Source organism: Streptomyces cylindrosporus, assembly GCF_022698165.1.
GTDB classification, from domain to species: domain Bacteria; phylum Actinomycetota; class Actinomycetes; order Streptomycetales; family Streptomycetaceae; genus Streptomyces; species Streptomyces cylindrosporus.
On sequence record NZ_JALDAY010000022.1, the window covers coordinates 1 to 112,393 of the forward strand.

The window sequence follows — 112,393 nt, forward strand, 5'->3', positions numbered from 1 at the left end:
CCGGGGCCTAGACCGCCCTTGGGCTCGGATCAGAATGAGGTCTTGAGTCGTCGCCAGCAGATGATGGCGCGGCCGAGGGTCATGAAGGCTTGGTGGATGTCGTCGCGGCGTTCCCAGCGGATGCGCAGGCGGCGTAACCAGTGCAGCAGTGCGATCGCGCCCTCGACGACCCAGCGGTGTATGCCCAGGCCGGAGCCGTGTTCGGTGCCGCGGCGGGCGACGTACGGGGTGATCTGGAACCGGCGGACCCTGTCGCGGTAGACGTCGTGGTCGTAGCCGCGGTCGGCGTAGATGCGCCGGGGACGGTGCAACGGGCGGCCGCGCTTGCCCCGGATCGGCGGGACGGCTTGGATCAGCGGGATCAGCTGGGTGACGTCGTTGCGGTTGCCGCCGGTCAGGGTCACGGCCAGTGGGATGCCGTGCGCCTCGACGATCAGGTGATGCTTGCTGCCGGTCTTTCCCCGGTCCACCGGGGACGGGCCGGTGGCCGGCCCGCCCCTCATCGCGCGCAGATGGGAGGAGTCGACGGCGGCGCGGGAGAAGTCGAGCATGTCAGCCGCCCGCAGTTCGGCCGGCAGCAGCTCGTGCAGCTGCTGCCAGACTCCCGCCTCGTTCCAGTCCCGCAGCCGCCGCCAGCAGGTCATTCCCGAGCCGAAGCTCAGCTCCTGAGGCAGGAACCGCCACGGGATCCCGGTGTAGAGCACGAACAGGATCCCGCACAGCACCCTGCGATCATCCAGGCGCTTACGCCCCGGATGCCGGTACCTGCGTTCGACCACGGGCAGCAGCGGCTCGATCCGCTCCCACAGCCCGTCCTCGACCTCCCACGGCTTGTGCGCACTCTTCGTCTCGGCTGCCTCGCACCCCCATCCCGGCAGCATCAACGAGAACTGACACGCCGTCATTCCCGCCCCGGCTACCAACTCACTTCATTACCAGTCCTAAGCGCTCCGCTGGCTGTGCCGATCAGCGGCTCCGCCGCGGGGCGGCGACAGGTGGTGGGTCGGCTGCGGCGCCGTCGTGGCTGGTCGCTCCCCCACGCTCGGCTGCGCTCGCGCGGGGGGACCCCCATCGCGGCGGAGCCGCATATCGATACAGCCCCGCGCCCCTTGGCGGCGCTGCCCAACCGCAGCCGACTTCCCCAGGACCGCTCAGAGCACTCCCGCGATGTCCAGCGCCGCGATGTAGCCGAACGTCATCGCCGGGCCGATCGTCGAGCCCGCGCCCGCGTAGCTGTGGCCCATCACCGCCGAGCTGGCGTTCCCGGCGGCGTACAGACCGGGGATCACCGTGCCGTCGGGCCGCAGTACCCGGGCCCGCGCGTCCGTGACCATGCCGCCCTTCGTGCCGAGGTCGCCGGGGACGATGCGGAAGGCGTAGTACGGGGGCAGCCAGAGGGGGGCGAGGCAGGAGTTGGGGAGGACGGAGGGGTCCGTGTAGTAGTGGTCGTAGGCGCTGTCGCCGCGGTGGAAGTCGGTGTCCGTGCCCGTCAGGGCAAGGGAGTTGAAGCGGTTGACCGTGGCGCGCAGGGCGGCGGACGGGACGCCGACCGCCGTGGCCAGCGCGTCGAGGGTCCAGGCCTTGTACGCGGCGCCGGACGTGTACCAGTCGTCGGGGAGTACGAAGGTCGGGGCGACGTCCTTGAAGAGGTACCGGTTGCGGTAGTTCTGGTCGACGATCAGCCAGGCCGGGATGTCGGGGGCGGTGGGGTTGCGCTCGTACATGGTGTGGACGACGTCGCTGTAGGGCGCGGCCTCGTTGACGAAGCGGGCGCCGGCCTGGTTGATGAGGAGGCCGCCGGGGAGGGTGCGTTCGGCGAGGCAGAAGTACGGCTGGTCGGGGAGCGGGATGGCCGGCCCCCACCAGGCGTCCTCCATCAGCCCGAGCGCGGCACCCGCGGCCTGCCCCGCCCGGATGCCGTCACCCGTGTTCTCCTTCGCGCCAACCGTCCAGTCCGTCCCTATGGGCTGCTGCTGGTACTGGGCCCGCATGGCCGCGTTGTGCTCGAAGCCGCCCGAGCCGACGACGACGGCCCGGCGGGCGCGGACCAGGCCGGAGGCGCCGTCGCGCGTGACGACCGCCCCCGTCACCTTGCCGCTCTCGACGTACAGATCGGTGAGCGGAGTGTTGAGCCACACCGGAACACCCGCGTCCAGCAGCCCCTTCCGCAGCCCCGCGGCCAGCGACTGCCCCATGGTCAGCGGCGTCTGCCCCAGCGCCGCCGCCTTGGTGCCGCGCGCCAGGCACTCGGCGGCGACGGCGGCGCCCTTGACGCTCACCGCGGCGAGGGCGAGCCACTTGTAGTCGGCGCTGAAGACGACCATGCCGGTCGGGACCTGCATGTACGGCGGGTTGAGGTGCGCGAGTTCGGCGCCCAGGAGCTTGCCGTCGAGCTGGTCGGGTTCGATGGAGCGGCCGTTCGGGAGACCGCCGGTGAGCTCGGGGTAGTAGTCGCTGTAGCCCTCCATCCAACGGAAGCGGAGGGGGCTGTTCGCCATGACGAAGGAGATCATGGCGGGGCCGTGGGCGAGGAAGGCCTGCTGCCGGGCGGCGGGGACGTCCGAGCCGACGACGGCGGCGAGGTAGGCGGCCGCCTTGGCCGGGGTGTCCGGGACACCGGCGGCCAGGATCACCGGGTTGTTGGGGATCCAGATCCCGGCGCCGGAACGGGCCGCGGACCCGCCGAAGGTCGGCGCCTTTTCGAGTACGACGGTGGTGAGCCCCTGCTTGGCCGCGGTGAGGGCCGCGGTCATCCCGGCCGCGCCGGACCCGATGACGACGACGTCGTACGTGCCCAGGAGGGGAAGGTCGGCGGCGGCCGCCCCGCGGGTCCCGGCCGCGAGGGCGAGGCCGGTGGCAGCAGTGGTGCCGAGCACTTGGCGTCGGCTGGGACGTCCGCCGGGAAGGAGGGTGGGTCTCGCGGGTTCCGCGCTCGTGGCCATGGCAGGTCGCTCCAACCGTACGAGGGATGGGGTGAGTTGCTCAGGTGCGGAGGTGCGGAGGTGCGGAGAGGTGCGGAGTTGTGTGCAATTTCTGATGGTGCGGGGAGGGGAATGTGGCGCGGGGGTCTTGGGAAGTCAAGAGCCTTGCCGTCGGGCCGATCCCAGGACGGCGAGGCAGTCCCGCCAGGCGGCCTCGCTCAGCAGCGGCTGGAAACGGGTGAACAGGGCGAGGAGCTCGGGCCCCCACTGGGTACGGAAGTCCCGGTTGCGGTAGGCGAGATCGAGCTCGTTGGCGGCCGTGAGCTCGGCGAAGTCCTGGCGGAGGTGGGTGGGCGGGGTGAGGGCGTGGCCCGTGAAGCGGTCACGGAAGTAGCCGCCCGGCGTCGCGAAGTCGGGGTAGCTGGCCCGGCGGTCGCAGCTGGCGTAGAAGTACACGATCTCCTCGGCCTCGGGGCCGATGACGGCGGCGAGTTCGGCGCGCCGGTCCAGGGAGAGCAGAGCGGCCGGGAAGCCGTCGGTGCCGTACGCGGCGTGGGTCAGGCCCGCGAGTTGCAGCGCGGGCCGGGCACCCCAGCCAGCGAGGCGGGCGCGCACCCGGTCGAGGTGCGCGAGCAGCGTCCCGCCGGGGTGCGACTGCTGACCGGCGCCTAAGTCCCGCATGAGGGCTGTGGCTTGGTGGGTGACAGGTGTCCGCTGCACGGCGGCTTCCCTTCGACGTCTGGGTCGGCACCCGCTCCTGCCCCCGCCCGCTCCGGATCCGGAAGGGGGTGGGGAGCGGGTTGCCGCCCGTTGGGCCCTGTGACGATCGTCGTACGCACGCATCAGCAGAGTCAATCCTTGGGATTTATGCCGAGCTCCAAGTGCTAGCTTGGATGTCATGACCCTCGATGACCTGCGTGTTTTCGTCGCGGTGTGCCGGGCCGGGAGCCTCAGCGCGGTCGCCCGGGACCTGGGTTGTACACAGTCCGCGGTGAGCCAGCACGTGAAGCGCCTGGAGCGCGAGACGGGCGTCGCGCTGCTGGAGCGCCAGGCGCGCGGAGTCGTACCCACGCAGGCGGGCCGCGTCCTGGAGGCGGCCGCGGCCGAGGGCATCTCCGGACTCGACCTCGCCGTAAGGCAGTTGCGGGACCTCGTGGAGGGCGAGAGCGGGCACGTCCGGGTGGCGACGGGCGCGACGACCGTACGGCACTTCATGTCGGACGCGGTGGTGACCTTCCGGCACCGCCATCCGAACGTCAACCTAGAGTTCCGCACGGTCAGTTCGGGCCGCGGCAGCTTCGACGCACTGGCGGACGGGGCGCTGGACCTGGCATGGATCACGCTGGGCCCGCCCGTCCGTGGCATCGAGCAGCGCCCGGTGGTGGAGTTGCCGTGGGTACTGGCGGTCCGCGCCGACGACCCCCTGGCCGACCGCGCGTCCGTGAACGCCGCCGAGCTGACCGACGTACGCCTGATACGGCTGCCCCCGAACTCCGCGTCCGCCGCCCATCTGGACGCCGCCTGCGCGGAGTTGGGAGTGGACTTCGGGTACGACACGAGCGTCGCCGACTGGGACACGGCGCTGTTGCTGGCGGAGCTGGGGGTGGGGCGGGCGGTGGTGCCGGCCTTGCCGGGACTCGCGGTACCAGGCGAAGGGGCGCTGCGGCTGATCCCCGTACCCCGCCTCCGTCCTCTCCCTGTCGGTTGGGCGGTACGGCGTTGGGACGCGCTCAGTCCGCCGGCGCGGGCGTTCGCGGACACGGTGGTGGAGAGTCGGCGGAGGAAGTCGACGCGGGCTGTTTGAGGCCGAGTTCGGCCCAGACCGTCTTGCCGACGGGACGGTCGGTGACGCCCCAGGTGGCGGCGAGGAGGGTCACGAGGATGAGCCCTCGGCCGCGCTCGCCGTCGGGCTCCGTGACGAAACGGAGTGGGCGGTCGCCGCGCGGATCACTGACCTCGATACGGAGAGTGTTCTCGGGGAGCAGCAGGAGCCGCAGCTCGAAGTCCCGGCCGGGGACGCGGCCGTGGGTGACGGCGTTGGCGGCGAGCTCGGCGACGAGGTGCTGGGCGGTGTCGTTCGCGTCGGTGTCATGGGGATAGCCCCATTCCGTGAGCTGGGCGGCGGTGAGTCGGCGGGCGAGCCGGGCGCCGCGGGGAGTGGCGCTCAGACGCTGGGTCAGTTCGTCGGTGGGGGTGGAGATTTCGGCGTTCACGTGACTGAGCGTGGTGGGTTGTCTCTACTCTGACCAGGAGTGAATCGGCGACTCTCGGTAGCTGTACGGGTGCGAAGGGTTCGGTGTCGGATTGTCGGGTGGGAGGGGTGAGGTGCGTGGGTGAGCGGAGGCCGGAGACGCCTGCGGAGGCCGAGGGGACGACAGCGCTGTTCGTCGCGCTCGGCAAGATGCTCAAGTTCCTGCGCGAGCGGAAGGGGCTCACGCAGAAGGAGTTCGGGAAGCTGGTGGGGTACGGGCCCGACGCGATCTCGGCGATGGAGCGCGGGGTGCGGATCATTCGGCCGGAGGTGCTGACGCAGGCCGACGAACTGCTGGATGCCGGGGGGCTGTTGCTGGAGGTGATCCCGGACGTCGAGGAGGCGATGACGAGGACTCGGACGCGGCATCCGGAGTGGTATCGGGACTATGCGGGGTTGGAGGCGGAGGCGGTTGAGCTGCACTTTTACGCTAACAGCGGCGTCCCTGGCCTGTTGCAGACTGCGGACCACGCCCTGGCCGTCTTCGTGAAACGCCGGCCGTTCCTCGACCAGGAGACGATCGAGAGGCGAGTGGCGGACAGGCTCTCCCGTCAGCAGGTCTTCGATCGTGACCCGGCTCCGATCGTGAGCTACGTCCTCGAAGAGGTCCTGCTGGACCGGCCCATCGGGGGACGGCGTGTGCACGCGGACCAGCTTCGGCGCATGCTGCAGGTCGGGCAGATGCAGAACGTCGAGATCCAGGTGATGCCGACCAAGGTGGAGGAACACCCCAACCCGGGAAGTGCGTTCAACCTGCTGACTCCCAGGGGACGCGGACAGGTGGCGTACACCGAGGCCCAGGGGTACCCCCGGCTGATCACCGATCTGGAAGAGGTCCGGAAGATCGCGGACCGCTATGGGATCATGCGGGCGATGGCACTCTCCCCCTCGGAGACACGGAAGTTGATCGAGCAGAAGCTGGAGGAGCTATGAACACCGAGCAGCTCACCTGGTTCAAGTCCAGCTACAGCGACGGCGAGGGCGGCGAATGCCTCGAAGTCGCCGTCACCCCAACCACCATCCACCTCCGCGACTCCAAGCAGCCCACCGGCCCCGCGCTCGGCGTCTCCCCTCTCGCCTGGTCGGCGTTCCTGTCAGGGGAGTTGGTCGGCGAGGGGCGCTAGCGCCTCGGCTGCTGCCAGGGCGCGGGCGGCCTCCGCACGTACGCCTTCGTCTTCGTCCGCCCCGGCCCGTTCCCGCAACAGCGGCAGCGTCCGAGGGTGGGCGGGCCAGCCGAAGGCGAGTGACTGAAGCGCGGCGACGCGCGGCTCGGGATCAGGGTCGGCGACGGCCCGATCTCTCATGAACTCGACTGTGTCCTCGTCCGTCTCGCAGACGGCACGCCAGCGCAGCGCGTCGGCCCGGACTCGGGGCACGGGGTCGGTGGCAGCCCGGTCCCGGATCAGCTGTAGCGTCACGGCGTCGTCGCTCCGGTTTGTCGCCAGCAGAGCGAGTGCCAATTGCCGAACGCCTCCGTCCGCATCCTCGGACACACGCTCGCGGATCGCGGCCCAAGTATCCTCGTGGCTCCGGTAGTGCCTGGTCGCGTACAGCGCCGTCTCCCGGACATACACCGAGGGGTCGTTCCGGAGCCGGTCCAACACCGACTCCCACGTTCCGGCCTCATGGCCTTTGTGCTTGCACAGTTCACCCAGGGCGGAGGCACGGACGCTCTGATGCGCGTCCTCGACCAGGCGTTCACGAACCAGCTCCCACGTCTCCGCCTCGTCAGCCCGCAGTCGTACCAACCCGGTGAGCGCTGAGTCCCGGCCCTCACCATCAGGGTCCTCAATCACCCGATCACGAAGGAATTCCCAGGTGCCGGCCTCGGATCCGGCCGACTGCCACAGCACCACGTAAGCCGCTGAACGGGCGAACTCGTCGGGGTCGGCGACGGCTCGCCGACGGGCCAGTTCCCATGTGTCGGGCTCGTCTGCCCGTAGGTCGTGCAGGGCATAGAGGGCATCCGTCCGGACCGCCGGATCCTCGTCGTCGACGGCGCGAGCACGGACGAACTCCCAGTCTCTCAGCGCTTCGGCGACAAATAACAAGGCCGTCCGACGCACGTCCTCATCAGGGTCCTCGATCGCCCGATCACGCATCAGCGCCGGAACGCGCTCGTCGTCGACCAGATCAGCGAGACTTCGGACGACCTCTTCGCGCAGGCTTGCGACAGTGACGTCAGTGGCGTCCGCGGCGTCAGTGGCCAGACAGAACAGCAGTGCCAGGACTTCAGGGTCGTCACTGCGGTACTTGGTCAGTTGATCCACCGCCGCAACGCGCTCGCTCAAACGGCCTTCGGAGGAGGCCACTTGGACGAACTGGTCCCACAGGCCATCGGCCTCGGGGTCATCCCGAAGGGACAGTGCGTAGCCTCGAACTCTCAGCGACGGATCAAACAGGGAGCGGTCCAGGATCAGGTCGCCGACGCCGGGCCTGTCAATACCTTGTTCGACCAGAAGCTCAAGGGCCGTTCTCCTGACCTCTTCGCTCGGATCTTCAACCGCTCGGGCCCGAAGCAGCTCGTGTACGTCCTCATCGGCACCCCAGCGCTCCGCCAACATCTCCAGCAGCCTCACACGGGTGTACTCGGTACTCCCATGTGCGGCTACACGCCGAGGCAACTCCGAGTCCTGGTACATGCCGGCGATGATCTGCGCGGACCGCGACGCGTGCCAGTCGAACTGACCTCGCAAGTGGAACCAGCGCAGGAGCCGGGATCTTCCACTCCAGTGGGGTGGAAACGTCGTCAGAGCGCCCCAGCCTCCCTCCGTCACGGCGAAAACGACATACCTGTCCATCGTCTTCTCCAGGAAGGCGATGATCCCGTCCACGACATTTCGGCTCTGTGGCGCGAGAGCACCGATCCTGCGCACCTCTGCCAGAGCCCGCACGCTCAGCAACAACAGCTCCGCGTCCCACGTCCGTTCAGTCCGTCGCCAGTGCATGTCCAGCAGCCGATCGATCGCCGCGGCCGCCTCCGGTTCCCCCAACTGGCCCACCAGCAGCAACAGCACCTCATGCCAGGCCGGATCCTCCGCATGCCGCCCGAAGACCTGCTCGATCAGTTCGTCCGGAGTCCACTCCCGATAGCGCGTGTACCGGCGGTCGATGTCCTCCGCGGCCAGGTACTCCAGGAAGGCCCGGTGCACGAAGCCGTACACGCCGCCCCCGTAGTGGCTCAGGATGAAGTTCCGCTCCCGGAACTGCCGCACCATCGTCCGCGCCGCCGACACCGCCTGCGCGACGGGCAGTTCGTACTGCTCGCACAGGTACCGCTTGAACGTCGTCAGCAGGACGTCCTGGTGGATGTGGTTGCCCGCGATGCCGCCCTCGCCGTCCTGCATCTGCCGCGCGACGAGACGCAGGAGTTCGTGCCGGTCCTCGTCGCCCAGGTAGGACAGCGCCTCGGCGTCGGTGGGAGCGCGCAGGTGCTTCGCGTGCTCGTCCCAGTGGGCGATCAGTACGGCTACGGCGTGACGGTAGACGCCCTGCCGGTCCCGGGGCAGCTCCCGGCGGCGGCCGATGATGGCCAGGATGGTCAACAGGAGCGGGTTTCCGGCGAGTTCGGCGACCGGGCGGGAGGACGAGACGGCGTCCGTCAGCCTGCGGCACAGCCGTGCGGCCCGCTCCTCGTCGTGCGGATAGGCGCTGGTGTACCACTGGCGGGCGAACTGCCCTATCCGCTCCCGGTCCAGATCCTGGATCATGTGGTGCGCGAAGTCGGCGCGCTCCAGTACTCCACGCCGATAGCCGATGACGCGCGAGGTCACGATCACGCGCACCCCCGCCGCACTGTGGCGGCCGGCGAAATCGGCGATGCGATGGCTGACCTGTTCCCTGGCGGCCGGGTCGAAGAGTTCGTCCAGACCGTCGAAGACGACCACGGCACGGCCCTCGGCGAGCAGGCGTTCCGTCACCGGAGAAGGCGGTGCCATTCCCTTCGTGTCGTGCAGATGCTTCAGGAAGTCCTCGAAGGTCTGCTCCCGCCACTCCCCCGCCGCGTACTCACGGAGCTCCACGACGAGGGGCAGTCGGCCGGCCAGCGCTTCCAGCGGATCCCCGGACGGGACCTCCCGCGTGAGGGTGAGCGAGAGGTGACGGGCGAGGGTCGACTTGCCCGCGCCGGGGTCGCCGAGGAGGACGAGGCGATCCTGGTCCGGGTCGGCGAGCACCTCCAGGACGCCCCGCGCCGGACGTTCCGCGTACGCCTCCCGGGCACGGTCCAGCGTCTCCCGCTCCAGCCCCGGCGGCAGACTCGACGGCCACTCCCCGGCGTCCACGAGCCGCTGCCGGATGTCCCGCGGCAGCTCCACCGGCGGCGGATCCGCCCGTACCGTCGGCGCCACGAACACCTCGTCCAGGCCGACCGGCGGGTGCTCCCCCTCCTCCGTGGGGATCAGCACCTCCAGGTCCAGCCGGCCGTACGTCTCGCGGATCCGGGTGGCATAGCGCCGTAGCGCCTCGGTGATTTCCTCCGGGGTCAACTCGTCGGCGGGCGGCTGCTGTTGGACGTACTGATTGTGGATGTACGTCGCCGTGCTGTGGTCGCCGGTCGCCGCCGCCCCCACGTTCCCGCCCGCCCCGACCGACCGCTCCCCGCCCGCCGTGACCTCGTTCGCGCCCCGTTCCATGGGCAAAACCGTAGCGGGCGGGGCGTGTTGGTTCGGGGGCTACTGCGGGAACGGCACTCCCATGTTCACGTCCTGCGCCCCGGACGCCGTGATGCCCGACTTCGTGCCCGGGAGCAGGAGGCTCGTGGTGTCCAAGCCGCTGTTGGATCCCACCAGCAGGTCCTTGTCGCCGTCGCGGTCGATGTCGCGCAGGCGGACCAGGAGGCCGAGCATCTCTCCCTCGGTCGGGGCGCCGGGGACGCCGGCCGTGCCGCGGCTGAACCACTGGGAGTTCTTGCCGGTGAGGCCGGACTTGCCGCCCCGCAGGACATGGACGCCGCCCGCGGTCTTCACCGAGCCGATCTTCTCCTCGGGAGCGCTGACGGCGAGGTCCGGGTAGCCGTCGCCGTTGGTGTCGCCCGCGGAGAGGTCGTAGCCGAAGGAGTCGTGCTTCGTGGCGGCCGTGGCCACGCCCGAAGTCGACTGCGTGATGCGGTACTTGGTGGTCGGACCGGTGCTGCCGCCGCGCCAGACGACGACCGAGCCCGCGCCGCCGTTGTACGCGGTGTCGCTGACCGCGAGTTCGCCGTAGCCGTCCTTGTCGAAGTCCGCGACGACACCGGTCGGGTCGTAGTCGGGCGACGAGGCGTCGAGGACGGTGGCCTTGCCGGACTTGATCGTGGAGCCGCCGCGCAGGAACCAGGCGTCCTGGGTCATCTTGTCGTTGTGGTAGCCCTGGCCGAGGACGTAGAGGTCGGTCGCCTTGTCCTTGGTGACCTTGCCCGCGACCAGGCCGGTGAATTCGAGGACGTAGTCGCTGTTCACGGCCGGGGAGTGCTTGGTGACCTTGCCCGTCGTACCGGACTTGGCGAAGCCGCCGCGGTAGATGTAGACGGTGTGGATGCCGTTGGCGACCGCCAGGTCGGCTTTGCCGTCGCCGTCGAAGTCGCCGGTCTCGATCTCGCTGCCGAATGCTTGGTACTTGGCGGAGGTCACCTTGAGGCGGACGGCGTCGGTGCCGGAGAGGCCGGTCTTCGAGCCCCAGAGGATGGTCACCGCACCCGAGTCCGCCTTGCCGCCGACCTTCTCGGTGCGGTCGGCGACGGCGAGGTCGGCGTAGCCGTCACGGTTGAGGTCGGCGGTGGCGAGGTCCTCGCCGAACCCGTCGCTGTAACCACCCGCGTCACCGGGTGTTCCCGGTATGCCCGCGGTGGCCTGCGTGAACGTCTTGACGGTGGTGCCGGGTCCGGTGGCCGTCCCGTAGGTCACGGTGACGGAACCTCCGCCGAGTTCGGAGGCGACGAAGTCACGGTAGCCGTCCCCGTTGAAGTCGTCGGCGTACTTCGCCGGAGTCGCCGCGCTCGCGGTGCTCACGGAGAGGGTGAGCGCGCCGCCGGTCAGGCACACGGCCGTAGCCGAGGCGAGCACCAGGTGAAGGGAGGTGCGGGTGAACATCTCGTGCGTCTCCTGCGGTGATCACTATGTGGTAGCAAGGAGACTCTCCGCGTCGGGTAATGGTTGTGCCAAGTACGCTTGCGTATTTGTTCACCGCAGGACATCACTGAGACATGACTAGACCTCTGACGCGTGTGAGACGGACGGTCACCGTCCTGGCCGCCGCCCTCACCTCTCTCGGCCTGGCCCTGGGTCCCGCATCGGCACAGACCGTTCCGCCCGTCTTCGGCACCGATTACCACGACCCCGTCACCGCCGCCCCGCCCATCTCCACCCCCCACACCAAGTCCTGCTCGGTGACCGTCGCCGAGGCGCAGTTCAAGGACTTCACGCCGTACACGGGGACGTACACGCCGCCGACGGGGTGCGGGGCGCCCGGCCGTTGGTCGAAGGTCGTGCTGCGGATGGACGGGAACGTGAAGGGGCGGCAGTACGACCGCCTCGGGTATCTGGACATCGGCGGCGTGCAGGTCTTCCGGACCTCCACCCCGGAGCCCTCGCAGGACGGGATCGACTGGTCCGTCGAGAAGGACGTCACGCAGTACGCGAAGACGCTGAGCAGCACGCAGTCCGTGGACATGCTCATAGGCAACGTTGTCAACGACACCTACACCGGCGTGCTGAACGTCAAGGTGACGCTCACCTTCTACGCGCCCCAGCACGGCCGCACCGCCGACATCCCCGACCAGGTCATCCCGCTCAGCGACGGCGACAGCGTCACCACCGCCGCCTCCCTCACCACGCCCCGCAACTCCGAGCGCATCCTCGCCGAGGTGTACGCGACCGGATCGGGCGGCGGGTGCGAGGAGTTCTGGTACACGGCGGTCACCTCGTCGGCGTCGTACTCCTGCAAGGGCGGGGACGACGGCCCGTACCGGGAAGTGGAGGTGAAGATCGACGGGAAGGTGGCCGGGATCGCGTCGCCATATCCGAATGTGTGGACCGGTGGCTGGTCGCCGTATCTGTGGTCGGTGATTCCGTCCCCCACCGCCTTCGACGTACGGCCGCTGCGGTTCGATCTCACGCCGTTCGCCGGCGAGTTGAACGACGGCAAGGCGCACACGGTGGACGTGTCCGTGCTGGGCGTGCCGGCCGGGCAGACCGGGTGGAGCGCGCCGACGAACATCCTCGTGTGGCAGGACGCGCACCGGGCGGTCGTCACGGGGGCGGTGACGTCGTACGAGAGCGCGGAGCCCGCCGTGAGCAACAGCTACCAGGACGGCGACCTGCGCACGCTCACCACCACCGGCAGCGACCGCCTCTCCGTCTCCGGGTATGTCAACACCTCCCACGGGCGGGTGACGACCACCGTCGAACGGGCCCTCACCACCTCCATCGGCCATCAGTGGACACCCGATGAGAACACCGATGACCTGAAGGGCAGTTGGACCGACGACCAGAAGGTCACCGTCAACGGCCGTGCCACCCGCACCGACCGCACCTACACTCTCGACGGACGCGCCACCATCGACGCCGCCAACCGGCTGCGGGTCGTCATGGCCATCGGGGACCACGCGCGGCTCGACGGAGTGCGGATGGACGACACGTACAACGGGGACGCGACCTTCACGCTGGGTGTGGCCCGGGAGGACCGGCAGGCGGTGGCGACCACGGGTGAGCGGTACCGGCTGCGGGGCGACGGGGTCTGTTACGACCATTCACTCGCGACCGAGCAGGGGGTGCTGACCTTGGACGTACGGCGATGCTGAGCGGGCGTCACTCGTCGGGGTCCTTACGGGTGGCCGTCGTCGGCGTGGGTGTTCTCGGGGCCTGCGTGGGGTGGAACCTGGCGCGGCACGGAGCCGACGTGGTCCTCGTCGACGCGGGGCAGCCGGGCGAAGGGGTCACCAACTGGTCCTTCTCGTGGGTCAACGCGAGCAACAAGACCCGGCTCAGGTCCTACTTCGACCTCAACGTCGCGGGCATGGCGGCGTACCGCGAGCTCGCGGAGGCCGTCGGCCCGGGCTCGTGGTGGCATCCCACCGGCCATCTGCGCTGGGCCGGCGATCCCACGACGGAGGCGAGGTTCCTCGAAACGGCCGAACTGCTGGCCGCCTGGGGCTACCGGGTCGAGGTGCGCACGGGAGCCGAGGTACGCCGTGACCTCGAACCCGCTCTCGCGGTGCCCGACAGCGCTTCGGTGCTGTTCTATCCCGACGAGGCGTGGGTGCACGGACGGCAGCTCGTCGGCCGTCTGGTCGAGCGAGCCGTCGAGTCCGGTGCCGAAGGGCGGTTCGGTACGGCGGTGCGCGACATCGGCATCGGCGGCGACGGGGGCGTCCGGACGGTGACCCTGGCGGACGGAAGCCGTCTCGACGTCGACGCGGTCGTGAACGCGGCGGGGCCCGGGGCCTCCCGGGTCGCCGGGCTCGTCGCACGGCAGCTGCCGATGCGCCGGGAGCCCGGAGTGGTCGCCCGGATCGGCTGTGCCGAGGTCCCGGTCCACCGGGCCATGCACGCGCCGCACGTCGAGATCCGCCCGGACGGAGACGGGTCTGTGGTGCTCCACAGCCGTGAGATCGACGCGCTCATCGACACGGGGGTGGAGACGGCGGAGCTCGCGCGGCTGCTCCACGAGTCGGCACGGCGGGTGGTTCCGGACCTCGGCGAGTGCCGCATCACCCAGGCCCGGGTGGCCGAACGGCCCATCCCGGCCGACGGGTTCCCCTCGGTGGGGGCCGTGCCCTCCGTGCCGGGCTATTACGAGGCCGTCTCCCACAGCGGCATCACGCTCGGGCCGGTGCTCGGCTGGCTGCTCGCCTCGGAGATCCTCACGGGGAGGAGGGACGAAACGCTCGCGGACTTCCGCCCGGAGCGGTTCGGACCGTGACAGCGGGGAGCGTGGGGCGGCAGGTCCGCCTCCCCCGCCTCCTCGGAGTCTTCGCTCACCCCGACGACGAGTCCCTGATCGCGGGCGGTCTGCTCGCCCGGCACGCCGAGTCGGGGGCGCGGACCGCGGTCGTCACGGCGACCTGGGCCGAAGGCACCGCGCGCGCCGCGGAGTTGGCGGAGGCGCTGCGGGTTCTCGGGGCCGGGGAGCCGCGGCTGCTGGGGTACGCCGACGCGCGTGTGCCGGAGTCGGCGCCGGGTGCGGCCCGTCTCCTGGACGCGCCGCTCGACGAGGCCGTGGGGCAACTGGTCGCCCGTATACGGGAGTTCCGGCCCGAGGTCGTCGTCACGCATGACGCTTACGGCAATCTCAGCGGCCATCCCGACCATGTGCACACCCACCGGGTGACCGTGCTCGCCGTACAGGCGGCGGGATGGGGGCGGCTGTACCCGGAGGCCGGGGACGCGTGGGAGCCGGGCGCCCTGTATCTCGCCACGCATCCCGACTCCGCCGCGCGGGCGTTGGGGAGCGCGCTGTCGCGGCCGGGCCGGGCGATGTTCAGTGTGCCGGACGCGTGGGTCGACGTGACCCTGGATGTCGGGCCGTGGGTGGAGCGGAAGGTCGATGCCGTCATGGCGCATCGCAGCGAGGTGGCGCGGGGAGCGCTGCCGGGACGGCTCGCGGCGCTGCCGCCGGGCGAACGGGCCCGGCTGCTGTCCACCGAGTGGTACGTCCGTCAGGGGGGCGCGGCGCCCGCGGAGGCCGGTTTCGGGCTGGGCGGCTGAGGCGTAGGCTGGGGCGTAGGCTGGTTGTACGAAACCGTATCGTTCACCTTGGCGGTGGCGTTTCCGGTGCTCGGCACGTCGAGAGGCAGCGACCATGACCACCACCCGAGCGGGCGGGCTGCGGGCCCGGCTCCGGACCAAGGACGGCTGGGCGGTCCCGCACGCCGTGCTGACCGTCACCGACATGGCGGGCCGGCAGACGCTGCGCCAGGAGGCCTCGCCGGAGGGCGTGGTGGCGACCGACGCCCTGGCGCCGGGGACGTACACCGTGATCGTCACCGCCGTCGGCTACGCCCCCGTCGCCTCCACTGCCATCGTGAGCGCCTCCGGCGGCGCCGACCTCGGCTCGCTCGTGCTGGCCCGCGCCGGTGGCGTGGAGCTGCCGCCGCCCGGGCCGTGGACGATCGACCCGGCGCACTCCACGGTGAGCGCGGTCGCCCAGCACCTCGGACTGACCAGCGTGCACGGCCGGTTCAAGGAGTTCGGCGGGCGGGTCGAGGTCGCGGAGAATCCTCTGGCGTCGAGCGTGGAGGCGGTCATCGAGGCGTCCTCCATCGACACCGGCCACGCCATGCGCGACGGACATCTGCGCTCCGCGGACTTCCTCGACGTGGACGTCCACCCGAAGATCACCTTCCGCAGCACGGGCATCAGCCCGGCCGGCGAGGCCCGCTGGACCGTGCACGGCGAGCTCGTGCTGCACGGCGTGGCCCGGCCCGTCGATCTGGACCTCTCCTACCTGGGCACCGGCCCCGACCCGTGGGGCGGCGTGCGGGCGTCCTTCCGCGCCACCACCGAACTGCGGCGCGAGGACTTCGCCATGAACTACAACCAGGTCGTCCAGGCGGGCATCGCGGCCATCGGCGCCACCCTGCGCGTGGAGCTCGACATCCAGGCCGTGCGGGGGGAGCAACTGCCGCCCGTCGCCTGACGGTTCGCGACGCGCATACGGCAGCGTCCGCCGCCCGGGAGGATCCGGGTGGCGGACGCTGCCGCATGGGGTCTCGCGGGGTTGCCGCTGTTACTGCTCCTTGTGGCCCAGCAGGATGTCGACGCCGTCCCGGCCACCGTCCAGCGTGACCTGGGTGGCCACCGGCGGGTAGCCGCTGGCGATCACCGTGTACTGCTCGCTGGAGAGGTCCGTGAAGGCGTAGCTGCCGTCGACGCTCGTGGTGCGCGTCCCCACGACATTGCCGGCGGCGTCGATCAGCGTGACCCGGGCATCGTCCAGCGCCCGCCCGTCCGGGGCGTGCACCGTGCCCCGCAGCGTCGCCGCGACGGACAGCCGGATGTCGCAGCGGGCGGTCTCGGTCGTCACGGTGACCGGCACGGCGGCCGGGCGGTGACCGGGCGCGCTCACGCTGACCGTGTGCTCGCCGGGCAGCAGCTCGTCGATCCGGTAGCCGCCGTCCATCGCGGTGGTGGTGGAGGCGGTCACGTCACCGCGCTCGTCGGTGGCCACCACCAGCGCACCGGGCAGCACCTCGCCGTCGCCGCCGCGCACCGTCCCGGCCAGGCCGCCCGGGCTGGGCAGGATCACCAGGTCGTGGGAGACGGGCGCGCCGTTCAGGGTCAGCGTCACGACCTGTGGCTGGTGACCGGGCGCCGAGCCGATGAGGACCAGGCTGCCGCGCTCGGCGGTGTCCACGGCGTAGGAGCCGTCCTCGCCGGAGAGGGCGCGGGCCAGCTGGCGGCCCGAGGTGTCCAGCAGGGTGATCGCGGTTCGGGGCACGGGGGAGCCCGTACCGTCGCGCACCTGTCCGCGCAGCACGGCCGTAGCAGCGGCGGCCGGGAGGGCGGCCGTGGCGGCGGCCTTCGGCCCGGTCGGCTCGCCCGCCCGGGTCGGGTCGTCCGCCCCCGCCGGCGCACCCGCGCTCCTCTTCGCGCGGAAGAGCAGCGCCGTGACGATCACGGCGAAGGCGAAGAAGCCGGCCGACCACCAGTACGCGACCTCGTAGCTGTGCAGCGCCGCGTTCGCCTTGACCAGCGGGTCGGAGAGGTGGTCCTTCGCGTAGTTGGTGGCGGCGGTCGCGGCCAGGGTGTTGAGCAGCGCCGTACTGATCGAACCGCCCACCTGCTGGGTGGTGTTGACGGCCGCCGAGGCCACGCCCTGGTCGCTCGCCTGCACGCCCAGGGTGGCGTAGCTCATCGCCGCGGGCATCGACATGCCGAGCCCGGCGCCGAGCAGCAGCAGCGGACCCAGCACATGGGCCGCGTAACCGCTGTGCAGGTCGAGGCGGGTCAGCCAGATCATGCCGCCCACCGCGAGCAGCATGCCGGTGGGTACGACGATCTTGGGGCCGATCCTCGGCACCAGCACGTTGGTGGACAGCTGCGCCAGGACCATCAGCGCGGCCACCATCGGCAGGAAGGCCACACCGTTCTTGACCGGCGAGTAGCCCAGCGTCCCCTGGAGGTAGTAGGTCAGGAAGAGGAAGACGCCGAACATACCGGCGGACGAGATGAGGATGGTCGACAGGGCGGCGGCGCGGTCGCGGTCGGCCAGGACGCGCAGCGGCAGCACCGGGTGCTTCGCGCGGGTCTGCCAGAGGAAGAACGCCACCAGGAACACGGCGCCCGCGGCCAGGAAGCCCCAGGTCATCCAGTTGTCCCAGTCGTGCGTCTCCGCGTTGGCGAAGCCGTAGACGATGCCGAACAGGCCGCCGGAGACCAGGACGACTCCGAGGATGTCCAGCTTCGGCCGCTCGGCCGGGAGGGAGCGGCCGAGGAAGACGAGCGCGCCGATCAGGGCGGGAACCGCGATGACGTCGTTGACGTACAGCGTCCAGCGCCAGTCCAGGTACTCGGTGAGCAGACCGCCGAGGACCAGGCCGACGGCCGCGCCGGATCCGGCGATGGCGCCGAATATGCCGAACGCCCTGGCACGTTCCTTGGGTTCGGTGAAGGTCGTCGTCAGCAGTGAGAGGGCCGCCGGTGCGAGCAGGGCGCCGAACAGGCCCTGCACCGCGCGCGCGACGACCAGCATGGTGAAGCCGTTCGCGGCGCCACCGAGCGCGGAGGCAGCGGCGAAGCCGACGACGCCGACGATGAACGTCGTCTTGCGGCCGAAGAGGTCGGCGAGCCGGCCGCCGAGCAGCAGCAGACTGCCGAAGGCCAGGGAGTAGGCGGTGACGATCCACTGCCGGCCGTTGTTGTCGAAGCCCAGGTCCTGCTGTGCGGACGGCAGCGCGATGTTCACGATCGTGGCGTCGAGGACGACCATGAGCTGGGCGAGGCCGATCACGGCCAGCGCCCACCAGCGGTGCTTCGACGGGGCTTGCGTGTGGCCGGGCGGCCCGGCCTGGGCGGTGGTGGCGGCCGGGATGACTTCCACGATGGTGCTCCCCTCATGGGGCTTGGAGTGCCCGGACCCGTATCAGTCCGAAACCGTTTCGTACCGCTAACCTAGACACCCAAGGCAGCGAAACGCAAACGTTTCGATGTGTTGTCGCCCGGAACCACCAAAGCTTCACAAGCGGCGGCTCACCGCTCGTACAGACCCTCGACCTCCGCGGAGAAGTCCCGCAGCACCGCTTCCCGCCGCAGCTTCATCGACGGGGTCAGGTGGCCCTCGGCCTCGGTGAGGTCGCGGGGCAGGATCGCGAAGCGGCGGATCGACTCCGGCCGTGACACCAGCTTGTTCGCCTCGTCCACGGCGCGTTGCAGCACCGCCCTCAAGTCGTCGTCGTCCACCAGGAGTTCGGCCGGGACGGGGTGCCTGCCGTTCATCCGGCGCCAGTGGGTGACGCCGTCCAGGTCGAGGGTGAGGAGGGCCGCGATGAAGGGGCGGCGGTCGCCGACGACCATGACCTGGGAGATGAGCGGGTGCTGGCGGAGCCAGTTCTCCAGCGGCGCCGGCGCCATGTTCTTGCCGCCCGCCGTGATCAGGATCTCCTTCTTGCGGCCGGTGATGGTCAGATAGCCCTCGTCGTCCAGGCGGCCGATGTCGCCCGTGGGGAACCAGCCGTCCGCCGAGGACGGGATCACCCCGCCGCCGTGCGGGTCCCAGTAGCCGCGGAAGACCTGCCCGCCGCTGAGCAGGATCTCCCCGTCGGCCGCGATCCGGACCCTGGTGCCGGGCAGCGGCCAGCCGACCGTGTCCAGACGGGACTTGAGGGGCGGGGTGACGGTGGCGGCGGCGGTGGACTCGGTCAGGCCGTAACCCTCGTATATCTCCATGCCCGCCCCCGCGTAGAAGGCCGCCAGGCGGCGGCCGAGGGGGGAGCCGCCGCTGATGATGTGGCGGATCCTGCCGCCCATCGCGTTGCGGATACGGCGGTAGACCAGGGGGTCGTAGAAGGTGCGGGCCGCCTTCAGGGCCGCGCTCGGGCCGGAGCCGGTGCCCGCGTGCCGGGCCTCCGTCGCCTCGGCCCAGCGGACGGCGGTCTTGGCGGCACGGTCGAAGACGGACACCCGGCCGCCGTCCTCCGCCTTGGCCCGGGCGTTGTTGTACACCTTCTCCAGCATGTACGGGATGACCAGCAGGAACGTCGGCCGGAAGGCGGCCAGGTCCGCCAGCAGGTCCTCCGCCTGGAGGCTCGGCGCGTGCCCGAGGCGGACCCGGGCGCGGACGCAGGCGATCGCCACCATGCGGCCGAAGACGTGGGACATGGGCAGGAAGAGCAGGGTGGAGGGGTCGTCCGCCTTCGACTTGAAGATCGGGTAGAGGAGCTCGATCGCGTTGTCGACCTCGGCCAGGAAGTTGCCGTGGGTGAGGACACAGCCCTTGGGGCGGCCGGTGGTCCCCGAGGTGTAGATGATCGTGGCGAGCGTGTCCGGCACGAGCATGCCGCGCCGCACCTCGACCTCCTGGTCGGGCACGTTCTGCCCGAGTTCGGCGAGCCGGTCCAGGTGCCCCTTCTCGACGATCCACATGTGCCGCAGGTCGGGCAGATGGCTCAACTCCGGCCCCAGCGCGGCCGCCTGGGCCGCCGTCTCCGTCACCAGCGCCACCGCGCCGGAGTCCTGGAGGATCCAGCGGGTCTGATAGACGGAGGAGGTGGGGTAGATGGGGACGGTGACCAGGCCCGCGGCCCACGCGGCGAAGTCGAGGAGCGTCCACTCGTAGATCGTGCGGGCCATGACGGCGATACGGTCGCCGGCGACCAGGCCCTCCGAGATCAGCCCCTTGGCGAGGGCCCGGACCTGTGCGGCGAACTCCGCCGCCGAGACGTCCGTCCAGTCTCCGTCCTCGGTACGGCGGCTGAGCACGCGTGCGTCCGGTGCGGCGTCCGCGTTGTCGAACGGCAGGTCGGCCAGCGAGCCGTGGGTGGCCGGCGGGACGAGCGGCGGGACCGAGACCTCGCGCACTTCGCCGTCCAGCCGCCGGATCTCGGGCTCCACCAGCTGGGGGACGCCGTCGTAGTCGGACGCGGACGGATAGGGCACGGACACGGACATGGCAGCTCCTGGGACGCGCGTGCAGCTCGGTTCCGCTCTGCTGTACAGATACGTGCAGTTCGTACCGAGACGTTCACCGGCGGTGGGGCGGCTGGGGGTTACCGCGGGTTAGACCGGGAATCGTACGGCCAGTGAGTGGGGAGTTGGTGCTGTTTCGGGGATGGTCCGGTGGTTTGTCTGCGGGTTCACTGTGAGCCGTACAGCCGCTCGATGTGCGCCCCGAACTCCTCCGCGATCGCCTCCCGCCTCAACTTCATCGACGGCGTCAAGTGGCCCGCCTCCTCGGTGAAGTCCACCGGGAGGACCGTGAAGCGGCGGATCGACTCCGGTCTCGACACCAGCTTGTTCGCCTCGTCCACCGCTCGTTGCAGGACCTGCCTCAACTCCTCGTCGTCGAGGAGGAGTTCCGCGGGGACAGGGTGCTTGCCGTTCATCCGGCGCCAGTGGCTCACGCCCTCCATGTCCAGGGTGATGAGGGCGCCGATGTAGGGGCGGCCGTCGCCGACCACCATGACCTGGGAGATCAGGGGATGCGCGCGCAGCCAGTTCTCCAGCGGGGCGGGCGCCACGCTCTTGCCGCCCGCGGTGATCAGCATCTCCTTCTTGCGGCCGGTGATGTAGAGGTAGCCCTCCTCGTCCAGCCGGCCGATGTCACCGGTGGCGAGCCAGCCGTCGACGGTCGCCGGGACCACCCCGCCCGCGTTCGGCTCCCAGTAGCCGCGCAGGACGTGGTCGCCGGCCAGCAGGATCTCGCCGTCGGCCGCGATGCGGACCTTCGTGCCGGGCAGCGGCCAGCCGACCGTGCCCAGACGGGGTTTGAGCGGCGGGGTGACCGTCGCCGCGCCGGTCGTCTCCGTGAGGCCGTAACCCTCGTAGATCTCGATGCCCGCGCCCGCGTAGAAGGCGGAGAGGCCGCGGCCGAGCGGGGAGCCGCCGCAGATCATGTAACGGACCCTGCCGCCCATGGCGTTGCGGATACGGCGGTACACCAGGGGGTCGTAGAACCTGCGGGCCGCCTTCAGGGCCGCGCTCGGGCCGGACCCCGTGCCCGCGTGCCGGGCCTCCCGCGCCTCGCCGTACCGGCGCGCCACGCCCGCCGCGCGATCGAAAGCCGTCACCCGGCCGCCGGCCTCGGCCTTGGCGCGGGCCACGTTGTAGATCTTCTCCAGCATGTACGGGATGGCGATCAGGCAGGTCGGCCTGAAGCTGGCCAGGTCGGGGAGGAGTTCGTCCGACTTCAGGCTCGGGGCGTGGCCCAGGCGGACGCGGGCGCGGACGCAGGCGACGGCGACCATGCGGCCGAAGATGTGCGACATGGGCAGGAAGTGCAGGATCGACGCCTCCTCGCTGTGCCGCGCGCGGAAGACGGGGTAGAGGAGCTCGATCGCGTTGTCGACCTCGGCCAGGAAGTTGCCGTGCGTGATCGCGCAGCCCTTGGGGCGGCCGGTGGTGCCGGAGGTGTAGACGACGGTGGCGAGGGTGTCGGGTCCCAGCATTCCCCGTCGTACGGCGACCTCCTGGTCCGGCACGTGCTCGCCGCGCTCGGCCAGGCGCTCGACGTGGGCCTTCTCGATGACCCAGAGGTGGCGCAGGTCGGGGAGGCGGTTGAGCTCCGGGCCGAGGGCCGCGGCCTGGGCCGCCGTCTCCGTCACCAGCGCCACCGCGCCGGAGTCCTGGAGGATCCAGCGGGTCTGGAAGAGGGAGGAGGTCGGGTAGATCGGGACCACGACCAGGCCCGCGGCCCATGCGGCGAAGTCCAGGACCGTCCACTCGTAGACGGTCCGTGCCATGACGGCGATCCGGTCGCCCGGCACCAGCCCCTCGGCGATCAGCCCCTTCGCCACGCCCAGCACCTCGACGGCGAAACCGGCCGCCGTCACGTCCGCCCACCGGCCCGACTCGTCGCGCCTCCTGAGGACCTTGCTCTCGGGCGCGATGCGAACGTTGTCGAAGGGCAGGTCCGCGAGCGAGCCGTGTGTCAGCGGCGGGACGAAGGGCGGCACGGAGACCTCGCGGACCTCCCCGTCCAGCCGCCGGATCTCGGGCTCCACGAGGACCGGGGTGCCGTCGTACGTCGTGGCGTGGACCGCGGGAGTGGCGGAGCGGTGCGAGATGGACACGGGCGACTCCAGAGGTTCAACGGAGTTGCCCTGCGGGGGAGTTGCCGCAGGTCAGGAGATGGCGATCGTACGGCTCCGGCGTGATGACAAGGTGAGGGTTCGGGGGTCGTCCGGCGGTGGGGATGCGTCGGGGATGTGCAGTGTGGGGGCTTTTCTGGCCGAAAGCGCCCTACCGGCCGGTATGGTGAACATTTTTCAACTCCCGCCTTCGACTTACCTCGGGTAACCTGACTCTGGAGTAAGAAGAGACGGCCAGAGCCTGCTGGGGGCGTGATGTCGATGTCCGTGGTCCTGCCCGGCGCCCCCGCACTCGGGCCGCTGCTCGCCCGGGGCGCGCTGCTCTCCCCCTTCAAGCGCCCGCGCCCGGACGCCGACTTCCCCCACGACCGGCTCGTCCTGCCCGCCCTGCGCATCGATCTGGCCCGGCTGGCCGCGTACGAACGGGTCTGCGGCTTCGCGACCGGCGCCGACGCGCTGCCGCTCACGTACCCCCACGTACTGGGTTTCCCGCTGGCCATGCGCCTGATGAGCGCCCGCGGCTTCCCCCTGCCGCTGCTGGGCCTGGTCCACACGTCGATCGACATCACGCAACGACGGGCCCCCGCGGCCACCGGCGAGTACGAACTCTCCGTCCACATCGGCGGTTTGCAGCCACACCGACGCGGCACGGAGGCGTCGGTGATCACCGAGATGCGGGCCGGTGGAGAAGTCGTGTGGGAGTCACGGAGCACGTATCTGGCGCGGCATCGGACGGGGGGTGGTGAGGTGTCCGAGGGTGAGCGGCGGACGGAAGCGGAGGGGGGACTGTCGTCTGCGGGGGCTGGGCGGAGGCTGGGTCCGGAGGCGAGGAGGCTGCCTGCGGCGGCTGAGTCGCGGCTAGGTCCGGAGGCGGGCGGACTGCCTGCCGCGGCCGAGCGGCGGCCGGACCCAGAGGCGGGGCGAGGGTCTGCGGCGCCCGAGCGGAGGCCCGGTCCCGAGGCGAGTGGGATGCCTGCCGCGGCCGAGCGGCGGCCGGGCCCCGAGACGGGCCGACTGCCTGCGGCGGGCGAGCGGAGGCCCGAGGCGGGCGGGATGCCTGCTGTGTCCGAGCAGTCGCTGGGCCCAGAGGCGGGCCGACTGCCTGCTGTGCCCGAGCAGTGGCTGGACCCAGAGGCGAGGGGGCTGTCTGCCGTGGCCGGGCTGCGGCCGGGCTCCGAAGCGGGCCGGCTGTCTGCGGTGGACGAGTTGCGGCCGGACCCCGAGACGGACCCGCTGCCTGCCGTGGCCGAGTGGCGGATCGGGGCTGATGTCGGGCGGCGTTACGGGGCCGCTTCCGGGGATCGGAATCCCATTCATCTTTATCCGCTGACGGCCCGTCTGTTCGGGTTTCCGCGGGCCATCGCGCACGGCATGTGGACGGTCGCCCGCTGCCTCGCCGCGCACGGGACGCCCCAACACGCCCGTGTGACCGCCGAGTTCAGGGCCCCGGTGCTGCTGCCGGGGACGGTGACGTACGCGGCGGACGGGAGCGGGCGGTTCGAGCTGCGCAGCGGCGACCGCGTCCATGTGAGCGGCGTCGTCAACGGCCTCAGCCCCGACGGACGTTGACCCCGCCGACCAGACCCCACGCGTCGACGCGGACGGTCGGGCCACCCGGCTCGCTCGGGCCCTCGTCCCGCACACCGCCGAGCCGGATGCCGTGCACCGCGACGCGGACGTCGGGCCGGACCCGCAGACTCACCCCGCCGATGAGGCTGAGCTTGGTGATGCGCAGTTCGGCGCCGTCGGGAATGTCGACGTCCGTGAGGTCGATGTCGGCGCCGCCGATGAGGGACACGGTGAGGGTGCGTTCGTGGAGGGTGGCGCCGGCCAGTCGGTGCCCGCCGATGATGCTCACCTTGATGTCGGTCTTCGTCATGCCGGCGAACGTACGGGCCGAGCACCGCGCTCCCCCAGTGTCCCGCGTCCCCCTTCCCGCATGACGGTTGTCATGCCTCCGGTGGAGTCCAGGGTCGCCCCTCCATCAGGTTCCCCAGCCCCGCCCACGCGAAGTTCATCAAGGTCGCCGCGGCCTGCCGGGCCGTCGTGCCGGGCGTCGCGTTGGCCCACGCGGCCAGCGACTCGGCTGCGCCCACCAGCGCCTCGGCGAGGCCCGCGACCTCCCGCTCGGGGAGATCGGGGTCACGGTGGGCCTCCCGCGCGGCGACGACGATCAGCTCCGTCACGAACGCGACGATCTCCTCGCGCATCGCCGTCACCTCGGCCGCGAAGGGCTCCCGGGTACGGGCCTGGAGGTGCAGCACCGCCCAGCCGTCCGGGTTCTGGCCGGTGTGCGTGAAGAACGCCCGCAGCCCTTCCCAGAGTTGGCGGTCGGCGGGCAGCTCGGCGTGCACCCCGGCCCGCACCGCGGCGACCAGCGCCTTGGCCTCCCGCCGGATGCAGGCCGTGAACAGGTCTTCCTTGGAGTTCAGGTACAGGTACACCAACGGCTTGGACACGCCCGCCAGTTCGGCGATCTCGTCCATCGACGCGGCCATGTACCCACGCTGACCGAACGTCCGCACGGCGGCATCCAGCATCTGCTGCTCACGGACCGCCCGCGGCATCCGCTTGGTCTTCACGGCACCCATGCGGCACAGCGTAATTGCGCCGGAGCGCGCGCAACCCCCTCAAGGCCCCCTCAAGGGGCCCGCGATGCCTGTTTACGAGGCCTGCGGAGCCTGCCCCTGCGAGCGGGCCGCGTCGTCCGCGCCGTCCTCCTGGGCCGCGCTCGCCTCGAAGCCGGCCTTGATGCGGTCGACCCGCTGGACGACCTTCACGGAGGCGCGGTCGCGCTCCTTGCGCAGGACGACGAAGCTGATCGGGGCGGAGATCACCAGCGACAGCAGGACGAGCCACATGCCGTTGGAGGCGCCGTAGCCGCGCGGGACGATGCCGGAGTAGACGAGGCCCCAGACGACCACGAAGCAGCCCGCGAAGATCCCGAGGCGCATCAGCGTGTAGCGGAGCATCTCAATCCACTCTTCCGTCAACGGTACGAACATTCCCAAAGGGCATCGTCCAGTGAAGCACGCCCGGGACCCGATCTTGAAGGCGGGGCTCAGCCGAGCGGCAGCAGCATGATCACGTCGTCGCGGTCGTCGCCGGGCGCGACGCGGATCGCGCCGGGTATCCGGCCGACCTCCTTGTAGCCGCAGGAGCCGTAGAACCGTTCGAGGCCGAGCCCGCCGCGGCAGGTGAGCCGGATCGCCTCGACGCCGTCGAGCCCGCGCGCGGCGTCCGCGGCGGCGGCCAGCAGGTCACGGCCGTAACCCTTGCCGTGGTGCGACGGGTGCACCATCACCGTGTACAGCCACACCCAGTGGGTCATCAGCCGGTGGGTGTTGAAGGCGATGAAGGCGGTCGCGGCGACCCGCCCGTCCTCGTCGTGCCCGACCACCAGCCGGGTGCGGCCCTCGCTCATCCCGACCAGGTGCTTGAGCAGCTCCGGCCGGACCGTCTCGCGCGTGACCGGCGGTACGAAGCCGACGGCGCCGCCCGCGTTGGAGACGTCCGTCCACAGGTCGAGGACGCCGTCACGGAGCTCGGGAGTGACGGCCGGGTCGAGAGTGAAGGTAAGGGACACGTGGTCATAGTAACCATTACGAGAGAATGCGCGCGGCCGTTTCGAGATCCGAGACCAGCCCCCGGTACGCGGCCTCCCGGTCGTCCGCGCGCAGCACGGACGAGGGGTGCACGGTGGGCACGAGCCGCTCCCGCCGCCCGTGGATCTCCTCCTCCAGCACGCTCCCCCGCACCTGTGTGACCCGGAACGACGACCCCAGCAGCGCCTTCCCGGCGGTCGCCCCGAGCACCACGATCAGCTCCGGCTCCACGACGGCCAGCTCGGCCGCCAGCCAGGGCCCGCAGGCCGTCATCTCCCGCAGGCTCGGCGCCTTGTGGATACGACGTTTACGGGGCTCGGCCCGGGTGAACTTGAAGTGCTTGACGGCGTTGGTGACGTACGCCTCGGCCGGGTCGATGCCGGCTTCCGCCAGCGCCCGGTCGAGGAGCTTCCCGGCCGGGCCCACGAAGGGCTTGCCCTGGCGGTCCTCCTGGTCGCCGGGCTGCTCGCCGACGAGCATGACGCGGGCGTCGGCGTCTCCCTCGCCGAAGACCGTCTGGGTGGCGTCCCGGTGCAGGGGGCAGCCCCGGCAGTCCGCGGCGGCCCTGCGGAGGGCCGGAAGGCCGCCGCGCTCCGGAACGAAGGGTTCGGCGGTGTACTCGTCCTCGGCACTCATGCCGGACGAGTACCCCCCGTCTCAGACCCGCATCGGCTGCGGCGACTCTCGGCGGGCGGGGTCCGGGCCGTCGTACTCCCGGATGATCTCGTACCGCGTGTTGCGCTCCACCGGCCGGAAGCCGGCGTCCCGGATCAGGTCCAGCAGGTCCTCGCGGGTCAGCTTGTTCGGCGTGCCGAAGTTGTCCGCGTCGTGGGTGATCTTGTACTCGACGACCGAGCCGTCCATGTCGTCGGCGCCGTGCAGCAGCGCGAGCTGCGCGGTCTGCACGCCGTGCATGACCCAGAAGACCTTGACGTGCGGGACGTTGTCGAAGAGGAGCCGGGAGACGGCGAAGGTCTTCAGCGCCTCGGCGCCGGTGGCCATCCGGGTGCGGGCCTGGAGGCGGTTGCGCACCTTCCCGTCCTTCATGTCCACGAAGTCGTGCTGGTAGCGCAGCGGGATGAAGACCTGGAAGCCGTTCGTCTCATCCTGGAGTTCGCGCAGCCGCAGCACGTGGTCGACCCGGTGCCGGGGCTCCTCGATGTGGCCGTACAGCATGGTGCTCGGGGTCTTGAGACCCTTCTCGTGCGCCAGGCGGTGGATGCGGGACCAGTCCTCCCAGTGGGTGCGGTGGTCCACGATGTGCTGCCGGACCTCCCAGTCGAAGATCTCGGCGCCGCCGCCGGTCAGCGACTCCAGTCCGGCGTCGATGAGCTCGTCGAGGATCTCGCTCGCGCCGAGCCCGCTGATCGTCTCGAAGTGGTGGATCTCGGTGGCGGTGAAGGCCTTCAGCGAGACGTTCGGCAGGGCGGCCTTCAGCTCCCGCAGCGAGCGCGGGTAGTAGCGCCAAGGGAGGTTCGGGTGCAGCCCGTTGACGATGTGCAGCTCGGTGAGGTTCTCGCTCTCCATCGCCTTGGCGAGCTTCACCGCCTCCTCGATGCGCATCGTGTACGCGTCCTTCTCCCCCGGCTTGCGCTGGAAGGAGCAGTAGGCGCAGGAGGCGGTGCAGACATTGGTCATGTTGAGGTGCCGGTTGACGTTGAAGTGGACGACGTCACCGTTCTTCCGCGTCCGCACCTCGTGCGCCAGCCCGCCCAGCCACGCCAGGTCGTCCGACTCGTACAGCGCGATACCGTCCTCGCGGGTCAGCCGCTCACCGCGCCTGACCTTCTCCTCCAGCTCGCGCTTGAGCCCGACGTCCATGAGGGTCACACCTTTCTCCTCCGACAACCTGTCCCACCGTACGGCTACGCCTCTTCGGGCAGCGCCCCGACCCGGTTCTCCCACTTGGTGGAGAGGACGATGGTGGTACGGGTGCGGGAGACACCCTTGGTGCCGCTGAGCCGGCGGATGGTCTTCTCCAGGCCGTCCACGTCGTTCGCCCGGACCTTGAGCATGTACGAGTCGTCGCCCGCGATGAACCAGCAGTCCTCGATCTCGGTGAGGTCCTTCAGCCGCCGGGCCACGTCCTCGTGGTCGGCCGCGTCGGAGAGCGAGATGCCGATCAGCGCGGTGACGCCGAGGCCGAGCGAGGCGGCGTCGACGGTGGCGCGGTAACCGGTGATGACACCGGCCGCCTCCAGCCGGTTGATGCGGTCGGTGACACTGGGTCCCGACAGGCCGACGAGGCGCCCCAGCTCCGCGTAGGAGGCCCGGCCGTTCTCTCTCAGGGCCTGAATGAGCTGCCTGTCCACCGCGTCCATGCGATTCGTTGCCTTCCGCTGAAAGTTCCCGAAGTGATGAGAGGTGCTGCTGTGTGCCGGGCTACTCGGCGTCCCCGCCGCCCAGTTCACCCTTCCAGCGCCGGTACAGCCCGTGCTCGACGCCCGCCGCGTCGAGGACGCGCCCGGCGACGAAGTCCACCAGGTCCTGGATGTGCGTGGCGCCCGCGTAGAAGGCGGGCGAGGTGGGGACCACGGCCGCGCCCAGGTCGTCCAGGGTCACCAGATGACGCAGGGTCTGGCCGTTCAGCGGGGTCTCCCGTACGGCCACCACGAGCGGGCGGCGCTCCTTGAGCGTGACGCTCGCCGCCCGCTGCAACAGGTCCTTCGACAGGCCGAGCGCGACACCCGCGACGCACGCCGTCGACGCCGGCACGATCAGCATGCCCTTGGTGGGGTACGACCCCGAGGACGGGCCCGCCGCGAGGTCACCGGCGCTCCAGTACCGGATCCGGTCGAGCGCCACGTCGTAGACGCCGGGCTTGCCGTCGGCGCCCCGGGACAGCCATTCGCGCAGGTCGTCCCGCCAGTGGGCGTCCCGGAAGGAAATCGCCGTCTCGTCCAGGAGGGTGAGCCGCGAGGCCCGGCTGACGACCAGGTCCACGCTCTCGCCGGCGTCGAGGAGAGCGCGGAGGACCGATGCGGCATACGGGGTGCCGGAAGCGCCGGACACCCCTACGATCCAAGGCGTACGCCGCGTCTCTCCTGGCTTGACTGGGTTCACGACACCGAGCCTAGCTGGCGGCGTGGGGTGGGAACCGGCCGAGGGGGTCGGGGCGTTTCCCGGAGGGACGAGTCGACGGTCGGGGGTTGCCATGACAGGTACCGGACTTGAGTGGTCGCGTGGGGCCCGCGCGAAGGCGGCGGCCAAGCTGATGGTGGGCTGGATCGCGCTGCTGTGGCTGCTCGAAGTGGTGGACGTGATCAGCGGCCACGCGCTGGACGGACTCGGCATCACCCCGCGCGAGCCCTCCGAGCTGGTGGACGTCGTCCCGGCCGCGTTCATCCACTTCGGCTTCGCCCATGTGGCCGCGAACAGCATTCCGCTGCTGGTCATGGGCTTCCTGGCGGCGCTCGGCGGGCTGCGCCGGTTCGCCGCGGTCTGCGCGGTGATCATCGTGGCCGACGGTCTCGGTGTCTGGCTCATAGCCCCGGCGCACACCAACACCGCGGGCGCCTCCGGCCTGATCTTCGGCCTCTTCGGCTTCCTCCTGGTCAGCGGCTTCGTGGAGCGCCGCCCGCTGGGCGTCCTGGTCGGTCTGCTGGTCGGCGTGGTCTGGGGCGGCGCGATACTGGCGGGCCTCGCCCCCACCCAGTCGGGCGTCAGCTGGCAGGCCCACCTGATCGGCCTTGTCTCGGGCGTGGCGGTGGCGTTCTGGTCGGGCCGCCGGGCGACCGCCCGGCCGGCGCTCACACCGTGAGGCCGCGCACCAGCAGATCCAGCAGCGCACACACGAACAGGGCGATCCCGATGAAGCCGTTGACGCTGAAGAAGGCGCGGTTGAGGCGGGACAGGTCGTGCGGGCGGACGATGTTGTGCTCGTACACGAACGCTGCCGCGACGATCATCAGGCCCACCCAGAAGAAGCCGCCCGCGTCCGTGGCGACCGCGTACCAGACGAGGAGGGCCATGGTCAGGGTGTGGCAGACGCGGGCGCCCCAGATGGCGGCCGGGATGCCGAAGCGGGCCGGGACCGACATGACGCCGATCTCGCGGTCGGTCTCGACGTCCTGGCAGGCGTAGATCAGGTCGAAGCCGCCGATCCAGATGCCGACGGCAAGGCCCAGCAGCACCGCGTCCCAGGACCACTCACCGCTGATCGCGAGCCAGCCGCCGACCGGGCCCATGGCCTGGGCGAGTCCGAGGATGGCCTGGGGGAAGTTCGTGAACCGCTTGCCGTAGGGGTAGATCACCATCGGGATCACGGCGACCGGCGCGAGCGCCAGGCACAGGGGGTTGAGCAGGGCCGCCGAGCCGAGGAAGACGACGACGGCGATCAGCGCGCCGGTCCAGGCGTGCTTCACCGACATCGCGCCGGTGACCAGCTCGCGGTGCGCGGTGCGGGGATTACGGGCATCGATCTCGCGGTCGATGATCCGGTTCACCGCCATCGCGAAGGTGCGCAGGCCCACCATGCAGACGGTGACGAGGAGCAGGCGCCCCCAGTGGATGTTCCTGTCCCACTCGAACATCGCGGTGAGCGCGGCGATGTAGGCGAAGGGCAGGGCGAAGACCGAGTGCTCGATCATCACCAGGCGGAGGAACGCCTTGGTGCGTCCTGGCTGCGGGATCGCGGCGGAGGCACTGCTCATGAAAGGCCGTACTCCTTCCAGCGGCGGTCGACCTTCGCCGCCGTATCGGGGTCGGACAGCACCATGTCGGGCCAGCCGCCGTCGCGCGTGTAGCCCTCCTCGGGCCACTTCTTCGTCGCGTCGATCCCCGCCTTGCCGCCCCAGAACTGCTGGTAGGAGGCGTGGTCCAGGTGGTCCACCGGTCCCTCGACGACGCTGAGGTCACGGGCGTAGTCCGTGTTGCCGAGGGCCCGCCACGCGACCTCGTGGAGGTCGTGGACGTCGCAGTCGGAGTCCACGACCACGATCAGCTTCGTCAGGGACATCATGTGTGCCCCCCAGACAGCGTGCATCACCTTTTGGGCGTGCTTGGGGTATTTCTTGTCGATCGAGACAATCGCGCAGTTGTGGAAACCGCCCGCTTCGGGCAGGTGGTAGTCCACGATGTCCGGCACGATGATCTTGAGGAGGGGGAGGAAGAAGCGCTCCGTCGCACGGCCCAGGGGTCCGTCCTCCGTCGGAGGGCGGCCTACGACGATCGACTGAAGCAGCGGCCGCTTCCGCATCGTCACGCAGTCGATCTTCAGCGCGGGGAAGGGCTCCTGCGGGGTGTAGAAGCCGGTGTGGTCGCCGAACGGGCCCTCCGGCAGCATCTCCCCGGGCTCCAGCCAGCCCTCGATCACGACCTCGGCCTGCGCCGGGACCTGCAGCGGGACCGTCTTGCAGTCCACCATCTCGATCCGCTTGCCCGCGATGAACCCGGCGAAGAGGTACTCGTCGATGTCGCCGGGGAGGGGGGCGGTGGAGGCGTAGGTGACCGCCGGCGGACAGCCGAAGGCGATGGCCACCGGCAGCCGCTCGCCGCGTCGCGCCGCGACCTGGTAGTGGTTGCGGCTGTCCTTGTGGATCTGCCAGTGCATGCCGATGGTGCGCCTATCGTGGCGCTGGAGGCGGTACAGACCCAGATTCCGGATGCCGGTCTCCGGGTCCTTGGTGTGGGTGAGCCCGAGGTTGAAGAAGGAGCCGCCGTCCTGCGGCCAGGTGAACAGGGCGGGCAGCGCGTCCAGGTCGACGTCGTCCCCGGTGAGGACGGTCTCCTGCACCGGTGCGTCCTTCACCTTCTTCGGCGGTACGTGCGTCATCGCGCCGAGCTTCCCGAACGCCTCGCGCACCCCGACGAAGCCGTGCGGCAGCTCGGGCCGCAGCAGCCCGCCGATCTTGTCGGAGATCTCGCCGTACGACTTCAGGCCAAGTGCCTTCAGCAGCCGCCGGTCGGTCCCGAAGACGTTCATCGCGAGGGGCATGGAGGAGCCCTTCACGTTCTCGAAGAGCAGCGCGGGACCGCCCGCCTTCTGCACCCGGTCGACGATCTCCCCGACCTCCAGATACGGGTCGACCTCGGCCTTGACACGCTTGAGGTCGCCCTCGCGTTCCAGTGCCCTGAGCAGGGAGCGAAGATCGTCGTAAGCCATGCGTCCCAGTATCGCCGAGCCCCTCGCCCCTCCGACGCCCGCCCCACCCGTCGCCCCTCAGCCCCGGGCCCACCCCAGCTCGACCTCATGCACCCGCAGCCGACGGCTCACGCAGCCGGCGGTGGTCTGATCGTGGAGATTTTGGCCACCCGCTACCCTGGCCCGGTCACCGGGGTCCGACAGTGCCCCGTCACCGTCTTTGGGGGATCGCGCGCCATGTTCCGGTATCTGCCGTTCCTGCTGGTCCTGGCGTTGTGGATCTACGCCTTCATCGACTGCCTGAACACCCCCGAGGAGCAGGTGCGCGGGCTGCCCAAGGTGGTGTGGGTGATCATCATCCTGCTGTTCGGCGAGGTGCTCGTCGGGCCGATCGCCTGGCTCGTGGCCGGCAAGGTGAGGCACGCGCCCGCGGGCGGCTCCACGCCCTCCGAGTGGCACCGCAACCACCGCACGGAGTTCGTCGCACCCGACGACAACCCCGAGTTCCTGAAGTCCCTCAAGGCCGAGAACAAGAAGGACGAGGCCCTCCTCAAGGACTGGGAGGCCGACCTGCGGCGCCGCGAGGAGGAGCTGCGCCGCAGGGAGCGCGGCGAGGAGCCCAGGGCCGACTGATGGAGCTGCGGCTGCTGGTCACGTTCGAGAAGGTCGCCACCGTGCTGAGCTTCACGCAGGCCGCGGCCGAGCTGAAGTACGCCCAGTCCAGCGTGACCGGTCAGATACGGGCGCTGGAGTCGTCGCTGGGCGTGGAGCTGTTCGACCGGCTCGGCAGCCGGATCCGGCTGACCGAGGCCGGTGAGCGGCTGCTGCCGTACGCCCGCCGGATCATCGAGCTCACCGAGGAGGCGCGGGCCGCGGCCACCGGAACCGAGGAGCCGGCCGGTTCGCTGGTCGTCGGGACGATGGAGTCGCTGACCTCCTACCGGCTCCCGCCGCTGCTGGAGTTCTTCCACCACCGCTATCCCAAGGTGCGGCTGTCCCTGCGTACGACCATCGGCGACGAGACCCGGCAGGCGCTGCGGCAGGGGACGTACGACCTGGGATTCCTGATGGAGGCGGAGACCGAGCACCCGGGGCTGGAGAGCACCGTGCTGGCCGTCGAGCCGCTGGCGCTCGTCGCCGCTCCCCGACACGCCCTCGCGGGGCGGGAGTTCGGGACGGCGGACCTCGTACGGCAGGCCCTGCTCGCCACGGAACCCGGTTGTGCCTACCGGGACTTGTTCGAGCAGGAGCTCAAGTCCACGGGGGAAGCGGTGGACTTCATGGAGTTCGGGACGATCGAGGCGACCAAACGCGCCGCGGCGGCCGGTCTCGGGGTGTCGTTGCTGCCCGAGATCACGGTCGCCGCCGAGCTGAAGGACGGGTCGCTGGTACGGCTGGAGTGGCAGCCGCCGTTCACGCTTCGGACGCAGCTGGCGTGGCGGGCCGGGAAGCGGCTGCCGGCACATGTGCGGCTGTTCGTGGAGCAGGCGCGGCGGCTGGTTTCCGAGCAAGGGTGACCTTGAGGCTCGCCGTCACGATCAGCGGGACGCCGAGCGCCTGGACGAGGCCGATGTGGTGGCCGTACACCGCCCAGTCCATGAACATCGCGACCGCCGGGTAGACGAAGGCGAGGACGGCGATCTTCGAGGTCGGGAGCTTGGCGTAGGCGGCGTACATGAGGACGTACATCACGCCGGTGTGGATGAGGCCGAGGCCTGCCAGCCAGCCCCAGTCCCAGCCGGTGCCGGCCATCGCGCCGAAGTCGGCGAAGGGGAGCAGCAGCGGGATGCCGACGAGGACCTGGACCAGGGCGATGAGGTGCGGGCGGACGCCGGTGATGCGCTTGGTGACGAGGGTCGACAGGCCGTACAGGAGCGCGGCGAGGAGGGCCTGACCGACGCCGAGGACGTACGTGCCGCCGCTGGTGAAGTCGGCGGGGGTGACGCCCGAGACCAGGATCAGGCCCGCGAAGGCCAGCGCGATCCAGCCGACCTTGGCCGCGGTGAGCCGCTCGCGGAAGAGGAGGGCGCCCAGCAGGACGACGTAGAACGGCTGGGTGTGGTAGACCACCGTGGCGACCGAGATCGAGGTGTTCTCGTACGACTGGAAGAGCAGGACCCAGTTGAAGACGATGAACACCCCGCCGAGGACGGCCAGGGCGAGGGTGCGCGGCGTGAAGCCGTGGTCGCGGAGCCAGCCGCGGGCGGTCACGTAGCCGCCGAGTGCGAGGGCGCCGAACAGGACGCGGAAGAAGACGACGTTGAAGGGCGAGGCGCCCGACTCGACGACGAAGACGCCGAGGGTGCCGGAGAGCACCATCGCGGTCGTCAGCTGGGCCGTGCCCTTGTTCTCTGAGGTCATGCCCATGAAGCTAGAAGCGGGCATACGGCCTGGTCCACGCGCCGCCGGGGTGTCCTGCCGATGGCCCCATCAGCACTGCCGATGCGTGCAGGTTGTACGCCCCCAAGGCTCCCAGTGCGGACAATGCGCCCCTGGGCCCGGACCGGCCGGAACCGGACACTTGGCTCGCATGACGACTGCTCCCGCCGACTCCACCGGCACCCTCGCCCCCGCATACGGTGACAAGGTCATCGCCGTCGAGACGGCGGGCTCCGAGCCCATCCCCGACGCCGAACGCCATGGCTCCCCGCTCCAGCTCCTGTGGACCTGGGCCTCCCCCAACATCGAGTTCGCGACCGTCTACATCGGCGTGATCGCGGTGCTCTTCTTCGGACTGAGCTTCTGGCAGGCCACGGCCGCCATCGTGCTCGGCACCGTGGTCGGCGCCGTCACGCAGGGCGTGCTGTCCCTCGACGGCCCGCGCTTCGGCGTCCCGCAGATGGTGATCGGCCGCTTCTCCTTCGGCCACCGCGGCAACATCCTGCCCTCCGCGGCCAACGGCCTGGTCGCGGGCGTCGGCTGGTTCGCGGTGAACAGCGTGAGCGCGGCCTTCGCCCTCAACACCCTCACCGGTCTGCGGCCGCTGCCCTCCCTCCTCCTCGTGGTCGTCGCCGAGATCCTGATCGGCTTCATCGGCCACAACTTCGTGCACACCTTCGAGAAGTACGCCTTCCCGGCGCTCGCGGTGATCTTCCTGCTGGCCGGCGCGTGGACGTTCAAGGACGCCGACCTCGGCGGGGGCGGCACGGGCGGCGGCATCGGCGGCTTCCTGCTCGCGTTCAGCGCGGCCTGGGGTTACGCGGCCGGCTGGAACCCGTACGCCACGGACTACTCCCGCTACCTCCCGCGCACGGCGAACAAGCTGAAGACGATCGTGTACCCGGCGGTCGGCCTCTTCGTCTCCGTCGCCGTCGTCGCGGTGATCGGCGCGGCCTCGGCGACCATCGTCGCGCCGAAGGACGCCACCCCGACGGCCGCGTTCACCGGCCATCTCCCGGGCTGGCTGGGCGACCTGGTCCTGATCGCCATCATCCTCGGCGCGGTCTCGGCGAACGCCCTCAACGTCTACTCCGGCGCCATCTCCATCGCCTCCTTCGGCCTGAACCTCCCGACCTGGCTCAGCCGCAGCGTGCTGGTCGTGGTCTCCGGGATCGCCGGTACGGCGGCCGCGTGGGCGTCGCTGGACGACGCGGGCGCCGCGTACGAGGCGTTCCTTCTGGTCATCGCGTACTGGGTGGCGCCGTGGCTCGGGGTCGTGCTGGTGGAGCGGTGGTTGCAGGGCCGTAGCGCCACCGACGAGGAGCTGGCGGCCCGTCTGACCGACCGCTCCTTCACCAACTGGCCGGGAATCGCCGCCCTGTTGATCGGCGTGGCGGTCTCCGTGCCGCTCTTCTCCAACCAGGAGGACTACGTCGGATACGTGCCGAAGCACTGGCCGTCCTTCGGCGACAGCACCCCGCTGGTCGGGTTCCTGCTGAGCGCGGTGCTGTACGCGGTGCTGCGGCGGTCCAAGGGTCAGGCGGCGTCGGCCGGTTCGGCCTGACCGACGTACTCGACCCTGATGTACCTGCTGTCGCTCTCCCCGTAGGCCTTCTCGATGATCGGGCCGGCCGTGCCGGGGTCGTCGACGCCGACGTGGACGAACCCCCGTTCGTCCACGCCGACTTCGCGCATCTCGAAGGTGCCGTCCCAGCGCCTGATGTCGTCGGCGATGCGGTCGGAGAGGCGGTCGAGGGTCCCGCGGTCGACGTCGGTGTCGTGCAGCCGGACGGTCACGCCCTCGACCGCCGAGCCGCAGACCTCGTCGTCGAAGGCGGTGGAGGGGATGCGCCAGACGTCGGCGGTCCGCCGGTCCTCGTCGACGGAGAGGCCGGTGAAGACGGCCGTGTAGGGCTGCTGCCGGGCCAGCTCGTCGATGCGGGCGAGGACGCGCTCCAGCGGGGAGCCGTCGGCGGCGGCGGGGAGACTGCCGACGGGCCGGGTGCCGAGGCACTCCTTGGGGGCGTCGGCCTTGGGTGCGCCGGCCTTGGGGGCGCCGGCCTTGGGTGCGCCGGCCTTGGGTGCGCCTGCCTTGGGTGCATCGGGCTTGGGCGCCACGCGGTCATCGGCGCCCAGGTTGCGCAGCCCGTGCACGACGAGGGCGACCATGACGGCCACGGCGACGACCGCGACGGCCACACCGGCCCACATGACCTTCTGCCAACGCTTCCTCATGTACCCCTCCTCCGCACCGGTTTCCACTGGGACGGCGGAGGGGGTGGAAGCGTTCAGGCCGCGGGCCCGTCGTCCCTCAGGATCAGCTCCAGCAGTCCGGGGAAGCGAGCCTCGAACTCCGCCCGGCGCAGCCGGTTGACCCGCCTCGGCCCCTCATCGCGCTGCTCGACCAGCCCCGCCCCCCGCAGCACGGCGAAGTGATGGCTGAGCGCGGCCTTGCCGACCGGCACGTCGAAGCTGCCGCAGCTGCGGGACCACTCGGCCGATCCCGCGAGCTCCCTGACGAGGCTGATGCGCACGGGGTCGGCGAGCGCGGCCAGGGCCGTCTGCACGGAGACGTCCTCGGGGTGGGTGTGCTCAGGGGCGGCCCGATGAGAGGTGGTCGTGCGCTGCGCCACGCGGACTCCTTCACGGCTTGCAGAGTGTTCGATGAAAACCATACACTCCCTACCGTTCGCTTCCAGTCGAACACTCGGACTCTTTGAGGGGTGCTGTGGCATGCGCGCGGTCGAGTTCCAGGAGTACGGCGGTCCCGAGGTCCTGAAGGTGGTGGAGGCCGAGGTCCCCGAGCCGGGCCCCGGCCAGGTGAGCATCGACGTCGCGTACACCGGCGTGAACTTCGCGGACCTCAAGGCGCGCGGCGAGGGCTACCGGGTGCCGCACCTGCCGTTCGTCCCCGGCCTGGAGGCGTCCGGGCGGATCCGCGCCCTCGGCGAGGGTGTCGAGGGGCTCGCCGTGGGCCAGGAGGTGACGGCGCTGACCGAGGGCGGCGCGTACGCGGACGTGACGCTCGCGAGCGCGGAGACCGTCTTCCCGATCCCGACCGGGGTGGACCTCCGCACGGCGGCAACGCTGCCGACGGTCCTCCCGACGGCGTACGCCCTGGTCCACTCCGTGGGCCGGCTCCAGCCCGGCGAGACGGTCCTCGTGCAGGGCGCGGCGGGCGGAGTCGGCACGGTGGTGGGGCAGTTGGCGAAGGCGGCGGGCGCGCGGGCGGTGTACGGGGTGGTGTCCGGGGAGGCGAAGGCGGCTTACGCGCGGGAGTACGGGTACGACGAGGTGTTCGTCGGCGAGTTCGGGGAGGCGGTGCGGGCGGCGACGGACGGCCGCGGGGTCGACCTCGCGCTGGACCCGGTCGGCGGCGATACCTTCCGCGCGAGCCTGGCCTCGCTGGCGCCCTTCGGACGACTGGTCTCCTTCGGCAACGCGAGCTCGGCGCCGGCGTGGAGCGTGGGCCAGCCGGAGCTGTACCCGTCCGGGGTGTCGGTGGCCGGCTTCTCGATCCTGACGCTGGCGAAGACGGCACCGGGCGCGTTGCGGGCACTGGCCGGGCGGGCGTTCGCGAAGGCGGTGGACGGGACGGTGTCCCTGCCGGTCACGGCCGAGTTCGGACTGGAGGAGGCGGCGGAGGCACACCGCCTGATGGGCACACGCACGAGCACGGGCAAGCTGCTGCTGCGGGTGGGGGGCTGAGCGACACGACCACCGCTCAGCTGCGGGTGGGGGCTGAGCGACACGACCGCCACCCAGCTCCCGGCAGGCGGCTGACCAACCCGACCGCCACCCAGCTCCGGGCAGGTGCCTGACCAACACCACCGCCACCCAGCTGCGAGTGGGCGGCTGACCAACACCACCGCCGCCCAGCCCTCACCTTTCAACGGCCCACCCGGGTCCGCCGCCTCCGGCTGTCGACCGGCCCGTACCTCCCCTCCCCTGCGACCGCCCCGCACAGCGCGATCACCGCGTCCGCGCGTCCTTCCCGGGCCCGCCGGGCCTGACCGGCCAGCCCGGTCAACCGAGGGTCCACTTCCCCCCTTCGCCGCCCCCTCCGGCCAGCCGACCCCCGACCACCCCCTCCAGGCAACCGGCCGTCACCCCTCTCCCGCCCCCGGCCAGCTGGCCGCCGCCTCCCCTCACCGCCCCCTCCGGGCAGCCGACCAACGCCCCCCTCCAGCCCCCTCCGGCCAGCCAGCCGGCCGCCGCCCCCTCCACCGGCCCCTCCACCGGCCCCTCCACCGGCCCCCTCCGATCAGCCGACCACCGCCGCCCCCTTCCACCGGCCCCTCCAATCAGCCGACCACCCCCCGCCCCAGCCCCCTCCACTCAGCCGAAGTCCGGCAGTTGGGTCGAGCAGGTCAGTGGGGTGTTCGTGGGGACCAGGCGTTCCACGGAACCCGGGCGGCCGTCGGTGATCTTCAGTTGGTCGGGGGTCAGGTACCCGATGAACAGCTCGGTCCCGGCGGGCATGGCGTCCGGCAGGAAGTCGAAGGTGACCCTGTCGTCGGCCGCGCGCCGCCCCTTCATGACCTGGTCGACACCGTCGCCGACCCCGGAGTCGTCCAGCTTCTGGTCGTCGCCCGGCCCCTTGCAGAACTCGCCGACCTTGATGAGCACCGGGAACCCCGCGTCGTGCAGGGCCCGTTCCAGCCCCGCGTGGTCGTCGAAGTAGGCCTGCTTGTCCCAACTCACCCGCACCGACCCGTCCTTGAGGCTGTCGACGGTGTAGGCGGCGGTACGGATGTGCACCGTGCCGGCACCGGTCGCGAGCTCGCTGGACGGCGGCGCCGTGGACGGGTGCCCGTACGACGGCACACCGAGCGCCAGCCCGGCCGCGACCGCGGTGGCACCGGCGGCGAGGGCGATCCGGCGCCGACGACGCCGGGCCCGCCCGTCGGCGACGATCCGCTCGACGGGAACGTCGAGGGTGATGTCGGCCAGTGATGCTTTCAGGGCATCCAGTACGTCTGTCTCGTGCTCGTTCATTCTCCGGCCTCCGGGGTCGGGACGAGGTGGCCGCGCAGGGTCGCGACGGCCCGGGAGAGGTGGGCGGTGACCGTGCCGGGCGCGATGCCCAGCGCCTTCGCGGTGGCCTCGGTGTCGAGGTCGAGGAACACCCGGAAGGCGATCACTTCCCGCTGGCGGCGCGGCAGTTGGCGCAGCAGGGCGAGCAGGGACGGATCGACGCCGGGATCCCCGCCCGGGGACTCCGCGACGTCGTGGCCCTCCCCCAGCGCGACCTCGCGCCGACGCCGGCGCCACCAGGAGACGCGGATGTTGAGCGCCGTACGCACGACCCAGGCGCGCGGCGCCGGATGCCGGGCGACCTTGGGCCACACCGCCCACGCCCGCGTGAACGCCTCGGCCACCAGGTCCTCGGCCAGTTGCCGCTCCCCCACACCGGCGAGCACGGCCCTGAGACACACGTCCCGACTGCTGCGATAGAACTCCGCGAACTCCAACTCCTTCACATCCCGTACACGCCGGGGACCGGGGATTCGCTTACCCGTCCGCCCGTTCTCCCACGGGCGGCGAAACGACAGAAGCCCCTGGACAATCGGCGGCGAATTTTGACACGGTATGGTCCGCCGACCCGCATTCGAACACGCGGTCGATGACGCCCACCTGGAGGCCTGCATGTCGCTCGACTTATACGCCTCGCACAGCCCCTTCTCCACCCCCGGCGAACTGGCCGACCTCTACGCCGACTTACCGCGGGACGCCGCCGAACTCGCCCGCGTCTCGCGCGACTTGCTGATCCACCGGCTCGAGGGCCCGCTCTTCGGCCACACCCACCCGACCGACCGCCTCCACAACGACGCCGAGACCCGCTACGTCGACGACATCCTGCGGATCCTGGTCGCCCGCGATGCCGCTCCGCTGGGCCGCCGGCGCGAGGTGGGCGACCGGTTCGTGGGAGTCTGCCGGGACTTCGCGCTGCTGCACTGCTCGTTCCTGCGGCACACGGGCACCCCGGCCCGCATCCGCTCCGGCTTCGCCGACTACTTCGCCCCGACCGGCTTCCACCACGACCACGTGGTCACCGAGTACTGGGACGACAAGCGCGGCTGGCTCCTCGCCGACCCCCAGCTCGCTGACCCCGCTGTCACGGCCGACTGGCAGGTGGACTTCGACCCGATGGACGTCCCCAGGGACCGTTTCCTGGTGGCGGGCGAGGCGTGGCGGGCCATCCGCGAGAAGCGGGCGGACCAGCACGCCTTCGGCCTCCACCCACCCGAGGAGGGACCGTTCTGGGGCGAACGCTTCGTGGCCGGCAACATCCGCCTCGACCTGGCGATGCTCAACAAGGTGGAGACCCTGCTGTGGGACGTCTGGGGCGAGGACGAGGGCGAGCCGGGCACCCCGCTGCCGGAGCCGTCGCGGAGTTTCTACGACCGTGTCGCCCCGGTCGTCTCCGGCGAGGTGTCCTTCGACGCGGCACGGAAGCTCTTCGCCGAGGACGACACCCTCCGCACCCCGACCACGGTGACCTGCTACGCCCCCTTCAACGGCCCGAGCCAGGTCACCCTGCGCTGGGCGCAACGCCCTTGAGGGGCGCGGGGAACTGTGCGACACGCCCCCACGACGCCGTACCCGCGGCGTGCCCCCTCACCACCCGCTGCGCGCAGGCCGCCTGCAGCAACTCCCCCAGCAGATCCGGGTCGTCGATCTCCAGCCCCAGCAGGGACTCGATCCGCTCCAGCCGCTGATACAGCGACTGCCGCCCGATGTGCAGCAGAGCCGCCGTGCGCGTCGGTGAGCAGCCGTGGCGCAGGTGCACCTCCAGCGTCCTTACCAGGTCGCTGGGATGGGCCGCCTCCCACGCCAGCAGGGGGCCCAACGTGTGCTGGACCAGGCGCGCGAGGCGGTCGCGGTTGGTGTCGATGCCGCCGCGGGTCAGCTCGCGTTCCAGGGCGAGGGCGCGGGCCGACGTCACCAACGGGCCGTCGGGGACGGCGGGTTCGGCGGCCGGCACGGTCAGCGCCAGCTCCAGCGTCGTACGGGCCGCCCGCAAGGTGTCGCTCCAGCGCAGCCAGCCGCTCGCGGCGTCGACGGCATGCCCCACGGCGACGGTGAGCCCCGGGTCGGCAGCGGCCCGAAAGGCCTCCTGGACGGCACGGACGGGATCACCGGCCCCGACCCGCCCGACCAAACGACCGCCCCCACCGCCACCACCACCGACGCCCGCACCCTTGCCGCCTCGCCCCACACTCCCGCCACCGCTGCCACCGCGGCCGACACTCGCACCACCGCCGCCCCCTCGCCCCACGCCCATGCCGCCACTGCTCCCCCGCCCCGCGCTCCCGGGCAACGCCACCAGCGCCAGCACATCCCCCGGGAACGCCGCCCGCAGCGCCCGCGCCCCGCCGCCCAGCAGCCGTACCGCACGGTCCACCGCTCCCACCTCCCGCGTGCCGGACACCGACACCCCGATCAGGCGGGCGCCCGGGCCCGGGTGGAAGTCGGTGAGGGCCGCGCGGGCCTCGACCTCGGGCTGGTTCAGGGGGGCTCGGTCGGCCAGGTCGGCGAGCAGGGCCGCCGTGTGGTCCTCGCCCCAGGGGCGTACCACCGAGCGGCCCGAGAGCCCGCGCGCGACGATCGCGCGGTTGGCCGCCTCCGTGATGCGCACGAAGGGGACCACCCGGTGCATGGCGAGCAGCGGCAGGCCCAGGCGGCAGGCCTCGTCGACGACCTCCGCCGGCATGTGGGGCAGGGAGCGGCCCACCTCCACCGCGAGGCCGGCCGCACCACGGGCCGCGAGCTCACGGACGTACCGCCGCCGCACCTCCTCCTCCGCGTCGGTCAGTCCGAAGCCGTTGGTGAGGAGGAGTTCCCCGCCGTCGAGGAAGTTCGCGCCCTCGTAGACCTCACTCGAGTGGACCCAGCGCACCGGGCGGTCCAGGGCGTTCTCGCCGGCCAGCAGTGCGGGCTCGGCGGCGCGCACGGGGTCGAGGTCCAGGACTTCGCGGAGGGTGAGTGCGGCCATGGGGCACCTCCAAGGGTCGGACAGTTCGTCCGGCGGCGGGATGCCGGGAGAGTACTTTCCGCACGTTGCCCTCGTGTTTCGGCCACAGGAGAGTGGAACGCATGGATCAGGCACTGGCACGCACCTGGCTCGCCTCCGCCGTCGCCGAGGCCCGCGCCGGCCTCGCGGAGGGCGGCATCCCGATCGGCGCCGCGCTCTACGGCGCCGACGGCACGCTCCTCGGCCGCGGCCACAACCGGCGCGTCCAGGACGACGACCCCTCGATGCACGCAGAGACGGCCGCGTTCCGCGATGCGGGACGGCAGCGCTCGTATCGCGGGACGACCATGGTCACCACCCTCTCGCCCTGCTGGTACTGCTCCGGTCTGGTCCGCCAGTTCGGCATCTCCCGGGTGGTCGTCGGCGAGTCGGCGACCTTCCACGGCGGGCACGACTGGCTGGCCGAGCACGGCGTGGAGATCGTGCTGCTCGACGACGCCGAGTGCGTCGCGATGATGACCGACTTCATCAAGAACAACCCGGCACTGTGGAATGAGGACATCGGTGAGTAATCCGCGCGTTCCGACCATCGACCTGCGTCCCTGGCTGGACGGCGACGAGCAGGCCCGCAAAGGCATCGCCCGCACCGTCGACGAGGCCCTCCAGACGGCCGGGTTCCTGCTGGTCACCGGGCACGGGGTGGACCCGGCCCTGCGCACCGGGATCCGGGAGGCGGCACGGGCCTTCTTCCGGATGCCGGTGGAGACGAAGAAGGCGTACGAGGTGAAGGTCGGCGGCCGCGGCTGGCTCGGCCCCGGCGCCGAGGCCAACGGCTACTCGGAGGGCACCGAGACCCCGCCGGACCTGAAGGAGTCCCTGACCTTCGCGACCCACGAGCCCTTCGAGGACCCGGTCGTCAACGCCGAGTGGTACGCGCCCAATGTGTGGCCCGAGGAGGTGCCCGAGCTGCGGGCGCTGTGCGAGGAGTACCTGGAGCGGATGGCGGAGCTGGAGAAGCAGCTGCTGTCGCTGCTGGGCACGGCGCTCGGGCTGGAAGCCGACTTCTTCTCCCGGCACATGGACCACCCGACCTACGGCTTCAACATCAACTGGTATCCGGGGACCGAGGTGATCGGCGAGCCGCAGCCGGGCCAGTTCCGCATCGGCCCGCACACCGACTTCGGCACGGTGACGATCCTCGACCGCCAGGCCGGCAAGGGCGGGCTCCAGGTCTTCACGGACGAGGGCGGCTGGGAGGACGCGCCCTTCGACCCGGAGGCCTTCACGATCAACATCGGGGACCTGATGGCCCGTTGGACGGGCGACAGGTGGCGCTCGGGCCGGCACCGCGTGCTGCCGCCGCCCGCGGACGCGCCCGCGGAGGAGCTGATGTCCCTCGTCTACTTCGGCGAGTGCACGCCGGGGACGCTGGTGGAGTCCGTGCCGGCCCCGGTGGGGCGGGTGGCGTACGAGGCCGTGGACTCGCACGTGTACCTGCGGGCGAAGCTGGACTCGATCACGGTCGGCTGAGCAGCCGCTCGAAGCGGGCCCGCCAGCCGGGCTCGGGCCGCTCGTCGTCCGGGTACTCGTGGGTGAAGCGGAGGGCGGTGCCGTCCTCGCCGTCCCGCTCCAGGTGGAAACGGAGCCGGTCGCCGGCGTCCAGCGTGTACTCGGCGACCCGGTCCACGTCCCAGGCGGTGACCCGGCCGCTCCCCAGGTCACGCAGGGTGACCGCGCCGCCGAGCCGGGGTTCCAGGACGTCGGCGGCGGTGAACCACCCCGCGATTCCCGCGGGGGTGGCCACCGCCTGCCAGACGTCCTCCATCGGCCGTGGGAGCCGCACCAGGAAGTGGAGTATGTGCGTGCTCCCGTGGGTCTGGCTGGTGCCCTGCGCGATGGAACCGCTCATGACACCAGTGTGGGCCGGTTACGGCTCAGACGCCCGCGTACGAGTGCTTGCCGCTGACGAAGATGTTGACGCCGTAGTAGTTGAACAGCCAGCAGCCGAAGGCGATCAGGGCCAGGTAGGCGGCCTTGCGGCCCTTCCAGCCCGCGGTGGCGCGGGCGTGCAGGTAGCAGGCGTAGGCGACCCAGGTGATGAACGCCCAGGTCTCCTTGGGGTCCCAGCCCCAGTAGCGGCCCCAGGCCGACTCGGCCCAGATCGCGCCCGCGATGATCGTGAACGTCCACAGCGGGAAGACGGCCGCGTTGACGCGGTAGGAGAACTTGTCCAGCGAGGCGGAGGCGGGCAGCCGCTCCAGGAAGGACGTGGCGAAGCGGCCGGGCGTGCCGCCGCTCTCCAGCTTGCTCTCGTACGAGTCCTTGAAGAGGTACAGCAGCGTGCCGACGGCGCCCACGTAGAAGACCGCGCCGCACAGGATCGCCGTCGAGACGTGGATGTACAGCCAGTACGAGTGGAGGGCGGGAACCAACTGGTCACTGGCGGTGTACAAGACAGTGACGGCGATGCCGAGATCGAGGAGGACCGTCGTGACCAGGAACAGCCCGAGCCAGCGCACGTTCTTCCGCAGCGCGAGCAGCGCGAGGTACACGGTGACGGCGACCGCGGAGAAGGTGATGTTGAACTCGTACATGTTGCCCCACGGCGCCCGCTCCACCGAGGCCGCGCGAGCGATCACGCCACCGAGATGGATGAGATACGCGAGCACGGTGAGCGAGATGGCGATACGCCCGTAGAGGTCGCCCTGCTCGTCCCCGCCGTGCGCCCCGGGCCCGTCGGGCACGTCCCGCGCCCCGGCCGCGGACCGCACGACGACCTTCGGCCGCTCCAGTACGGCGGTGCCGCCGGCCTTGTTCACGGTGACGGCCGGCGCCTTGCCCTTGGCCTTGGCCGCGCCGGGGGTGAGCGCGGCGGCGGTACGGCCGACCTTGCTTCGGCTGCCGAAGAGCCATTCGGCGATGTACGCGAAGAAGGCCAGCGTGTAGACGGCCATCGCGGAGTAGATCAGCGTGTTGCTGATGTTCGCGAGGTGTTCGTTGGTCGCGGTGGCCAGTTCTGTTCCGGCGGCGAGAGTCACTTCTCAGCCCCTTCGGCAGGTACGACTTCGGGTTCGGGGGTGGTTTTTTCGTCTTGGTCGTACAGGATCCCGGCGAGGTCGCCGAGTTCCTCGGGGACCTTTGCGGACTCGCTGCGGCCGAGGCCGGCCATCTCGACGACGGTGACGCCGTCGGGGCCGGCCACCGCACGCACCCAGACGCGGCGGCGCTGGATGAACAGGGAGGCGGCGAGGCCGAAGATGGCGGTGAGGGCGCCGGCGAGTGCCCAGTCGGTGCCGGGCTGCTGGACGACCTGGAAGTTCGCCCACTCCTTGGTGCCCTCGTAGGTGATGGAGCCGGCGCCGTCCGGGAGCTTCATGGTCTGGCCGGGCTTCAGGTTGTCGCGGAGCTGGGCGCCCTTGGCGTCCTTGTATTCCTTCACGTGCGACTTGTCGAGCTGGTACACGCTCTGCGGGATACCGGAGTCGACGCCGAGGTCGCCGTGGTACGGCGTCAGGTTGAGGACCGGGTTGTCCAGCGCCGGGAAGGTGGAGGCGGTCTCGCTGCCCTTGGTGTAGGTCGGCAGGAAGAAGGCGGAGATGCCGAGCTGTTCGCTGACACCCTTGGCGTTCTTGTAGCCGTCGAGGACCTTGACCACACCGGTGGAGGTGACGTTGGAGTCGAGCGGAAGGAGGGGCACGGCATCGCTGTAGACGACCTTGCCCTTGCCGTCGCGGACGGTGATGACGGGCGCGTAGCCGTGGGCGGTGAGATAGACCTTGGCGTCGCCGATCGACAGCGGCTCGTTGACCTTGACGGTCCGCTTCTGCTCCTTGCCGTAGGCGCCCTGGCTGTAGGTGAGGGCGGCCTGGTAGGTGCGCGGGGTGCCGCGGTTGGGGCCGTTCGTCTCGTAGGTGCCGGTGAACTTGTCCAGGGTGAAGCTGAACGGCACCAGGTCGTCGGTGGTGAAGAGGTTGCCGGACTTGAAGTCGTCGTACTGCGTGGTGGTGTTGGAGAAGCCGTCGCCCTCGACGATCAGCTTGTTGCCCTCGGACTTGAAGAGCTGGCCCCAGGCGAAGGCGATCAGCATCACGATCAGCGCGATGTGGAAGGCGAGGTTGCCGATCTCGCGGAGGTAGCCCTTCTCGGCGGCGACGGCGTCTCCGGCGAGGTGGGCGCGGAAGCGGCGCTTCTTGAGGAGGGCGAGGGCGACCTCGCGCACCTGCTCGGGCTCGGTCTCGGTCCGCCAGGTGGTGTAGGCGGGCAGCCGGGTCAGGCGCTTGGGGGCGCCCGGCGGGCGGCCGCGCAGCTGGCCGACGAACTGCCAGGTGCGCGGGACGATGCAGCCGATGAGGGAGACGAACAGCAGGATGTAGATCGCGGCGAACCACACCGAGCTGTAGACGTGGAAGAGGCCGAGCTTGTCGTAGACCGGCGACAGGAGGGTGTGCGCCTTGCGGAAGTCGGCGACCTTCGTGGCGTCGGTGCCGGACTGCGGGATCAGCGAGCCGGGGATCGCGCCGAGCGAGACCAGCAGGAGCAGCAGCAGCGCGACCCGCATGGAGGTGAGCTGGCGCCAGAACCAGCGGGCCCAGCCGATGACGCCCAGGGAGGGCAGGTTGGGCAGCTCCTCCCTGGGGGCCGTGGACAGCTGGGAGCCGGCGGCTCCGAGGTCCGCGTCGTCGGCCCGCTCGGGGGGCGTGCCGTCGGCCCGCTCGGGGGTCGCGTCCGTTGTGGTCTTGCTCATCGATCAGATCCCCACGGTGAAGCCGGCGGACCAGGACTGCATGTCCTGCACGATTCGGTCCCAGGCGCCGGTGAGCAGCAGCAGACCGGTCACGATCATCATCGTGCCGCCGATCCGCATCACCCAGACGTAGTGGCGCTTGACCCAGCCGAAGGCGCCGAGCGCCTTGCGGAAGGCGACCGCGGCGAGCACGAAGGGCACACCGAGGCCGAGACAGTAGGCGATGGTCAGTATGGCGCCCCGGCCGGCGCTGCCCTGCTGCGAGGAGAGGGTCAGTACGGAGGCGAGGGTCGGTCCGATGCACGGCGTCCAGCCGATGCCGAACAGCGCGCCGAGCAGGGGCGCGCCGGCGAGTCCGGCGACGGGCCGCTTGTGGATACGGAACTCGCGCTGGGTCATCCAGGGCATCAGGCCCATGAAGAAGACGCCCATGAGGATCATCAGCGCGCCCAGCACCTTCGACAGGACGCCCTTGTTGTCCTGGAGGGTGTCGCCGAAGTAGCCGAACAGGGCCCCGCTGGAGACGAACACGGCGGTGAAGCCGAGCACGAACAGGGAGGCCCCGGTCACCATGCGCCCGCGCCGGGCCTCGGCCAGATCGGTGCCGGCGACTCCGGTGACGTACGAGAGATAGCCGGGTACGAGCGGCAGGACGCACGGGGAGAAGAAGGAGACGAGGCCGCCGAGGAGGGCGATGGGCAGGGCGACGAGCAGGGCGCCGTTGAGCACGGTGCCGTTGTAGCCGTCGGCGGCGAGCGTGGTGAGTGCGCTCACGTCACTTCTCCGCGAGGACCGGGTCGATCATCTTGCGCAGCTTGTCCTCGCTGAGCGCGGCCAGCGAGCGGGCGGCGATCTTCCCGTCCCGGTCGAGGACGAGCGTGGAGGGGATGGCCTGCGGGTTGAGCGTGCCCTTCTTGAAGCGGAGCATCAGCTTGCCCGTCGGGTCGTACAGGCTGGGGAAGGTGACGCCCTGCTGCTTCTCGAAGGCGGCGGCGTTCGCGGTGCTGGTGTCACGGGTGTTGATGCCGACGAACTGGACGCCCTTGGACTTGAGGTCCTGGTAGACCTTCTCCAGGTTGGGCGCCTCGGCGCGGCAGGGGGCGCACCAGGAGCCCCACACGTTCAGGACGACGACCTTGCCCTTGTAGGAGGCGACGTCGAGCTGCGCCCCGTCGACGGTCTTGCCGGACAGGTCGGGCGCCGCGGTCCGCTCCCCCTCCTTGACGGTGGAGATGCCGTCCTTGCCCATGACGAAGTTGGTGTCACCGCCTCCGCCGGAGGTGCCCCCGCTGCTGCACGCGGACAGGGTCAGCGCCGAGGCCGCGGCCACTGCGGTGAGCAGGACGGCACGGCTGTGTTTCGAGCGCAGGGGGGCGCGGTTGGCGGCACTCATGTGAAAAGTTTCGCATGCCCGTTCTGAGGATCTTGCGCACCCCCCTCAGGTCGCGGAGGCGGTCGACGAAGGCGTCGACGCGGTCTCCTTGAGGAAGGTCTTCCAGCCGCCCGCGGGAGCCTGTCCGACGTCGAGAGTGCGCAGCTTGGCGAGGACTTCGGGCTTCTGTACGTCCATCCAGTCGACGTACTGCCGGAAGGAGACGAGCCGGACGTCCGCGCCCTTCTCCTTCTCCGCGGCGATGTGCTTGAAGGCCTCCTCGACGGCGTCCATGTAGATGCCGCCGTTCCAGTGCTCGAAGTGGTTGCCGACGAAGAAGGGCGCCCGGTTGGTCTCGTATGCCCGCTTGAAGCCGGATATGTAGGCCTGTGCGGACTGGGTGCGCCAGGCCGGGTAGTTGTAGGCGGGGGCGTTGGTGGAGTTGACGGACTGGTTGGCGAGCATGTTGTAGTCCATGGACAGCACCTCGAAGGAGCGCCCCGGGAAGGGGATCTGCTGGAGCGGCAGGTCCCAGATGCCGAGCTTCTTCTCCGGCCAGACCTGGCGGCCGCCGGGCGAGGAGGCGTCGTAGCGCCAGCCGAGTTCCTTGGCGGTGGGCAGCAGGTTGTTCTGGCCGAGCAGGCAGGGGGTGCGGCCGCCGACGAGCTCCTTCTCGTAGTCGAAGGGGAGCGCGGGCAGGTCGGTCCACCCGGTGTTGGTGCGCCACTCCTTGACGAAGGCCTTGGCCTGCTGGATCTCGCTCCTCCACTGTGCGGGGGTCCAGTTGCCGACGGTGCCGTAGCCGCCGCAGAAGTGGCCGTTGAAGTGGGTGCCGATCTCGTGGCCTTCGAGCCAGGCGCGGCGGACGTTGGTGAGCGTGGCCTTGATGTGCTCGTCGGTGAGGTAGCCGATGTCGGAGGCGCCGCGCGGGTTGTTCGGCGGGTTGTAGAGCCGCTTCTTCGACTCGGGCAGCAGATACAGCCCGGAGAGGAAGAAGGTCATGGACGCGCCGTGCTGCTTGGCGAGGTCGAGGAAGCGCGGGAAGAGGCCGTTGCCGACCTCGCCGGCGCCGTCCCAGGAGAAGATGACGAACTGCGGCGGGGTCTGACCGGGTTCCAGCGGCTCGGGCCTGGCCGGCTGGTGGGGCTGCTTGCCGGTGAAGGAGGTCGAGCCGTCGCCGAGGGGCTTGGCGGGGTGGGACGTACTGCCGCTTCCTTTGCCTTCGCTGTGGGAACCCGATGCCCGGTTCGACCCGTCTGACGGCTTGAGGGTGCCGCAGCCGGCGAGTCCGGCGGCCGCCACGGCACCCGCGCCGAGACCGAGCATTCCCCTGCGCGAGAGAGCGCTACGCGTGCGCATTCCAACCCCGATTCGTCATGTGCTCTGGTGGTCACCCAGTCAGAGGACATGACGAACGGGGAGGTTCCTCTCGATCACGCGGATCTCGCAACAAATGTCACGAACGTGTCATGGAACCCAAAGGGGATATCCCACCTCGGGGTTGGGGCTTCGGCCCGAGGAGGTGTCAGGCTCCGAAGGCCTTGCCTTTCCCCTGTACCGGCTTGGCGCCGGCCCGGAGGTGGGCGGGGACGAGGTCGATGGCCGGTTCGCTGTAGCCGACGGACACGATCTTGTCGCCCTGGTACGTGAAGGACGTGAGCGAGGCGAGCGTGCACTGCCGCTTGCGCGGGTCGTGCCACAGCCGCCGCTTCTCGACGTACGAACGCACGGTCCAGATCGGCAGCTGGTGGCTGACGAGCACGGCCTCGTGCCCCCGCGCCCGCTCCTTCGCCGCGTCCAGCGCCTGCATCATCCGTACGACGATGTCGACGTACGCCTCACCCCAGGACGGCCGGAAGGGGTTGACGAGGTACTTCCAGTTCCCGGGCTTCTTCAGCGCGCCGTCGCCGACCCCGAACGTCTTGCCCTGAAAGACGTTGTCGGCCTCGATGAGCCGCTCGTCGCTCGCGAGGTCCAGCCCGTGCGCCTTGGCGATCGGCGTGGCGGTCTCCTGGGCCCGCTCCAGCGGCGAGGCGCAGACGTACGTCACATCGCGCGACGCGAGATGCTCGGCGACCCGGTCGGCCATCTGCCGTCCGAGCTCCGAGAGGTGGTACCCGGCCAGCCGCCCGTACAGCACCCCGTCCGGGTTGTCGACCTCACCGTGCCGCATCACGTGGACGACGGTGATCTCGCCGCCTGTCTGCTCGCTCACGCGGTCGCCTCCGCCGCTGCTCGGGCCGCCGCCGGGAGGGCGTCGGCGATGCGCTGCACGGCCTGTTCGTCGTGGGCCGTGGACACGAACCAGGACTCGAAGGAGGAGGGCGGAAGGTAGACGCCCTGCGCCAGCATCGAGTGGAAGAACGCGGTGAAGCGGAAGGACTCCTGCTTCTTGGCGTCCTCGTAGTCACGGACGTCCCGGTCCGTGAAGAAGACGGAGAACATGTTGGAGGCGCGCTGCACCCGGTGCGCGACGCCCTCCTTGGAGAAGGCCTCGGTGACGAGCGCCCGGATCTGCTCCGACACGGCGTCGACCTTGTCGTAGGCGGCGTCGTCGAGCAGCCGCAGCTGAGCGAGGCCGGCGGCGGTCGCGACGGGGTTCCCGGAGAGGGTGCCGGCCTGGTAGACGGGCCCGGCCGGGGCGAGATGGCCCATGACGTCCTCCCTGCCCCCGAAGGCGGCGGCGGGGAACCCGCCCCCCATCACCTTCCCGAAGGTCATCAGGTCGGGCCGGACGCCGTCGATGCCGTACCACCCTGACCGGCTGGTCCTGAACCCGGTCATGACCTCGTCGGAGATGAACAGCGCGCCGTTCTTCGAGCAGGCGTCCTTCAGCCCCTGGTTGAAGCCGGGCTGCGGCGGTACGACGCCCATGTTCCCGGGCGAGGCCTCGGTGATCACACAGGCGATCTCGCCGGGGTGCCGGTGGAAGGCCTCGTTCACGGCCTCCAGATCGTTGTACGGCAGCACGATCGTGTCGCCGGCCTGGGCGCCGGTGACGCCGGGGGTGTCGGGCAGCGCGAAGGTGGCCACCCCGCTCCCCGCCGCGGCGAGCAGCGAGTCGACGTGACCGTGGTAACACCCGGCGAACTTGATCACCTTGCTGCGCCGGGTGAACCCGCGGGCGAGCCGGATGGCGGACATGGTGGCCTCGGTGCCGCTGCTGACCAGCCGCACCTGCTCGACGGGCTCGACCCGGGCGACGATCTCCTCGGCGAGCGCGACCTCGCCCTCGCCCGGGGTGCCGAAGGAGGTGCCGCGTGAGACGGCGTCCTGGACGGCGGCGATGACCTCGGGGTGGGAGTGGCCGAGGATCATGGGCCCCCAGGAGCACACGAGATCCACGTACTCGCGCCCGTCGGCGTCCGTCAGATACGGCCCCTTGCCCGACACCATGAACCGGGGGGTGCCGCCCACCGCACGGAAGGCGCGCACCGGGGAGTTCACGCCGCCGGGCGTGACGGCGGCCGCGCGGTCGAACAGCGCCTGCGACACGGGTGCTTCGTAAGGAAATGGCAGTTCGCTCATGACCAGCGACTTCTCCGACCTTCTCGACTTCTCGGGCTCCGGTTGCCTGTGACCTCCTCAGGGTAGGCCAGCGCCGCCGCCGACCCGAGGGACAGCCACCGCCCGGAGTGATCTGCGAAACTGGGACCTGATACACACAGCTGGAACGGCCTTCACGTACGTATAGGTGTACGTACAGATCTACGGACGGATCTGCGTACAGATGTACGGACAGGTGTACGGAGGCTTGTTCAGGGGCTGCGAAGATCCTGCGGACAGGTGTTTCAACGCACGTTTCGGCGGGCGGCCGTGGGGGAGGTCACTGACACGATGATCGGGTTGCGCGGCGGGGGCCACGCGTCCTAGAAAAGCAGTCGGGTGGAGATATGCATCGCGGTGGCGGACTGGGCGAGGGGACTGACGACCTGGGTCCTCGACGTGCCCGGCGGGGAAGGCACCGACGCGAGGCGGAGGAAGCTGCCGAGGCACGTCAGGGACAAGGTGTACCGAGTGAGTCCGAGCAGGGCGAGCGGCGGGGCGACCGCCGGATCGACCAGCTCCGGGCGGGGAGCAGGAATGGTGGTCGGGTGGGGGTGACGTACAAGTACTTCGGCGCGCCGGACGGCGCGACCGCGGCCCGCGTCCCGATCTCGATGCGCCCCGAGGAACTCGGCGGCGACGAGCTCGGCATGAACGGCATGTTCACGAAGATCAAGCCGGAGACGATGGCGGCGATGGTCCTCACGGGCATAGAAGGCGTGCCGCTCCACAAGGTGCCCCCGCTGGAACTGGTCGTCCTGCACCCCGACTACGCGGTGGTGAAGCTGCCGATGACGGTCGTGGACCCCCTGCGCGGCATAGGCGAGGAAGCGGTCGGCGCGGCGGCCTTCATCTGGTCGACGGTCCCGGACCGGGGTGGTCCGCGGGACGCGTTCAATGTGTACCAACTGCTGCACGAGTGGCAGGACTTCAGCCACCGGCTGCATGAGGCGGGGCATCAGCCGTACTGCCTGGTTTGGCCCTGAGCTGGGGTTTCCCACGGGGTGGGCGGGGTCTTCGGGCCTCGCCCTTTTTGGTGGCGACGGCCCTCACAGTGATCGCACAGGACTGTCAGACCCGTTGACGCCTCGATTGGAACGGCGTTAGAAAAGTCGATGCAGATCGCGAAATTGCGTTCACTTATTGAAATCTATTCCCCTGCCCCCAAGCTGCCTTCCTGGTTGCACCTAGGCGTCGTCCCAGTTCAGCCACATCACGAACGCAGTTGATGGCTGGTCGGCAGTCGCGCGTAACGCCCGTGCCCTCCGAGTGCGAAGGGCAGAAGGAGAGAGCGCAGGATGCCCACGATTCCCAGACGAAGTTCGTCGGTGTTGGCATTGGCCGGTGCGCTGGCGGCGGTGTTCGTGCCCGCGTCCGCGGATGCGCAGACGCCGTCGCTGGGTCCGGCCGCCGCGTCGAAGGCCGCGGTGTCGTCAGGACCGACGGTCACGCACACCGGCAAGGGCCCCACGGGCTACGAGGTCACCTTCCGCGTCAAGGACGCGTCGGCGACGTCGATGCGGATCAAGGGCACCTGGTCCTTCGCCTCGACGGCCTCGTCCAGCACCGACCCGACGAACGCCGCGCCGATCGCGGCCGCCGACTGGCTGCCCGGCGACTTCCCGCTCCAGTCCCCGGACCAGCCCGGTGAGGCATGGGCCGTGGCCGCGATGACCAAGGACGCCGAGTCCGGTGTCTGGTCGTACACCGTCCCGCTGCCCTCGGGCACCTTCGACTACCAGTTCTACCCGAACTGCGCGTCGGCGACGCTGACCGGCTGCACCGCCGAGACCGACCCGGCCGTGCCCGCCTGGAGCACCACGGGTTCGCCCGCCGTCTTCTCCCAGGTCTACGTCCCCTCCGACCCGAAGTTCGGCACCGCCGACCTCTCCTACACGGCCGACGCTCCTGCCGGTGAGCGCGGCCGGATCACGGACGTTACGTACCCGACCGCCAACACCAGCACGGGGACGCACCCGTTGGCGGTCTACACCCCGCCCGGCTACGACCCGAAGCGCTCGACTCCGTATCCGGTGTTCGTCCTCAGTCACGGCGGCGGCGAGACCGAGGCGGCCTGGCCCACCCGCGGCCGGGTCCGGCAGATCGTCGACAACCTGATCGCCCGGCACCGGGTGCAGCCGGCCGTCATCGTCATGCCGGACGGATCGGGCCTGGCCGGCGGCGCGAGCTACACCTCGGAGATCACCGACAACGTTCTCCCGTACGTCCGGCAGCACTACGACGTCGCCACCGCCGCCGCGGGCCGCGCCTTCGCGGGCACCTCCGCCTATGGCACCCAGGCCAACAACTTCCTGTTCAAGGACACCACCGAGTTCGGGTACTACGGCGTGTGGTCTCCGGCCTCCGGAGCCCCGGCCGTCACCGTCACCGGCTCCGGCAGCACCCCTGTCGACCCCGCCTACACCAACCCGCAGCTCAAGCAGGTCCTCGGCATCCACCTCGCCATCGGCCAGGAGGACCTCGGCGGCAACGCCCCGATGATGACGGCCACCACCGAACGCGAGGGCATGATCAACGCCGGCGTCCCGTTCACGTACTACTCCGTCGGCGGCGGCCACACCTGGGCCTTCTGGCAGCAGACGCTCCACGACTTCCTCACCCGCGTCGCGTTCCGGGCCACGGCCACCACGGTGACGGCGAGCGCGGACCAGCTGACGGCGACCGTGACGGCGTCCACCGCCGAACCCGAAACCCCCACCGGCACCGTCCAGTTCAAGGCCGACGGCGTCGCCATCGGCCACCCCGTCGCGCTCGTCCACGGCCGGGCCGCTCTCGCCGGCCACTGGACCGGCACGATCACCGCCGTCTACAGCGGCGACCGCTACTACAACGCCAGTTCAGGGAGCCCTTCAAGCTGACCCGCACCAGCGGAAGGAAGCCGCACGCATGTCAATGACACGACGAGAAGCCGCCAGAGCCATGGCCCTCACCGTCGGCAGCGCGTCGCTGCTCGGATCGACGGCCGGCGTCGCCACCGCATCGGCCCCGGAGGACGGGAGAACCAAGGACGGGTACGGGCCCCTCGTCAGACACACCGGCAAGGCCCCCACCGGCTACGAGGTGACCTTCCGCTACCACGCCCCGAGCGCCACCCGCGTCCAGCTCAAGGGCGAGTGGTACTTCGAGCGGCCGAGCGAACTCCCGCAGCGCCTGACCGGCCCCGACTACACCGTGCCGACCCCGGGACTGCTGCCCGCGCAGTGGCGGCCGGGCGACGTGCCGGCCTCCCACCCGAACTCCACCAGCCCCAACTTCCCGGTCGTCGACATGGCCAAGGGCCGCGACGGCGTCTGGACGCACACCACCCCCCTGCCGGGTGGCGTCTTCACCTACGGCTTCTTCATCGACGCCGACGCCGACGACACGACCACCACCGGCCAGGTCCCCGACCCGGCCAACCCGGCCTGGAACGTGGTCGACGGCGTCCTCCACGGCCGGGCCGTCGACCGCAGCCAGGTCTACGTCCCCTCGGACCCACGCTTCGACCCCGTCGACCTGTCCTGGCAGGGGCCGACCGACGGCCCGCGCGGCAAGCTCCGCTACGTCACCTACAGCTCACCGGGGCACGTGACGCCGGCCGACGAGAACTACCTCGTGATCTACACGCCCCCGGGATACGACCCGAAGCGCTCCAAGCCGTACCCGACCTTCTACCTCAGCCACGGCGGAGGCGAGGACGAGATGGGCTGGAGCACACAGGGCGACATGGCCAACATCCTCGACAACCTCGTCAACGGCGGTGAGATCGAGCCGATGGTCGTCGTCATGCCCAACGCGACCGGCTACGCGGCCTCGACCGCCGAGCAGCTGCACCGCACCGACCTCATCGAGCGCGTGTTCCCATGGGTCGAGGCGCACTACAACGTGTCGGCCTCGGCGTCCGACCGCGCGTACTCCGGGCTGTCGGCGGGCGGCATGCGTACCTCCTACCTCCTGCTCAACAACACCGAACAGTTCGGCTACTACGGCATCATGAGCGCCGGACTGCCACCGGGCACCACCTTCTCCGACGACCTTGTCACCGCCATGAAGAAGGTGTCGGTCTATGTGGGCGGCGGCTGGCAGGATCCCGTGAACCCAGGCTTCTCCACCATCCACCGGGGTCCCTTCCGCGCGGTACGCGACCTCACCGCCGCCGGCGTCCACGTCCAGACCGCCTTCATCGACGGCGGCCACGAGTGGCACGTGTGGCGGCTGCTGCTCAGGGACTTCCTGACCCGGGTGGCCTTCCTGCCGGCCTCCACCGCGCCCGCCGACTGGGGCGCCTGAGCGAGCGGTCATGGCGGGGCGGCCCGGCGAGGAGCCGTCCCGCCATGGCCCCGGTCACCTCTTCTGCTCGAAGAGCCAGTCCCTGATTCCCTCGATGGTGTAGGCGGCCCGCCAGGTGCAGACGTGGTTGTCGACGCTGTTCTCCTCCAGGCCGGGCCAGACCACGGTGCCCTTCTTCAGTGCCACGAAGTTGACCGGTGTCTTCTTGGCCCGCATGGCCGCGGCGTACGGGGCGAACTCCCCGGGGGTGAGCTGGCCGTCCCAGACGGCACGGCTGATCTTCGCCCCCTCCTTCGCGAGGGTGTCCATGATTCCGGTCATACCGGGGTACGCCTGCTCGTCGCCCTGTGACACCACGGCCCAGATCTTCTGCTTGGCCAGCGGCTTGACCTGGGAGAGGTCGTCCCACTGGCCGGCCACCAGGAAGGAAGCCGCGAACAGGTCGGGATAGGTGAAGTCGAGTGCGATCGAGGTGATCGTGCCGCCGGACTGTCCGGTGGTGTAGAGCCGCTTCCTGTCGATGCTGTACTTGTCGGCCAGCGACTCGATCAGGCCCTTGATGGTCTTGAGGGCCGGCGCGTTGCCGTCGCTGCCCTCGTCCGTCTCGCTGGTGAACTGCGGTGCCAGGACGAAGCATTCGTGCTTGGCCTGCTCGCTCGGGCTCGCCCAGATCACGGCCCCGAGTCCCTGGGTGAGGGTGATGAGCGGGTTCGTGCTGGTCGTGCCGCCGTCGTGCATGAACAGCACCATCGGATACGACTTGTGCCGGTCGTAGTTCTTCGGCACGAACAGGTTGTACTGCAAGGAGTTGCCGGTCTCGGCGTCCGTGTACTTCAGCTGCTGGAAGTCGTCGACGATCAGGTTGTCGACCTTGCTCGTCGTGACGGCTTCGCTGCTCGCGGCGTACATGCCGCCCGCGGCCGTGGTCACCGCGGCGACCTGGGTCACCTCGGCCGACGCGGTCTTCAGCGTGGGCGGTGTCATACCGCCCCCGCCGCCGGGACCGCCGCTCGGAGAGCCCGACGGCGAGGCGGTGGCCGACGGCGAGGCGGAGGAGGACGACGAGCCCGAGGAGAAGTGGTCCTCGTACAGACGGGCCGCGTCGTCGAGCGGGGAGAGTTCGATGACGACGTACTCGCCGTTGATCCCGTGTCCGGCCTTCGCCGCCGAGGTGTTGGCGTAGACGTTGGTCACGGTCCTGTCGGTGACCTTGAACGTGGACCGGGTCAGTTTCGACGTGTCGATCGCGGTGTCGTACCTGAGGGCCACCGCGGTGAGTTTCTGTCCGTCGCCGAACACCTCGGTGATGGCGGTGGCCTCAAGGATTTTGCCGCTCTGCGCGGCCAGCTGGGTCCCGCGCGCCGCGGTGCTCGACGAGGCGGAGGAGTCGGAAGAGCAGGCACCGATGGCGGGGGCGGCGGCTGCCGCGGCGATTCCGGCCAGGACACTCCGGCGTTTCACGGATTCTTCTCCTTCTGCCGCGTGTGGGGGACGTCGATACGTACGAGGGCGGTGACCGCCCTCGTATCGATGTTCGCCTTCGGACCCTAGGGCCGCCACAACAGAATCGTCCACAATTTCGTCGACACTTAGGGAATTCAGAGCCACTGCGACCGGCGGTGCCGGCTCATGTCGATCTCCTGTGAATGGCGGCAGATCGTTGGCAATATCGTCAACATGCCGCCTACGTTCGAAAGGACAGGAGCCGCAGGCCGGTGGGAACCGGGGGGCCGGCCGCGTACCGGAGAGGTCAACAGACGTGAAGCACAAGTCAGTTCAGCGCAGGACCGTCGTCATGGGAATCGGCGCGACCGCCGGGGTCGCGGCGCTCGGCGGCATCACCCTCGGCGGGCAGGCGTCGGCCGCGACGAGTTCCTCGTCCTCCGGCGGTCTGGTCTTCGACCCGGACGCGTACACGGAGATCACGACCACCATCACGGGCGCTGATCTGAAGGACCACCAGGTGACCTACCACTTCTGGAAGGCCATCACGTACGTCGCCAAGCCGGTCGACGAGGAGTACCAGAGCCTGATCGTCAGCGTGCCCGTCGAGATCGACGGCAAGGCCGTGGACGCGAGCGACGCGCCGATCGTCGTGTCCAATGTGATCGCCGGTTACATGCCGTCCTCCGTCGCGACGGCCACGGGTGTCGGCGGCGCCGCGATGACCGGGACGCCCCCGAACGGCGGAAGCGGTCCCTCGGCCTCGGCCTCCGCGTCTCCGTCCGCGTCCGCGTCTCCTTCTGCTTCTGCGTCTGCCACCGCCACTGCCACCGCGACGCCGGAGCCGGGCGGGGGCGGTGCCGCCGCCATGCCGAAGATGGCCCTGCTGGCGGGATACGTCGTCGTGGAGCCGGGCGCCCGGGGCCGCTCGCTGACGAACTCCAGTGGTGAGTACTACGGCACGGCCCCCGCCGCGATCGTCGACCTCAAGGCGGTCGTACGGTACATCAGGTCGAACAAGGGCCGTATCCCCGGCAACGTCGACCGGATCATCTCCGCCGGTGTCAGCGCCGGAGGCGCCCTGTCCGCGCTGGTCGGCGCGTCCGGCGACAGCCCGCTGTACGCCGAGTACCTCAAGGAGATCGGCGCCGCCGACGCGTCCGACGCGGTCTTCGCGACCGGCGCCTGGTGCCCGATCGCCGACCTGGAGCACGCCGACGGCGCCTACGAGTGGAACTGGGGCACCAACGTCACGCAGACCACCGGCGCGGTCGTAGACCAGACGGTCTCCAAGCAGCTCCAGGCCCAGTTCGCGGAGTACCAGGCGTCCCTGAAGCTGCGCGGCATGGACGGCTTCGGCCCGCTCACCGCCCGCAACTACGACGACTACCTCCTCGACACCTTCATCCGCCCGTCGGCCACCACCTACCTCAAGGCCCTGTCGGACACCGACCGCGAGACCTACCTGGCCGCCAACACGGACATCGGCTGGGACGGCGAGAAGGCGACCTTCACCTGGTCGCAGTACCTCGCGCACGTCGGCGCCCGCAAGAAGACCACGCCCGCGTTCGACGCCTTCGACCTGTCGGCCGGCGAGAACAACGAGTTCGGCACCGGTACCACCGAGGCCCGCCACTTCACGGCGTACGGCGCGAAGAACGACACCACGGGCCTGAGCACCAAGCGGGTCGCGAGCGACATCCCCGCGAAGCTGCGGCTGATGAACCCGATGCACTTCATCACCGACCAGCCCAACTCCCGGCGCTCCAAGCACTGGTGGATCCGCCTGGGCACCAAGGACACCGACACCGCGCTGACGGTCTCCGCCAACCTGGCCACGGCCCTGGACAACCTCGGCGACGACGTCAACTACCTCTTCTACTGGGACCAGGGCCACGGCGCCAACATCGACCTCGGCGACTTCGTGACCTGGATCGCCGACATCTCGGGCCACGGGAGCCGGAAGAAGTAGCGTCCGGGGGGCGGCCTCGGCGCCGGCCGCCCCCCACCCCGTCCGCTTCTCAGTACTCCGTCGTCTGCGACTCCAAGTACGTCTTCAGGAACGCGTACTTGGCATCGCTGTCCGCCGCCGGGACCGGCGCGAATCCGTCGCCGATCTCCATCGACAGCGGCCTTCCCGTGCGCAGGGCCGGCCAGGCGGGCAGTGGGTCGGAGTGGCGGGCCGGGCTGTTGGGGTTGCCCGTGGCGGCGAAGTTGACGACGTACGACGAGACCGTGTCGGCGATCGTGTGGTCCTGGTCGGTCCACGGGCGGTCGGTGCCGTCGAGGCCGCCGAAGAGGTAGTACAGGTCGGCGCCGTGGTAGGCGCCCGCCGACGCGGCGTCCTGGCCCGGCATGATCGGGTTGCTGGTGTCGGTGCCCGGCGGGGTGTGGCTCCAGAAGTAGTTGTAGACGGGGCTGCGGTTGCTGGCGGTGGTGCGGAACTGGGTGCCCCACAGGAAGGTGGAGACCCGCTCCTCGTCCCTGGCGTAGGCGTTGTACTGGGCGGCGGCCTCCGCGTCGGTGGCCGCCGGGTAGAGCGCGAGGAAGTCCGCCGCCCGGTCGCCGAACGTGGTCGTCGCGTACGCCTGGAACTGGGCGACCGTCATCGCCAGCGTCGGCGAGGCGCCGTTCTCGTCCTTGTTGTTGCCGGTGTAGACCGGTACGTCGGTCTCGGTCCGGGAGGTCATCGCGCCGGTGTACGTGGTCGGCAGGACATAGCCGTCCAGGACGTTGCCGAAGCTGGTGCCCGCGCTCGGGGCGCCGGGGGCGTAGACCTTGGCCACGATCTCGTCCGCGGACAGCGCGCGCAGACCGGCGAGCGAGGAGGCTCCCATGTACGTGGTGAACGCGGTGCCGTTGGCCTCGGCGGCGGCCAACGTGCTGTAGCCGCCCGCCACATGACCGAGCGCGGGGTCCTTGGTGTACTGCACACCGGACGACAGCAGGGCCCGGTGGTACAGGCCGCGCGCCAGCCGGGAGATCATCAGGATGTTGACGAACGACGAGCCGTGCGACCAGCCGGCGATCGTGACCCGCTCCGGGTCGCCGCCGAACGCGGCGATGTTGCGGCGCACCCACTTCAGCGCCGCCACGGTGTCCATGACCCCCCAGTTGCCGGAGGCGGCGTGCCCGGACTCGGCGCTCAGCTCGGGGTGCGCGAGGTTGCCGAAGGCGCCGACCCGGTGGTTGAAGGTGACGACGACCGCGCCCTTGGCCGCGAGGTTCGCCCCGTCGTACACCGGCTGCGAGGCCCACATGGCGCTGTTGCGGCCGCCGTAGATCCAGACGAAGACCGGGCGACGCTCGCGCGAAACCGCCGAAGTGGATGAACTGGCCGCGCTCGTCCATACGTTGAGGTTCAGGCAGTCCTCGCTGAGCGGCGGCACCTTGTCGGCGTCGATGCCGGTGACGGGCTGCGGGCAGGCCGCGCCCCAGGTGTCGGCGGCTCGGACGCCCTTCCAGGACGGCGCCGGGCGCGGCGGGCGCCAGCGGTTCTCGCCGGCGGTGGAGGCGGCGTACGGGATGCCCTTGTAGACGGTGACGCCGTCGCGGGCGGACGGCACGCCGGTCACCAGCCCGGACTCCGTACGCACCGGACGGTCCTCGGACCTCGCCGTGTCGCGCGTGGCGGCCGTCGCCGGGACGGCCGTCACACCGCCGAGAAGGGCGGCACCGGCCGCCGCGCCGCCCAGGAAACGACGACGGCCGAGCCCGGCGTCGGCGTGGAGCGGCTGGGGCACGTCTCTCGAACTCACGAAGTCTCCCTGTCTGCGGGCGAGCCAGGGCGAGCGGGGTACGCCGCTCATGGCGCGGCTCTGTCCCCGGCCCGCCCACGGATGACCGGATCAACCGATGAACGGATACGAGTCGCCTCATGCTGTGCTCGGGCCCCTCCGGCCACAACCGGCGGCGCACGGACTCACAGCGTCCGTGGCGCAGGCTGAGGTTGCGCGTCGTACGGGTTGACAGCGCCGTCGGGCCCGTCGCACGCGGTCGGGGCGTGCGTACGACTTCCGTACCTGCGCCGGGAGCCTGCCGGGGGTTGGATTCAAAGGTCGACGACAAAGGCCGCCGAACGCGCAACTTAAGCGTTCACTCCGCAGGTGGCCGAAGTCGCCCGAGTGCGCTCTAACGTGACGCCCCGCCACGGGAGCCGCTCGACGTGAGGACAGGACATGCGAAATTTCAGGGGACGGCCGGGAATGCTCGCCGCGATGCTCGCCTTCGGACTGGCCGCGGTGTCCGCCTGTTCCGGTGGCAGCACCGCCGCCCCGTCGGGCAAGGTCGCGAACACCGAGGGCGCGGCGCCGAAGGGCGTGACGCTCACGCTGTGGCACAACACCGCCGACTCGAAGGCGCTGCTCGACCTCTACAAGGCGTACGAGAAGAAGTCCGGCAACACGATCAAGCTGGTCGACATCCCCGCTGACAGCTTCCCCAGCACCGTGCAGACCAAGTGGGCGACCGGGGCCCGCCCCGACATCCTGGAGTGGCACGGGAACCGGACCGACGCGCTCTCGCTGAACGCCGCCGGCACCATGCTCGACCTGAGCAAGCTCCCCTTCGTGGCGAAGGAGGGCGACCTCGCCACGGTCTCCGGCAGCGTGGGCGGCAAGACGTACGCGGCCACCATCGGCGCCCTGTCGATATCGGGGATCTTCTACAACAAGCAGGTCTTCGCGAAGGCCGGACTCCAACCCCCGCAGACGTACGACGACTTGGCGGCCGACTGCAAGGTCCTCAAGGCCAAGACCCCCGGCGTCGCCCCGCTGTTCGAGGCGGGCGGCTCCCAGTGGCCGCCGCAGATCCTCAGCGCCTTCAACTACCTGGCCGAGTCCAACGAGAACCAGGCGTACGACACCTCGATCCTCAACGGCAAGGCGAAACTCAGCGACGCGGACGGCCCCTTCGTGGCCGCGCTGACCGCCTACGACAAGCTGCGCACGGCCGGCTGCTTCAACTCCGACCGCACCACGGCCAAATGGGAGGACCAGATGAAGGCGGTCCTCGACGGCAAGGCCGCGATGGTGGCGCAGAACTCGGACAGCATCGGCCTGCTGAACTCCGACGCGAACGGCGACACCGCCAAGGTCGACGCGTCGGTGGGATTCGTCGGGGTGTCGGCGACCAAGGCGGTGGCCAACTACGCGCCCAGCCCGCTCGGCACCTACTACGTCCCGAGCACCGGCGACTCCGAGAAGGAACGCGCGGCGGTCGACTTCATCGAGTTCGCGACCGGCGCCGGATACGCCGACTACATCAAGGAGGCGAAGATCATCCCCACGCTCTCCGGCACCACGACCCCTGAGTTGCAGGGCCTCCTCCAGGACGTGAAGAAGGCGTACGACCAGGGAGCCACCCTCTCCTTCAACTCCGAGATCCCCGGCTTCGGCAACTTCGGGCCCGAGTCCTCCAAGCTGCTGGCCGACCAGGAGTCGCCGCAGCAGGTGGCCGCGAAGATGCAGGCGTTCTACCAGCAGGCCGCGGCCGCGGCGAAGCAGTGACATGACGACGAACAAGGCCACGATCGCGGTCCGGCCGCTGGAAAAGCGCCGGCCCGCGGGCCGCTCCCTGATGTATCCACGGCGCAGGGCCTATCAGTACGCCTTCGCCCTGCCCGCCATCTGCCTGGTGTTCGTGTTCTTCGTGCTGCCGTTCGTCGCCAACGCGTTCTTCGCCTTCGTCCGGTGGACGGGATACAGCTCCACCCTGACCTGGACGGGCTTGGACAACTTCAGGCTGCTCGACCAGGTCGGACTCCTCCGGCACGCGATCACGGTGACGGCGATCTACGCGGTCACCGCGATGGTGGTGCAGAACGGCGTCGGCCTCGCCCTGGCCACCGCCCTGCAGCGGACCGGCCGGGTCAACTCCGTGTTCCGTTCGGTGTTCTTCGTGCCCGTGCTGATCTCGCCGCTGGCCGCCGGCTACATCTGGGCGGCGGTCCTGGACGACCACGGACCGGCGAACGCGTTCCTGTCGGCGGTGCTGCCGGGCGACTTCCACTACGCCTGGCTCGGGCACGACACCTCGGCGCTGCTGACCGTCGCCTCCATCGACGCGTGGAAGCTGAGCGGGCTGGTCACGCTGGTGTACATCGCCGGCCTGAACCGCATCCCCGAACAGGTCCTCCAGGCGGCGACACTCGACGGCGCGGGCGCCTGGCGGCGGTTCTGGTCGATCAAGCTGCCGCTGTTGGCGCCGGCCGTCACCTTCAATGTCACCGTCTCGCTGGTCGGCGCGTTCAGCGCCCTCGACGTGGTCTTCTCGACGACCGCCGGCGGCCCTGGCGATGCGACGACCCTGCTGAACGTGGCCGTCTACACCCAGTACGGGCAGAGCTTCTTCGGCACGGCGAGCGCGCTGAGCTTCGTCGTCACCCTGATGGTGATCCTCACCGCCGTCCCGATGATGAGCTGGCTGCGCCGGCGAGAGGTGCCGATGTGAACACGAACGCCGTACGCACCGGGGTGCGTTACCTGCTGCTGACGCTCTTCGCGATTCCCTGGATCGTGGTGCCGTTCTGGCTGCTGATCGTCAACTCCCTGAAGACGGAGGGCGATTCCAGCGTCCTCTCCCTGGCCTGGCCGAAGCACTTCAACGGCGGGGCCAACTACCGCACGGTGATCGAGCAGGGGTCGTACTTCCTCGGGCTGCGCAACAGCGCGCTGATGGCCGTGCCGACGATCCTCGCCGTGCTGCTGCTGGGCTCGATGGCGGCCTGGTCGTACGCGCGGTCCGGATCGCGGCCGCTGCGGTTCGCGTACTACACCTCGGCGCTGTCCATCGTGCTGCCGCCCGCGATCGTCCCGACCATCTACGTGCTGACCCGGCTCGGTATCAACGGGACGCAGTTGGGCTACATGCTGGTGATCGCCGGGACCCGGCTCGGGGTGGTGGTCTTCCTGGCGACCGGGTTCGTGCGGACGCTGCCGCACGACTTCGAGGAGGCCGCGCAGATCGACGGCGCGAACCGCTGGCAGATCTACTGGCGGATCGTGCTGCCGATGCTCACCCCGGTGCTGTTCACCAGCGCGGTGATGCTGATCATCTCGGTGTGGAACGACTTCTACTTCGCGCTGTTCCTGCTGCGCGGCTCGGAGCGGGCCACGCTGCCGCTGACGCTGTACCAGTTCGCGTCGACGTCCACGCACGGCGTCAGCTGGAACCTGGTCTTCGCCCATGTCGTCCTCACCAGCCTGCCGCTCGTCCTCGTCTACGCGGTGCTGCAACGACGCGTCCTGGGCGGCCTCACCGAAGGGGGCGTGACCGGCTGATGCGCCTGAGTCCGCTGGACAGCATGACCGCCGAGCAGGCCCGGCTGCGGGCGGCGATCACGGACCGCCGAGGCGCGGTGCGCGGCCCGTTCGAGGCGCTGCTGCGCAGCCCCGTGCCAGGCGGCCTGCTGGAGGAGCTGAGCACGTACTGCGCCCGGGAGTCCGCCCTCCCGGAGCGGCTGCGCGAGCTGGCCCTCCTGGTCGTCGCGCGCCGCTTCGACGCCCAGCACTCCTGGCTGGCCCACGTCGGCAAGGCGGTCGCGGCGGGTGTCGATCCCGCGGCGCTGGAACGGCTGGCCCGTGACGAGCCCCCGGGGTTCGGCCGCGCCGACGAGGCGGTCCTGCACCGGTTCGCCGTCCAGGCCCTGACGGACCACTTCGTCGACGACGACACCTATGCCGCCGCGCTGGCGGAGTTCGGCGAACAGGGCCTGGTCGACCTGGTGATCGCACTCGGCACCTTCACGACCCTGGCCCTGGTCCTCAACACCTTCCAGGTGGACCTGCCGCCCGACCGCGAACCCCCCTTCCCCGATGTACGCGGCTTCCGTCGCGAGGACCAACCGCTCCCTGCTCCAGGAGAACCCTTGACCGCCCCCACCCGCCAAGTGCCCCTGCCGTCCCGCCGGTTGCGGGCCGGCGTCACCCGGACCGACATCACGCCCGCGGACCTGACCGGCCTGCATCCCATGCCCGGCTCCTTCTCCGCGGTGCACGACCCCCTGTTCCTGCGCGCCCTCTACCTGGACGACGGCGAGACCGAGGTCGCCCTGGTCTCGCTCGACCTGATCGAGGCGGGTGACATCACCCCGCTCCGCGAGCGGATCGAGCGGGAACTCGGCATCCCGGCCGACCATGTGGTGATCACGGCGACGCACACCCACAACGCGCCCCGGATCGCGGACGTCTCACCGGGCGCGCTGGCGCACGCGGGCGGCCCGGAGTCGTTCGCGTACACCGAGATCGTCTACGACCGTGTCGTCGCCGCGCTCCGCGAGGCCAGGTCCGGCGCCCGCCCGGCCCGCTTCGGTGTGGGCAGCGGAACCGCGGACGTCAACGTCAACCGCGAGGAGTACGCCGACGGCCGCTGGATCCTGGGGCACAACCCTGACGGGCCCTCCGACAAGACGGTGTGGGTGCTGAAGTTCGAGTCGGAGGACGGCGAGCCGATCGCCGTACTGATCAACTACGCGGTGCACTCCACGGTGGTGTTCGGCACCGGGGAGATCAGCGGGGACCTGGCCGGAGCTGCCTGCCGCCATGTCGAGCGCGCGCTGCGGGAGGAGCACGGCACCGACACGGTGGCCCTGTGGATGCCGGGCGCGCTCGGCGACCAGGCTCCCCGCATCGATCTCGGACTGCCGTTCGGGGTCGCCCCGACCGAGCGCCAACGGGCCCGCGCGTACGCGGCGATGGACGCCCAGGGGCTGATCGTCGGCACCGAGGTGCTGCGGGTGGCGGACCGGATCGGCGAGACGTCCTCAGGCGTCCGGATCCGAGCCGGGCAGCGCACCATCCCCTGCCCGGTGAAGGCCGGACACGGCGTCATGGAAACCATGCGACAGGAGACCGTCGACACCGTGCCGCTGCGCCTGGCCCTGGTCGCGCTCGGCGACGTAGCGCTGACCGGGGTGTCCGGCGAGGTCATCACGGAGGTCCACCGCCGGCTCCGGGCCGAGTCGCCGCTGGCCCGCACCCTGCTGGTCTCCCTCGCCAACGACCGCATCGGCTACCTCCCCGACGACGCCCACTTCGACCGCCCCGTGCACTCCGTCAACGGCTGCCCGATCGCCCGCGGCCACGCCGAGAACGCCATCGTGGACGGGCTCGTCGGCCTGATCACGGACCTGGTCTCCGGCGGACGAGGATGACCGCCATGTCCCCGGCCGAGTCCTCCTTCACCGCGGGCGCCGGAAAGGCCGAGGTCCGGCTGCCGGACTCCCTGTTCCCGCTGGACGGGTTCACCTCGGTCCACGATCCGCTGTACGTCCGGGTCCTCGTCCTGGACGACGGGCGGACGCGGCTCGCGCTGACCGTGCTCGACCAGACCTCGGTCTCCGACGAGCAGCTCGCCCGGACCAGGGAGACCGTCCACCGGGTCGGCGCGGTGGACCCGCCCGACTGCCTGGTGGTGGCGAGCCACACCTTCTCGGCGCCGCACGTGCTGCCGCCCGAGCGCGCCCCGGCGGCCGAGCGGGAGCGCCAGGTCCGGCTGGCCGACGCCGTGGACGACGCGGTGGCGCGGGCCACCGCCGAGGCCCGGCGGACCCTGCGCCCGGCACGCACCGGCTTCGGCCGCGGCTCCTGCCGTATCGCGGTCCAGCGCGATGTGGCCACCCCGCACGGCTGGTGGCTCGGCGCCGACGACGCCGGACCGACCGACGACGGCGTGGGGGTCGTACGGATCGACGGCGCCGACGGCCACCCGGTCGCCGTACTCGTCAACTACGCGGTGCAGCCGTCCGTGATGAACGGCTCGACGACCCGCGAGGGCGGCCGGCAGGTCACCGCCGACCTGGCGGGCGCGGCCACCGGCCGGATCGAGGAGCGGTACGGGGACGGCACGGTGGCGCTGTTCCTGGTCGGCGCGGCGGGCGACCAGGCGCCGTACCTGACCGCCGTACGCACCACGGTCGACGACGGCGGGACGCCACGGCGGACCGACGCCCACGAGGGCGGCCATCTGCTCGCGGAGCTGCTCGGCGAGCGGCTCGCGGAGGAGGCCGTCCGGGTCGCCGACCGCATCCGCACCACGCTCCCGACGACCCCCCTGCGCGTCGTCCACGACCGGGTGACGGTCCCCGCGCAGGTACCGCCCGCCGGCCTGCACGCCCTGCGCCCGAGCAGGCGGTACGCCTTCACCCCGGACGGCACGACGGAGGCGCCGTTCGTGGTGGCCCGGATCGGTGAGACCGTCCTCGCGGGCGTCCAGGCCGAGCTCAACGCCCGTACGGGCAGGGCTCTGAGGGAAGCCTCCCCCTTCCCCGCCACCTGCGTCGTCACCATGGTCAACGGCGCCGCGAAGTACATGGCGGACGCCGACGCCTACGACCGGATCACCTACGGCGCGATGAACTCCCGCTACGGCAAAGGGGCCGCGGAGGCCGTCGTCGCGCGGATCGTGGAGGTGCTGCGCACGCCGGGAGCGGTCTGAGCCCCGTGGGGAGCGGTCCCGGACGGGGTCACCCGCGTCGAGCGGACCCCGCGACCGGCGACTGGATCACCGGGCCGGGCGCCGGGTGTCGGTGACGTGGGCGTTGCCGCCGACCTGGACCAGGGGGCCCGTCGGGCCGGGGCGGGCCGTTGCGGTGATCGTGGCCGGGCTGCCGAGTGTGTCGCCCATGTCGACGGCGATCCCGGTGAAGCCCCGTGGCGCCAGGTGTGCGGCGAGGCAGGCGGTGCTGTTCGCGTTGGCGATGTCCTCCGGGACCCCGATGGACGGCGCGAACATGCGGGCCGCCAGCCGTCCTTCGGGAGAGGGCGCGCAGTAGACGTACGCGCCGAGCAGGCCGAAGCGGTCGCAGGCCGCGCGGAGGCGGTCGGGGTCCGGGGCGAGGGCGGCGAGGCGTTCACGCGTGGGGACGCCGACCAGGAGCCGTTCCCGGCCGACCCCGGCCACCCGTGTCCGCGACGGGTCCGTCTCCTCCGGCGTCAGGCCCAGCGCGGGCAGCACGAGTGCGCGTTCGGCTCCGGTGGGCGCGCGCAGGGCCACGGGGCCGGGGTCGAAGGCCGCGGTGAGGTGGTCGCCGTCCCGTTCCGCCCAGCCGTCGAAGACGCGGCCCGCCGCGCGGAGGGTGGCTCGGTATCCCTCCCCGGCGCCCGGCCCGGACTCGGCCATGCCCTCGGACCGGGAGGCGAGCAGGGCCAGCGCGGCCACCGTGCCGTGTCCGCAGGCCGGCAGTTCGCCCTCCGCGGTGAAGAAGCGGAGGTCCACCGTGGGCCCGGGGCGCACCTGGACGTAGACAGCATGCGACGTGCCCCACTCCAGCGGCACGCGCCGCCGCTCCTCGTCGCTCAGGGCCGGTTCGTCCAGCACCACCACGGTCGGGCTGCCGCCCGCTCCGTCGCGCAGACAGGCGTGTACGAGCGTCCGGCTCACGAGCATCCCTCCGCCACCGCTCCCCCTCCCACTCCGTCTCAGGCCACCGGATCCTCGGCCGTGATCGCGTCACGGACCGCCGCGAAGTCGGCCTCCGCCTCCGGGTCGCGCTCCATCATGCGCTCCCAGAAGTCCCCCGCGATCCACTCCTTCGGCCCCATGCTCAGCCCGCCACGGGCGTAGATCTCCACGCTCCACTGGGACGGAATGACATCGGAGACCTGCTCGAAGTACTTCCCGCCGTACAGACCGGCGAGGTCGCGCGGCGAGTGCTCGATGCGCAGGGAGGAGGACCCGTCGCTGCGGACATGGAGTTCGAGTACGACGTACTCCTGCCCGGGGGTGAAGTGGTACCTGCCGTCGAGCGGGTCGGGCGGCGTGCCTGGGGCGCCCAGGTAGCGAACCCTCATTTCCTCGCACCTCCGGGAGTCGGTGAGCACACGTACGCTAGCCATCGTGGCGGACGACGGCATCCTGGAGACCTCGGGCGGCGACGACGCGGCGGACGGCGGTTCGCAGCCGCGGCCGCAGTCGCTCATGCTCGCCTTCTTCGGCAACCACGTGCTGGAGCAGGGCGACCTGTGCGTGTACTCGGGCAGCATCATCGAGGTGCTCGGGCGGGTCGGGGTAGGTGAGCAGGCCGTGCGCTCCACGCTGACCCGGATGGTCAACCGGGGTCTGCTGCAACGCAAACGCGAGGGGCGCCGGATGTACTTCGGCCTCACCCCGCAGGCCACGGCCGTACTGCACGACGGCCGCAACCGGGTCTGGCGGCAGGGCGCGGTCAACGACGACTGGGACGGCTCCTGGACCCTCCTCGGCTTCTCCCTCCCCGACTCCTGGAAACGCCAACGCCACGACCTGCGCTCCCAGTTGACCTGGTCCGGGTTCGGCGCGCTGTACAGCGGCCTGTGGATCGCCCCCGGCCACGTCGACGTCTCTTCGATCGTCGCGGAACTGGGCCTCGCCGCCCACGTGAAGATCTTCCACGCGCAGGCCGACCAGGCCACGGACATCGAGCTGATGATCAGAGACACGTGGGACCTGGAGAGCATCGCCGCGCGTTACGTCACCTTCGACAAGCGCTGGACGGCCCACCTCGGCGCGGACACCGGCGACGATCCCATCGGCACCCGGCTGCTCCTGGTCAGCGAATGGCTCGGCACGATCCGCACCGACCCCCGCCTCCCGGCCCGCCACCTCCCCCCGGCCTGGCCGGCCCGAGCGGCCCAGGAAACCTTCCGCAAGGTGGCCGACCAGACGGAGGAACCGGCGGCACGGATGGCCAGGGAACTGCTGGACACGGCGCGCCTGGCCTGACGCCGGTCTTCTCGGGACGCGTCGTCGTCGTGTCCCCGTGCGCCCCCTGCACTCCGCAGAAAACCCGCTGCTCACCGCGGTCGCCCCTACGCTGGAAAGGTGATGGACGACATCCTCGGCGGCGAGTTCGTCGGGCGTGGGCGGGAGCTTGCCGTGCTGGAGCGGCGGCTGGCGGCGGCGCGGGCCGGTGGGGGCGGGCTGGTGCTCGTCGAGGGGGAGGCCGGGGCCGGGAAGACCGCGCTGGCGCACGCCCTGGGGCGGCGCGCCCGAACGGCCGGGATGCGGGTGGCCTGGGGCGCGTGTCTGGAGGGCGGCGGTACGGCGCCGTACTGGCCCTGGGTCCAGATCCTGCGCGGCGTCGGCCGCCCGGCGGGCACGCTCGCGGATCCCGCCGCCGCCCCCGAGAACCGCTTCCAGGTCTTCGACCATGCCGTCGAGGAACTCCGCGCCGCGGCCGCGGAACAGGGTCTGCTCGTCGTGGTGGACGACCTGCACTGGGCCGACGAGGCATCCCTGCGGCTGCTGCAGTGGACCGCGTCGGCCGTGGCCGACGACCCGGTGCTGCTGGCCGGGCTCTACCGCGGTCAGGAGGCCTTCGCGTACGGCGAGGCCGGCACCGTCCTGCGCGCCGCCGCCCGCGAACGCACGGCGAGCTCCCTCACCCTCGGCGCCCTCACCCCGCCCGAGGTCACCGAACTCGCCGAACACACCCTGGGCCACACCCCCGACCCCCGCCTCCTGAAGGTCGTCCAGGAACGCTGCGAAGGAAACCCCTTGTTCGTCAAGGAAATGGTCCGCCTACTGGATTCCGACACCCACGAACACGATCACGATCACGGTCACGAACACGACCAAGACCACGACCGCGCCCCCGCCTCCCAGGACGGCCGCCTCCTCCCCCTCCCCCGCACGGTGAGAGAAGCAGTGGGCAGCCGCCTGAACCGCCTGACCCCCGCCTGCAGACAGACCCTGCGCCAGGCCTCGGTACTGGGCCGCGAGTTCACGATCCAACTCCTGACAGCGACGGTCCAGAACGGCCCTACGGCGGCACGGGCGGACGGCCCCACGGCGGCGCGGGCGGACGCATCCGCGGCAGCACGGGCGCACGCACCCACGGCGGCGCAGGCAGACCCACCCGGGGCGGCGCAGGCGCACGTACCCACGACGGCACAGGCAGACCCACCCGCAGCGACGCAGGCGCACGCACCCGGAGCGACGCAGGCGGACCCACCCTCAGCGGCGCGGGCGGGCGCACTCGCAGCGGCGCAAGCGCACGCACCCGCAGCAGCGAATGAACACGAACCCGCAGTCGCCGACGGCGAGTCCGCCCCGCAGGGGCCACCCGCACCCGACCACGAGACTGTCACGGGTGGTGCGGGTGGGAAGGCATACGGCGATGGCGAAGCCGAGGTGTTGCGGCACATCGACGAGGCCCGCTCCGCAGGGCTCGTCAGCACCCCCACCCCCCACACCCTCCGCTTCTCCCACGCCCTCACCCAAGAGGCCCTCTACGCCGAACTCCCCACCACCGAACGCCAACAGCTCCATGCCGCCGCGGCAAGGGCCCTCACCAACACCGCCGGCCCCATCGACGCCCTCGCCCACCACCTCCGCCAGGCAGCCCCCCGTACCGCCGCCACCGAGGCCCTCACCACCACCCGCGCGGCAGCCCGCCGCGCCCACGACCAACTCGCCTACGAACACGCCGCCTTCCAGTACAGAGAGGCCCTGAAACTCCTCCCCCTCGTACCGGACGGAGACCGCCACCGCCCCCGCCTGCTCCTCGACCTCGCCGGCTCCGCCTTCCGTTCCGGCGCCGTGGAAGAGGCCTGGCGCGCCTGCCGCGAGGCCGCCGCACTCGGCACCGCGGCCGGCGACGCCGAGACCGTCGCCGACGCCGTAACCGTCGTACGCGGCATCACCAACTCCCCCCTCACCACCGAACTCCACGCCCTCAGCGAGACGGCCCTGGAGCTGCTCCACAACGCCCCCGCCGAAGACCCCGTACGGGAGGCCCGCGTCCTCGCCCAACTCGCCGTCACCACCGACCCGTTCGCCGGCGGCGAGGAGACCCAGGAGGCCGGCCGCCGCGCCCTCGCCGCCGCCGAGGCCTGCGGTGACGCGGACGCCCTGTTCCTCGCCCTGCAGGCCCGCACCACGACACTGGTGGACGGCCGCCACGTACTGCAACGCCTCTCCCTCGGCGAACGCGCCCTGCGCCTGGCCCGCGAGACCGGCCGCCCGGAACCCGCCGCCTGGGGCCACGCCTGGCGCCTGGACGCCTTCTGGGAACTGGGCCGCCGCCTCCAACTCGACGCCGAGCTCGCCCAGTTCACCGACCTCGTGACCCGCATGAAGGAACCCCTGTGGCAGTGGCGCCTGCTGCGGATCAGGGCCTGCCTCGCGCTGTACGAGGGCCGCCACGAGGCCGCCCGCGAACTCGCCGACCGCGCACTGGAGATCGGCCGGCGCGGCGGGCACGAGGGCGCGGAGTTCCTGGACCTCGTACTCCGGTCCCGTCTGGCCCTGCAGACCGGGGAGGGTTTCGAGGAAGTCGAGGCGGGGGTGCGGGAGTTCATCGCCGGAGGGCCGTTCATCGCGATGGGCTGGCTCGCCGAAATGCTCGTCGGCGCCGGGCGGACCGACGAGGCCGCCGAGGTGTGGGGCGCGATCACCCCGTATCTGCGGGACGTGCCCAGCGGCCTCCCGGAGTGGATCGTCGTCGGCACCACCAACGCCCACCTGGCCTCCGTGTTCGGGGACCGCGAGTCCGCCGTACTCCTCTACGACGACCTCCTGCCGTACGCCGACCGGCATGTCACCGCCGGCGCGCACAACCCGTCCAGCGGTCCGGTCGCCCTCTACCTGGGCATGCTCGCGACCCTCCTGGAGGACTGGGCGGCCGCCGAACGGCATCTGCACGCCGCGCTCGCGTCCTGCCGGGCGACGGGCTCACCGCCGTACGAGACATACGTCCGGCTGGAGACGGCCCGTATGCTGCTCGCCCGCCGCGGCCCGGCCGACGCAAAGGCCGCGGCCGAGCACCTCACCGCCGCCTCGGCCGTCGCGCGCCGCCTGGGGCTCGGCCCGCTGGAGCGGTGGATCACCGAGCTCCGGGGCAGCACCGCGCGCCCGCAGGGCGTGCTGACAGCGCGCGAGGAGGAGGTCGCCGCGCTGGTCTCGGAAGGGCTCAGCAACCGGCAGATCGCCGGCCGGCTCCGGCTGTCCGAGCGCACCGCCGAGAACCACGTCACCCACATCCTCACCAAGCTCGGCTTCGACTCCCGGGCCCAGATCGCCGCCTGGTACGCACGCCGGACCTGAGTGACGGCGTGAGTGGTGCCGTGAGTGGTGCCGTGAGTGGTGCCGTGAGTGGTTTCCCGGATGGCGGGCCGCCTGTCGCCTCCTAGCGTCGTGGTCGGGGACACGAGACCGACCCGACCCCGGCACCCCGGCACCCCGGCACCCCGGCAGGAGGCGAGCGTCATGTACGCGGTCGTTGGCGTCTGGAGCATGGACGAGAGCCGGCACGAGGAGCAGCAGCGCACCCTGCACGAGCAGATCGTGCCGCTGACCCGGAAGCAGCCCGGTTTCGTGACCGGGTACTGGATGCGGGACGCGGAGACGGGCAAGTCGCACACCGCGATGGTGTTCGACGACGAAGAGTCCGCCGGGGCGTTCAAGAGGTTCGTCGAGAGCCGGTCGCGGGAGGCCGCGATGGCCGGCGTCACGGCGGACTTCTTCGCCCTGGTCGAGGTCGTCGCGGACGCGCGGGGGGTGTGAGCGATGCGCACGGTACGCGGCACCGGCGCCCTCCTGCTCCTCGCCGGCCTCCTCCCGATCGCAGGTGTCGTCAACCCCCGCCTGTGGGACCTCTTCACCGCCTCTCCGCGGCACGCGCTCGCGCTGCTGCCCGACCGGCTCGGCGCCTGGCAGACCGGCATGTGGCTGCTCATGGCCGGCACGGCGGTGAGCATCGCCGCGACGGCCGCGCTGGCCCGCCTCATCGACACGACCCCGGCCCGCTGCGCCCTCGCCCTCTTCACCACGGGCTCGGCCCTGCTCCTGGTCAGCTACTCTTTCGACCTGTCGGTCTCCACCTGGGCGGCGCGCGACGCCGGAGCGCACGTGCCCGGCTGGTACTGGCCGCTGAACAGCTGGAGCGCGAGCCTGTTCGCCGGTTCGTACGGCCTGCTCACCTCGACCGCGCTTCTCGTCTACGGCGGTGAGGTCGTCCGTACCCGGGTGCTGCGCCGCTGGACCGGCTGGGTGCTGGTCGGGGGCGGGGCGGGCCTGCTCGTCCAGTTCGCGGCGTTCGGCTCGGAGGCGCCGGCCCCGCAGTTCGTGGCGCTGGCGGTGGTGGGCGCCGTAGCCCTCGTACGGCGGCATGAGCCCACCGCCCCACGTCCGCCCCGCACCCACATCACCACACACGTCTGATCACCAGGAGGCCCCCATGTCCACGACTACAACCACGACTCCCACGTCCACCACGACCCCCACCCTGGCCGACGCCCTCACCAGCGGCCCGCTCGCCCGGACCGTCGCGCTCGGGATCTGCGCCCTGCTCGGCCTGGCCGACATCGCGGGTACGGCGGGGATCGGTGCGGACGACGCGCCGCCGGCCTTCGTGGTCCTCGTCGGCACGGCGCTGGGGATCATCACGCTCGCCGCGGCCCTGCCGGCCGTGCGCGGCCGCACCCCGGGGCTGCTGACCGTGCTGGGCTCCCGCTTCGTGTCGGCGGCCCTCGGCTTCGGCGTCTACTTCGACGACGGCGCCCCACGCTGGGCCGAGATCGCCGTGGCGGTCTTCGTCTGCCTCACGCTGGCGGCCTTCGGGCTGCTGGCCACCGCCGCTCAGGCCCCGGCCCGGGGGACCCGGCCCTGACGGCACCCGGCCGGCCCCACCCCGGAAACCCGCTCCCGGGGTGGGGCCGCCGACACACTTCCCGCCCCGCAGCACGCCTCCCGTCCCACGGCACCCCGACAGCAGTCCGACCGACGGCACTCGCAGCCGACCGCGTAGCCGCACCGGACCGACGGCTGACGGCTGACGGCTGACGGCTGACGGCTGACGGCTGACGAACACCGGCGCCCCGCCGTATCACCGCAAGGGACCGCGGACCGACACGCGACCACCACCACACCACCCCACCAACACCTCGCGGCCGCCCGCCCCTTCACCGCCGCACAACCCCCGCCGCCCCGAACCGTCTCCCCCACATCCCGGCCCGCTCATACGCGGCGATCGCGGGCGCATTGTCCGCGTCCACCATGAGCGCGGCCCGGCCGTGTTCCCGTACGAGTGCCTCGACCACGAACCGTGAGACGGCCGCGCCCAGTCCCCGCCCCCGGGCCCGCGGATGCGCGACCACCCCCGCCATGAAGCCGCATCCGGCCCCGGACCAGGCGTCCGCCGCCACGGCGAGCAGCGTGTCCTCCCCGTACACCCCGGCCCAGCGGCGCACCCCGGGCCGTCCCGGCTGGGCGTAGGAGTCGGCGAAATGGCCGTGGAACAGCCCGGCCGCGGCCCGCTCACCCCGAACGTCCAGCCAGCGCACGCCGGCCGCGTCCGTCGCCGGTACCTCTGCCGTCTCCATCCACAGGAACGGCCCGCCGCCCGCCTCCAGCCCGGGAACCCCCCGTACCAGCGCGCCGATCAACTCCGCGTCCCCGAAGGGCCGGTACTCGGGCCCGACCTCCCGCAGCACATCCGGTACGAGTTCCAGGGCGTCCCCCGGCTCCCCCGCGACCGCGATCCGGTCCCGCCCGGACAGCCCGGGACTGGCCACAGCGACAGCGGACCCGTGCCGGAACACACGCACGCCGGGCCCGACGGAACCGTCCGCCAGCCGCTGCTCAGCCCAGACCAGATGCCCGGACCCGGCGTCCATCACAGTCCAACACCCTCCGCCGCCCCGGCGCCTTCATCACCCTCCGCCACCCAAGCGCCCTTCATCACCCTCGGCCGCCCCCGCCGGGCACCCCCCGCTCAACCCCGGACGCCCCCCTCAACCCCAGACGCGCCCACTGCTCACCCTCCGGCGCGTCCCCCACCATCCACCACCCCGCCCACCGTGAACCCGATGACCGCCCCACCCCCGTCCCGCTGGGTCGCGAAAGGTGCGCCGCCATGTGCCATCGCGACCTCCCGCACGATCGACAGGCCCAGCCCGGACCCGGGCAGGGAGCGGGCGTCGGCGGCGCGGTAGAAGCGGTCGAAGACTCGGATGAGGTCGCAGTCGGCGATGCCCGGCCCGCGGTCGAGGACCTCGACGCGGACCGTGCCGGGGCGGGCGGGGCCCGAGACGGCGATCTCGATCGGGCCCGTGCCGTCGCGGTCGAACTTCGCCGCGTTCTCGACGAGGTTGGAGATCGCGCGCTGGAGCATGCCGGGCCGCCCGTCCGTGGACGTGTCGCCGCTCGCCCGGACCGTGACCTCCCGCCCGGTACGGCGCCGGGCGAGCCCGGCCACGTCCTCGGCGATGTCCGCGAGGTCGACCCGCTGCGGCGGCTCCGTGTCGGACTGCCCGGCCGCGAGGTCCACCAGTTCGTTCACCAGGTCGGTCAGTTCGCGGGCCTCCTGGGAGAGGTCGGCGACCAGGTCGTCCCGGGTGGCGGGCGGGAGTTCGTCGATGCGGCGGAGGAGGGAGATGTTGGTGCGGAGGGAGGTGAGCGGGGTGCGAAGCTCGTGGCCGGCGTCCTGGACCAGACGGCGCTGGTCCTCCTCGGACTGCGCGAGCCGGCCCAGCATCCGGTCGAAGGCACGGCCGAGCCGGCCCACCTCGTCGTATCCGGTGACGGGCACCTCGATGCCGAGCCGACGCGTGCGGGCGACGTCCTCCGCGGCCGAGGTGAGGATGATGAGGCGACGGGTGATACGCCGGGCCAGCCACCAGCCGAACAGACCGGCGGCCGTGACGACCGCGGCCATCAGGATCAGCGTGCGCTGCTGGAGGGCGCGAAGGAGGTCCTCGGTGTCGCTGAACTCCTGCGCAACCTGCACGGCGCCCCTCCCGTCGCCGAGCGAGACGGTGGCGATGCGGTAGACGTCCGCGGCGACGTCGACGTCCTTGTGCTCGACCATCGTCCCGGCGGTCCGGTCGGCGGCCACGCTCCGGTCGGCGGCGGTCACGGGCAGCGCGGGGCTGCCGCTGTCGACGACATTGCCGTCCGGGCCCAGCACCTGCACGTCCGTCCGGGCCGGCCGCACGATGTCGTGGCCCGGCGCGGACGAGTAGAAGTCCTCGGGCGGCATGTCGTGCTGCCGCACCTCGTCCCGCAGATCCTGCACGACCTGGTCGAACACCGACTCCTGGTCCACCCGCACGAGCCGCGCGGCGGCGCTGTACGACAGCACCCCGACCAGCACGGTCACGGCGGCCGTCACCGCCGCGAACGACACGGCGAAGGTGGTACGCAGGGACACCAGCCCGGGCCGCCGTCGCGCCAGCAGCCGCCGGAGCCTGCCCACTCAGTCCTCCCGGAGCACGTAACCCACGCCGCGGACCGTGTGGATCAGGGCGGGGGCGCCGGGCTCCTCCAGCTTGCGGCGGAGGTAGCCGACGTACACCGCGAGGTTCTTGGAGCCGGGGCCGAAGTCGTAGCCCCAGATGCGGTCGTAGATGGTGGAGTGGTCGAGCACGATGCCGGCGTTGCGCACGAGCAGTTCCAGCAGCTCGAACTCGGTGCGGGTCAGCTCCAGCTCCCGCTCGCCGCGCCACGCGCGCCGCGCCTGTACGTCCATGCGCAGGCCGGCCGCCTCGATCTGCCGGTCGGAGGACGGCGGTACTTCCTTCGGTACGTCGACGACGGCGCCGTTGTCCGGGCTGGTGCGGCGCAGCAGCGCACGCAGCCGGGCGAAGACCTCCTCGACGTCGAACGGCTTGACCACGTAGTCGTCGGCGCCGGCGTCCAGGCCCGCGATGCGGTCGGCGGTCTCCACGAGGGCGGTGAGCATGAGGATCGGGGTGCGGTCGCCCTCGGCGCGCAGCACCCGGCAGACCTGGAGGCCGTCGATGCCGGGCATCATCACGTCGAGGAGGAGCACGTCGGGCGGGGTCTTGTGGGCCTGCGCCAGCGCCTCGACGCCGTCGGCGACCGCGGTGACCTGGTAGCCCTCCAGGGTCAGGGCGCGTTCCAGGGCGTGGCGGATGGCGCGGTCGTCTTCGGCGAGCAGCACGGTTTGGGGCACGGATCCATACTGCCAAGGCCTCCGGCGGTTCAGCGGCGGTGAGCGAACCGACGATCACCCTTTTTACCGGCCTCTCACCGTCACATGGGCAACCGACGGCCGACGCCTACCGTCTTCTCACCGTCGGTGCCCCGCACCTGGGGGCTGCGCCCCCAGACCCCCCTTCGGCCTGAACGGCCTCGTCCTCAAACGCCGGACGGGCTGGAAACCCCGTCCTCAGACGCCCGCCCGCTCCGCAGGTGACAGCGCCGCCAGCTGCTGGGCGAACGGCACCACCTCGAACTCGTCCCTCACCTGCCGCTTCGTCGCCGACAGGCCCCGCATCAGCGCCGCCAGCTCCCCCGCCGCCCGCTCGATCCGGCCGTCCAGACCCTCCGCGCCCCAGTCCTCCGACGCCGCGTAGACGCCCGTCGGCACGACCACCGCCCGCAGATACGCGAACAGCGGACGCAGCGCGTGCTCCAGGACCAGCGAGTGCCTGGCCGTGCCGCCAGTCGCCGCGATCAGCACCGGCTTGCCGGCCAGCGCGTCCTTGTCCAGTACGTCGAAGAAGGACTTGAACAGGCCGCTGTACGACGCCGAGAACACCGGCGTGACCACGATCAGCCCGTCGGCCGCGGTCACCGCTTCCTGCGCGGCGGACAGGGCCTTGCCCGCGAACCCGTTCGTGAAGTTGTGGGCGATCTCCACCGCGAGGTCCCGCAGCTCGACCACCTCCACCTCCACGTCCGTCTCCCCGGGCGTGGCCCGTCCCACCGCCGCCGCCAGCCGGTCGCCCAGCAGCCGTGTCGACGACGGGACGCTCAGCCCGGCCGAGACCACGACGAGCCTCATGCCACGACCTCCTTCCGCGCGGCGGCCAGCAGGGACGCGTGGGTCGGCGCCTCCGGCACGTCCGCCGGGCGGCCCGCCGCGAACTCCTTGCGCAGCACCGGCACGACCTCCTCGCCCAGCATGTCGATCTGCTCCAGGACCGTCTTCAGCGGCAGCCCGGCGTGGTCCACCAGGAACAGCTGGCGCTGGTAGTCACCGGCGTAGTCGCGGAAGGCGAGGGTCTTCTCGATGACCTCCTGCGGGGAGCCGACGGTCAGCGGGGTCTGCTCGGTGAACTCCTCCAGCGAGGGCCCGTGGCCGTACACCGGCGCCACGTCGAAGTACGGGCGGAACTCACGCACCGCGTCCTGCGAGTTCTTCCGCATGAAGACCTGGCCGCCGAGGCCCACGATCGCCTGCTCCGGCGTCCCGTGCCCGTAGTACGCGTACCGCGTCCGGTACAGCTCGACCATCCGCTTGGTGTGGTCGGCCGGCCAGAAGATGTTGTTGTGGAAGAAGCCGTCGCCGTAGTACGCCGCCTGCTCGGCGATCTCGGGCGAGCGGATCGAGCCGTGCCAGACGAACGGCGGTACGCCGTCCAGCGGGCGCGGCGTGGAGGTGAAGCCCTGCAGCGGGGTGCGGAACTTGCCCTCCCAGTCGACCACGTCCTCGCGCCACAGGCGGCGCAGCAGGGCGTAGTTCTCGATGGCGAGGTTGATGCCCTGGCGGATGTCCTGGCCGAACCAGGGGTAGACCGGGCCGGTGTTGCCGCGGCCCATCATCAGGTCCACCCGGCCGTCGGCCAGGTGCTGGAGCATCGCGAAGTCCTCGGCGATCTTCACCGGGTCGTTGGTGGTGATCAGCGTCGTGGAGGTGGAGAGGATCAGCTTCTCCGTCTGCGCGGCGACGTAACCGAGCATGGTGGTCGGCGACGACGGCACGAACGGCGGGTTGTGGTGCTCGCCGGTCGCGAAGACGTCCAGGCCGACCTCCTCGGCCTTCAGCGCGATCGCGACCATGGCCTTGATGCGCTCGCGCTCGGTCGGCGTACGCCCGGTCGTCGGGTCCGGCGTGACATCGCCGACGCTGAAGATCCCGAACTGCATGGTCGCTCATCCTCCAGGTTGTTGACTGTTCAACTATACCCGGAAACGACCCCCACGCCCCCCGTATTCCGCCCCGACCCCGGCGACTGTCAGTGCCCCGTCCTACCATCCCGACATGGCCGCCCCACGCCGTGACCACCGAGGCATCGTCGGCGCCGCGGACTTCCTCGCCCACGTGGACTTCCGCCGCCCCGAGCCCGCCGAGCCGCTGCGCCGGTACGTCGAGCACTACTGGCTGATCGACTGGGACCTGCCCGAGCCGTACGTCTCGCACGTGGTCCCGCACCCCGCGGTCCACCTCGTCTTCCAGCGGCTCGCGGGCCAGGAGCCCTTCGTGGAGCTCGCGGGCATCCCGTCCGGCCTCTTCGCCCAGAAACTGGAGGGGCGGGGGCGGGTCTGCGGTGTCAAGTTCCGCCCCGGCGCCTTCCGCCCCTTCGCGCCGGACCACCCGGTGAGCGAGTGGACGGGCCGGCGCGTCGACTTCCCCGCCGCCTTCCCGACGGCCACCCCGGCCACCGTCCGCGCCGTCCTCGCCCCGGACGACGAGCCGGCCCGCGTCGCCGCCCTCGACGCCTACCTCCTCTCCCTCACCCCCCGCCCCGACCCCCAGGCCGACCTCGCCGCCACGCTCGTCGAACACATCCGCACCGACCGCACGATCCGCCGCGTCGCCGACTTCGCCCACGCCGAGGGGATGTCCGTACGACTGCTCCAGCGGCTGTTCGCCGGGTACGTCGGGGTCGGCCCGAAGTGGGTCATCCTGCGCTACCGCATCCACGAGGCGCTGGAGCACGCGGAGACGGACCGCGAGGTGGACTGGGCGACCCTGGCGGCCGACCTCGGCTACGCCGACCAGGCCCACCTGGTACGGGACTTCACGGCGACGGTCGGAGTGCCACCCACCGCCTACGCGGCCAGGACCTCCGGCTGAACAACGCGGTGCAGCAACTGGCCGACGCGGGTGGCTCCGCCGGTTTGACGGCTGTCTACTTCGGGGCGCTGCCGCGTGGGCCGGCCCCGGCAGGGGCACTTACAGCCCCGCGCCCCTGAGGGCATGTCCCCGCCACCCCTTCAGGCCCCAGCCCCATCAAGGGACGAGGACCAACCGGCCGCGCACCCCGCCCTCCTCCAGGCGGGCGTGGGCCTTCGCGGCGTCCTCCAGGGCGTACGTCTCCGCGACCCGGAGGGTGAGCACACCCTCGTCCACCAGCCCTGCCAGTTCGGCGAGTTGGCGGCCGTCGGCGCCGACGGCCACGTGGGTCGACCGCACCCCCCGCACCGAGGCCGGCTCGGCGCCGGGGCGGACGCCGACGTACGCGCCCCCGTCCCGTACCCACGCCAGGGCCGTCTCGCCGAGGACGGCCGCGTCCAGCACGCCGTCGAAGCTCGCGGCCTCCACACCACCGGAGGTGAAGCGGGCGGCCCCCAGGGACCGTACGAGCTCCTCGTCCGCCTCCCGGGCCAGCGCGGTCACCACCAGGCCCCGCCGCGCGGCGAGTTGGACGGCGAACCCGCCGACCGCGCCCGCCGCACCGGTCACCAGCAGCGACTGCCCCTCCGTCAACTCCAGCAGATCCAGGGCCTGTACGGCGGTCAGGCCGTTCAGCGGCAGGGTCGAGGCGTGCACGGCGTCCACCGTGGCCGGGGCCTTCGCCACCGCGTCCGTCTCCACCACGACGTACTCGGCGTGCGTGCCCAGCGGCCGCACCATGCCGGGGTCGATCGCGACCACCTGGTCGCCGACGCTCCACGCGGTGGCCACGCCGGTCGCGTCCACCGTCCCGGCGACGTCCCAGCCGAGCCCGATCTCCTTGCCCGCGCCGCCGAAGAACCCGCCCCGCACGCCCGCGTCCACCGGGTTGAGCCCGGCCGCCGCGACCTTGATCCGCACCTGCCGCGGGCCGGGCTCGGGCACCGCACGCTCCACTACCTCGACGACCTCGGCCCCACCGAAGGTCCTCACCACTGCTGCACGCATACCAACTTCCCACCAATCAGGGTTATTTGTGCCGCTTTCCTTTCGGCGGTGACAACCCTAGGAAGAGGAACTATCCTCCGGGAAGTAGTTACCTGAGAGTGCGTACATACCCCGAAGGGAAGCCATGGCGACCATGACCGCGGGTCAGCGGCGCGAGAAGGCACGGGTCGAGTACGACGCCTTCATCCGGGCCTGCCCCACCAACCAGCTCCTCGACCGGCTCAGCGACAAGTGGGTCAGCCTGGTCGTCGCCGCCCTCTCCGGCGGCCCCATGCGCTACAGCGACCTCAGCCGCAAGATCGCCGGCGTGAGCCCCAAGATGCTGACGCAGACCCTGCGCGCCCTGGAACGGGACGGCATCCTCAGCCGTACGGTCACCCCGTCGGTCCCGGTCCGCGTCGACTACGAGCTCACGGAGCTGGGCGCCAGCCTGGCCTGCCTGCTCACCGCGGTGAAGACCTGGGCGGAGACCCACATCGAGGAGGTCCACGAGGCGCGGGAGCGGTACGACGCGGAGGCCGACGTCAGCTAGACCTCACCGGCGCGCAACCGGGCCACCTGCGCGCCGCTGAACTCCACCGTCCGCCTCATGTGCCCGACGATCACAGCGAGCTGGCGGTCGTCGAGGCCGTCGAAGAGGGTGGACCAGCCGCCGCCCAGCCGCTCCCACATCCGCCCGAACTCAGCGATCTTCTCGGGCACGGTCGCCACGAGCACCTTGCGCCGGTCGCCCGCGTCCCGCTCCCGGACCACGTACCCGGCCTTCTCCAGCCGGTCCACCAGCCGGGTCGCCGACCCGGTGGTCAGCCCCGTCAGCTCGGCGATCCGGCCGGTCGTGACGGGCGCGCCCTCCAGCGTGAGCAGGTTCAGGCACTGCAGATCGGTGGGGTGCAGCCCGAGGTGGTCGGCGACGGCCTGGTTGAACAGGGCGTACGAGGCCATGTAGCGGCGCGAGACCGAGGACAGCTCGTCCAGCAGCCGCTCACGTGCCGTCGTACCACCCGCCACGGCCCCACTCCTCTCCACCCGCACCGCCCCTCCCCCCGCTTCCCTGCGCCGTGCAGAAATCGTACGACGCAGCGACCCTGCGGGCATTCTCAGAAGTAGTACTCGTCCCCCGTGTCGAGCACGAGCACCCGCTGCCGGTCATTGGCCCGGTTCCGGTCCACCGCACCGCCGTTCCACACGGTGTCCAGCTCCAGCAGCACCTCCGTGGGCGCGTCACGCAGCCGTACCCGCAGACTGATCTGCTCGCCCAGGTCGTCCGCCGCCAGCGCTCCCACCCGGCACAGCACCCCGCTCGGCCCGGACCGCGCGCACCCCGCCGGCAGCTCCTGCCGGTCGGCGAGCGGCTCCGACCAGCGCAGCCGCACCGTGGCATCGGGCACGGCGGACGGCCCGTGGTTGCGCGGGGTGAACCGTACGTACGCCTGACCGGCCGACATCGAGGCGGCCCCGTGATAGGCGAGGTCGGCCTCGGGCCCGCCGCCGACGGCACCGGCGGGCCCGGCCGCCCCGCAGACCGCCACCATCGCCGCGACCCCCGCAAGAACCTTCCGCATACCCACTCCTCACTCGACGTGGACGTACGGATGTATCCCACGCGCGGCACGGGACAGGCGCCGTCCATCAGGTGACAGTGGGCGGGTGGGCAGGTGAGCGGGCGGCGGCGGGCATGCGAGGCTGCTGCCATGCTGATCGCCCGCTCCGCCGCCCTGTTCCTGGTCGCCGCCGTCTTCGAGATCGGCGGCGCCTGGCTGATCTGGCAGGGAGTACGCGAACACCGCGGCTGGCTGTGGATGGCCGGCGGGGTGCTCGCGTTGGGCGCGTACGGCTTCGTCGCCACCTTCCAGCCGGACACCCACTTCGGCCGCATCCTGGCGGCATACGGCGGCATCTTCGTGGCGGGTTCGATCGCGTGGGGCATGGTGGCGGACGGCTACCGCCCGGACCGCTGGGATGTGACGGGCGCGTTGGTCTGCCTGGCGGGAATGGCCGTAATCATGTGGGCGCCGCGAGGACACTGACCTAAGGGGCGCGGGGAACTGCGCGACAAGCCCCCACGAACCCGCAGCCGCCCAAAATGCGCAACCCCCACGGCGCCTAGACTCTCCAAGGCAACCCGCACACGAAACCCCGCCGAGGAGCGAACCCCATGGCCCCGTCCCGCATCGCGATCGTCACCGGCGCAAGCAGCGGAATCGGCGCCGCGACCGCCCGCAAGCTCGCCGAGGCCGGCTACCGAGTGGTCCTCACCGCCCGCCGCGAGGACCGCATCGAGGCCCTCGCCAAGGAGCTCAACGACGCCGGCCACCAGGCCACGGCCTACACCCTGGACGTCACGGACAGGGCGGCCGTCGACGAGTTCGCGACGGCGTTCAAGACCGTCGCCGTACTCGTCAACAACGCCGGCGGAGCCCTCGGCGCCGACCCCGTCGCCACCGGCGATCCCGCCGACTGGCGCACGATGTACGAGACGAACGTCATCGGCACCCTGAACGTCACCCAGGCCCTGCTCCCCAAGCTCGTCGCGAGCGGCGACGGCACGGTCGTCGTCGTGTCCTCCACGGCCGGCCTCGGCACGTACGAGGGCGGCGCGGGTTACGTAGCCGCCAAGCACGGCGAGCACGTCCTCGCCGAGACCCTCCGCCTGGAGATCGTCGGCCAGCCGGTCCGCGTGATCGAGATCGCGCCCGGCATGGTGAAGACGGACGAGTTCGCGCTGACCCGCTTCGGCGGGGACGAGGAGAAGGCCGCGAAGGTGTACCAGGGCGTGGCCGAACCGCTCACCGCGAACGACGTGGCGGACACCATCGCCTGGACGGTCACCCGCCCCCACCACGTCAACGTCGACCTCCTGGTCCTGCGCCCGCGCGCCCAGGCGTCGAACACCAAGGTCCACCGGGAGCTGTGATGCCCGAAGACGCCGACCGGCAGCGCCTCGCCCTGGAGAAGAAGCGCGAGCGGTACGTCTGGTACTACCTCGCGTACTTCCTCTTCGGCATCCACATCGTGGCCTTCGTGATGATCTACGCGGTGCTGCACGCGAAGTAGGCGTGGAGTTGACGTAGGGTCACGGAACGTGGACAGACACATAGCCTTCGACAAGCTGTGCAACTTCCGTGACCTGGGCGGCTACCGGACAGCGGACGGGCGGCGTGTCCGCCCCGGCCGGCTGTACCGCGCGGACTCCCTCGGCAAGCTGCGACCGGGCACCGCGGACTGGTCCCGCTTCCTGTCCCTCGGCATCCGCACGGTGATCGACCTGCGCCACCCCTGGGAGGTGGAGGCGCGGGGCCGTGTCCCGTCCGACCCGTCGTTCACGTACCACAACCTCAGCATCGAGCACCGCCCGTACAACCAGGCGGCGCTGGCCCCGGACATCGACCCGGGCCCGTACCTGGCCGAGCGCTACATGGAGGTGGCGGAGGACGGTACGGAGGAGATCCGCGCGGCCCTGCGACTGATCGTGAAGTCGGCGGAGTCGGCGTCCCCCCTGGCCTTCCACTGCGCCTCGGGCAAGGACCGCACGGGCCAACTGGCGGCACTGGTCCTGCACTTGCTCGGCGTCCCGGCCTCGACGATCACCGAGGACTACAGCCTCACGGAACTGGCCGCCCCCGCCCTGCTCGCCGGCTGGCGGTCCCGCAACAACGGAAGCCTCCCGACGTGGCTGGGCTTCGGCCGCGCCCCCGAGTCGGCGATGCGCCTGTTCCTGACGGCCCTCGAATCCCGCTACGGCTCGACCGAGCAGTACGTCTCCGACGCCCTCGGCCTGGACCCGGCCCGCCTCTCCACGACCCTCCGCACCCACCTCCTGGAACCCCTCCCCACCACCTGGCCACCCCTGACCCACCGCAGGGCGATCCCCGCGGACGCCCCGTCCCTGGTCCGCCTGCGCGACACGGCGGCCCTGTGGCAGCTGGCGAGGGGCATCGACCAGTGGAAGCCGGGCGAGAAGGACGAGACCCACTTCCGCACCCGCATGGAACGGGGCGAGGTCTGGCTGACCCACGCCGGTCCCCACCTCACCGGCGCCTGGGAAATCTGGTGGGAGGACCCGGCGGCCTGGGGCCCCCGCCCCGCGGACGCGGGCTACATCCACCGCCTGATGACAACCCCCCACACGTCCCCGCCGGGAACGGGCCGCGAGATGCTCGCCAAAGCAGAGTCCCGAATCAGCGCAACGGGCCGCCCGTACGCCCGCCTGGACTGCCTCGCCTCCAACCCCCGCCTACGCGCGTACTACGAGTCGGCGGGCTACAAGGTGGTCGGCGAACAGCGCGCAAAGAACGGCGGGCCGGGCAGCCCGTACGCGGTGACGCTACTGGAGAAACGGCTCGCATAACCCACAGGGGTCAACTCGACGGCCCTCGGCAGGGCGGCATCCCTGACCGAGGGCCTGACCAACATGGAAGGGACTACTTCCTGATGGCTGACTGCGCCAACAGTCACGGCAGCGAGGATCTGCGAGGCCTGATCGACGCGGCAGAAATGTGACCGGAGCCGAGCGCACGCTCAAGCGCAACGCCCGCGACGACATGTACAACGTCCTCTACATGATGGAGGCGGCCCAGCACCTGGCAGGAATGCGTGCCGCTCACACACAGCGACGCTGGAGCGCAGACGAAGACCGGATCCTGCTGAAGCTCAACAGCCCCGCGGCCCCGCAGTAGCACTCGTCTCGCCCTCAGCCCTTCACACAGATGACCTGCTTCAGCTTCGCCACGACTTCGACGAGGTCCCGCTGCTGATCCATCACCTGCTCGATCGGCTTGTACGCACCCGGAATCTCGTCCACGACACCGGAGTCCTTACGGCACTCCACGCCCCGCGTCTGCTCCTCCAGGTCCTTCGTCGAGAAGCGCCGCTTCGCCGCGTTGCGGCTCATGCGCCGACCCGCTCCGTGAGACGCCGAGTTGAAGGCCTTCTCGTTGCCGAGGCCCTTCACGATGTACGAACCCGTGCCCATCGAACCCGGGATGATCCCGTACTCGCCGGAACCGGCCCGGATCGCGCCCTTGCGGGTCACGAGCAGGTCCATGCCGTCGTAGCGCTCCTCGGCCACGTAGTTGTGGTGTGCGCTGATCTCGGGCTCGAAGGTCGGCTTGGCCTTCTTGAACTCCTTGCGGATCACGTCCTTCAGGAGCGCCATCATGATCGTGCGGTTGTACTTCGCGTACTCCTGCGCCCAGAACAGGTCGTTGCGGTACGCCGCCATCTGCGGGGTGTCCGCCACGAACACGGCGAGGTCACGGTCGACCAGGCCCTGGTTGTGCGGGAGCTTCTGGGCCACGCCGATGTGGTGCTCGGCGAGCTCCTTGCCGATGTTCCGGGAACCGGAGTGCAGCATGAGCCACACCGAACCGGATGTATCTACGCAAACTTCACAGAAGTGGTTGCCGGAGCCGAGCGTCCCCATCTGCTTCGCGGCCCGCTCCTCCCGGAACTTCACCGCCTCCGCAACCCCGTCGAACCGCCCCCAGAAGTCGTCCCACCCAGCCGTGGCCAGCCCATGGAACCGCCCCGGCTCCACCGGATCGTCATGCATCCCCCGCCCCACCGGAATCGCCTGCTCGATCTTCGAGCGCAGCCGCGAAAGATCCCCCGGCAGATCATTCGCCGTGAGCGACGTCTTCACCGCCGACATCCCGCAGCCGATGTCCACCCCGACCGCCGCCGGGCACACCGCACCCTGCATCGCGATGACCGACCCGACGGTCGCCCCCTTCCCGTAGTGGACGTCCGGCATGACCGCCAGGCCCTTGATCCACGGCAGGGTCGCGACATTGCGGAGCTGCTGGAGTGCCACGTCCTCGACCGACGCCGGGTCGGTCCACATGCGGATCGGGACCTTCGCGCCCGGCATCTCCACGTACGACATATCGTCCTCTTTCCCCCGGAATCACAACAGAAGTCTCAGACAACAAAAACCGCGCCAGGGTCAACGAAAGGGACAACGGACCGGCGTTCGCGGTGTTGCGTGCGATACACATTGTCTGCAGGGGGCGCCCCTGTGCGGCAAGCGAATAACCAGCGGGGACACTGGTGGAACGATCACCGGACCCCATCGTCGAGAGGAGCCTGACCGTGCAGCGGAAGGCGTACGTATCCGGCGTCGCCGCACTCCTCGCGGCGCTGCTGGCCGGCTGCACCGGCGGCTCCGGCGACGGCGGCACGACCGACGACTCCAACCCGGGGGACGCCGGCACCGCGACCGCCGCCGCCCAGCCCGGCAAGTACGACTCGCTCCCGGAACCCTGCGGCGCGATCAGCCAGGCCACCCTCGACTCGCTGCTCCCCGGCATCAAGCAGATGACCGACCAGGACCAGCGCGAGAAGGCCTACGCCGGCGAGGCCACGCTCACCTACGACACGGACCGCAAGGTCGGCTGCCGCTGGAAGGTCGACTCGACGGACGCCACCGATCACCTCCTCGTCGACCTGGAGCGTGTCGTGTCGTACGACAACGCCGTCAGCGACGAGACCCAGGCCAAGGAGCTCTTCGCCGCCAAGCAGGAGGCCGCGGACCTGCCCGAGCCGGAGACGAGTTCGAGTTCCGGTGATGAGGGTGGCGGGGCGAGTGCCGACCCCTCGGCTTCCGCGTCGGCCTCTGCCTCGGCCTCCGGCTCCCCCTCCTCCTCCACCTCCCCCTCCTCCCTCACCACCCCGTCCGACCTCCAGCCCCGCGTCCTGACCGGTCTCGGCGACGAGGCCTTCCTCGACGACTCGCTGAGCGGCTCCGGTTCGACCACCGAGCAGCGCACGGTGACTGTGGCGTTCCGCACGTCGAACGTCATCGTGACCATCCAGTACGAGGAGCAGCCGGCCACCGTCGGCACCGTGCCGGACAGCAAGGAAATGCAGGACAAGGCCCGGAAACTGGCCGCGCAGCTGGCCGACACGCTGGCGGGTTAGGGGCTGTTCGCCACTCCCTCACATCCCTCCGCAAAGCTTTCAAAGCAAAACCGCACAGCCATCTCACCGCGTACCGTGGCCCCTCGGACCCGATCCGACCGCAGGAACCCCAGCGTGATGAGTGAAGGAACCATGCAGCGAGCAGCAGAGCGAGACCAGCAGGGCCGGCGTGAGCGGCGAGCCAAGGGGCGTGGCCGCGTCCTTGTCTGCGCGGCCGCCGTACCGGTGGTGCTCCTCGTGGCCGGCTGCTCCTCCGGCTCCGATTCCGGCTCCGGCGACAGCGGGAGCAAGGGCTCGGACAGCGGTGGTACGTCGTCCTCGACGGGCGCCGGCGCGACTCCGACCGTCCAGGCGGCGGCGTACAAGAAGCTGCCGGACTCGTGTGCGGTGCTGTCGAAGAAGACGCTGACCTCGCTGGTGCCGGAGGCCAAGTCCGGCAAGGAGGGCACATCCAGCGACACCGCCACCCGGGCCAGCTGCTCCTGGAGCAGCCTCGACAACAACGGCGTCAAGGGCTCGCAGTTCCGCTGGCTGAACGTGTCGCTGCTGCGCTTCGAGTCGGACGCGACGCGCGGCGAGGGCGACCAGCTGGCGCACGCGTACTTCGCGAAGCAGGTCAAGGACGCCCAGGCGGTGGAGGGCGCGAAGAACGCGAAGACGACGTCCGTGGCCGGGACGGGCGACGAGGCGACGCTGGTGCGCTACGACCTGAAGAAGAAGGAAGGCGCCTTCAAGCAGCAGACGGTCGTGACGCGCGTCGAGAACGTCGTCGTCACCGTCGACTACAACGGCGCGGGCCTGGCCGGCGAGAAGACGCCGAACGCGGACACCCTCGTCAAGCTCGCCGAGCAGGCGGCGAAGGAGGTCGTGGCCACGGTGTCGGCGGCGAACGGCGACGGTACGGCCCCGTCCACGTCGCCCTCGCCCTCGAAGTCCGCCTCGCCATCCCCCTCAAAGTCCTCCTCCGCCTCTCCTTCCTCCTCAGCGTCGAAGAAGAGCTGACCGTCACATCTGGACGCCAACTCGCAGCTCAACCCCGCTGTTTGACGGAGCCCGGCCCCCTCAGGGGACCGGGCTCCACCCGTACCGTTACCTCGTTCGGCGCACACATGTGCCACTCTGTTGCGCGCAACAGCACGCAATGGGAGGGGAGTACGGGTGGCCGCGCCACTGCAGCTGACTCGGATGCACCGCGTTCTCATCGGCGTAGTCGTGACCGGAGCGGTGATCATCGCCGGCATCGGTTTCGCCGGTTCGTACGCGGCGGTCCGCGAGTTGGCCATCAAGAAGGGCTTCGGGAACTTCGCCTACGTCTTCCCGATCGGCATCGACGCAGGCATCTGTGTGCTGCTGGCCCTGGACCTCCTGCTGACCTGGATCCGGATCCCCTTCCCGCTGCTGCGCCAGACGGCCTGGCTGCTGACGGCGGCCACGATCGCCTTCAACGGCGCGGCCGCCTGGCCGGACCCGCTGGGCGTGGGCATGCACGGCGTCATCCCGGTGCTGTTCATCGTCGCCGTGGAGGCCGCCCGGCACGCGATCGGCCGGATCGCGGACATCACGGCCGACAAGCACATGGAGGGCGTGCGGCTGACGCGCTGGCTGCTCTCGCCGGTGCCGACGTTCCTCCTCTGGCGCCGGATGAAGCTGTGGGAGCTGCGCTCCTACGAGCAGGTCATCAAGCTGGAGCAGGAACGACTCGTCTACCGGGCCCGGCTGCACTCGCGGTTCGGCCGGGCGTGGCGCCGCAAGGCCCCGGTGGAGTCCCTGATGCCGCTGCGGCTGGCCCGCTACGGCGTGCCGCTCGCGGAGACGGCCCCGGCGGGCCTGGCGGCGGCGGGCATCGAGCCGGTGCTGCTGCCTCCGGCACCGGAGCCGGTGGCGCAGCCGGTTCAGCCTCAGCAGGTCGCGCCGCCGGTAGCCAACCGTGCCGTCGAGGCGGCGCCGGTCGAGGAACCCGTACAGCCGGAGCTCGACCAGAGCCCGTGGTTCAACGTCCCGCAGCAGGTGGAGTACCAGGGCGGTTACGACCCGAGCTTCGAGTACGACCCCGAGCAGTACGCCCAGTGGTTCGCCGAGCAGCAGCAGGCCGAGCAGTACGGCTACCAGGAGGAGCCGCCGGTCCAGGAGCCCTCGCCCGAGGAGACCGGCAGCTTCCCGATACCGGTGAGCCCCGGCCGCACCCGTGAGCTCGGTGAGGGCGGCGGCCCGCCGGAGCCGACCGAGGAGGACTACTACCTGGTCTTCCGTGAGTCGATAAAGGGCGGGAACGGGGCGCCCACGCCCAAGGGCTTCATCGCCGACGTGGACGCGACGTACGGCGTCCTGCTCGACGATGCCGAGGCCAAGCGGATGGTGACCCGTTTCTCCAACCGCCTCAACGCGGAGCTGGCGGACGAGCACATCGCCTGAACCTGAGCATGAACATGAACCTGAACATGAAGACCTGGAGCTGAACATGAAGAAGGGGCCCTCGATCCGAGGGCCCCTTCCCGTTGCCGCTTACTCGCCGAGCAGGCGCCGCACCCGCTCCTGGCCCACCGCCAGCAGCAGCGTGGGCAGGCGCGGACCCGTGTCCCGGCCCACCAGCAGGTGGTACAGCAGCGCGAAGAACGTCCGCTGGGCCGTCTTGATCTCAGGCGGCAGTTCCTTCGGCGTGGCGTCGGCGGAGAAGCCGGCCTGCACCTTCGGGACGCCGTAGACGAGGTGGGTCAGCCCGTCCAGGGACCAGTGCTCGGCGAGTCCGTCGAGCAGCAGCCGTAGCGACCGCTGGGACGCCTCGTCGAGGGACTTCAGCAGTTCGGCGTCGGGTTCGTCGCGCACGATGGTCCGCTGGTCGGCGGGGACGTGCGTGTTGATCCAGGCCTCGGCCTTGTCGTAGCGCGGGCGGGCCTCGTCGAGGGAGCCGATGGGGTCGGCCGGGTCGAGCTCGGAGAGGATCCGCAGCGCCTGGTCGGCGTGGCCCGCGGTGATGTCCGCGACGGACGCCAGGGTCCGGTACGGCAGCGGGCGCGGGGTCTTGGGCAGTTCGCCCGCCGCGGTGCCGACCGCGCGGGAGTGCGCGGCGATGTCGGCGGGGAGGGCGGAGCCGTCGGCGACCTTGGCGTCGAGCTTGTCCCACTCGTCGTAGAGCCGCTGGATCTCCTGGTCGAAGGCGATCTTGAAGGACTGGTTGGGCCGGCGGCGGGCGTACAGCCAGCGCAGGATCTGCGGCTCCATGATCTTCAGCGCGTCGCCGGGGGTCGGGACCCCGCCCCTGGACGAGGACATCTTCGCCATGCCGCTGATGCCGACGAAGGCGTACATCGGGCCGATGGGCTGCTTGCCGCCGAAGATGCCGACGATCTGCCCGCCGACCTGGAAGGAGGACCCGGGGGACGAGTGGTCGACACCGCTCGGCTCGAACACGACCCCCTCGTACGCCCAGCGCATCGGCCAGTCGACCTTCCAGACCAGCTTGCCGCGGTTGAACTCGTTGAGCCGGACGGTCTCGGAGAAGCCGCACGCCGTGCAGGAGTAGGTCAGCTCGGTGGTGTCGTCGTCGTACGAGGTGACCGTCGTCAGGTCCTTCTCGCAGTTGCCGCAGTACGGCTTGTACGGGAAGTACCCGGCGGAGCCGGACGAGCCGTCGTCCTCCTCCGCCGCGCCGGAGCCCTCCGCGGCCTCCAGCTCTGCCTCGTCGACCGGCTTCTGCTGCTGCTTCTTCGGCGGGGCCTTCTTGGTGCGGTACTGGTCGAGGATCGCGTCGATGTCGGCGCGGTGCTTCATGGCGTGCAGGATCTGCTCGCGGTAGGCGCCCGCGTTGTACTGCGCGGTCTGGCTGATCCCGTCGAACTCCACGCCGAGCTCGGCCAGCGAGGCGACCATCGCGGCCTTGAAGTGCTCCGCCCAGTTCGGGTACGACGAGCCCTTCGGCGCCGGGACCGAGGTCAGCGGCTTGCCGATGTGCTCGGCCCAGCTCTCGTCGACGCCCGCGACACCGGCCGGCACCTTGCGGTAGCGGTCGTAGTCGTCCCAGGAGATGAGGTGGCGCACCTGGTGGCCGCGGCGGCGGATCTCGTCGGCGACGAGGTGCGGGGTCATGACCTCGCGGAGGTTGCCGAGGTGGATCGGGCCGGAGGGGGACAGGCCGGACGCGACGACGACCGGTTTGCCCGGGGCCCGACGCTCCGACTCCTCGATGACCTCATCCGCGAAACGGGAGACCCAGTCGGTGGTCTCGGTGCTCTGAGCCACGTCGGCACGTCCTTCTTTCTCCAGGGGCAGCCGTACGGTCAACGGCCGCCGCTCCAGTTTAGGCGGCGCGGCCCCTTGCTCAGGAGCGCAGGGCGTGCACGGGGCCTTCGTCGCCGAGCAGGGCGCGTACGTCGGGGACGTGCCGCCACGACAGCCCCAGTGCCCGGACGGCGAAGCGGGAGGTGACATGGCTCGCCGGACCGGCCATGGCCCGGATCCGTTCCCACGCCCGGTGCGCGTCGGCCGGGAACGGTTCCGTGGCGGGGTCGGACGGCACGGCCGGGCCGCGTTCGCGGGCGATCTCGTGGATGCCGGTGAGCCGGGCCGACAGGTCGGCGGCCTCGTCCACACTCGTGGGCCGCAGCTCCAGCAGGCCCCGGGCCACGGGGTTCTGCTCCACGGCGGCGGCCAGCCGCATGCCCAGCACGTCCGCGGAGGCGTCGGTGAGCGGGATCGCCCGCCCCACGGTCGCCACGGTGCCGCGCACTCCCCGCACGGCGGCGGCGAAGAGCGCCGATGCCTCCGAGGGATGCCAGGACAGAGCGCGGGCGACGGCCGCCGTGTGCCCGGCGGCCGGGGTGAGCCGGCCGCAGGCCCCGCTGTCCGCGCCGAACCGGTCGAGCAGGACTTCCTGGGGGATCTCCCCGTCGGTGCCCGCCCCCGCGACATGCACCGTGGCGTGGATCCCCGCGAGGGTGCACGCGGCGAGGACCAGGGCGTCCGGCAGCGGACTGCACAGGGTGCCCTCGTCGCCGTGGGTGAGGATGTCGCCGCCCACGTCGACGATCCGCACCGGGCCGGGGGCCAGTGCCCCGGCCAGCCGCCGGATCTGCTCCGCCAGGCCCGCGAGCCCCTGGTGGGGATCGAGGAGCACCAGCCGGACCGGCAGATCGGCGGCAAGCCGCGGGAGCGTGGAACCGGCCGGGGCGACCGCCCGCGCGGCGGGGGTCAGGACGGGGCCCTCGGGGCGCGGCACGAGCCCGGTGAAGTCCCGTACGCCGAGCGGGCCGGGCGTGGGGTCGACCTCGGGGCGCTCCCAGGCGTAGGTGGCGATCACCGGAGGGCCGCCGTCCGCGCCGTCGCCCATGGCGATCGCGGTGAGCGCGGCCCCGATCGGGTCCCCGCCCCCGCCCGCCGCGATGAACAGGTCCGTCACGCGCTCTCCCGGGCCCCGTCGAGTCCGGTGATCCGCACCGGCGTCCCCATGGTGGCGCGGGCCCGCTGGTTGGCGTCGTGCAGCCCCTCGTAGTAGGCCCGGTCCAGGTCCTTGACGCGGTCCGAATAGAACATCCAGGACAGGATGTCGCGGTACTTGAAGCCCTTGGGGGTGAGCTGTACACGGCTCGCGCCGATCCGGTGCACCAGTCCGCCGGCCTGCGCCGCCTCCAGCACCGCGCCCACCTCGTCGGCGATCGCGTCGAGACCGGCGCGGTCCAGTTCGGCCAGGTCGAGGTCGAAGGTGTCCAGGACCAGCCGCTTGCGGGCGCGTTCCTCGGCGGTGAGGACGAAACCCGTGGTGGGGCGGAGGGTGTGGTCCCGCGCCCCCTCGATGTACTGCGCCACCTCCGGGAGGGACGGCCGCACGCTCCCGGTCATGTAGTCGAGGACCGAGGTGTACGAGCGGGCGCCGACGCCGAGCCCGAGCAGCGGGACGCCATGGAAGGTGAGGACTTTCTGGACGTAACCCCCGCGCCCCGGCTTCTTGTAGCGGACCGAGCCTTCCTGGACGTAGCCGTGCGCGGTGAACACCTCGCGGGCGTAGTCGTAGCGCTCGTACAGCTCGGGTTTCCACATGTACTGGTAGGCGCCGGTCCGGGAGAACCAGGCGTCCGGGCGCACGGTCAGGAAGTAGGTGGACACCGTGGTGGGCGCGAGCTTCGCGAGTTCGTCCACCGAGTGCCGCCAGGACTCGGGGGTCTGGCCCGCGAAGCCCATGATCAGGTCGGTGGAGAGGTCGGGCAGCCCGAGTTCCTGCACGATCGCGACGGCCTGGCGGATCGTGGCCTCTCCCGCCTGGCCGCGTCCCGCCTCCCTGATCTCCTTGGGGACCAGTGACTGGATTCCGATGTTGGCCCGGGTCAGGCCGAGTTGGAGAAGGCGGCCGAAGCCGTCCGGATCCGCGACGATCGAGTCGGGTGTGGCCTCCACGGCGACTTCCTCCACGGTGGAGCGCCAGTTGGGGTAGACCGACCCGAGCGTCGCGAAGATCTGCTCGAAGTGCCGGGTGCCGAGCAGGGAAGGAGTGCCGCCGCCGATGTAGACGGTGCGCAGCCGGCGGGCCTGGATGATCTCGGCGTGGTCGAGGATCTGGGTGCAGAGCGCGTCGGTGTAGGCGTCGTACAGCTCCTGGTCGGTGGAGATGACCGTGTAGAGGTTGCAGAATCCGCACTTGTAGCGACAGAAGGGCACGTGCAGATAGAGGTTGAGCTCGGGTGTCCGGTGGTTGCCCAGGTCGCGGGCCCACAGCTCGCGGATGTCCCAGGAGCCCTCGTCGAGGGGCCGGTAGGCCGAGCGCGGCGGATAGGAGTACTGGTAGGGCGGGATGACGCCCTGCTCGATGTGCCGGGTGAGCTCGCTGTGCAGGTCGTTCACGATGAACCGAGCATGCAACAATTTGTTGACGCCATCGATTTGGTCTGCCGACTCGGTTGTCACAGCAGGGTTTTACGTCCAGGACACCTTCAACAATGTGTTGTGCGAGCAGAGTTGGGGCTGCACTCGAAAGGGGGGACTGAGCGTGGACGCGGACACGGACGGCACCGGCGTGCTGGTGGTCGAACCGATGGGCAACGCGGGCCCGTTCCTGGCCGAGGCCGCCGAACGGCTCGGACTGCGGCTGTACGGCGCCACGCACCGCGAGGTCCACGAGGGCTACGCCCCCTGGCTGACCGGGGCGCTGGCCGGGGTCTGCCTCACCGACCTCACGGACCCCGGCCGGGCACTGGACGACCTGGAGGCGTACTGCCGTACCCACCGGATCAGCGCGGTCGCGGCCTGCTGGGAACTGTTCACCCCGCTGGCGGCGGCACTCGCGGCCCGGCTGGGGCTGCCGGGCAACGACCCGGCCCTCGCCCGCGCGGCCCGCAACAAGATCGAGATGGCCGAGGCCTTCCGCGCGGCCGGGGTCCCGGCCCCGGCGGGTGCGGTGGCCGCCGACGCCACCGAGGCACACCGGGTGGCCGCCGAGGCCGGGCTGGGCTGGCCGCTCGTGGTCAAACCGGCGGAACAGGGCGGCTCCTGGGGCGTCAGCGTCGTCAGCGGCCCCGAGGAACTCGACGAGGCGGTCGCCGCCGCCCGACGGTTCACCCGGGCGATGCCCCACGGACTGCCGCTGGACAACCGCGTACTGCTCCAGAGCCATGTGCCCGGCGCGGAGTACTCCGCCGAGACCGTGGTCTGCGAAGGCGTCGCGTACGCGCTGCCCGTGGTCGCCAAGGAGACCACCACCGGGCGCTACCGAGTGGAGACCGGGCACACCTGCCCGGCCGGGCTGTCCCCCGAACTGGACCGTGCCGTCCGGCACACGGCCGCCCGCGCCGCCCTCGCCGTCGGCGTCCGCAACGGCATCGCGCACACGGAGATGAAGGTCCCGCCCGGTTCCGGCAGCCCGGTCGTGATCGAGACCGGTGCCCGGCTGCCCGGGGACAACATCTGCGAGATCGTCGAGGCGGCGACGGGCGTCAGCGAGGCCGTCGCCTACCTCCAGGCCGTCACCGGCCACCCGCCCGACACCCGGGTGACCCGCGAACGGGCGGCGGCCATCCGGTTCCTGCTGCCCGAACGCGCCGGGGTGCTGGAACACGTTCGGGTGCCCGAGATCCCCGGCACCCGGGCCGAGCTCGAACTGTGCCCCGGCGACCCCGTCCCCGAACCCGCCGACAGCGCGGGCCGGATCGGCCACGTGGTGGCCGTGGCCGACAGCCCGGAGCGGGCCCGGAGTCTCGCGGCCCGGGCGATCGACGGGACCAGGCTGCACGTGAAGTGACCGTGGTGACCGTCATCGTGACGTGAGACCCCGACCGTCAACAGAGCAGAGGGAGCCCATGGCGAACGTGCCGAACGTGCCCGACACGGTGCGGAAGATCGCGTTCCTGAGGTCCGTCGACATCCAGCGCGCCGACCCCTACATCCAGCGCACCGTCCGGGCACTGGCCGCCGAGGGCATCGAGTCCAGGCTGTTCCACACGCACGGCCGGGCGGACGAGGACGACTTTCCCGGTGGCCGCCAGGCCGTCGACCCCGGCCTCACCCCGCGCGAACTGGCCGCGCTGGTCCGGGAGTGGGGAGCCGACGCCGCCGTCTCCATCTCCCTGCCCTGCGAGAACGCGCTGCGCGACGCCACGGTGAAGGAACTGCTCGACGCCGAGGGCATCCCCACGGTCATGACCCCGCTCGCCGCCACCGCGCTGCTGAGCGACAAATGGGAGACCAAGCAGCTCCTGGCCCGCGCCGGCCTGGACGTCCCGCGTGGTCTGCGCGCCGACTCCGACCTTCTCGCCGGACGCGGACTCGGCGTCCCCGCCTACGCCGACACCCTGCGGGTACGGGCCGCGCGCATCGGCTACCCGCTCCTGTCCAAGCCGCTGTGGGACTCCACCAGCATGGGCATCCGGGCTCTGCCCGACCCAGCGGCACTGGACGCCTACCTCCAGGACCCGCCGCCTGTCTCCGCCGTCATCGAGGAGTGCGTCGACGGCGACCTGTGCAGCGTCGACATCGTCGGCGAGCCCGGCGCCTACCGGGTCCTGCCGCTGTGCTGGACCGGCACCGCCGGCGCCGAACCGGTGTTCACCTTCGCCGATCTGCGCTGGTGCGGACCACGCCCCGGAGCCGACCTCGCCTTCGAGCCCGTCGCCGCCCGGCTGGTCGCCCTCTGCGAGGAACTCGGCGTCCGCGGCTCCGTCAACGTCGACATGATCCACACCGGCGGCCGGTACGTCGTCCTGGAGATCAACCCCCGTATCGGCGGCGCCACCACCCTCTCCTGCGCCGCCTCGGACACCAACACCTTCACCGCCCTGACCGACATGGCGCTCGGCCGGTATGTCGCCGGCACGGGCCGCCGGGTCCGCTGGGCCGTCGAGTTCCTCTCTCCCGAGAGCCTGCCGCCGGGCGCCCGCGAGGAACTGGCGGACCGGGTGGACCTCGTCACCGCGCACGAACTCGTCATCGACGGCGTCAGCCACGGCGACATCGTCGTCCTCACCCTCGCCGACGGCGAGGAGCAGCAGACCGTGAAGGCCCTCGAAGACCTGCAGGCCGTCACCGGCTTCCCCCGGCAGGAAGTGCTGGACAAGGTGCGTGCCCTGCTGTCCGCCTCATGACCGCCGAGACCTCCACCGCCCCGGACACCCCCGCGCCGGCCGGCCGGGCGGCGCGGTTGCTCGGTCTGCCCGCCGTCCGCGGCCACGGCCGGTTCATCACCGGCAACCTCGTCGACTCCGTCGGCAGCGGCATGCTGCTGCCGCTGGGGCTGCTGTACTTCACCACCGTGCGCGGGCTCTCGGCCCCCGCCGTCGGCGCCGCCGTCACGGTGGGACAGCTCGCCGCCCTGCCCGCCGTCCTCGTCACCGGCCGGCTCATGGACCGGCGCGGACCACGCCTGCCGACCGTCGTGGCCAACATGGTCACCGCCGCCGGATTCCTGGTCTTCCTCCTCGCCCACCGGCCCTGGCAGATCGCCTGCGCCTACGTGCTGGTGCAGTCCGGGGTCAACGGCTACTACACCGCCCAGCGCACCCTGGTCACCCGGGCCACCCCGGCGGGTGAGCTCCGTGCCTGGTTCGCCTTCACCGCGAGCCTGCGCAACATCGGCATCGGCGCGGGCGCCGCCCTCGCCGCGGGCGCCCTCGCGCTGTACGGCACCACGGCCCTGACCGGCCTGCTCCTGACCGCCGCCCCGCTCTACGTCCTGGCCGCGGCCTGCTTCGCCCGGGTCCCGCTGACGGCCCCGCACGACAAGGAACAACCGCCCGGGAACGACGACGGGCCCAGGGCCGGCCCGGAGCCCGTCGCCGACGGCACCCGCCGCTACCTCCTCCTCGTGGCCTGCGCCCTCCCCTTCGTCCTCTCCCAGACGATGCCGGCCGTGCTCTTCGCCCTGTACGCCACCGACGTCCTGCACCTCGCGGCCTGGACGGCCAGCCTCCTGCTCATCCTGAACACGGTCCTGGTCTCCACGCTGACCACCCCGCTCACCGCCCATGTCACCCCGGCGCAGCCACGCCACGCCCTCCTCCTCGGCTACGGCGTCCTCGTGATCGCCATGCTCGCCTTCGCCGCCCCCGTGCTGTCGGACACGGCCGTTCCCGCGTGGCCCGCGCTGCTGTCGGCGACGGTGCTGTTCACCCTGGCCGAGATCTTCTGCTCCCCGGCGCTCAACGAACTCTCCGTGTCCCTCACCCCGGACGCCGCCCGGGGCCGCCGCCAGAGCCTCTACCAGCTCGCCTGGTCGGCCGGGAACATCACGGCACCGGTGCTGTTCACCTGTCTCCTGAGCGTCGGAGGCGTGGTGCCATGGGCGTTCCAGGGCCTCGCCTGCCTCCTCGCGCTGCCCGCGCTGCTGACCCTGCGTCCGGCCCCCGCCAACCCCGACGAAAGCGCCACACGACCATGAAGACCCGCATCGTCGGCACCCTCCACGAGGTACCCGAGCCCGACTGGGACCGCCTCGCCCGCCCCGCCGGCCTGTACCTCTCCCACCGCTGGCTGCTGGGCCAGGAGCCGGACCCGACGGCGACGCCGTCGTACGCCCTGGTCACGGACGACGACGGCACCCTTCTCGCGGCCGCGCCCCTCTACCTCGTGCACAGCGAGCCCAACGACTTCTACGTCCCCGACCCGCCCGGCCCCCGGGTCCTGGCCGGAGCCCGCCGCGGGTACCACAACGCACCCCTGACCCACCCCGGCCTGACCCCGGCTCGCCGCACCGCCTGCCTCGCCCTCCTCCGCGACTGCGCCCGCGCCCACGCCGAACGCCACGGCACCACCCACTGGTGGCCGTACCTCACCGAGGCCGCCGCCGGCCGGCTCGCCGAGGTGTACGAGGGTGCCGTACCGCGGCACGTGGAGGACGACGCCACCATCCCCCTGCCGGGCAACGGCTTCGAGGACTACCTGGCCTCGCTGCCCTCCAAACGCCGGGTGGCGATACGCCACGAACGCGCCGCGTTCCAGGCATCCGGGCTGACCGTCCGACACGAGCCGCTCAGCACCTGCTACCGCGAGGCCGGCGCACTGCTCGCCGCCCTCCAGCACGCGCACGGGCACCCCGGCGACGACACCGACCCGATGACCCGGCTGCTGGGCGAGCAGGCCGAGGCGATGGGCGAGCAGGCCCATGTGACGGCCGCCTACGACGGCCGTCACATGGCGGCCTTCAGCCTCTACTACCACTTCGGCGACACGACATGGCTGCGCGCCTGCGGCACCGCCCCGTCCTGCCCCGCCCCCTTCGCCTACTTCAACCTCACCTACTACCTCCCCATCGAAGCCGCCTACCGGCACGGCACCACCGCCCTGCACGCCGGCATGAAGACCATCCAGGCCAAACGGCTGCGCGGCGCGCGGATCACAGCTCTGTTCGACCTGCGCTGACCGCACCCGGCAACGAGACGCGAAAACCCCTTTGCCCCCCATGGGATACTGATTGGGTCTATCGATCCGACGAGGAGAACGGCTCCCCTTCCTATGGCCCCGGTCACGTCCCTCAGCGACTCCGTCACCCAGCAGCTCGCGTCCGCGCTCTCGGCCACCCTGCCGGAGGTCTCCGCGGACCCGCTGCTGCGACGCAGTGACCGGGCGGACTTCCAGGCGAACGGCATTCTCGCGCTCGCCAAGAAGGCCAAGGCCAACCCGCGGGAGCTGGCGACCCAGGTCGTCGGGCGGATCGTCACCGGCGACGAACTGATCAAGGACGTCGAGGTCTCCGGCCCCGGCTTCCTGAACCTCACGATCTCCGACCGGGCGATCACCGAGAACCTCGCCGCCCGGTACGCGGACGGCGACCGGCTCGGTGTGCCCCTCAAGGAGAACGCGGGCATCACGGTCATCGACTACGCCCAGCCGAACGTGGCGAAGGAGATGCACGTCGGTCACCTGCGCTCCGCCGTCATCGGTGACGCGCTGCGCGGCATGCTCGACTTCACCGGCGAGCGGACGATCGGCCGGCACCACATCGGCGACTGGGGCACCCAGTTCGGCATGCTCATCCAGTACCTGTTCGAGAACCCCGGCGAGCTGGCCCCGGCCGAGGACGTCGACGGCGAGCAGGCGATGTCGAACCTGAACCGGGTGTACAAGGCGTCGCGCGCGGTCTTCGACGCGGACGAGGAGTTCAAGGAGCGGGCCCGGAAGCGGGTCGTCGCCCTCCAGTCCGGCGACAAGGAGACCCTGGAGCTGTGGCAGCAGTTCGTGGACGAGTCGAAGGTCTACTTCTACTCGGTCTTCGAGAAGCTGGACATGGAGATCCGGGACGACGAGATCGTCGGCGAGTCGGCGTACAACGAGGGCATGCCGGAGACCGCCCGCCTCCTGGAGGAGATGGGCGTCGCGGTCCGCTCCGAGGGCGCGCTGGTCGTGTTCTTCGACGACATCCGCGGCAAGGACGACCAGCCGGTCCCGCTGATCGTGCAGAAGGCCGACGGCGGCTTCGGCTACGCGGCCTCCGACCTGACGGCGATCCGCAACAGGGTCACCGACCTGCACGCGACCTCGCTCCTGTACGTGGTCGACGTACGCCAGTCGCTGCACTTCAAGATGGTCTTCGAGGCGGCGCGTCGGGCGGGCTGGCTGACCGACGAGGTCACCGCGCACAACATGGGCTACGGCACGGTGCTGGGCGCGGACGGCAAGCCGTTCAAGACGCGTGAGGGCGAGACGGTACGGCTGGAGGACCTGCTGGACGAGGCGGTCGAGCGGGCGACCGCGGTCGTGCGCGAGAAGGCCGAGAAGGTGGGCCTGACCGAGGAGGAGATCGTCGAGAACGGCCGGTACGTCGGCATCGGTGCCGTGAAGTACGCGGACCTGTCGACGTCGCCGAACCGCGACTACAAGTTCGACCTGGACCAGATGGTGTCGCTGAACGGCGACACGTCGGTCTACCTCCAGTACGCGTACGCCCGTATCAGGTCGATCCTGCGCAAGGCCGACGGGACGACCCCGGCCGCCCACCCCGAGCTCGAACTCGCCCCGGCGGAGCGGGCGCTGGGCCTGCACCTGGACGCCTTCGGGGACACGGTCTTCGAGGCGGCGGCGGAGTACGCCCCGCACAAGCTGGCCGCGTACCTGTACCAGCTGGCCTCGCACCTGACGACGTTCTACGACCAGTGCCCGGTCCTGAAGGCCGACACCCAGGAACAGACGGAGAACCGCCTGTTCCTGGTCGACCTCACGGCCCGCACCCTGCACCGGGGCATGGCCCTGCTGGGCATCCGGACGCCCGAGAAGCTCTGATACGGGCCGTCGGCTCAGGTCAGCTGCACGGGTACAGGCCCGCGAAGTCGTTGGCGAACCGCTTGAAGGCGGCCCGGGTGTTCGGACCCGGGTCGCCGTCGATCTTGTCGGTGTAGTTCCAGCCGAACGCCAGCATGCGCTGGAGCGCCTTGATGGTGTTGGGGCCCGGGTCGCCGTCGATGTTGTCGTTGTAGTCCCAGTACTCCCGCAGGTGACGCTGCATCGCCTTCCAGCTGTTGGTGCCCAGCTGGCCGTCGATGCTGCCGGTGTAGCTCGCCGGGGCCCCGCGCAGGAAGCACTGGACGTACTTGGCCTGGAGCGTGCTCAGGCCAAGGTTGTTGGTGGCGAGGATGGAGACGGTCTGACCGCTCACGGCCGGCGCGGACGCCGCGAAGCTGGTGCCCGCGGTCGCCAGACCGCCGGCGGCGAGCGCGGCCACGGCGGTGACGCTGACCAGGGTCCTGGCCAAGGCGTTCGATCGCATGCGTTTGCCTTTCGGGTCGTTGCTTGAGGTGGCGGGACGAGACTGCGGGGCGGGCGGCGGGGGCCGCCACGGTTGCCGCGAAAGTGGCGTCCCGGCGGGACGTCCCGCGCCCTGACCTGCGTGGACGTCGTCGGGGGTGGCGGTGGGGCGGGACGGGTGGGACAGGGCGATGGCCGGATTCCATGGATGTGCGGTGCACGTTCCGGTGCGGTCCTGTGAATGCTGGTGCAGAATGCGGCGCGAGGTACGGGGGCCGCTGACCACGGCCGCCGTTTCACGGACGCGTGGGGGGACCATGCCGCGTTGGAAAGTGCTGCCCGCACAACTGGACCCGCGTGTACGGCAGTTGGTCGTACGCCTGCGCCGCCTGAAGGACCACAGCGGGCTGAGCCTGCGGCAGCTGGCGGCGCGGACCGGGTACAGCCCGAAGTCCTGGGAGCGGTATCTGAGCGGCGGTTCGCTGCCGCCGCGGGAGGCCGTGGAGGCGCTGGCACGGATCGGCGGCGAGGACCCGACCCGCTTGCTGGCGCTCCACGAGGTGGCCGCACAGGCCTGGCGGGACGGCCGCGCCGAGCCGCCGGACACAACGGCACCGGATGCACTCTCATCGGGCCCGGACGAGGCCGAAATCCCGCCGCACGGGCGGGCGTTGCGGGTCGCGATCGTCGCCGGTGCGGTGGCCCTGGTGCTCGCGGTCTCGTCGGCGGTGCTGGTGGCCGCCCGTTTCATGGACGACGACAGCGCAGCCACGCCGGCGGCGGGCCCACTTGCCGCGACGGCACCGGCCGCCACACCCACGTACCACTGCCGTGACGCGCGGACCGGCGGGCGCTGGTACGCGGGCAACAGCCGCACGCTCAACGCCACAGTGGCGTACGGGAGTTCCGGGCCGGAGGTGGCCGAGGTGCAGTGCCTGCTGCGGCGGGCGGGGATCTCGCCGGGCGGCATCGACGGCATGTTCGGACCGCTGACGCGCAGCGCCGTGGTCCGTTTCCAGAAGCAGGCGCGGCTCGACGCGGACGGCATCGTGGGCCCGCACACGTGGAAGGCGTTGCGAGGATGATGACGCGATGACGCCCTCTCCGGAGAGCGCCCGACTCGCCGCGGCGCTGCGGGAGTTGAAGGACCGGACGGGTCTGAGCCTGGCCGGGCTGGCGGCGAAGACGGCGTTCAGCAAGTCGTCCTGGGAGCGGTACCTCAACGGCAGGACGCTGCCGCCGCGGGTGGCGGTGGCGGAGCTGTGCCGTCTGGCCGGGGAGCCGGAGGGGCGTTGCCTGGCGCTGTGGGAGATCGCGGAGTCGGAGTGGAGCGGGCGGGGATCGGGAGCGGCGGTTGGTACGCCGAGCGTCGCTGCTACGGCTACGCAGTCGCCGCCCCCTCCGGAACCCGGACCCACTGGTCGCCGTACCCACACCCTCGTGGCGGTGCTAGCGGCCGTGTGTGCGGTCGCCTTCGGCGGGGTGGCCGTGGCCCTGCTCCTGCTTCCACGCCACCACCACACCGCCGACGCCCGCTCGGCCTCCCCGTCCGCCGTCGGGCCGCGCTGCCGGGGCGCGGCCTGTGAGGGCAGGAGCCCGGTGGAGATGTACTGCGGCGCGGCTCCCGACACTCTCGCGCGGCGTCGTATGGCGACCGGGGCGTGGATGGAGGTGCGCTACAGCGAGGTGTGCGGGGCGAGTTGGGCGCGGACGTGGGGTACGCGGGTGGGCGACCGGATCGAGGTGAGCGCGGGCGGCGCGGTGCGGGGGGCGAGGATCAGGAACGGCGGGGACGCCGACGCGTTCATCTACACGCGGATGGTGGTGACGGGGCCCGGTGCGGTGGTGCGGGCCTGTTTTCGGCCGAGGGTGGGCGAACGGCAGTGCGTCGAGAGTCGCGTGGGTCAGCGGACGAACTCGGCCCACACGACCTTGCCGGGGTCGCGTTCGCCGACGCCCCACTTGTCGGCGAGCGCGGAGACGAGCAGCAGGCCGCGGCCACCTTCGTCGGCGTCGTCGGCGACTCTGGGAACGCCGGTACCGCTGTCGTGCACCTCGATCCGGATGACCTCACCGTCGTACTTCAGCCGGAACAGCAGGCGCCGGCCGGGTGGTACACCGTGCAACAGGGCGTTGGTGACGAGCTCGCTCACGCAGAGCAACAGGTCATCGGCGCGTGGCCATTCGGCGAGGCCCCAGTAGTGCAGCGTCCAGCGGGTGAAGTGCCTGGCGGCGGGGACGGATCGGCGGTCGCGGGCGTAGAACTGGTCGCGCTGGTAGGGGAGTTCGGTTCGGGGAATCACGGGACGAATGTCGCTCAGGGTCACTACTGTTGATCAGTGGGTGAGCCCGTACAGATTTTTTGTACGGGTTCGTACGGGGTCGCCTTCGGGCAGGCGTGGGGAGTTGGACCAGCATGAACTCCAGGAAACTTCCGCGGAAGAAGAACCTCTCGGCCATGAAGATGCTGGGCATGCAGGTGGCTTGCGCCCGGCGCGCGGCGAGCCTGACACAGCGGGAACTGGCGGCGCGGCTGATGATCGAAGAGGAGACCATCGCGTCCATCGAACAGGGCCGACGGCCGTTGAAGCCGGATCTCTCCGAGGAGATGGATCGACTGCTGGGGACGAAAGGGCTGTTGGCGGTGGGCGTCGCGAACCTGCCGGACATCGACCAGTTCCCGCTGTACGCCGAGCAGTACATGGCTCATGAGCGGGAGGCGATCTCGCTGTCGTGGTACGACGCGCTGGTGGTGCCCGGTCTGCTTCAGAACGAGCCGTACATCCGCGCCCTGCTCGGTGGCCGTGTCCCGCCGTACGACGCGGACGAGTTGGAGACCAAGGTCGCGGCCCGCCTCGAACGCCAGGAGATCCTGCACCGCAAAGTCCCACCGACGCTGAGTTTCGTGGTGTGGGAACCGGCCCTGCTTATGCCCATCGGAGGGCGCGAGACACACCTAGGTCAGTTGCGGTCTCTGCGCGAGTACTCCGAACTGCCGGGCCTGGCCTTCCAGATCCTGCCCCTGAACCGCACGTCACACGCCGGAGATGCCGGACCCTTCACGCTCCTGGAAACGCCCGACCACCAGCACCTTGCCTACACCGAGTCCCAGCGCGGCAGCCAGTGGGTATCCGACCCGGATGAGGTGTCCATCCTGACGCGCAAGTATGCGATGCTGCGGACGCAGGCACTCACGATCGAGGACTCAAGAAGCCTGCTGGACCGTCTGCTAGGAGAGCAATGAGCACCGCACTTGAGTGGTTCAAGTCGAGCTACAGCAGCAGCGAGGGCGGCCAGTGCCTCGAAGTCGCTTACGAAGACACGGCGATCCACATCCGCGACTCCAAGAACAACCCTGAAGACGGCCCCACCCTCCACATAACCCCCGCCGCCTGGGCCGCCTTCACCGCTGCTCGGTAGCTTCCGTCGGCTTCGTGTGCAAGATCGCCCGTGCCTGGTCCGCCGCCCGCGCCATCGTTTCCGAGATGAAGTCCATGAAGCGGGCCGTGTTCTCAAGGCGGACCGCGGCCGGGGTGCCCACGCCGAGCACGGCCACGCCCTGCCGTGCCGTCTCGGCGACCTGGGCCGTCGCTCGCACGCTGGCCATCATCGAGTCGTACATGATCTCGTCGTCCAACACGTAACGCTCACGCCGCCGTTCGTCCCGCTCCCGCCGGACCATCTCCTGCTCCTCAAGGAACCCGATCGCCTTGGAGACCGACGCCGGGCTGACCTGAAGCCGCTGGACGAGCTCCGCCGCCGTGAGGCTGCCCGAGTCGCTGATGGTCAGTGAGGCCATCACCCGGGCCGTCATCTTGGTCATGCCGGACTGCATGAAGACGGTCGTGAGCGTCTCCTCGTACTCCCGCACGGCCTCCGCGTCACGCCCGTACGCCTGCGGGACCCCTTTCGCGTCCCGAGTCACCCCCTGCTTGCGGCGCTGCGCCCGCCGCTCGGTCGCGCGGTGGGCGAGGTCCGAACGGTAGGCCGTGGGGCCGCCGTTGCGCATGACCTCACGGGTGACCGTCGAGGTCGGACGGTCCAGGCGCCTGGCGATCTCCGCGTAGGCGAGGCCGTCGGCCAGTCCCAGCGCGATCTGCTGACGTTCCTGCTGGGTGAGTCTGCCTCCCGGCATCACGGCCTCCTTCGTGTCGCGTACTGCCGTCCAATATAGCGTTCACCCTCAGCTCATTGCAAAGAACCGAATGAGGGATGTTGCATTACCCTCCAGCTCGTTGCAACAATTTCTTACCTCTGACCTGCACATACAGCATCCGTACGCAACGAACATGTTGCTCGATCCATGAACGCAACGTAGCTTTTCCTTCATCGGAAACGAAGCGCAAACACACAACGGATCCCAGGAGCACACCATGCAGAAGTTCGACACCCCGGCCGCCATCTCCGCCGTCCTCTACATCCCGGCCGGACGTATCCAGTTCATCGCCGCCGACCGCGCCGACACCGTCGTCGAGGTCCGGCCCGCGGACAAGTCGAAGAGCCGTGACGTGAAGGCGGTCGACGAGATCGAGGTCGGGTACGCCGACGGCGTGCTGCGGATCGACGCCGCGCCCGCGAAGAACCGCCTGATCGGCAACTCCGGCTCCGTCGAGGTGACCGTGCAGCTGCCGGCCGGCTCCCGCGTCGAGGGCAAGGCGGGCGCCGCCGAACTGCGCGGCGTCGGGCGGCTCGGCGAGGTCGTCTTCGAGGGCGGCTACCGCCAGGTCAAGCTCGACGAGGCCGCCGGCGTCCGGCTGAGCGTGCACGACGGTGACGTCGTGGTCGGGCGGCTGGACGGCCCGGCGCAGATCAGCACCCAGCGCGGCGACATCCGGATCGCCGAGGCCGTGGCCGGCAAGGTCGCCCTCACCACCCAGCAGGGCGACATCGAGGTCGCCGCCGCGGCCGGTGTCTCGGCCGTCCTCGACGCCGGGACCAGCCACGGCCGTATCAGCAACTCCCTGAACAACAGCGCCGGCGCCGACGCCGGGCTCAGCATCCACGCGACCACCAGCTCCGGCGACATCACCGCCCGCAGCCTGTAGTCCGCCGTATCCATCCCTAGGGGGCACCTGACATGACCGACCTGGCCATCGCGGCGAACGGGCTGCGCAAGTCGTACGGGGACAAGCTCGTCCTCGACGGGATCGACATCGCCGTACCGCATGGAACGATCTTCTCCCTGCTCGGCCCGAACGGCGCCGGCAAGACCACCGCCGTGAAGATCCTCTCCACGCTCGTCTCCGCCGACTCCGGATCCGGTGAGATCCGGGTCGGCGGGCACAGCCTGGCCACCGACGCGCAGGCGGTGCGGGCCGCGATCGGGGTCACCGGGCAGTTCTCCGCCGTGGACGGGCTGATCACCGGCGAGGAGAACATGCTCCTCATGGCGGACCTGCACCACCTGCCCAAGGACGAGGGCCGTCGTACGGCCGCCGAACTCCTCGAACGCTTCGACCTCACCGACGCCGCGAAGAAGCCCGCCTCCACCTACTCCGGCGGTATGAAGCGCCGCCTCGACATCGCCATGACCCTGGTCGGCAACCCGCGGATCATCTTCCTCGACGAGCCCACCACGGGCCTGGACCCGCGGGCCCGGCACAACATGTGGCAGATCATCCGCGAGCTGGTGACGGGCGGGGTCACCGTCTTCCTCACCACCCAGTACCTGGAGGAGGCCGACGAACTCGCCGACCGCATCGCGGTGTTGCACGACGGCCGGATCGTCGCCGAGGGCACGGCCGAGGAACTCAAGCGGCTGATCCCCGGCGGACACGTCCGGCTCCGCTTCACCGACCCGGCCGCCTACCAGTCCGCCGCCTCCGCCCTGCGCGAGGCGGCCCGCGACGACGAGGCCCTCGCCCTCCAACTCCCCAGCGACGGCAGCCAGCGCGAGCTGCGCTCCATCCTCGACTGGCTCGACTCGGCGGGCGTGGAGGCCGACGAACTGACCGTGCACACCCCGGACCTGGACGACGTGTTCTTCGCCCTCACGGCCCGCACCGACACCCCCGAGAACTCCGAGAACCCCAAGGAGGCAGTCCGATGAGCACCATCTCCCTTGCCGTGCGCGACTCTTCGACGATGCTGCGCCGGAACCTCCTGCACGCGCGCCGCTACCCCTCCATGACCCTGAACCTGCTCCTGACCCCGATCATGCTGTTGCTGCTGTTCGTGTACATCTTCGGCGACACGATGAGCGCGGGGATCGGGGGCGGCGGCCCGGACCGCGCGAAGTACATCGCGTACATCGTGCCGGGTTTGCTGCTGATGACCGTCGGCTCCACCACCATCGGCACCGCGGTCTCCGTCGCCATGGATATGACCGAGGGCATCATCGCCCGCTTCCGCACGATGGCGATCCACCGCCCGTCCGTTCTCATCGGGCACGTCGTCGGCAGTGTGCTGCAGTGCGTGCTGAGCGTGGTGCTGGTCGGGGCGGTGGCCGTGGCGATCGGCTTCCGCTCCACGGACGCCACGGTCCTGGAATGGCTCGCGGCCTTCGGCCTCCTCGTCCTCTTCTCGACGGCTCTCACCTGGATCGCGGTCGGCATGGGCCTGGGCAGCCCGAACCCGGAGGCGGCCAGCAACAGCGCGATGCCGCTGATCCTCCTCCCCCTCCTGTCCAGCGCCTTCGTGCCGCTGCACTCGATGCCGGGCTGGTTCCAGCCGGTCGCCGAGTACCAGCCCTTCACGCCGGCGATCGAGACCCTGCGCGGCCTCCTGCTCGGCACGGGGATCGGCCACAACGGTTGGCTGGCGGTGGCCTGGTGCGTGGGGCTGGCGGTGCTCGGCTACTTCTGGTCCACGGCGAAGTTCAACGCCGACCAGAAGTGAGTACGTCGGTGTCTCAGGTCCGGCGCGCGGCGACGGCGAGCGTCGCGTAGGGCATGGTCACGGAGCCGCCTCGGGCATCGATGGCGGCTCCGACGGCTTTGAGGATCTCGGCGAGGGCGTGGGGCGGGAGCCGGGTGAAGGCCCCCTGGGTGGGCAGGACGTCCAGCCAGGCGTCCCGGCTGTAGGTGAACTCCCAGTCGTACCGCCACTGTTCGGGCTCGCCGAAGGCGCCGTCGACGGACCGCATACCGTCGGCGGCTTTCGCGAGAAAGCCCAGGTAGCCGTCGACGAGGGACCTGGTGGCCGCCGCCCGGAAGTCGAAGGGCGAGTCCGGCATGACCCGCTCACCGGCATCGGCGACGGCCTCGGCGATATCGGCGGGAAGGTCGGCGACGTTCCAGAAGGGAACGAGGAGCCCGCCGGGCTTGAGGACCCGCGCGGCCTTCTCCGCGCCCGCGACGAGATCGACCCAGTGCCAGGCGGTCCCGGCGACGACGACATCGAAGACGTCCCGCCCCTCCCCCGGCTCCCACTCCTCGAAGGTCGCCACGTCGACGTCCGTACCCAGCCGACGGGCCAACTCGGCCATACGGACGTCGGGTTCGACGCCGAGAACAGAGCAACCCGCGCCCTGGAACTGCCTCGCCACGATCCCCGTACCACACCCGACATCAAGCACCCTCCCCCCAGGACTGGCGTCCACGATCCGCCGGACGAGGGCGTCGGGATAACGCGGCCGGGCGCGGTCGTACCGCTCGGCGTCGGTCCCGAAGGACTCGGCGATGTCCCGCCGCCGATGAGGCTCTAAAGTGGGCATGCGCCCACTATGAGTGGGCGCATGCCCACTCGTCAACACCGGGAGATACGGAGATACTTCCCGCATGCCAACAGGTGTTGCCATCCGCGACCCCCGCCAACAACTCTTCGAGGCCGCCGAACGAGTCCTCCTACGAGCCGGCCCGACCGCCCTGACCAGCAGGGCCGTCACGGAGGAGGCGGGGGTCGCGAAGGGCGTACTCCACCGCCACTTCAAGGACTTCGACGACTTCCTGACGGAACTGGTGCGAGACCGGATCGACAGGCTGGCGAGCCGGGGAGAGTCGCTGCGGGCGGCGGCCGGCACGGCAACGGTCGCGGACAACCTGACCGGCGCCCTGATGGACGTCTTCGACACGGTGGGCGTGGCAGTGGTCAGCCTGGTGATCGCCCGCGACGAACTCCGGTCTCGACTGCGGGCGTTGGGTCCGCCGGGGATCCCGCTGATGGGGGAGGCGGCGAGGATGCTGGCGGCTTACCTGGCGGCGGAGAGGGACTTGGGGCGGGTCACGGCCGACGCGGACGTGGACATCCTGGCCCCGACCCTGCTGGGCGCGGCACACCTGCTGTTCGCGGACCGGGAGAGCCCGGCGCCGGACACGGCGACCGTGCACCGGGTGGTGACGACGGTCGTGTCGGGCGCGGTCCGGTAGTCCGTCAGCGGGGCGAGGTGACCCGGTGGTCCTTGCCGGTGGGCGGGGCTGCCCTGATGACGTAGACGCCCGAACCGGGCTCCAGCTCACGGGACTTGCCGCGAAGGGCGACCATGTCCGTGCCGGGGGGCCAACGGGTGCCGGTGTCGGACCACTGGATGCCGGTCAGGTCGACGTCCGTGAGGTCGACGTCGCCCAGGTCCGCTTCTGTGAAGTCGTCCAGCGCGCCGGCCAGGATGGCGGCGGCCAGGCCGTCGGGGTCGGGCAGCCCGAGCAGGCGGGCGACGGAGTCGGCGTGGGTGCGGGCGAGGAGGTCGGCGACGCCGATCGCGAGGTCCAGGTCCTGGTCGGTCAGCCGGTGATACGGATATCCAGTGCGAAGGGGAATGGCCCTGT

General features: G+C 70.9%; 105 protein-coding genes and 3 pseudogenes (1 of these 108 cut by a window edge). 54 read left to right on the forward strand and 54 right to left on the reverse strand.

All coding sequences use genetic code 11. The features are described 5' to 3' along the window. Window positions 1-29: 29 nt before the first annotated feature. The 3 genes from MQP27_RS48020 to MQP27_RS48030 all read right to left on the reverse strand — a co-directional run bounded on the left by MQP27_RS48020 (window position 30) and on the right by MQP27_RS48030 (window position 3,602). Window positions 30-881 carry an IS5 family transposase gene (locus MQP27_RS48020; RefSeq protein ID WP_242778272.1) on the reverse strand — a complete coding sequence of 284 codons (852 nt, stop codon included), beginning with the start codon at window positions 879-881 and terminating at the stop codon, window positions 30-32. 270 nt (window positions 882-1,151) lie between these two features. Further along, window positions 1,152-2,942 (reverse strand): 3-oxosteroid 1-dehydrogenase, encoded by a 1,791-nt coding sequence (kstD, locus tag MQP27_RS48025; RefSeq protein ID WP_242777915.1) that lies wholly within the window; start codon window positions 2,940-2,942, stop codon window positions 1,152-1,154. Between the two features lie 135 nt (window positions 2,943-3,077). After that, window positions 3,078-3,602, reverse strand: a complete 525-nt coding sequence (locus MQP27_RS48030; RefSeq protein ID WP_242778275.1) for a DUF6817 domain-containing protein — start codon at window positions 3,600-3,602, stop codon at window positions 3,078-3,080. 217 nt (window positions 3,603-3,819) lie between these two features. On the opposite strand from MQP27_RS48030, the gene MQP27_RS48035 reads away from it, so the two are divergent. Beyond that, a complete protein-coding gene (locus MQP27_RS48035; protein ID WP_242777918.1) occupies window positions 3,820-4,725 on the forward strand; it encodes a LysR family transcriptional regulator in 906 nt (301 codons plus the stop codon). Here the strand turns inward: MQP27_RS48035 and MQP27_RS48040 are convergent. Next, the gene (locus MQP27_RS48040; protein WP_242777921.1) at window positions 4,652-5,134 is read right to left on the reverse strand and encodes an ATP-binding protein; all 483 of its coding nucleotides are present in this window, start codon (window positions 5,132-5,134) and stop codon (window positions 4,652-4,654) included. The genes MQP27_RS48035 and MQP27_RS48040 overlap by 74 nt on opposite strands. Before the next feature lie 116 nt (window positions 5,135-5,250). On the opposite strand from MQP27_RS48040, the gene MQP27_RS48045 reads away from it, so the two are divergent. After that, a complete protein-coding gene (locus MQP27_RS48045; protein ID WP_242777924.1) occupies window positions 5,251-6,105 on the forward strand; it encodes a helix-turn-helix domain-containing protein in 855 nt (284 codons plus the stop codon). Next, window positions 6,102-6,296 carry a DUF397 domain-containing protein gene (locus tag MQP27_RS48050; RefSeq protein ID WP_242777927.1) on the forward strand — a complete coding sequence of 65 codons (195 nt, stop codon included), beginning with the start codon at window positions 6,102-6,104 and terminating at the stop codon, window positions 6,294-6,296. The genes MQP27_RS48045 and MQP27_RS48050 overlap by 4 nt, the downstream gene beginning before the upstream one ends. Here MQP27_RS48050 and MQP27_RS48055 read toward each other — a convergent pair. Both MQP27_RS48055 and MQP27_RS48060 read right to left on the reverse strand, forming a co-directional pair. Then, window positions 6,267-9,806 carry a HEAT repeat domain-containing protein gene (locus MQP27_RS48055; RefSeq protein WP_242777930.1) on the reverse strand — a complete coding sequence of 1,180 codons (3,540 nt, stop codon included), beginning with the start codon at window positions 9,804-9,806 and terminating at the stop codon, window positions 6,267-6,269. The genes MQP27_RS48050 and MQP27_RS48055 overlap by 30 nt on opposite strands. A 39-nt stretch (window positions 9,807-9,845) precedes the next feature. Then, the gene (locus MQP27_RS48060) at window positions 9,846-11,240 is read right to left on the reverse strand and encodes an FG-GAP and VCBS repeat-containing protein (RefSeq protein ID WP_242777933.1); all 1,395 of its coding nucleotides are present in this window, start codon (window positions 11,238-11,240) and stop codon (window positions 9,846-9,848) included. Between the two features lie 113 nt (window positions 11,241-11,353). Between MQP27_RS48060 and MQP27_RS48065 the strand changes: the two genes are divergently transcribed. From MQP27_RS48065 to MQP27_RS48080, 4 genes are all read left to right on the forward strand, one after another. After that, window positions 11,354-12,949 (forward strand): peptide-N4-asparagine amidase, encoded by a 1,596-nt coding sequence (locus tag MQP27_RS48065; protein WP_242777936.1) that lies wholly within the window; start codon window positions 11,354-11,356, stop codon window positions 12,947-12,949. Further along, entirely contained in the window at window positions 12,943-14,070 is a 1,128-nt protein-coding gene (locus MQP27_RS48070; RefSeq protein WP_242777939.1) for an NAD(P)/FAD-dependent oxidoreductase, read from the forward strand. Before MQP27_RS48065 ends, MQP27_RS48070 begins: the two co-directional genes overlap by 7 nt. Further along, window positions 14,067-14,855 (forward strand): PIG-L deacetylase family protein, encoded by a 789-nt coding sequence (locus MQP27_RS48075; protein WP_242777942.1) that lies wholly within the window; start codon window positions 14,067-14,069, stop codon window positions 14,853-14,855. The genes MQP27_RS48070 and MQP27_RS48075 overlap by 4 nt, the downstream gene beginning before the upstream one ends. 94 nt (window positions 14,856-14,949) lie before the next feature. Next, the gene (locus MQP27_RS48080) at window positions 14,950-15,786 is read left to right on the forward strand and encodes a YceI family protein (protein WP_242777945.1); all 837 of its coding nucleotides are present in this window, start codon (window positions 14,950-14,952) and stop codon (window positions 15,784-15,786) included. Window positions 15,787-15,876: 90 nt separating this feature from the next. Here MQP27_RS48080 and MQP27_RS48085 read toward each other — a convergent pair whose 3' ends face one another. The 3 genes from MQP27_RS48085 to MQP27_RS48095 all read right to left on the reverse strand — a co-directional run bounded on the left by MQP27_RS48085 (window position 15,877) and on the right by MQP27_RS48095 (window position 22,375). After that, window positions 15,877-18,189: an MFS transporter gene (locus MQP27_RS48085; RefSeq protein ID WP_372511475.1), complete on the reverse strand. Its 2,313-nt coding sequence runs from the start codon at window positions 18,187-18,189 to the stop codon at window positions 15,877-15,879. A 149-nt stretch (window positions 18,190-18,338) separates the two neighbouring features. Then, window positions 18,339-20,255, reverse strand: coding sequence for an AMP-dependent synthetase/ligase (locus MQP27_RS48090; RefSeq protein WP_242777948.1), 1,917 nt, complete (start codon window positions 20,253-20,255; stop codon window positions 18,339-18,341). 185 nt (window positions 20,256-20,440) lie between these two features. Beyond that, window positions 20,441-22,375 (reverse strand): AMP-dependent synthetase/ligase, encoded by a 1,935-nt coding sequence (locus MQP27_RS48095; protein ID WP_242777951.1) that lies wholly within the window; start codon window positions 22,373-22,375, stop codon window positions 20,441-20,443. A 279-nt stretch (window positions 22,376-22,654) separates the two neighbouring features. Between MQP27_RS48095 and MQP27_RS48100 the strand changes: the two are divergent. Both MQP27_RS48100 and MQP27_RS51930 read left to right on the forward strand, forming a co-directional pair. After that, window positions 22,655-23,305: pseudogene (locus tag MQP27_RS48100) on the forward strand (hypothetical protein); the annotation flags it as partial. 303 nt (window positions 23,306-23,608) lie between these two features. Then, a pseudogene (locus tag MQP27_RS51930) lies at window positions 23,609-23,962 on the forward strand (MaoC family dehydratase); the annotation flags it as partial. Here the strand turns inward: MQP27_RS51930 and MQP27_RS48110 are convergent. From MQP27_RS48110 to MQP27_RS48145, 8 genes are all read right to left on the reverse strand, one after another. Next, entirely contained in the window at window positions 23,943-24,272 is a 330-nt protein-coding gene (locus MQP27_RS48110; protein WP_242777954.1) for a hypothetical protein, read from the reverse strand. The pseudogene MQP27_RS51930 and the gene MQP27_RS48110 overlap by 20 nt on opposite strands. Before the next feature lie 70 nt (window positions 24,273-24,342). Beyond that, a complete protein-coding gene (locus tag MQP27_RS48115; protein WP_242777957.1) occupies window positions 24,343-24,984 on the reverse strand; it encodes a TetR/AcrR family transcriptional regulator in 642 nt (213 codons plus the stop codon). Window positions 24,985-25,056: 72 nt separating this feature from the next. Then, entirely contained in the window at window positions 25,057-25,365 is a 309-nt protein-coding gene (locus tag MQP27_RS48120) for a DUF4229 domain-containing protein (protein ID WP_242777960.1), read from the reverse strand. Between the two features lie 89 nt (window positions 25,366-25,454). Then, window positions 25,455-25,979: a GNAT family N-acetyltransferase gene (locus MQP27_RS48125; RefSeq protein ID WP_242777964.1), complete on the reverse strand. Its 525-nt coding sequence runs from the start codon at window positions 25,977-25,979 to the stop codon at window positions 25,455-25,457. A gap of 16 nt (window positions 25,980-25,995) precedes the next feature. Next, entirely contained in the window at window positions 25,996-26,634 is a 639-nt protein-coding gene (locus MQP27_RS48130; RefSeq protein WP_242777967.1) for a UdgX family uracil-DNA binding protein, read from the reverse strand. Between the two features lie 21 nt (window positions 26,635-26,655). Then, window positions 26,656-27,819 (reverse strand): aminofutalosine synthase MqnE, encoded by a 1,164-nt coding sequence (gene mqnE, locus MQP27_RS48135; protein ID WP_242778282.1) that lies wholly within the window; start codon window positions 27,817-27,819, stop codon window positions 26,656-26,658. Between the two features lie 44 nt (window positions 27,820-27,863). Beyond that, the gene (locus MQP27_RS48140; RefSeq protein WP_242777970.1) at window positions 27,864-28,319 is read right to left on the reverse strand and encodes an Lrp/AsnC family transcriptional regulator; all 456 of its coding nucleotides are present in this window, start codon (window positions 28,317-28,319) and stop codon (window positions 27,864-27,866) included. Between the two features lie 61 nt (window positions 28,320-28,380). Further along, complete coding sequence (locus MQP27_RS48145) at window positions 28,381-29,061, reverse strand: UbiX family flavin prenyltransferase (RefSeq protein ID WP_242777973.1); 681 nt, start codon at window positions 29,059-29,061, stop codon at window positions 28,381-28,383. A 91-nt stretch (window positions 29,062-29,152) separates the two neighbouring features. Here MQP27_RS48145 and MQP27_RS48150 point away from each other — a divergent pair, with 91 nt between their 5' ends. Beyond that, window positions 29,153-29,758, forward strand: a complete 606-nt coding sequence (locus MQP27_RS48150) for a rhomboid family intramembrane serine protease (protein WP_242777976.1) — start codon at window positions 29,153-29,155, stop codon at window positions 29,756-29,758. On the opposite strand, the gene mqnP is transcribed toward MQP27_RS48150, so the two are convergent. Together mqnP and MQP27_RS48160 are read right to left on the reverse strand one after the other, a co-directional pair. Continuing rightward, entirely contained in the window at window positions 29,748-30,650 is a 903-nt protein-coding gene (gene mqnP / locus MQP27_RS48155) for a menaquinone biosynthesis prenyltransferase MqnP (protein ID WP_242777979.1), read from the reverse strand. The two genes, MQP27_RS48150 and mqnP, sit on opposite strands and share 11 nt — an antisense overlap. Next, window positions 30,647-32,101, reverse strand: a complete 1,455-nt coding sequence (locus MQP27_RS48160; RefSeq protein WP_242777982.1) for a menaquinone biosynthesis decarboxylase — start codon at window positions 32,099-32,101, stop codon at window positions 30,647-30,649. The genes mqnP and MQP27_RS48160 overlap by 4 nt, the downstream gene beginning before the upstream one ends. Before the next feature lie 216 nt (window positions 32,102-32,317). Between MQP27_RS48160 and MQP27_RS48165 the strand changes: the two genes are divergently transcribed. Next, window positions 32,318-32,713 (forward strand): PLD nuclease N-terminal domain-containing protein, encoded by a 396-nt coding sequence (locus MQP27_RS48165; RefSeq protein ID WP_242777986.1) that lies wholly within the window; start codon window positions 32,318-32,320, stop codon window positions 32,711-32,713. After that, entirely contained in the window at window positions 32,713-33,597 is an 885-nt protein-coding gene (locus tag MQP27_RS48170) for a LysR family transcriptional regulator (RefSeq protein ID WP_242777989.1), read from the forward strand. The genes MQP27_RS48165 and MQP27_RS48170 overlap by 1 nt, the downstream gene beginning before the upstream one ends. Here the strand turns inward: MQP27_RS48170 and MQP27_RS48175 are convergent. After that, complete coding sequence (locus MQP27_RS48175; protein WP_242777992.1) at window positions 33,494-34,441, reverse strand: DMT family transporter; 948 nt, start codon at window positions 34,439-34,441, stop codon at window positions 33,494-33,496. The genes MQP27_RS48170 and MQP27_RS48175 overlap by 104 nt on opposite strands. Window positions 34,442-34,610: 169 nt before the next feature. Here MQP27_RS48175 and MQP27_RS48180 point away from each other — a divergent pair, with 169 nt between their 5' ends. Continuing rightward, window positions 34,611-36,023 (forward strand): purine-cytosine permease family protein, encoded by a 1,413-nt coding sequence (locus MQP27_RS48180; RefSeq protein ID WP_242777994.1) that lies wholly within the window; start codon window positions 34,611-34,613, stop codon window positions 36,021-36,023. On the opposite strand, the gene MQP27_RS48185 is transcribed toward MQP27_RS48180, so the two are convergent. Continuing rightward, the gene (locus MQP27_RS48185) at window positions 35,996-36,694 is read right to left on the reverse strand and encodes a hypothetical protein (protein ID WP_242777996.1); all 699 of its coding nucleotides are present in this window, start codon (window positions 36,692-36,694) and stop codon (window positions 35,996-35,998) included. The two genes, MQP27_RS48180 and MQP27_RS48185, sit on opposite strands and share 28 nt — an antisense overlap. A 53-nt stretch (window positions 36,695-36,747) precedes the next feature. Further along, entirely contained in the window at window positions 36,748-37,092 is a 345-nt protein-coding gene (locus tag MQP27_RS48190) for an ArsR/SmtB family transcription factor (protein ID WP_242777999.1), read from the reverse strand. 100 nt (window positions 37,093-37,192) lie between these two features. Here MQP27_RS48190 and MQP27_RS48195 point away from each other — a divergent pair, with 100 nt between their 5' ends. Beyond that, window positions 37,193-38,167, forward strand: coding sequence for a quinone oxidoreductase family protein (locus tag MQP27_RS48195; protein WP_242778002.1), 975 nt, complete (start codon window positions 37,193-37,195; stop codon window positions 38,165-38,167). 630 nt (window positions 38,168-38,797) lie between these two features. Here the strand turns inward: MQP27_RS48195 and MQP27_RS48200 are convergent. Together MQP27_RS48200 and MQP27_RS48205 are read right to left on the reverse strand one after the other, a co-directional pair. Then, window positions 38,798-39,457, reverse strand: a complete 660-nt coding sequence (locus MQP27_RS48200) for a hypothetical protein (protein WP_242778005.1) — start codon at window positions 39,455-39,457, stop codon at window positions 38,798-38,800. Beyond that, entirely contained in the window at window positions 39,454-39,942 is a 489-nt protein-coding gene (locus tag MQP27_RS48205; RefSeq protein ID WP_242778008.1) for a sigma factor-like helix-turn-helix DNA-binding protein, read from the reverse strand. Before MQP27_RS48205 ends, MQP27_RS48200 begins: the two co-directional genes overlap by 4 nt. A 166-nt stretch (window positions 39,943-40,108) precedes the next feature. Here MQP27_RS48205 and MQP27_RS48210 point away from each other — a divergent pair, with 166 nt between their 5' ends. Beyond that, window positions 40,109-41,023 (forward strand): transglutaminase-like domain-containing protein, encoded by a 915-nt coding sequence (locus MQP27_RS48210; protein WP_242778011.1) that lies wholly within the window; start codon window positions 40,109-40,111, stop codon window positions 41,021-41,023. On the opposite strand, the gene MQP27_RS48215 is transcribed toward MQP27_RS48210, so the two are convergent. Continuing rightward, on the reverse strand, window positions 40,995-42,458 hold the full coding sequence (locus tag MQP27_RS48215; protein ID WP_242778014.1) for a PucR family transcriptional regulator: 1,464 nt from the start codon (window positions 42,456-42,458) through the stop codon (window positions 40,995-40,997). The genes MQP27_RS48210 and MQP27_RS48215 overlap by 29 nt on opposite strands. A 101-nt stretch (window positions 42,459-42,559) precedes the next feature. Here MQP27_RS48215 and MQP27_RS48220 point away from each other — a divergent pair, with 101 nt between their 5' ends. Further along, window positions 42,560-43,009 (forward strand): nucleoside deaminase, encoded by a 450-nt coding sequence (locus MQP27_RS48220; protein ID WP_242778017.1) that lies wholly within the window; start codon window positions 42,560-42,562, stop codon window positions 43,007-43,009. Then, window positions 42,990-43,967, forward strand: coding sequence for an isopenicillin N synthase family dioxygenase (locus MQP27_RS48225; RefSeq protein WP_242778022.1), 978 nt, complete (start codon window positions 42,990-42,992; stop codon window positions 43,965-43,967). The genes MQP27_RS48220 and MQP27_RS48225 overlap by 20 nt, the downstream gene beginning before the upstream one ends. Here the strand turns inward: MQP27_RS48225 and MQP27_RS48230 are convergent. The 8 genes from MQP27_RS48230 to hemL form a co-directional block, all read right to left on the reverse strand. Then, on the reverse strand, window positions 43,954-44,346 hold the full coding sequence (locus MQP27_RS48230) for an SRPBCC domain-containing protein (RefSeq protein ID WP_242778024.1): 393 nt from the start codon (window positions 44,344-44,346) through the stop codon (window positions 43,954-43,956). The genes MQP27_RS48225 and MQP27_RS48230 overlap by 14 nt on opposite strands. A 25-nt stretch (window positions 44,347-44,371) precedes the next feature. Next, window positions 44,372-45,475, reverse strand: coding sequence for a c-type cytochrome biogenesis protein CcsB (ccsB, locus tag MQP27_RS48235; RefSeq protein ID WP_242778027.1), 1,104 nt, complete (start codon window positions 45,473-45,475; stop codon window positions 44,372-44,374). Further along, entirely contained in the window at window positions 45,472-47,181 is a 1,710-nt protein-coding gene (gene resB / locus MQP27_RS48240; protein WP_242778030.1) for a cytochrome c biogenesis protein ResB, read from the reverse strand. Before resB ends, ccsB begins: the two co-directional genes overlap by 4 nt. 3 nt (window positions 47,182-47,184) lie before the next feature. Further along, window positions 47,185-47,955 carry a cytochrome c biogenesis CcdA family protein gene (locus MQP27_RS48245; protein WP_242778033.1) on the reverse strand — a complete coding sequence of 257 codons (771 nt, stop codon included), beginning with the start codon at window positions 47,953-47,955 and terminating at the stop codon, window positions 47,185-47,187. A 1-nt stretch (window position 47,956) separates the two neighbouring features. Then, complete coding sequence (locus MQP27_RS48250) at window positions 47,957-48,574, reverse strand: TlpA family protein disulfide reductase (RefSeq protein WP_242778036.1); 618 nt, start codon at window positions 48,572-48,574, stop codon at window positions 47,957-47,959. Between the two features lie 45 nt (window positions 48,575-48,619). Further along, on the reverse strand, window positions 48,620-49,912 hold the full coding sequence (locus MQP27_RS48255; RefSeq protein WP_242778039.1) for a polysaccharide deacetylase family protein: 1,293 nt from the start codon (window positions 49,910-49,912) through the stop codon (window positions 48,620-48,622). 166 nt (window positions 49,913-50,078) lie between these two features. Next, entirely contained in the window at window positions 50,079-50,726 is a 648-nt protein-coding gene (locus tag MQP27_RS48260; RefSeq protein ID WP_242778286.1) for a histidine phosphatase family protein, read from the reverse strand. 38 nt (window positions 50,727-50,764) lie between these two features. Next, complete coding sequence (gene hemL / locus MQP27_RS48265; protein WP_242778042.1) at window positions 50,765-52,081, reverse strand: glutamate-1-semialdehyde 2,1-aminomutase; 1,317 nt, start codon at window positions 52,079-52,081, stop codon at window positions 50,765-50,767. Between the two features lie 365 nt (window positions 52,082-52,446). Here hemL and MQP27_RS48270 point away from each other — a divergent pair, with 365 nt between their 5' ends. The 3 genes from MQP27_RS48270 (at window position 52,447) to MQP27_RS48280 (ending at window position 56,389) form a co-directional block, all read left to right on the forward strand. Beyond that, the gene (locus MQP27_RS48270; protein ID WP_242778045.1) at window positions 52,447-53,085 is read left to right on the forward strand and encodes a hypothetical protein; all 639 of its coding nucleotides are present in this window, start codon (window positions 52,447-52,449) and stop codon (window positions 53,083-53,085) included. Between the two features lie 312 nt (window positions 53,086-53,397). Continuing rightward, window positions 53,398-54,978, forward strand: a complete 1,581-nt coding sequence (locus MQP27_RS48275) for an alpha/beta hydrolase-fold protein (RefSeq protein WP_242778048.1) — start codon at window positions 53,398-53,400, stop codon at window positions 54,976-54,978. A 61-nt stretch (window positions 54,979-55,039) separates the two neighbouring features. After that, on the forward strand, window positions 55,040-56,389 hold the full coding sequence (locus MQP27_RS48280) for an alpha/beta hydrolase-fold protein (protein WP_242778050.1): 1,350 nt from the start codon (window positions 55,040-55,042) through the stop codon (window positions 56,387-56,389). A 54-nt stretch (window positions 56,390-56,443) separates the two neighbouring features. Here MQP27_RS48280 and MQP27_RS48285 read toward each other — a convergent pair whose 3' ends face one another. Beyond that, complete coding sequence (locus MQP27_RS48285; RefSeq protein WP_242778053.1) at window positions 56,444-57,850, reverse strand: PHB depolymerase family esterase; 1,407 nt, start codon at window positions 57,848-57,850, stop codon at window positions 56,444-56,446. Between the two features lie 334 nt (window positions 57,851-58,184). Between MQP27_RS48285 and MQP27_RS48290 the strand changes: the two genes are divergently transcribed. Beyond that, a complete protein-coding gene (locus MQP27_RS48290; RefSeq protein ID WP_242778289.1) occupies window positions 58,185-59,804 on the forward strand; it encodes a subtype B tannase in 1,620 nt (539 codons plus the stop codon). A gap of 49 nt (window positions 59,805-59,853) precedes the next feature. Here MQP27_RS48290 and MQP27_RS48295 read toward each other — a convergent pair whose 3' ends face one another. Beyond that, complete coding sequence (locus tag MQP27_RS48295) at window positions 59,854-61,590, reverse strand: carboxylesterase/lipase family protein (protein WP_242778056.1); 1,737 nt, start codon at window positions 61,588-61,590, stop codon at window positions 59,854-59,856. A gap of 420 nt (window positions 61,591-62,010) precedes the next feature. Here MQP27_RS48295 and MQP27_RS48300 point away from each other — a divergent pair, with 420 nt between their 5' ends. The 5 genes from MQP27_RS48300 to MQP27_RS48320 are packed head-to-tail and all read left to right on the forward strand — an operon-like array spanning window position 62,011 to window position 68,266. Continuing rightward, window positions 62,011-63,339, forward strand: a complete 1,329-nt coding sequence (locus MQP27_RS48300) for an ABC transporter substrate-binding protein (RefSeq protein ID WP_242778059.1) — start codon at window positions 62,011-62,013, stop codon at window positions 63,337-63,339. Between the two features lies 1 nt (window position 63,340). Beyond that, the gene (locus tag MQP27_RS48305; RefSeq protein ID WP_242778062.1) at window positions 63,341-64,282 is read left to right on the forward strand and encodes a carbohydrate ABC transporter permease; all 942 of its coding nucleotides are present in this window, start codon (window positions 63,341-63,343) and stop codon (window positions 64,280-64,282) included. Then, window positions 64,279-65,112 carry a carbohydrate ABC transporter permease gene (locus MQP27_RS48310; RefSeq protein WP_242778066.1) on the forward strand — a complete coding sequence of 278 codons (834 nt, stop codon included), beginning with the start codon at window positions 64,279-64,281 and terminating at the stop codon, window positions 65,110-65,112. Before MQP27_RS48305 ends, MQP27_RS48310 begins: the two co-directional genes overlap by 4 nt. A gap of 23 nt (window positions 65,113-65,135) precedes the next feature. Continuing rightward, window positions 65,136-66,983 carry a neutral/alkaline non-lysosomal ceramidase N-terminal domain-containing protein gene (locus MQP27_RS48315; RefSeq protein ID WP_242778069.1) on the forward strand — a complete coding sequence of 616 codons (1,848 nt, stop codon included), beginning with the start codon at window positions 65,136-65,138 and terminating at the stop codon, window positions 66,981-66,983. 5 nt (window positions 66,984-66,988) lie between these two features. Further along, window positions 66,989-68,266: a hypothetical protein gene (locus tag MQP27_RS48320; protein WP_242778072.1), complete on the forward strand. Its 1,278-nt coding sequence runs from the start codon at window positions 66,989-66,991 to the stop codon at window positions 68,264-68,266. 66 nt (window positions 68,267-68,332) lie between these two features. Here MQP27_RS48320 and MQP27_RS48325 read toward each other — a convergent pair whose 3' ends face one another. Together MQP27_RS48325 and MQP27_RS48330 are read right to left on the reverse strand one after the other, a co-directional pair. Continuing rightward, a complete protein-coding gene (locus MQP27_RS48325) occupies window positions 68,333-69,211 on the reverse strand; it encodes a PhzF family phenazine biosynthesis protein (protein WP_372511476.1) in 879 nt (292 codons plus the stop codon). Between the two features lie 38 nt (window positions 69,212-69,249). Continuing rightward, on the reverse strand, window positions 69,250-69,621 hold the full coding sequence (locus MQP27_RS48330) for a hypothetical protein (protein WP_242778078.1): 372 nt from the start codon (window positions 69,619-69,621) through the stop codon (window positions 69,250-69,252). Between the two features lie 46 nt (window positions 69,622-69,667). Here MQP27_RS48330 and MQP27_RS48335 point away from each other — a divergent pair, with 46 nt between their 5' ends. From MQP27_RS48335 to MQP27_RS48355, 5 genes are all read left to right on the forward strand, one after another. After that, window positions 69,668-70,531, forward strand: a complete 864-nt coding sequence (locus tag MQP27_RS48335) for a PaaX family transcriptional regulator (RefSeq protein WP_308290098.1) — start codon at window positions 69,668-69,670, stop codon at window positions 70,529-70,531. A gap of 102 nt (window positions 70,532-70,633) precedes the next feature. Next, the gene (locus tag MQP27_RS48340; protein WP_242778295.1) at window positions 70,634-73,855 is read left to right on the forward strand and encodes an AAA family ATPase; all 3,222 of its coding nucleotides are present in this window, start codon (window positions 70,634-70,636) and stop codon (window positions 73,853-73,855) included. A 162-nt stretch (window positions 73,856-74,017) separates the two neighbouring features. Further along, complete coding sequence (locus tag MQP27_RS48345; protein ID WP_242778081.1) at window positions 74,018-74,314, forward strand: YdhR family protein; 297 nt, start codon at window positions 74,018-74,020, stop codon at window positions 74,312-74,314. Between the two features lie 3 nt (window positions 74,315-74,317). Further along, complete coding sequence (locus MQP27_RS48350; protein ID WP_242778086.1) at window positions 74,318-74,971, forward strand: hypothetical protein; 654 nt, start codon at window positions 74,318-74,320, stop codon at window positions 74,969-74,971. Window positions 74,972-74,987: 16 nt separating this feature from the next. Beyond that, complete coding sequence (locus MQP27_RS48355; RefSeq protein WP_242778089.1) at window positions 74,988-75,419, forward strand: hypothetical protein; 432 nt, start codon at window positions 74,988-74,990, stop codon at window positions 75,417-75,419. A 292-nt stretch (window positions 75,420-75,711) separates the two neighbouring features. On the opposite strand, the gene MQP27_RS48360 is transcribed toward MQP27_RS48355, so the two are convergent. The 5 genes from MQP27_RS48360 to MQP27_RS48380 all read right to left on the reverse strand — a co-directional run bounded on the left by MQP27_RS48360 (window position 75,712) and on the right by MQP27_RS48380 (window position 80,644). Further along, a complete protein-coding gene (locus MQP27_RS48360) occupies window positions 75,712-76,425 on the reverse strand; it encodes a GNAT family N-acetyltransferase (protein WP_242778092.1) in 714 nt (237 codons plus the stop codon). A 140-nt stretch (window positions 76,426-76,565) separates the two neighbouring features. Further along, entirely contained in the window at window positions 76,566-78,005 is a 1,440-nt protein-coding gene (locus MQP27_RS48365; protein WP_242778095.1) for a HAMP domain-containing sensor histidine kinase, read from the reverse strand. Further along, entirely contained in the window at window positions 78,006-78,713 is a 708-nt protein-coding gene (locus tag MQP27_RS48370; RefSeq protein WP_308290099.1) for a response regulator transcription factor, read from the reverse strand. 228 nt (window positions 78,714-78,941) lie between these two features. Next, on the reverse strand, window positions 78,942-79,559 hold the full coding sequence (locus tag MQP27_RS48375) for an FMN reductase (protein ID WP_242778100.1): 618 nt from the start codon (window positions 79,557-79,559) through the stop codon (window positions 78,942-78,944). Continuing rightward, window positions 79,556-80,644 carry an LLM class flavin-dependent oxidoreductase gene (locus MQP27_RS48380; protein ID WP_242778103.1) on the reverse strand — a complete coding sequence of 363 codons (1,089 nt, stop codon included), beginning with the start codon at window positions 80,642-80,644 and terminating at the stop codon, window positions 79,556-79,558. Before MQP27_RS48380 ends, MQP27_RS48375 begins: the two co-directional genes overlap by 4 nt. Before the next feature lie 115 nt (window positions 80,645-80,759). On the opposite strand from MQP27_RS48380, the gene MQP27_RS48385 reads away from it, so the two are divergent. Beyond that, entirely contained in the window at window positions 80,760-81,575 is an 816-nt protein-coding gene (locus MQP27_RS48385; protein WP_242778106.1) for a helix-turn-helix domain-containing protein, read from the forward strand. 156 nt (window positions 81,576-81,731) lie between these two features. On the opposite strand, the gene MQP27_RS48390 is transcribed toward MQP27_RS48385, so the two are convergent. Beyond that, window positions 81,732-82,622 carry an NADP-dependent oxidoreductase gene (locus MQP27_RS48390; RefSeq protein WP_242778109.1) on the reverse strand — a complete coding sequence of 297 codons (891 nt, stop codon included), beginning with the start codon at window positions 82,620-82,622 and terminating at the stop codon, window positions 81,732-81,734. A 124-nt stretch (window positions 82,623-82,746) separates the two neighbouring features. Here MQP27_RS48390 and MQP27_RS48395 point away from each other — a divergent pair, with 124 nt between their 5' ends. Beyond that, the gene (locus MQP27_RS48395) at window positions 82,747-83,154 is read left to right on the forward strand and encodes a winged helix-turn-helix transcriptional regulator (protein ID WP_242778111.1); all 408 of its coding nucleotides are present in this window, start codon (window positions 82,747-82,749) and stop codon (window positions 83,152-83,154) included. On the opposite strand, the gene MQP27_RS48400 is transcribed toward MQP27_RS48395, so the two are convergent. Continuing rightward, window positions 83,151-83,564, reverse strand: coding sequence for a MarR family winged helix-turn-helix transcriptional regulator (locus tag MQP27_RS48400; protein ID WP_278197406.1), 414 nt, complete (start codon window positions 83,562-83,564; stop codon window positions 83,151-83,153). The genes MQP27_RS48395 and MQP27_RS48400 overlap by 4 nt on opposite strands. Window positions 83,565-83,719: 155 nt before the next feature. Beyond that, window positions 83,720-84,184, reverse strand: coding sequence for a hypothetical protein (locus tag MQP27_RS48405; RefSeq protein ID WP_242778117.1), 465 nt, complete (start codon window positions 84,182-84,184; stop codon window positions 83,720-83,722). A 129-nt stretch (window positions 84,185-84,313) separates the two neighbouring features. On the opposite strand from MQP27_RS48405, the gene MQP27_RS48410 reads away from it, so the two are divergent. The 5 genes from MQP27_RS48410 (at window position 84,314) to MQP27_RS48430 (ending at window position 87,298) form a co-directional block, all read left to right on the forward strand. Next, complete coding sequence (locus MQP27_RS48410; RefSeq protein WP_242778120.1) at window positions 84,314-84,649, forward strand: YnfA family protein; 336 nt, start codon at window positions 84,314-84,316, stop codon at window positions 84,647-84,649. Between the two features lie 128 nt (window positions 84,650-84,777). Further along, window positions 84,778-85,536: an SDR family NAD(P)-dependent oxidoreductase gene (locus MQP27_RS48415; RefSeq protein WP_242778123.1), complete on the forward strand. Its 759-nt coding sequence runs from the start codon at window positions 84,778-84,780 to the stop codon at window positions 85,534-85,536. Further along, entirely contained in the window at window positions 85,536-85,676 is a 141-nt protein-coding gene (locus tag MQP27_RS48420; protein ID WP_242778126.1) for a hypothetical protein, read from the forward strand. Before MQP27_RS48415 ends, MQP27_RS48420 begins: the two co-directional genes overlap by 1 nt. A gap of 28 nt (window positions 85,677-85,704) precedes the next feature. Then, the gene (locus MQP27_RS48425) at window positions 85,705-86,970 is read left to right on the forward strand and encodes a GNAT family N-acetyltransferase (RefSeq protein WP_242778129.1); all 1,266 of its coding nucleotides are present in this window, start codon (window positions 85,705-85,707) and stop codon (window positions 86,968-86,970) included. A gap of 148 nt (window positions 86,971-87,118) precedes the next feature. After that, on the forward strand, window positions 87,119-87,298 hold the full coding sequence (locus tag MQP27_RS48430; RefSeq protein ID WP_242778132.1) for a hypothetical protein: 180 nt from the start codon (window positions 87,119-87,121) through the stop codon (window positions 87,296-87,298). A gap of 14 nt (window positions 87,299-87,312) precedes the next feature. On the opposite strand, the gene MQP27_RS48435 is transcribed toward MQP27_RS48430, so the two are convergent. Then, complete coding sequence (locus MQP27_RS48435) at window positions 87,313-88,506, reverse strand: RtcB family protein (RefSeq protein ID WP_242778135.1); 1,194 nt, start codon at window positions 88,504-88,506, stop codon at window positions 87,313-87,315. 206 nt (window positions 88,507-88,712) lie between these two features. Between MQP27_RS48435 and MQP27_RS48440 the strand changes: the two genes are divergently transcribed. The 3 genes from MQP27_RS48440 to MQP27_RS48450 all read left to right on the forward strand — a co-directional run bounded on the left by MQP27_RS48440 (window position 88,713) and on the right by MQP27_RS48450 (window position 91,952). Then, complete coding sequence (locus MQP27_RS48440; RefSeq protein WP_242778298.1) at window positions 88,713-89,540, forward strand: DUF3558 domain-containing protein; 828 nt, start codon at window positions 88,713-88,715, stop codon at window positions 89,538-89,540. 132 nt (window positions 89,541-89,672) lie between these two features. Next, window positions 89,673-90,542, forward strand: a complete 870-nt coding sequence (locus tag MQP27_RS48445; RefSeq protein WP_242778138.1) for a DUF3558 family protein — start codon at window positions 89,673-89,675, stop codon at window positions 90,540-90,542. Window positions 90,543-90,698: 156 nt separating this feature from the next. Further along, complete coding sequence (locus MQP27_RS48450; RefSeq protein WP_242778141.1) at window positions 90,699-91,952, forward strand: DUF2637 domain-containing protein; 1,254 nt, start codon at window positions 90,699-90,701, stop codon at window positions 91,950-91,952. Between the two features lie 90 nt (window positions 91,953-92,042). Here MQP27_RS48450 and lysS read toward each other — a convergent pair whose 3' ends face one another. From lysS to MQP27_RS48465, 3 genes are all read right to left on the reverse strand, one after another. After that, complete coding sequence (lysS, locus tag MQP27_RS48455) at window positions 92,043-93,776, reverse strand: lysine--tRNA ligase (protein WP_242778144.1); 1,734 nt, start codon at window positions 93,774-93,776, stop codon at window positions 92,043-92,045. 79 nt (window positions 93,777-93,855) lie between these two features. Further along, window positions 93,856-94,932: a DUF1152 domain-containing protein gene (locus MQP27_RS48460; RefSeq protein ID WP_242778147.1), complete on the reverse strand. Its 1,077-nt coding sequence runs from the start codon at window positions 94,930-94,932 to the stop codon at window positions 93,856-93,858. Further along, window positions 94,929-96,368 (reverse strand): coproporphyrinogen-III oxidase family protein, encoded by a 1,440-nt coding sequence (locus tag MQP27_RS48465; RefSeq protein WP_242778150.1) that lies wholly within the window; start codon window positions 96,366-96,368, stop codon window positions 94,929-94,931. The genes MQP27_RS48460 and MQP27_RS48465 overlap by 4 nt, the downstream gene beginning before the upstream one ends. Before the next feature lie 145 nt (window positions 96,369-96,513). Here MQP27_RS48465 and MQP27_RS48470 point away from each other — a divergent pair, with 145 nt between their 5' ends. From MQP27_RS48470 to argS, 5 genes are all read left to right on the forward strand, one after another. Continuing rightward, window positions 96,514-97,761 carry an ATP-grasp domain-containing protein gene (locus MQP27_RS48470; protein WP_242778153.1) on the forward strand — a complete coding sequence of 416 codons (1,248 nt, stop codon included), beginning with the start codon at window positions 96,514-96,516 and terminating at the stop codon, window positions 97,759-97,761. A gap of 58 nt (window positions 97,762-97,819) precedes the next feature. Further along, window positions 97,820-99,100, forward strand: a complete 1,281-nt coding sequence (locus MQP27_RS48475) for an ATP-grasp domain-containing protein (RefSeq protein ID WP_242778156.1) — start codon at window positions 97,820-97,822, stop codon at window positions 99,098-99,100. Beyond that, the gene (locus MQP27_RS48480) at window positions 99,097-100,392 is read left to right on the forward strand and encodes an MFS transporter (RefSeq protein ID WP_242778158.1); all 1,296 of its coding nucleotides are present in this window, start codon (window positions 99,097-99,099) and stop codon (window positions 100,390-100,392) included. Before MQP27_RS48475 ends, MQP27_RS48480 begins: the two co-directional genes overlap by 4 nt. Beyond that, window positions 100,389-101,372: a peptidogalycan biosysnthesis protein gene (locus tag MQP27_RS48485; RefSeq protein ID WP_242778161.1), complete on the forward strand. Its 984-nt coding sequence runs from the start codon at window positions 100,389-100,391 to the stop codon at window positions 101,370-101,372. Before MQP27_RS48480 ends, MQP27_RS48485 begins: the two co-directional genes overlap by 4 nt. A 93-nt stretch (window positions 101,373-101,465) precedes the next feature. Further along, window positions 101,466-103,229, forward strand: coding sequence for an arginine--tRNA ligase (gene argS / locus MQP27_RS48490; RefSeq protein ID WP_242778164.1), 1,764 nt, complete (start codon window positions 101,466-101,468; stop codon window positions 103,227-103,229). Window positions 103,230-103,248: 19 nt separating this feature from the next. Here argS and MQP27_RS48495 read toward each other — a convergent pair whose 3' ends face one another. Continuing rightward, on the reverse strand, window positions 103,249-103,713 hold the full coding sequence (locus tag MQP27_RS48495) for a peptidoglycan-binding domain-containing protein (protein ID WP_242778167.1): 465 nt from the start codon (window positions 103,711-103,713) through the stop codon (window positions 103,249-103,251). 295 nt (window positions 103,714-104,008) lie between these two features. Here MQP27_RS48495 and MQP27_RS48500 point away from each other — a divergent pair, with 295 nt between their 5' ends. Together MQP27_RS48500 and MQP27_RS48505 are read left to right on the forward strand one after the other, a co-directional pair. After that, complete coding sequence (locus tag MQP27_RS48500) at window positions 104,009-104,776, forward strand: peptidoglycan-binding protein (protein WP_242778170.1); 768 nt, start codon at window positions 104,009-104,011, stop codon at window positions 104,774-104,776. A gap of 7 nt (window positions 104,777-104,783) precedes the next feature. After that, a pseudogene (locus MQP27_RS48505) lies at window positions 104,784-105,464 on the forward strand (helix-turn-helix domain-containing protein); the annotation flags it as partial. Window positions 105,465-105,595: 131 nt separating this feature from the next. Here MQP27_RS48505 and MQP27_RS48510 read toward each other — a convergent pair. Then, entirely contained in the window at window positions 105,596-105,994 is a 399-nt protein-coding gene (locus tag MQP27_RS48510; RefSeq protein ID WP_242778173.1) for an ATP-binding protein, read from the reverse strand. Between the two features lie 113 nt (window positions 105,995-106,107). Between MQP27_RS48510 and MQP27_RS48515 the strand changes: the two genes are divergently transcribed. Next, complete coding sequence (locus tag MQP27_RS48515) at window positions 106,108-106,935, forward strand: helix-turn-helix domain-containing protein (RefSeq protein WP_242778301.1); 828 nt, start codon at window positions 106,108-106,110, stop codon at window positions 106,933-106,935. Then, window positions 106,932-107,111 carry a DUF397 domain-containing protein gene (locus MQP27_RS48520; protein ID WP_242778176.1) on the forward strand — a complete coding sequence of 60 codons (180 nt, stop codon included), beginning with the start codon at window positions 106,932-106,934 and terminating at the stop codon, window positions 107,109-107,111. Before MQP27_RS48515 ends, MQP27_RS48520 begins: the two co-directional genes overlap by 4 nt. On the opposite strand, the gene MQP27_RS48525 is transcribed toward MQP27_RS48520, so the two are convergent. Continuing rightward, window positions 107,095-107,826 (reverse strand): MarR family transcriptional regulator, encoded by a 732-nt coding sequence (locus MQP27_RS48525; protein WP_242778180.1) that lies wholly within the window; start codon window positions 107,824-107,826, stop codon window positions 107,095-107,097. The two genes, MQP27_RS48520 and MQP27_RS48525, sit on opposite strands and share 17 nt — an antisense overlap. Before the next feature lie 238 nt (window positions 107,827-108,064). On the opposite strand from MQP27_RS48525, the gene MQP27_RS48530 reads away from it, so the two are divergent. Genes MQP27_RS48530 through MQP27_RS48540 form a run of 3 tightly spaced genes read left to right on the forward strand, consistent with a single transcriptional unit; the run spans window position 108,065 to window position 110,528 of the window. Beyond that, a complete protein-coding gene (locus tag MQP27_RS48530; RefSeq protein ID WP_242778183.1) occupies window positions 108,065-108,736 on the forward strand; it encodes a DUF4097 family beta strand repeat-containing protein in 672 nt (223 codons plus the stop codon). Between the two features lie 32 nt (window positions 108,737-108,768). Next, window positions 108,769-109,740, forward strand: a complete 972-nt coding sequence (locus MQP27_RS48535; protein WP_242778186.1) for an ATP-binding cassette domain-containing protein — start codon at window positions 108,769-108,771, stop codon at window positions 109,738-109,740. After that, the gene (locus tag MQP27_RS48540) at window positions 109,737-110,528 is read left to right on the forward strand and encodes an ABC transporter permease (protein WP_242778189.1); all 792 of its coding nucleotides are present in this window, start codon (window positions 109,737-109,739) and stop codon (window positions 110,526-110,528) included. Before MQP27_RS48535 ends, MQP27_RS48540 begins: the two co-directional genes overlap by 4 nt. Window positions 110,529-110,541: 13 nt before the next feature. Here the strand turns inward: MQP27_RS48540 and MQP27_RS48545 are convergent, their stop codons facing one another. Continuing rightward, a complete protein-coding gene (locus tag MQP27_RS48545) occupies window positions 110,542-111,345 on the reverse strand; it encodes a class I SAM-dependent methyltransferase (RefSeq protein ID WP_242778192.1) in 804 nt (267 codons plus the stop codon). Between the two features lie 64 nt (window positions 111,346-111,409). Between MQP27_RS48545 and MQP27_RS48550 the strand changes: the two genes are divergently transcribed. After that, complete coding sequence (locus tag MQP27_RS48550) at window positions 111,410-111,997, forward strand: TetR/AcrR family transcriptional regulator (RefSeq protein WP_242778195.1); 588 nt, start codon at window positions 111,410-111,412, stop codon at window positions 111,995-111,997. Between the two features lie 4 nt (window positions 111,998-112,001). Here the strand turns inward: MQP27_RS48550 and MQP27_RS48555 are convergent, their stop codons facing one another. Continuing rightward, window positions 112,002-112,393, reverse strand: partial view of a hypothetical protein gene (locus tag MQP27_RS48555; RefSeq protein ID WP_242778198.1) — the 3' portion only. 580 nt of this gene lie beyond the right edge of the window; only the last 392 of its 972 coding nucleotides appear in the window; the start codon falls outside the window, past its right edge; the stop codon is at window positions 112,002-112,004.

Excerpts from the sequence above, each read along its gene's own strand:
- MQP27_RS48020 (WP_242778272.1), bottom strand. The coding sequence starts at position 881 with ATGCTGCCGGGATGGGGGTGCGAGGCAGCCGAGACGAAGAGTGCGCAC.
- kstD (WP_242777915.1), bottom strand. The coding sequence starts at position 2,942 with ATGGCCACGAGCGCGGAACCCGCGAGACCCACCCTCCTTCCCGGCGGA.
- MQP27_RS48030 (WP_242778275.1), bottom strand. The coding sequence starts at position 3,602 with ATGCGGGACTTAGGCGCCGGTCAGCAGTCGCACCCCGGCGGGACGCTG.
- MQP27_RS48035 (WP_242777918.1), top strand. The coding sequence starts at position 3,820 with ATGACCCTCGATGACCTGCGTGTTTTCGTCGCGGTGTGCCGGGCCGGG.
- MQP27_RS48050 (WP_242777927.1), top strand. The coding sequence starts at position 6,102 with ATGAACACCGAGCAGCTCACCTGGTTCAAGTCCAGCTACAGCGACGGC.
- MQP27_RS48055 (WP_242777930.1), bottom strand. The coding sequence starts at position 9,806 with ATGGAACGGGGCGCGAACGAGGTCACGGCGGGCGGGGAGCGGTCGGTC.
- MQP27_RS48060 (WP_242777933.1), bottom strand. The coding sequence starts at position 11,240 with ATGTTCACCCGCACCTCCCTTCACCTGGTGCTCGCCTCGGCTACGGCC.
- MQP27_RS48065 (WP_242777936.1), top strand. The coding sequence starts at position 11,354 with ATGACTAGACCTCTGACGCGTGTGAGACGGACGGTCACCGTCCTGGCC.
- MQP27_RS48070 (WP_242777939.1), top strand. The coding sequence starts at position 12,943 with ATGCTGAGCGGGCGTCACTCGTCGGGGTCCTTACGGGTGGCCGTCGTC.
- MQP27_RS48080 (WP_242777945.1), top strand. The coding sequence starts at position 14,950 with ATGACCACCACCCGAGCGGGCGGGCTGCGGGCCCGGCTCCGGACCAAG.
- MQP27_RS48090 (WP_242777948.1), bottom strand. The coding sequence starts at position 20,255 with ATGTCCGTGTCCGTGCCCTATCCGTCCGCGTCCGACTACGACGGCGTC.
- MQP27_RS48110 (WP_242777954.1), bottom strand. The coding sequence starts at position 24,272 with ATGACGAAGACCGACATCAAGGTGAGCATCATCGGCGGGCACCGACTG.
- MQP27_RS48115 (WP_242777957.1), bottom strand. The coding sequence starts at position 24,984 with ATGGGTGCCGTGAAGACCAAGCGGATGCCGCGGGCGGTCCGTGAGCAG.
- MQP27_RS48120 (WP_242777960.1), bottom strand. The coding sequence starts at position 25,365 with ATGCTCCGCTACACGCTGATGCGCCTCGGGATCTTCGCGGGCTGCTTC.
- MQP27_RS48130 (WP_242777967.1), bottom strand. The coding sequence starts at position 26,634 with ATGAGTGCCGAGGACGAGTACACCGCCGAACCCTTCGTTCCGGAGCGC.
- mqnE (WP_242778282.1), bottom strand. The coding sequence starts at position 27,819 with ATGGACGTCGGGCTCAAGCGCGAGCTGGAGGAGAAGGTCAGGCGCGGT.
- MQP27_RS48140 (WP_242777970.1), bottom strand. The coding sequence starts at position 28,319 with ATGGACGCGGTGGACAGGCAGCTCATTCAGGCCCTGAGAGAGAACGGC.
- MQP27_RS48150 (WP_242777976.1), top strand. The coding sequence starts at position 29,153 with ATGACAGGTACCGGACTTGAGTGGTCGCGTGGGGCCCGCGCGAAGGCG.
- mqnP (WP_242777979.1), bottom strand. The coding sequence starts at position 30,650 with ATGAGCAGTGCCTCCGCCGCGATCCCGCAGCCAGGACGCACCAAGGCG.
- MQP27_RS48160 (WP_242777982.1), bottom strand. The coding sequence starts at position 32,101 with ATGGCTTACGACGATCTTCGCTCCCTGCTCAGGGCACTGGAACGCGAG.
- MQP27_RS48165 (WP_242777986.1), top strand. The coding sequence starts at position 32,318 with ATGTTCCGGTATCTGCCGTTCCTGCTGGTCCTGGCGTTGTGGATCTAC.
- MQP27_RS48170 (WP_242777989.1), top strand. The coding sequence starts at position 32,713 with ATGGAGCTGCGGCTGCTGGTCACGTTCGAGAAGGTCGCCACCGTGCTG.
- MQP27_RS48175 (WP_242777992.1), bottom strand. The coding sequence starts at position 34,441 with ATGACCTCAGAGAACAAGGGCACGGCCCAGCTGACGACCGCGATGGTG.
- MQP27_RS48180 (WP_242777994.1), top strand. The coding sequence starts at position 34,611 with ATGACGACTGCTCCCGCCGACTCCACCGGCACCCTCGCCCCCGCATAC.
- MQP27_RS48185 (WP_242777996.1), bottom strand. The coding sequence starts at position 36,694 with ATGAGGAAGCGTTGGCAGAAGGTCATGTGGGCCGGTGTGGCCGTCGCG.
- MQP27_RS48195 (WP_242778002.1), top strand. The coding sequence starts at position 37,193 with ATGCGCGCGGTCGAGTTCCAGGAGTACGGCGGTCCCGAGGTCCTGAAG.
- MQP27_RS48200 (WP_242778005.1), bottom strand. The coding sequence starts at position 39,457 with ATGAACGAGCACGAGACAGACGTACTGGATGCCCTGAAAGCATCACTG.
- MQP27_RS48210 (WP_242778011.1), top strand. The coding sequence starts at position 40,109 with ATGTCGCTCGACTTATACGCCTCGCACAGCCCCTTCTCCACCCCCGGC.
- MQP27_RS48215 (WP_242778014.1), bottom strand. The coding sequence starts at position 42,458 with ATGGCCGCACTCACCCTCCGCGAAGTCCTGGACCTCGACCCCGTGCGC.
- MQP27_RS48220 (WP_242778017.1), top strand. The coding sequence starts at position 42,560 with ATGGATCAGGCACTGGCACGCACCTGGCTCGCCTCCGCCGTCGCCGAG.
- MQP27_RS48225 (WP_242778022.1), top strand. The coding sequence starts at position 42,990 with ATGAGGACATCGGTGAGTAATCCGCGCGTTCCGACCATCGACCTGCGT.
- MQP27_RS48230 (WP_242778024.1), bottom strand. The coding sequence starts at position 44,346 with ATGAGCGGTTCCATCGCGCAGGGCACCAGCCAGACCCACGGGAGCACG.
- resB (WP_242778030.1), bottom strand. The coding sequence starts at position 47,181 with ATGAGCAAGACCACAACGGACGCGACCCCCGAGCGGGCCGACGGCACG.
- MQP27_RS48250 (WP_242778036.1), bottom strand. The coding sequence starts at position 48,574 with ATGAGTGCCGCCAACCGCGCCCCCCTGCGCTCGAAACACAGCCGTGCC.
- MQP27_RS48255 (WP_242778039.1), bottom strand. The coding sequence starts at position 49,912 with ATGCGCACGCGTAGCGCTCTCTCGCGCAGGGGAATGCTCGGTCTCGGC.
- MQP27_RS48260 (WP_242778286.1), bottom strand. The coding sequence starts at position 50,726 with ATGCGGCACGGTGAGGTCGACAACCCGGACGGGGTGCTGTACGGGCGG.
- hemL (WP_242778042.1), bottom strand. The coding sequence starts at position 52,081 with ATGAGCGAACTGCCATTTCCTTACGAAGCACCCGTGTCGCAGGCGCTG.
- MQP27_RS48270 (WP_242778045.1), top strand. The coding sequence starts at position 52,447 with ATGCATCGCGGTGGCGGACTGGGCGAGGGGACTGACGACCTGGGTCCT.
- MQP27_RS48275 (WP_242778048.1), top strand. The coding sequence starts at position 53,398 with ATGCCCACGATTCCCAGACGAAGTTCGTCGGTGTTGGCATTGGCCGGT.
- MQP27_RS48280 (WP_242778050.1), top strand. The coding sequence starts at position 55,040 with ATGGCCCTCACCGTCGGCAGCGCGTCGCTGCTCGGATCGACGGCCGGC.
- MQP27_RS48290 (WP_242778289.1), top strand. The coding sequence starts at position 58,185 with ATGGGAATCGGCGCGACCGCCGGGGTCGCGGCGCTCGGCGGCATCACC.
- MQP27_RS48300 (WP_242778059.1), top strand. The coding sequence starts at position 62,011 with ATGCGAAATTTCAGGGGACGGCCGGGAATGCTCGCCGCGATGCTCGCC.
- MQP27_RS48305 (WP_242778062.1), top strand. The coding sequence starts at position 63,341 with ATGACGACGAACAAGGCCACGATCGCGGTCCGGCCGCTGGAAAAGCGC.
- MQP27_RS48315 (WP_242778069.1), top strand. The coding sequence starts at position 65,136 with ATGACCGCCGAGCAGGCCCGGCTGCGGGCGGCGATCACGGACCGCCGA.
- MQP27_RS48320 (WP_242778072.1), top strand. The coding sequence starts at position 66,989 with ATGTCCCCGGCCGAGTCCTCCTTCACCGCGGGCGCCGGAAAGGCCGAG.
- MQP27_RS48330 (WP_242778078.1), bottom strand. The coding sequence starts at position 69,621 with ATGAGGGTTCGCTACCTGGGCGCCCCAGGCACGCCGCCCGACCCGCTC.
- MQP27_RS48340 (WP_242778295.1), top strand. The coding sequence starts at position 70,634 with ATGGACGACATCCTCGGCGGCGAGTTCGTCGGGCGTGGGCGGGAGCTT.
- MQP27_RS48345 (WP_242778081.1), top strand. The coding sequence starts at position 74,018 with ATGTACGCGGTCGTTGGCGTCTGGAGCATGGACGAGAGCCGGCACGAG.
- MQP27_RS48350 (WP_242778086.1), top strand. The coding sequence starts at position 74,318 with ATGCGCACGGTACGCGGCACCGGCGCCCTCCTGCTCCTCGCCGGCCTC.
- MQP27_RS48355 (WP_242778089.1), top strand. The coding sequence starts at position 74,988 with ATGTCCACGACTACAACCACGACTCCCACGTCCACCACGACCCCCACC.
- MQP27_RS48360 (WP_242778092.1), bottom strand. The coding sequence starts at position 76,425 with ATGGACGCCGGGTCCGGGCATCTGGTCTGGGCTGAGCAGCGGCTGGCG.
- MQP27_RS48375 (WP_242778100.1), bottom strand. The coding sequence starts at position 79,559 with ATGAGGCTCGTCGTGGTCTCGGCCGGGCTGAGCGTCCCGTCGTCGACA.
- MQP27_RS48380 (WP_242778103.1), bottom strand. The coding sequence starts at position 80,644 with ATGCAGTTCGGGATCTTCAGCGTCGGCGATGTCACGCCGGACCCGACG.
- MQP27_RS48385 (WP_242778106.1), top strand. The coding sequence starts at position 80,760 with ATGGCCGCCCCACGCCGTGACCACCGAGGCATCGTCGGCGCCGCGGAC.
- MQP27_RS48390 (WP_242778109.1), bottom strand. The coding sequence starts at position 82,622 with ATGCGTGCAGCAGTGGTGAGGACCTTCGGTGGGGCCGAGGTCGTCGAG.
- MQP27_RS48395 (WP_242778111.1), top strand. The coding sequence starts at position 82,747 with ATGGCGACCATGACCGCGGGTCAGCGGCGCGAGAAGGCACGGGTCGAG.
- MQP27_RS48400 (WP_278197406.1), bottom strand. The coding sequence starts at position 83,564 with ATGGCCTCGTACGCCCTGTTCAACCAGGCCGTCGCCGACCACCTCGGG.
- MQP27_RS48405 (WP_242778117.1), bottom strand. The coding sequence starts at position 84,184 with ATGCGGAAGGTTCTTGCGGGGGTCGCGGCGATGGTGGCGGTCTGCGGG.
- MQP27_RS48410 (WP_242778120.1), top strand. The coding sequence starts at position 84,314 with ATGCTGATCGCCCGCTCCGCCGCCCTGTTCCTGGTCGCCGCCGTCTTC.
- MQP27_RS48415 (WP_242778123.1), top strand. The coding sequence starts at position 84,778 with ATGGCCCCGTCCCGCATCGCGATCGTCACCGGCGCAAGCAGCGGAATC.
- MQP27_RS48420 (WP_242778126.1), top strand. The coding sequence starts at position 85,536 with ATGCCCGAAGACGCCGACCGGCAGCGCCTCGCCCTGGAGAAGAAGCGC.
- MQP27_RS48435 (WP_242778135.1), bottom strand. The coding sequence starts at position 88,506 with ATGTCGTACGTGGAGATGCCGGGCGCGAAGGTCCCGATCCGCATGTGG.
- MQP27_RS48445 (WP_242778138.1), top strand. The coding sequence starts at position 89,673 with ATGCAGCGAGCAGCAGAGCGAGACCAGCAGGGCCGGCGTGAGCGGCGA.
- MQP27_RS48475 (WP_242778156.1), top strand. The coding sequence starts at position 97,820 with ATGGCGAACGTGCCGAACGTGCCCGACACGGTGCGGAAGATCGCGTTC.
- MQP27_RS48480 (WP_242778158.1), top strand. The coding sequence starts at position 99,097 with ATGACCGCCGAGACCTCCACCGCCCCGGACACCCCCGCGCCGGCCGGC.
- MQP27_RS48485 (WP_242778161.1), top strand. The coding sequence starts at position 100,389 with ATGAAGACCCGCATCGTCGGCACCCTCCACGAGGTACCCGAGCCCGAC.
- argS (WP_242778164.1), top strand. The coding sequence starts at position 101,466 with ATGGCCCCGGTCACGTCCCTCAGCGACTCCGTCACCCAGCAGCTCGCG.
- MQP27_RS48495 (WP_242778167.1), bottom strand. The coding sequence starts at position 103,713 with ATGCGATCGAACGCCTTGGCCAGGACCCTGGTCAGCGTCACCGCCGTG.
- MQP27_RS48500 (WP_242778170.1), top strand. The coding sequence starts at position 104,009 with ATGCCGCGTTGGAAAGTGCTGCCCGCACAACTGGACCCGCGTGTACGG.
- MQP27_RS48515 (WP_242778301.1), top strand. The coding sequence starts at position 106,108 with ATGAACTCCAGGAAACTTCCGCGGAAGAAGAACCTCTCGGCCATGAAG.
- MQP27_RS48520 (WP_242778176.1), top strand. The coding sequence starts at position 106,932 with ATGAGCACCGCACTTGAGTGGTTCAAGTCGAGCTACAGCAGCAGCGAG.
- MQP27_RS48525 (WP_242778180.1), bottom strand. The coding sequence starts at position 107,826 with ATGCCGGGAGGCAGACTCACCCAGCAGGAACGTCAGCAGATCGCGCTG.
- MQP27_RS48530 (WP_242778183.1), top strand. The coding sequence starts at position 108,065 with ATGCAGAAGTTCGACACCCCGGCCGCCATCTCCGCCGTCCTCTACATC.
- MQP27_RS48535 (WP_242778186.1), top strand. The coding sequence starts at position 108,769 with ATGACCGACCTGGCCATCGCGGCGAACGGGCTGCGCAAGTCGTACGGG.
- MQP27_RS48540 (WP_242778189.1), top strand. The coding sequence starts at position 109,737 with ATGAGCACCATCTCCCTTGCCGTGCGCGACTCTTCGACGATGCTGCGC.
- MQP27_RS48545 (WP_242778192.1), bottom strand. The coding sequence starts at position 111,345 with ATGCCCACTTTAGAGCCTCATCGGCGGCGGGACATCGCCGAGTCCTTC.
- MQP27_RS48550 (WP_242778195.1), top strand. The coding sequence starts at position 111,410 with ATGCCAACAGGTGTTGCCATCCGCGACCCCCGCCAACAACTCTTCGAG.